An 85,851-nucleotide genomic window follows, 5' to 3' on the forward strand; every position below is an offset into this window, starting at 1 on the left:
ACAGCAGATAGGCCGCGCCGGCCCAGCGCAGCGCGTGATAGAGCGCCGGCAGGGTCAGGAACAGCGCCGACAGCCCGAGCGACGCGGCGACCGCGTGCACGAACATCGCGCAGGCGACCCCGACGGCCGCCGTCAGCCCGGTCAGGGGTCCGCCCCGGCCGCCCACCGCCACGATGAACATCATGTCGGGCCCCGGGGTCATGCAGAGTGCGAAGGCGGCGATCAGGAACGCCGCGTAGAGAGACGTGTCCACCATGCCCTCATGCTTGATGACCCCACGCGCGCGTGGGGCCGAATTCCAGGGTCCGAGACGCCGGTCGCCGACTCAGGGCCGCTCGTGCTCGTACATCACCACCAGCACGCCGTGCACCGGCTGGCCCGCGCCGTCCTCCTGCGTGCCGTCCACCAGCTCGGCCAGCGTGTCGCGCAGCTGTCGGGCCCGCTCGGGGGTCAGTCGCAGGTGACGCAGGCTCAGCAGGTGCTCCTCGGGGGAGCGGTCGACCTCCTGCGCCACGGCGTTCAGCAGGGCGGCGCGGTCGGCGGCGCGCGGCTCGGCGACCCGCAGGCGCCGCCCGGTCCGCCGGTAACGGTGCTCGGTGCCGCCCCGGACCGTGCGGGTCTCGGCGATGTGCACGAGCCCCGCCGTGTGCAGCGTCTTCAGGTGGTGCGCCACGCTTCCCTTGGCCACGCCGAGCCGCACCGCCAACTGGCTGATCGTGGCGGCCTCGTGGGTCAGCGTGAAGAGCAGCCGCTGTCGCAGGGGGTGGGCGAGCGCGGCGAACTGCTCGGGCGTGGAGATGTCCAGCACGCCGTCGTTCCGTACGTCGTCGTCCGGTGTGCTGTCGTTCACGCTCCGGTCCGGCGCGCCCTCGGCGCCCTGCCCGGTCGGCTCCGGTTCGGTCATGGCGTAAGCGTCTAATCTTCTTGACGCTTTCGCAAGTCCGGTGCTGTACTCCCTGTCATGACCACGCAGACGCCCTCGCCCGCCCTCGTCATCGACGTGCCGGCCGTCGTCGAGGAGACCGCGCAACTCCTCGTCGCCCACTACGTCTTCCCGGAGCCGGCGGACCGGCTCGCCGCCCTGCTGCGCCGCCGGCTGTCCGAGGGGGCGTACGACACCGCCGACCCGGCGGAACTCGGTGCCCGCGTCACCGCCGACCTCCAGTCGGAGAACGGGGATCCGCATCTGAGCCTGAAGTTCCACCCCGAGCGGCTGCGGCCGGACGCCGGCGAGGTGAATCCCGACGTGCTGCGCCAGCAGTTCACCGCGTCCCTGGGCGGCGTACCGCGCGTGCAGCTGCTGCCGGGCGGGGCCGTGCTGCTCGAACTCGCCCCGCTGCTCTACCGGCTCGACTGGTCGGCGGAGCCCCTGTCGGCCGCGCTCACGCTGGCCGCGCGCGCGGACACGCTGATCCTGGACCTGAGAGGTACGGTCGGCGGTTACCCGGACACCGTCGCGTTCGTGTGCAGTTACCTCCTGGACGAGCGGACCCACCTGAACACCCAGTACTGGCGCGAGGGGGAGCGGTACGAGCAGTACTGGACCCTGCCGCACGTCCCCGGCGCCCGTTTCGGCGGCACCAAACCGGTCTACGTCCTCACCAGCGGCCGTACCTTCTCCGGTGGTGAGGAACTCGCGTACAACCTCCAGCAGTTGGGGCGCGCGGTGATCGTGGGGGAGGTCACCCGGGGCGGCGCGCATCCGCGCGGGGGCTGGGCGGTGCACCCGCATCTGGAGGCCACGATCCCGGTCGGCCGCTCGATCAACCCGGTCTCCGGAACCAACTGGGAGGGCACGGGCGTACGTCCCGACGTCCCCTGCCCGGCGGACACGGCCCTGGACCGCGCCCTGCAACTCCTGCGGCCGGCCGCCCGCGCCTGACCGTCCCCGGCGGCCCCGGGCGGCGCACGACCGGAGATGATCACTCCGGAGCCGTCCTCCCGGTCCGTGGTCCCGCCGCCCACTACCGTGGTCCCGGCCCGTCGGCGCGTGGGCCCGCTCCCGAACGCTTATCCACAGGCTGTGGACGAAGCCCGGCCCGCTGTCGGTGGGGCATGGCACCATCGACGATGTGACCAGCACTGCCAGCACCGTCGAGCACGCCTTCCGGGCCGCGCTGTACGACGACACCGACACCGGCCTCGACACGGGTGCCTCCCTGCTCGCCGCCGACCCCGCCGCGGACGTCGAACTCACGCGGCGCGGCGAGGAGTTCGTCGCGGTGGCCTGGCAGCGCGGCTGGCAGCCCGCCGATGTCGTACGGCTGGTCCGGCGCGAGTCGGCGGACGCGCACGTACGCCTGGCCGCCGCGCTGATCCGGGCGCAGGCCGGGCGGGACCGTCCGCGCGGGCGCCGCTGGACCGCCCAGCTGGCGGAGCTGCCGGAGGGCCCCGCGCCCGAGGCCGACCGCTTCTCGCAGGCCACGACGGCGCTGGAGCTGTACCGACTGCTGCTGCGCCTGCCCGCCCTGGAGCCGCTGGAGGAGCCCCGTCGCACGGCCGGCCCGGCCGCCTCCCGCATGCTCGCCCGGATCCGCGCGCTACTCGCCAAGGCCGAGGCGACCGGGTACCCGGAGGAGGCGGAGGCGCTCAGTGCCAAGGCGCAGGAGCTGATGGCCCGGCACAGCGTCGACGAGGCGCTGCTCGCCGCCGAGGCGCCCGCCCCGGACGCGCCCGGAGCCTGCCGGATCGGGGTCGAGCCGCCGTACGAACAGGCCAAGGCCGTGCTGCTGGACGCGGTGGCGGGCGCGAACCACTGCCGCGCGGTGTGGAACGAACCGCTCGCCTTCTCCACGGTCGTCGGCTTCGAGGCGGACCTGGAAGCGGTCGAGCTGCTCTACACCTCGCTGCTGGTGCAGGCCACGCACGCGATGGCCAGGGCGGAGGCCGCGCAGAGAGCGGGCGGCCGTAAGCGGACCAAGACCTTCCGGCAGTCGTTCCTCGCGGCCTACGCCCACCGCGTGGGAGACCGGCTCGCGGCCGTCGCCGAGACCCAGGTCAGCCAGGATCTGCTGCCGGTCCTGGCCACCCGGGAGATAGCCGTCACCGACCGGCTGGAGCGGATGTTCCCCGAGACCACCACGACCCGGCTGCGCGGGGTGAGCGACGCGGCCGGGTGGACGGAGGGCGCGCGGGCGGCGGACCGGGCGCAGGTCAAGTCCCGCCCCCGGCTCGGCTGAACGTCAGTCGCCGGCCTGCTGGAAGGCGCTCACCGAGGCGTTCGGGCCGCTGCCCTGGCCGGCGACGGGGCCGTACGACCAGGGGAAGCTCCGGGAGGTGGCGGTGCCGGGCAGGGTGATCTTCACGGTCTTGGCGTCCAGGCTGGTCTTGTCGCCCGCCTTGCCGCGCACGTAGGAGATGGTGAAGGTCGCCGAGTCGCCCTTGGCGAGCCTCAGTTTCTGGGCCTTGGCGCCCTTGAGCACGGGCACCTTGGCCTCGGTGCCACCGGCGCCGAGCACCACGTTCGCGAAGTCGTCCAGGGTGCAGGGGGCGCTCTGGTTGGTCATGCTGACCGGGATCTCGCCCGTGTCCCCGGCGCCGGGGGCCACACTCGCCGAGCCGATCTGCAGGGAGACTCCGCCGATCTCGCAGGCCGAGCTGCTGCTGCCGCCGCCGCTCTTGCTCCCGCCGCCGTTGCAAGCGGTCAGCAGCAGGGCGGCGGCGAGGGCGGTGACGGTGAGCGGAATGGCGCGCATGAGCAGGTCCCATCGAGGTCGTGACGGTGCCCCTGCATCATGGCGCCTGTCCCGCGGCTCTGTTCGCCCACCCCTGCGGAATCACCGCTTCAGGTGGGTCCACCGCCCGAAGTCAACGCACCGGCTGACGCGGGAGTCAACACGCCGCCCGACGTACCGCCCGCTCCAGTCGGCGCGCCGCAGCGGCGGGTTCACCCCCGCGAAGTCACCGACGGGAACGGCGTCACTTCTTCAGGTGGCTGGGCGGCACCGCCGGCAGCTTGCCGCCCTCCGCCCTGGTGTACGTCTCCTGGCCCGTCCTGCCCGACCAGGTCACCTTCATGGACTTGGCGTCGACCGATTCGACCATGCCGGTCACGCGCTGCTTGTTGCCGTCGGCGCAGGCCAGATGGATCATCTGCATCCCCGCCTCCTTGCCCGCGGCGCCCTGGCACCAGTCCTTCTGGCCGGTCACGAAGAGCCCGGCCTTCTTCCCGCTGACCACCAGGGCCACGATCTTGCCGCCGCTCGTGGTGATCCAGCTGCCCTGGAGCTTGCCGGACGCGCTGGTGACGGCTCCGGAGCCCGAGGTCGAGACGGGGGTCGCGCTCGGCGTGGAGGAGGCGGTCTTGCCGCCGCCCCCACTGCACGCGGTCAGTGCGGCGAGCGCGCCCACCATCCCCGCGGCCACGGCGGCGGTCCGCACCCTTGCAGTCGCAGAAGTCACCGGAAAGCTCCCAAGCTGTAGCGTCCGGCCGCCCTCGGCCGGACGGCCCGCAGCAAGCTACCAGCAGTCACCAGGAGGACTTCCGGACGCCGGGCAGGAATCCGTTGTGAGCCTGCTCGCGCAGGTTTACCCGGGACAGCCCGAAGGTGCGCAGGTAGCCGCGCGGGCGGCCGTCCACCTGGTCGCGGTTGCGCACGCGCGTGGCACTCGCGTCGCGTGGCTGACGGCGCAACTCGCCCTGCGCGGCGCGCCGTTCGGCGTCCGTGGACGACGGCCGGCGGATGATCTCCTTCAGTTCGGCGCGCCGGGCGGCGTACCGGGCGACGGTCTCCCGGCGCCGCTCGTTCTTGGCGATCTTGCTCTTCTTCGCCATCAGACCCTTACCCCCCGGGCGCGGATCCGGGCCACGGCCGCCTCGACGCCGATCGCGTCCACGGTCTTCACGGCCCTGGCGCTCAGCCGCAGCCGGACGTACCGGCCTTCGCCGGGCAGCCAGTAGCGCTTGCTCTGAATGTTGGGGTCGAAGCGGCGCGAGGTGCGCCGGTGGGAGTGCGAGATGCGGTTGCCGAAGCCCGGCCGGGCCCCGGTCAGCATGCAGTGAGCGGACACGGTGACGTAGCTCTCCTCAGGCATTGCTGCTAATGGAATTCATTTTCAGTAAGATACCAGCATGGCACGCAACGAACTCCGCCCGGTCATCAGGCTCCGGTCCACCGCCGGGACCGGCTACACCTACGTGACCCGCAAGAACCGCCGCAACGACCCGGACCGTATGACGCTGCGCAAGTACGACCCGGTCGCCGGCCGGCACGCCGACTTCCGAGAGGAGCGCTGAGCCACCGCCATGCGCAAGGGAATCCACCCGGACTACGGGCCCGTCGTGTTCCGTGACCGTGCCGCCGGCCACGCCTTCCTCACGCGGTCGACCATGACGAGCGAGAAGACGGTCGAGTGGGAGGACGGCACCACCTGCCCGGTGGTCGACGTCGAGATCTCGAACGTCAGCCACCCCTTCTGCACCGGCACCGCGCGCGTGCTGGACACCGCCGGGCGCGTGGAGCGCTTCGAGCGCCGGTACGGGAAGCGGGGCGGCGCGTGAGCCTGGCGGTGGCCGTCGTCGGCGGGCTGCACACCGACGCACGCAAGGCGGCCGTCGAGCGGTTGCTCGCCGACGTGCCCGGCAGCGTCGTACTCCATCACGACCTGGCGACGGCCGTCGCCGGCACGGTCGTGCGCACGGTCCGCGACCGGGGCGGCGTCCTGTCCGCGGGCGAGGCGCCGCTGGTCAACGACTGCGCGTGCTGCGCGCTGCGCGAGGATCTGGTGCCGGAGCTGCGCCGGCTCGCCGACGAGGGCACGACCCGGCTCGCGGTCGTCGAGCTGTGGGACTCGGTCGAGCCCAAGGCGATGGCGGAGGTGGTCGCGTCCGGCGGGCTGACCGTCACGGCCGTGATCACCGCCGTGGACCCGGCGCTGGTGCTGCCGTACCTCGGCAACGGCGACGACCTCGCCGAGGCCGGTCTCGCCGCGGCGGCCACCGACCAGCGCACGATCGCCGACACCTTCGCCCGGCAGCTCGAGTACGCCCCCGTCCTCGCTGTCGCCGACTCCCCGGAGGCCGACGACGAGGACCGCGAGCTGCTCGCGCAGCTCCACCCGACGGCCCGCCAGGTCCCGATCGGTGCCGTGGCCGGCTCGGACGCGCCGGCGTCTGCCGCCTCCCCGCTGGCGCGGGCCGCCCTGGCCGGTTTCGACGTGGAGGCCGCGGCGGCCGCCCAGCATCCGGCCTGCGCCCTGCTGCCCGCCGAGGCCGACGAGCACGGTGTCTCGACCCTGGTCTGGCACCGCCGCCGGCCCTTCCATCCGGAGCGGCTGTACGCCGCGCTGGAGGATCTGACCTGCGCCGCGGCCCGCAGCCGGGGCAGGTTCTGGCTCGCCGACAAGCCCGACGTGCTGCTCCACTGGGACGCGGCCGGCGGCGCGCTGTGCGTGGAGAGCGCGGGGCCGTGGCTGGCGGGGCTGCCGGACGCCGCCTGGGAGCTGGTGCCGCCGGTGCGCCGGGCCGCCGCCGCGCTGGACTGGCATCCGGAGCACGGCGACTGCTGCAACCACCTGGTCTTCACCTCGCCCGGTCTCGACCGGGACGGACTCGCGCACCTGCTGGAGTCCTGCCTGCTCACCGATGCCGAGTACGCCGCCGGACGCGATGCCTGGAAGCGGCTCCCGCCCGCCTTCGACACCCTGCTGGAGATCTGATGCCCCGCACGCCCGACCGCAAGCCCGTTCGCAGCCGTCCGAACCCCCTGGACCAGGCCGGGGTCACGTACCTCGACTACAAGGACACCGACCTGCTCCGGAAGTTCGTCTCGGACCGCGGCAAGATCCGCAGCCGCCGTGTCACCCGGGTCACCGCGCAGCAGCAGCGGCTGCTCGCGCGGGCGATCAAGAACGCCCGGGAGATGGCGCTGCTGCCGTACTCCAGCAGGTGAACACGTATGGGTAGGCAATCTCCTACGGTTGACGCGTAGGGCATCGCCTACCTATTCTCCGGGCATGACCATCACGCACGCCTCATTCGTCACGCTTCCCGTCTCCGACCAGGACCGCGCGCTGCGCTTCTACCGGGACGTCCTGGGGCTGGAGGTCACCGCCGACCGGGACATGCCCCAGGGCCGCTGGCTCCAGGTGGCCCCCGCGGGCGCCCGGACCGTCTTCACGCTCGCCGGGCCGGGCATGGGCGGTTTCGAGCCCGGCTCCGCGCGGGGGATCATGTTGGTCACGACCGACGTCGACGCGGACTGTGCCCGGCTCGCCGAGGCCGGGATCGCCGTGCAGGGTCCGGACGAGCTCCCCTGGGGCCGCATGGCCTTGTTCACGGACCCCGACGGCAACGGTCTTGCGCTGCTGACGGAGAAGGAAGGCTTCTGACCGCTCGATGAACGGGACGGGTACCGCCGCCGAGGACCGGGTCTTCGCCGCGCTGGCCAACGCCACTCGCCGCGAGGTGCTGCGGCTGCTGCGCGAGCGCGGACCGCAGCCGGTCCAGGCGCTCGCCGACCACTTCGAGATGCGCCGCCCGAGCCTCTCGGAACACCTCAAGGTGCTCCGGGAGGCCGGCCTCGTCTCCGAGCAGCGCTCCGGGCGGCAGCGCATCTACCGCCTCGAGGCCGCCCCGCTCGCCGAGGTGCAGGACTGGCTCCATCCGTACGAGCGGTTCTGGCGCGACCGGCTGAGGGGCCTCGGCGATCTGCTCGACCGTATGCCCGACGATGACCGGTCATGAGCCGCGAACCCGATGACGACCTGACGACCATCCGCGTCGACCGGTTCTTCCCGCATCCGCCCGCCAAGGTCTGGCGCGCCCTGACCGACCCCGAGCTGCTCGCCCGCTGGCAGATGCCCGGGGCCGAGGGCTTCCGGCTGGAGGTCGGGCATCGGTACCGGATGACCTCCGTCCCGCGTCCCAACTCCCGCTTCTCCGGCGTCGTGGAGGTGCGGGTCCTCGCCTACGACGTCGAGCGGATGCTGTCCGTCCGCTGGGCGGACGCCGATCCGGCCAACCCCGCCGACTGGACGATCACGTGGACCCTGGAACAGGAAGGGCGCGGTACGCGTCTGTTCCTAGTGCACGAGGGATTCGATCCGGACGACCCGGCGCAGCTGATGGCACGGAACATCATGGACGGGGGTTGGCGGGGGCATGTCCTGCCTGCGCTGGGGCAGACGCTGGAACGACTTCGCTGATGCGGGCGTCTCCCCGACGGGTAAAGCGGACGTCAAACCTGTAACCGTGGGACCACCGCGCGTGCACGTGCATCTGCTCATGCATCCGCACGTGAACGGGGTTATGATCCGGGTCAGTTGACTACAGCATCTATGGCCACACCAGCCAGTGCACCACCGGGGAGCGACCTGTGGACCGCGACGTTGACGGCACGTACGGGGGGTACGACGTGTACAACGGCATGGCTGCCACGCAGCTGGACGGCGTGGCCTGGCAGAAGAGCAGGCACAGCAACTCGCAGGGATCCTGCGTGGAGTTCGCCCGGCTGCCGGGCGGCGAGGTCGCCGTACGCAACTCGCGCTTCCCGGACGGGCCCGCGCTCGTCTACACGCGCGCGGAGATCGAGGCCATGCTCCTCGGCATCAAGGACGGCGAGTTCGACCATCTGATCGCGAGCTGACGCGCCGATGCCGGCGGGCGGGGCGGCCGGCAACGATGTCGGGGTCAGGGCGTCGAGGTGAGGACCGGGGTGCTGCCGGGGCATGAGAAACCGTCGCGGCAGACGTGCGGATGACGGGTGACGCGCGTAGAAAACGTGCGTCCGTCGGTGCCGTTCCGTGTCAGCGGACCGGCCGGAGGCGGAACAGGGCCCAGACGACCTTGCCGTCGAGCGTGCCGGCGAGCGGGTGCCAGCCCCAGCTGTCGGCGAAGGAGTCGACCAGGAACAGCCCCCGCCCGGACTCGGCCGAGAAGTCGTCCGAGTCGCGCGGCACCGGCGTCTCGTGGCTCGGGTCGCGCACCGCGCACACCAGTCGCTCGGTCCAGCGCATCAGATGCAGCCGTACGGCCGGGGTGTGCGGCTCGCAGCCGTGCCCCTGCCCCTGGTCGGCCGGGACCGCGTGGCGCAGGGCGTTGGTGACGAGTTCGGAGACGACGAGGCATATGTCGTCGAAGCGGTCGCCCACGTCCCATTGGTCGAGGGTGGCGCGGGTGAAACGCCGGGCCTCGCGCACCGCTTCGTAGCGGGCGGGCAGGGCGCAGGAGGCGGCATCCGACACGGCCGCGGGATCCAGCGGCGGAAGGCCCTGCCGTAACGGCTTGAGCATGGTCGATCCATTCGTTCCCATGCGAGGCACTCCCGGGAATTCGCGGTCGTTGCGATGCAGCGGTGGCGCGGCACCATGGTTTCGGATGCGCAGAGCAGATGCAAGGGCAGATGCACGTGCACGCGACCGAAATGGCACTGCCCGTACCGCTTGTTGGCCATTTTTTCTGCCATCTTTACGACGCTTGTCGCCAGTGGTCCTGACCTCTTCCCGGCCAGGTGCAGGCAGAAACGGCTCAGCTCTTTCCGTTTCCGTAACCGGACGAGTACTGCTCGAAGTGTTTTAGTGGCAGACTGCGGGCCCTGAAGACGGTTGGGGAGGCTGGCGAACGTGAGCGCGGGAGAGCCTGGATCGGTGGTGCGGCGGATGCTGCTCGGCTCGCAACTCAGGCGGCTGCGTGAGGCGCGGGGTATCACGCGCGAGAAGGCGGGGTACTCGATCCGCGCCTCCGAGTCGAAGATCAGCCGTATGGAGCTGGGCCGGGTGAGCTTCAAGACCAGGGACGTGGAAGACCTGCTGACGCTGTACGGCATCACGGCCGAGGCGGAGCGCGAATCGCTGCTCTCCCTCGCGCGCGAGGCCAACGTGGCGGGCTGGTGGCACAGTTACACCGACGTCCTGCCCAGCTGGTTCCCCACCTACGTAGGCCTGGAGGGCGCCGCCTCCCTGATCCGCGCCTACGAGGTGCAGTTCGTCCACGGCCTCCTCCAGACCGAGGAGTACGCGCGCGCGGTGGTCCGGCGCGGGATGAAGGGCGCGGGCCCGGACGACGTCGAGCGCCGCGTGGCCCTGCGCCTGGAGCGGCAGCGGTATCTGCTCGCCGACCGCGCCGGCGAGGTCCCCGAGTTCCACATCGTGCTCGACGAGGCCGCCCTGCGCCGCCCGTACGGCGACCGCGCGGTGATGCGCGGCCAGCTCCAGCACCTCATCGACATCTCCGAGCGCCCCAACGTACGGCTCCAGGTCATGCCGTTCAGCTTCGGCGGGCACTCCGGCGAGAGCGGCGCCTTCACGATCCTGAGCTTCCCGGACGCCGACCTGTCCGACGTGGTCTACCTGGAACAGCTGACCAGCGCCCTCTATCTGGACAAGCGCGAGGACGTCGCCCAGTACGAGCAGGCGCTCAAGGAGCTCCAGCAGGACAGCCCGGGCACCGACGAGAGCCGGGACCTGCTGCGAGGACTCCTTCAACTCTCTTGAAACGCAAGTACGATGACGTGCGATCAGACCGTGACCGGGATCTGGCTCCGCTAGTGATTGAGGGATCACATGTCGTCCTACTTCAGCGACCTGGCCCAGCAGTACATCGACGGTGAATGGCGTCCGGGCACGGGCTCCTGGGACGTGATCGACTTCAACCCCTACGACGACGAGAAGCTCGCCTCGATCACGGTGGCCACGATCGACGAGGTGGACCAGGCCTACCGGGCCGCCGCCCGCGCCCAGAAGAAGTGGGCCGAGACCAACCCCTACACCCGGCGCGCGGTCTTCGAGCGGGCGCTTCGGCTGATAGAGGACCGTGAGCAGGAGATAGCCGACCTGATCGTCGCGGAACTGGGCGGCACGCGCGTGAAGGCCGGTTTCGAGCTGCACCTCGCCAAGGAGTTCCTGCGCGAGTCGGTCCACCTCGCGCTGCGCCCCGAGGGCAAGATCCTGCCCTCCCCTGTCGACGGCAAGGAGAACCGCGTCTACCGGGTGCCGGTGGGTGTCGTGGGTGTGATCAGCCCCTTCAACTTCCCGTTCCTCCTCTCGCTGAAGTCGGTCGCCCCGGCGCTCGCGCTCGGCAACGGCGTGGTCCTCAAGCCGCACCAGAACACCCCGATCGCCGGCGGCACCCTGATCGCGAAGATCTTCGAGGAGGCCGGGCTGCCCGGCGGCCTGTTCAACGTCGTCGTCACCGACATCGCCGAGATCGGCGACGCCTTCATCGAGCACCCCGTCCCGAAGGTCATCTCCTTCACCGGCTCCGACAAGGTCGGCCGGCACGTCGCCACCGTCTGCGCCAGGAACTTCAAGCGCTCGGTGCTCGAACTGGGCGGCAACAGCGCGCTGGTGGTCCTCGGCGACGCCGACATCGACTACGCGGTGGACGCGGCCGTCTTCAGCCGGTTCGTCCACCAGGGCCAGGTCTGCATGGCGGCCAACCGGGTCCTCGTGGACGCTTCCGTCGCCGACGAGTTCACCGAGAAGTTCGTCGCCAAGGTCCGCACCCTGAAGACCGGTGACCCGCGTGACCCGCAGACCGTCATCGGCCCCGTGATCAACTCCCAGCAGGCGAACGCCATTTCGGCCGCCGTCGAGCAGGCGCTCGCCGAGGGCGCCACGGCCCTGGTGCGGGGGGCCGCGGAGGGCAACCTGGTCGCGCCCAGCGTGCTCACCGACGTACCGGCCGCGTCCGCGCTGCTCCAGCAGGAGATCTTCGGCCCGGTCGTCTTCCTCATCCCGTTCGACGGCGAGGAGGAGGCGGTCCGCATCGTCAACGACACCCCGTACGGCCTGAGCGGCGCCGTCCACACGGGCGACATCGAGCGGGGCGTCGCCTTCGCCAAGCGGATCGACACCGGCATGTTCCACGTGAACGACGGCACGGTCCACGACGAGCCGCTCGTCCCGTTCGGCGGCGAGAAGCACTCGGGCCTCGGCCGCCTGAACGGCGAGACGACGCTGGAGGCCTTCACGACCATCAAGTGGATCTCGGTCCAGCACGGCCGCAGCGGCTTCCCGTTCTGACCCTCTCCCGGTCTTTCTCGCCCTTCTCCGCCAGCCGGGCCATTGAGGACAGGATCTGACCTCGATGGCCCGTAGCTTCGGTGATGTCAGGGGCGAATCGCTCCGGCGGCACCCAGGAAAGGCGGCCGGTCATGGTCACACACGTACCCGCAGAGGCACAGGGCGACGAGCGCGGCGCGCTGCTCGCGTTCATCGAGGAGCAGCGCGGCGGCATCCGCCGGGCGCTGCTCGGGCTGACGGAGGAGCAGGCCCGCACCCGCCCGAGCGCGAGCGAGCTGTCGCTCGGCGGGCTGCTCAAGCACGTCGCCGAGGTCGAGCAGGGCTGGATCGCGCGGGCGAAGCAGGAGCCGCCGGCGATCCGGCGCGACCAGTCGAACTGGCACGAGACGTTCCAGCTGGCCGATGACGAGACGGTGGCCTCGCAGCTGGCTTACTGGGAGCAGGTCGCCGCCGAGACGGAGAAGTTCATCCGCTCCGCGCCGAGCCTGGACGACACCTTCCCGCTGCCGCCCGACCCCTGGTTCCCGCCGGAGGGCCGGGTCTCGCTGCGCTGGCTGTGTCTGCACCTGATTCGCGAGACGGCCCGGCACGCCGGCCACGCCGACATCGTCCGGGAGTCGCTGGACGGGAAGACGGCGTTCGAGCTGGTGGCCCTGGAGCAAGCCGGATAGTCGTACGGCAATAACCTGGACCGCATGTCAGCGATCCGTCTTCTCGTGCTGGGCGCGGTCCGCCAGCACGGGCGGGCCCACGGCTATCAGGTACGGGGTGACCTGGAGTACTGGGGCGCGCACGAGTGGTCCAACGCCAAACCGGGCTCCATCTACCACGCCCTGAAGCAGATGGCCAAGCAAGGGCTGCTGCACGCGCACGAGATCGCGCCGTCCACGGTCGGCGGCCCGCCGCGCACCGAGTACGAGCTGACCGGGAAGGGCACCGAGGCGTACTTCGCCCTGCTGCGGGACGCGCTGGTCACCTACGACCAGCGCGGTGACATGAAGACGGCGGCCATCGGCTTCATGGTGGACCTGCCGCGGGCCGAGGCGGTGGCCCTGCTGAAGGAGCGCACACGCCGGATCGAGGCGTGGCGGACCTCGGTCACCGAGCACTACGTCCCCGAGGAAGGCCCCGCCCGGCTCGGTCACATCGGAGAGATCACGAACATGTGGGTCCACACGGCCGACTCCGAGGCCGCGTGGACCCACGGCCTCGTCGAGCGCCTTGAGAACGGCGCCTACACCTTCGCCGACGAGGGCGAACCGTTCGTCGGCGTCCTTGCCGAGGGGCAGGAGAACCCTTATGGGACGGGGGAGCGGCATCCGGGGGACGGTCGTTGAGCAAGTTTGCTCCACTGTCGGCGCCCGGCCCATGGCTTCATGCCTCCTGATGCCGCCATGCGTGAAGAGCCGGGCCCAGCATCCGGCCGTAGGTCAGCTCGGCAACGGCAGGTGTATGGGCTCGTCGGCACAGGGCACGCAGAACGTCGCCGAAAGGCTCCTCGCGCAGAGTCATGGCCGTCTCGCCGGCCCCCTCCAGGTCACCCAGGAGGACTTTGGCGTGCCAGACCGGCAGCAGATCCCGGCACAGCCGGTACATGCGGACCCGGCCGCGTCTGAGCACTTCGCGGTTGAGGTCGAAGACGACGATCGTTTTCCGGCCCTTCGCCGTGAGGCCTTCGTACGTCCCGGACGCAGGCAACAGTGCCAAGTGGCTGGCCGGATCGTCGGTGCTGGGATCCAGCAGCAGGCATTCCCCGGTCTCCTCGTCGCAGGGATACTCCTCACGCTTCACGTTGCTGTTGCAATACGAGCAGGCCAGCAAGTGGTTCAGCCAGTCGAACGTGCGCAGCGGGGCGAGTGCCTTGGGCTGGAAGTGATCGATGTCGGTGCCCTGGCTGTCGAGACAGTACATGCACCGCTGGATGGCGGGCGCCATACGGTGCAGCCGGGCACGAATCTCACGTTTGGCCGCGCGGCTGCTCCCCCATACGGATGTTGCCGCCGCGCTGTCGGCACCCTTTTTCACGACGCTTCCCGTGCAGCGGGCCAGCAGTTCACGTAACTCCGAGTCGGCGGGAGGCCGTTGGACCGGGATCACCGGCTTCCTCCGAGCCTCGCCGCCACCTCGTCGACCCGTGTGGACAGGGAACTGGTGAGCAGCTCGGTCAGTTCACGGTACTCGCGCAGCTCCGTATCGTCGGCCTCGTCACGGAAGACCTTTCGCTCAAGCTGTACGAGCCTGACACGCTGCCGCTCGGCCTCGTCGGAGTAGGGCGTCTCCAGACCGAACAACTCGGACAGCACCGCGTCGTCGCCGCTTCCGTACACCACGCGCCGGTGCAGCCCGTCGTCGACGACCTCGGGGCCGCGGTCCTCTTGCGGACCCGGCAGCCGGATCAGCCCGCCGGGATCGGCCGCCTGGCAGATGTACGGGCTGTGGCTGGTGACGATGAACTGGATGCGGGGGAAGTGGCTGCGCAGCCAGGTGCCTATCCGGCGCTGCCAGGTGACGTGGAGGTGGGCGTCCACCTCGTCGATGATCACGACACCCGGCATCCGGACCACCGGATGTCCGCCCTCGTCCGTGCCTGCGTCGAGGGCGCCGTACGAAGTCTGGAGCTGCCGCACGATGTCGAGGACCAGGGAGGCGACGGTGCGGAAGCCGTCGCTCATCTCGCGCAGGGGGTAGGCCCGGTCGGCGTTCCCTGCCGGGGCCACCCACAGTCCGTCCGCGCTGACCCGCAGGGCCCGGTAGCCGTCCGGCAGGAGTCCGTCGGAGAGCAGTTCCAGAACGGTCTCCAGTAGCTCCCGGGCGCCTTCCTGTTCCTCGAAGCTCCGCAGGTGCAGCTCCTTGAGCCAGCTCACGCCTTCGGCCAGTGACGCGTCCTCATGGAAAAGGGAAGCCATACGGCCCGCAGGTCCCGGCGCCAGCATCAGACGCTGAGCCTCGCCGCTGCCGCCCACCAGCCGGCGGAAGGGCCCGTAGGCGGCGCAGAACCAGCCCTGGGGGTTGTCGGCCCAGGGACCGCGCCCGGCGCCTTTCCAGCCGTATTCCTCGCCGTCGTACGGAGACAACCGGGGCTGTGACGGCGATGCCCCGTAGCGTGGCCCGCCCGCCTGCGCTTCGGGGACCGCCCAGTCGAGGCCGAGAACGATACGGTCGATGGGTGCTCCGCCCCGCCCAACGAGTCGGTCCACGCTGTAGTCGGGCCGGACATATACCTGCGTCCAGGCCGATTGCTCGCCGGTGGTGATCCAGCCACTGAAGTCCTGCACGAGGGTGCGGGCCACCTGGGGGCCTGCGACGGTGAGGGCGAGGGCCCGCAAGAAGGTGGACTTGCCCGAGCCGTTGCGTCCGGCGAGTACGGTCCAGCTGCCTCCGTCGCCGTCATGCGATGCGGACAGTGGGAGCTCGTCGACGGTCCGCGCTCCCGTGAAGCCTCTGACATTCGAGAAGCCGATTCCGGTTACGTACACCTGTCCCCCCTTCTGCCCGCGTCCTCGTTCACTGGGCGGGGTCAGCCTCTCATGGGGCGCTGACATGCGGCAGGCGCGGGCTCAGGCCCTCATGCCCACTCCTCCGCCATGACCTCGGTCTGCTTCAGCACCAGGTCGATCGCGTCCGGTGCCTTGTCGGGCGGGTAGCCGAAGAAGTCCAGCAGGAACTGGACCCTGGCCCGGATGCGGTCCCGGGCCTGACTCTTGACACGCCAGTCGACGGTGACGTCCTTGCGGACGAGTTCGCACAGTTTGCGGGCTATCTGACTGAGGACACCCTCTCCCATCTCCAATGCGGAGGGGTTGGCGGCGACGGCATCGTAGAAAGCCAGCTCGTCCTCACTGAGGTCGAGTTCTGCTGCGCGGGCACGATCGGCAGAGACCTCACGGGCGAACTCGACGAGAAGGTCCATCGTCTCGGCCGCGCTGACCAGCCCGTTGTGATAGCGGTTCATCGTTTCCTGCATCCGCTGGGTGAAGGCGCGCTGCCTGGTGATGTTGCCGGGGTGGGCGTCGCGGATCTCCTTCGTCAGCGAACGGCGCAGGGCTTCGAGCGCGAGGTTGGGGTGACGGCTCGCCTTGAGCGAGGCCACGAACTCCTCGCCCAGATGCGACAGATCGGGCATGGTCAGGCCGGCGGCGTCGTAGATGTCGACGACACCGTCCGCGACGACCGCCTCGGCGTTGAGCTGATCGATCAGGCGGCGCTGGTCGGCGGCGGTGGCCAGACCCTGCTCCTTGAGGCCGTCCACGTCGAGCTTCTCGCGCGAGGTGCGCACGGTGGTGAAGAACTGGATGTCCGGGAGTAGATCCTGAACGTCCTCATGGGCCGGGCACAGTGAGAACGCCTGCGACAGCAGCTTGCTGTAGTGCATGAAGAGGTGCCGGCGTGTGGGTTGGCCCGGCTGGAGACCGGGCTCGCCCTCCTTCAGGAACTCCAGGACGGTGTACAGGGCCTCCTGGTAGCCGTCGGCGTCGAGGGTCTCGCGCCACGGGCAGTCGTCGAGCACCTTGACGACCCGCCCGTGCATCTCCAGTACCGTCTTGACGGCCTCCGAAATGTTCGCGCCGATGGTGCCCTCGTCGCGGTCGTCGTTCGAGGTGTACTCGGCGACGGCGTCGGTGAGATGCTGGGTCACCCCCAGGAAGTCCACGACCAGTCCCGACGGCTTCTCGCCCCAGGTGCGGTTGACGCGGGCGATGGCCTGCATGAGGGCGGCCCCGCGCATCCGGCGGTCGAGGTAGAGGGTGTGCAGCGGGGGCGCGTCGAATCCGGTGAGCCACAGCGACTGGACGATGACGAGTTCGAGCTCGTCGTCAGGGTCCGTGACCCGCTTCTGGAGGGCCTTGATCTTCTCGGGGGTACGGACGTACGGCGAGACCTCGGCGTCGTCCTTTCCGGGGTTCCCGGTGAAGACCACCCGGATCCTGCCGGTGCCGTCCGGAAGGAGCCCGGTCTTCCTGTCGGGCTCACCGACCCACTCCGGCCGACGCGCGGCCAGCGCCCTGAACAGGCGGGCGGCGATGCGACGCGAGGAACAGACGATCATGCCTTTGCCGGCGCTGCCGGTCAGCTTGGTCATCTCCCGGCTGCGGTTGTCCCAGTGGGACAGAACGGTGCCGGCGAGTTCACCTATGCGCTCGTCCGCGCCGATCACACTCTCGAACGTGGCGAACCGGGCACGAGCACGGGCCTGCTCGGCCTCGCTCAGTCCCTCGACCAGTCCCTCGGCCTGGGCGTCCAGGTCGTCCAGGTCGGCATCCTCGGGCAGGGCGACCTTGTGGAGGATCGGCTCGTAGTACACGCGGACGGTGGCGCCGTCCTTGACGGCCAGGGTGTGGTCGTACGTGTGGATCGTCGGCCCGAAGACGGCGAGGGTGTTGCCGGTCCTGTTGTCGATCGGGGTGCCCGTGAAGGCGATGAACGTGGCGTTCGGCAGGGCGTCGCGCAGATGGCGGGCGAAGCCGTCCTCGAAGTCGTAGTGGCTGCGGTGGGCCTCGTCCACGACGACGATGATGTCCCGGCGGTCCGAGAGCAACGGATGCCTGGCCCCGGCCTCCTTCTCGGCCTTGCTGATACGGAACTTCTGGAGCGTCGTGAAGATGACACCACCGCCGCCCTCACGTCGGGTCAGCAGTTCCTTCAGCTTGGAGCCGGTGAAGGCCCGCTTGGGCTCTCCACCGATCACCCTGTGCAGGCTGTGGCTGGCGACGAAGGTGTTGAAGAGCTGGTCGTCGAGGTCGATGCGGTCGGTGATGAGGACGACCGTCGGGTTGGACAGCTCGGGGATGCGGGTCACCTTGCCGGTGTAGAAGAGCATCTCCTCGCTCTTGCCGGCGCCCTGCGTATGCCAGACGACGCCGGCCCTGCCGTCCGTGGCGACGGCGGACTCGGTGGCCGCGAGTGCCGTCTTCACGGCGAGGTACTGATGGGCCTTGGCGAGCTTCACCGTGTCCACGTTGCCGCCGGTGCCCTCGGCGGAGTAGGAGAGGAAGTTCCCGATGAGATCCAGGAAGTGATTTGGCTCCAGCGCTCCGGCGATCATCCGCTCCAGCGCGCGTCCGTCCTCCCGTTCCTCCTTCCGCTTCAGCAGCTCACCATCCTCGGCGTGCCAAGGGGCCATGTGTTCCCAGGGCGTGAAGGGTGTGCCGATATGGGCGGTCACCCCGGCGCTGGCGACTGCCACGAACAAGGTGCGGAAGGTGCCGTCGTTCTTCAGCTCGCGTCGGTAGTTCTGGATCTGCTCGTAGGCGGTGCGGGAGTCGTCCCGCCCGCTCGCCTTCTTCAACTCGACGACACCGAGCGGGATGCCGTTGACGTAGAGCACGATGTCGAAGATGAACGTCCGCTCGCTGGCCGCGCATATCCGAACCTGCGAGGCGGCCACGAGATCGTTTCCGTGCGGGTCGGTGAAGTCGATCGGGCGGACGGTGACGCTGTGCTTCTTTTCGGTGATCGGATCCGTGTACTCGACCTTCAGATCACCGGTGAGCTTCTTGTAGAACTGCCAGTTCCTGCGTACGTCGTTGCCGGGCGCTTGCCGCAGCAGTTCCTCGATCACCTCTTCCACGGCGTGGGCGGGGAGGTCGGGGTGGCGGGTGGCGATGGCTGTACGCAGGCGGGGATAGAGGACCAGGTCACCCCAGTCCTTCCGGTGGCCGCTGTTCGGGTTCAGGTCCTTTCCGGGAAAATGCTGCCATCCGAACTCGGCGAGGTGATCGAGGGCGAGCAACTCCCAGTCGTGCTCGGAGGAGCCACCGGCCGGTCGGCTGGCGGGGCTCCTGTCGGACTCCGGGGGAGTGACAGCACTTTCGTCGGTCATGACGTGGCATCCTCCACGACGCGCTCGGCGTCCTTGACGTGGATCTTTCCGGCGATGAGTCGGGGCAGCAGGGTGTCTCTGAGGGCGGCCAGGGTGCCGTTCTCCGTCCCGGCCTGTACGGCGACGTTCAGCAGGTCACGGGCCTGGTGGCAGAACCGCTGCATCGGTTGGGCGGAAGGAATGCGAATGCGGTGTCTGAGAGCCAGGTCTCGATTGATCCCGGGTACCGCCGAGTCGCCGAGCAGCGACTTGAGTCCTGCGGAATCGAGTACGAAGTACAGGGCCTCGATAGAGATTCCCGATGCCGTCGGTCGAGCATAGAAAGCCGTGTCGATGACCCAGCCAGGCCGTGACATCCAGGAGACGTGTCCGGCGTTCGCTCCCTTGCGGCCGACTACGGGGCCACATGATGAGGTAAGCGAAGTGTCATGCCAACCCACCTGGCCGGTGCAACCGAAGACAGGCGTGTCTCCGGAACGCCGCTTGGGCTCGGGCAGGGACTTCCCATAGACCAGTTCGGCGATATCGCCGACGACTGAATTCAGAGGATCTTGCCGGGTGGCCTCTTCCAGGAGGGCGCCTCCGAGCGCCAGGCTTGCAGAGGCGATCTGCTCGTTCACGGCGATCTTGTCGTCGAGGGAGCACAGGACCTCGGCGATGGCTTGCTGGACGTGCAGCGGATGATCCGGGATCGGCAAGTCGGAGAGAATTCCCAGGTTGATATGGGGGACTCCCGTGGTGATCGCGCGCGCATGAATTCTCGCCACCATGGCCGGATCGCGGAAGCAATAGTAAATATAACGTGCGTCGGCCTGGCTCTTGTCGACGCGCAGTCGCATCTGACTCTGTGAGATGACGTAACGTTCGTACGGCAGGGTGGGTACGATACCGACTTGCCCCAGGGTGCCTCGCTGCGTGAAGACCACGTCATTAGGCAGTGCCAGGTTTCGGGAAAGATCTTCGCTGGCCTTTTCTTCGGATACGTAGACGTAATCGCGATGAGAAAAGAATCCCCTGCCGGACAAGTTCTGCCCCCGAATCACGGGAACTCCGGTTTCTGTGTAATCAGCCTTTCCGAGGTTCGAGCCGAAAGGACCTCCGACGAGCCCCTTGGGGACGGAGAACTCTTTAAGGGGCCGTGTGACGACGTGCCGCATCAAATCCTCCTCAGCTGCTCGCTCACGATGGCCTCCAGTCGCCGCGCTTCCGCAAAGTGAGCGGACAGTTCCTTGGTCAGCCTCGCCACCTTCGCCTCCACCGGCTCCGTGTCATGCTCACCGACAGCCTCGGCAACCCCCACATACCGCCCCGGCGTCAACATGAAGTCGTTCTGCCGGACCTCCTCCAGCGAAGCGCTCCGGCAGAAACCCGGCACATCCTCGTACGCTTCCGCGCCCTCGACTCCCCGCCAGGCACGGAACGTCGATCCGATCCGCTCGATGTCCGCCACCGTCAGTTCCCGCAGCGTGCGCCCGACCATCTCACCGAGTCCGCTCGCGTCGATGAAGAGCACCTCGCCCTTCCGACCGCGCACCCACTCCGCGTGCTGCCGCCCCTTGCCCTCCGCTAGGAACCACAGACATGCCGGGATCTGCGTGGACCGGAACAGCTGGGCCGGCAATGCCACCATGCAGGCCACCAGATCGTCCTCGACCATCGCACGCCGGATGTCGCCCTCGCCGCCCGACTTGCTGCTCATCGAGCCGTTGGCCAGGACGATGCCCGCCCTGCCGCCCGGGCGGAGTTTGCTGACCATGAGCTGGATCCAGGCGAAGTTGGCGTTGCCGACCGGCGGTACGCCGTAGGCCCACCGGTTGTCGATGCCAAGTCGTTCGCCGCCCCAGTCGGAGATGTTGAATGGAGGGTTGGCGAGGACCACATGCGCTTTCAGCTCGGGGTGTTGATCCTCGTGAAAGGAGTCGGCCGGTTCTTCCCCGAGGTTGGCCTCGATGCCGTGGATGGCGAGGTTCATCTTCGCCAGCCGCCACGTCGTGAGATTGCGTTCTTGGCCGTAGACCGAGATGTTGAAGCGGTTGCCGCCGTGGGTGTCGATGAACTTCTCGGTCTGCACGAACATGCCGCCCGAGCCGCACGCCGGATCGAGGACCCGTTCCCCTTCCTGCGGCTCCAGCATCTCCACGAGCAGCCGCACGATGGATTCTGGGGTGAAGAACTCCCCACCCTTGCGCCCCTCGGCGATCGCGAACTGCGCGAGGAAGTACTCGTACACCTCGCCCATCAGGTCCCGAGCCCCCGTGCGCCTGCCGTTCTCGCCGATCTGGGACTGGAACTCCAGCCGGTCGAGAAGTTGCACCAGGCCGGCGAGGGTGGTCTCGTTGACACGCTGGCTGTTGTAGTTGTCGGGCAGGGTGTCCTTGAGGGACGGGTTGGCCTTCTCGATGGTGTCCATCGCGGAGTTGATGACCTCACCGAGCGAGGGTCCGTCCAGCGTTCCCTTGGCGCGTTCCATGACCACTTCCCAGCGGGCGGTCGGGGGAACGTAGAAGAGACCCGAGCCCGTGTACTGCCGGCGGTCCTCGACGGTCTTCAGGATCAGCTCGTCCGAAGCCTGACCTTCGAGGCCGAGGTCGGCCAGCATGCTGCCATCCCTCAGATCCGCCTCAAGCTGCGCCTGCTTCTCGGCCATGGCTACGGAGACGTACTTCAGAAAGACGAGGCCGAGGACGAAATGCTTGTACTCGGCGGCGTCCAGCGTCCCTCGCAGCTTGTCCGCCGACTTCCACAGGATCGCCTTCATGGGCTCGGGCTTGGCGTCCTTCTTCTTCCGTGGTGGCACGACGGTTCTCACTTCTTCCGGTCTCTGCGAATGTGAATCTGTACTGCTGGGGAAGTGTGCTGCGGGCGGTGCTCGTCACTTTGGCCGCAACGCCAGTGCTCCGTCCGCGACCCCTGCCGAAATCCGCTCGGCGAGGCCGTCCAGAGCCTCCAGCTGGCGGCGCACGTCGGCGCGTAGCCGCTCTGTCTCCGACAGGATCTTTTCCAGTTCACCGATCTCGGCCGGTGGCAACTGAGGCAGGTCCATGTCGCGCACGCTCACCCGCCGGACCAGTGCCCCGCTGCCGCGGTGCTGGTTTCGGGGTGATTGGAGCAGCTGGGCCAGGCAGTAGGGGCGGATCCACAAGGTATCGGGGCGGTCGGGTTCGCCGTCGGCCATGTTCTGGATGTGGTCCCGGTATGCCGTGATCCGGAGTCCCTGTATCGGGGAGAGCAGCACGCAGCCGCCCGCCATGTCGACCTGGCAGCGCACCCCGTGCTCGGCGAGCAGGAACACGTCGCCAGGCTCGGTGATCCTCGCCGACGAGTACTCCGAAAGATCCTTCAGGTCGATACGGCGTGCTCCGATGGGAAGTTGACCCAGCAGCTCGGCACGGCCGACGACGGGCAGGCCGGCTTCGCCGATGTGCTCGTCCTTGATGCGGTGTCCGTTGAGCAGCCTCAACTGCCCCGCCCGCAGGTGTTCGTCGAGTTTGCGATGCCGTATCGGCGTACGCCGCTTGGCGATGCCCAGTTCACCGAGCCAGTCGCGCAGGTGGGGCATGGCCACGGCGGCGGCCCGGCGTGCGGTGATCGTCTCCTCGAAGTGGTCGACGTCGACCTCGGGGGCCGCGAGGCGGTGAGCGGGCAGGACCGAGCGGTGGTCCAGTAGGTACTCGTGGCCGGGCTCCGACGTGTGAACGGGAACCAGCTTCGCGTCCTGTGGATCCGAAACGACTTCGGTCGGCCGGCCAGCTCCTGAGCACTCCGCACGACAACTCGCCTGTGACGACCCTACGATCCTGACGACCTGGTCGATCCACTCCCTCCCCTCGGTCCGCCGGGAGATTCGGTCCGCGTCGATGAGAAGCACCGACGGCGGCGGCCCGGACGGTGGACGAAGAACGAGCAACGCGTACTCGGCACCGGTCAGGAACGGATGGATACGACGGGGAAGCTGAACGATCGTCTCCACACAGCCGCGTTCCAGGAGTGCTTCGCGCGCGCCGATGGTTGCAGTCCGCACGGAGGCCGGACCTGTGCCGGGTGTACGGGCGAGGGTCCAGGCCGGGACGACGACGTACGCACGACCGCCGGGACGCAGCCGGCGGACTGCCTCCTCGGCCCACCACAGGGGGCCTTCGTCGTCCCGTTCCCGCTCCCCGGACACGTAGGGCGGATCGGCGAGCACGATCTCGGCGTTCGGGAAACCGTGCGGTCTCTCGTCCCGCGACTGATCCCATGTGCGGAGAGTGTCGAGTTCGGCGGGCGAGGCGTAGACATCGATGGCACCGGCCTCGTAGCTGAGCAGCCGATACCGGAGCAACTTCCGCAACAAGGGGTCGGATTCGACTGCCACCAGCTCGCCGTGACCCCTGAGATCCTCGTAGGGTCCCCCGCCCATGGCGAGCAGCAGTTCCCCGAGGCCTGCGCAGAGGCTGATCGTCGAGCGCTGATCCGGACCGCCCTTGTTGGGCCCGATCAGCGCGGCGATCAGAGCGACGACTTCGCGCGGGGTGACGTCCATGACGAGGTCGGACTCGATGCGCCGGGCAATATCCAGTCCCTCGTCATCCAAGCCGAGCAGCGCGTCAGCGGCCCGGCCGGGCGCGCCGATCTCTTCGATGAGCTCGTGTACGGCGCGGACGACCTCCGGGTCGGCAGCCTCGTACTCGGCGAGCAGTCCCTCGGGCAGGTGCTCCGGAATCCATTCCTTTCCTTCGCCGGACATGGCGATGACGGCAAGTCCCCGGGAGATGAGCGTCTCGGCCGAACCGAGACGGTGCCTGAGCGCGACCAGACCGCGCAGCCGCAGGGCACGGCGGAACCGGTCGCCGTAGGTGGGCAGCCTGCCGTCCGCGTCGGGCTCCGCGTCCGGAACGCTCCGCTGGTCGAGCCAGTCAGCGATCTCCGCAGCGTCGAAGAGGGGCTTGCTCTCGCTGCCCACGCCCGGGATCGGGTCGGGGAAGGGGCGGCGCGAGCCGTTGGCGTCACCCAGGACCTCTCGGGAGAAGCGTCGCCGCCAGTTGCTGACCGTGGGACGCCCGACTCTTGCGAGCTCCTTGATCTCACCGAGCGACACGGGAGCGTACGACGGGGTGGTAGGACGTGACATCACAGCCTCACAGACGCACCGGCTCGGCACCGGACAGCACCAGAGGCCTGCGGGCGAGGACGACGGGGATTTGGCTGAACTTCCGGTGCAGGGCTGCCTTTTCAGGCGCCACGTACTCCATGAGCCGAAGTAGCCTCTCGTAGTCCTCCTCCAGACGGAGGTGGAAGATGCGCTCGTGGTGGCCGACACGGTTGCGCAGGCGGCGTACGGCATCGAGCTCCAGCTGGAGCGCGCCGCGCTCGCCCAGGTAGCCGCGGAACGCGTGACGCAGAGCGGGGATCCAGAACTGCATCTCGTAGTTCTGGCCGCGCCCCGTCAGACCTACCCAGAAACCGAGGGTGAACCTGGCGACCATGTCGCCGGCGGTGAACCCCGGCCCGAACTCGGTCTCGAGGGACCGCTTGGCGCTGTTCACCTGGCGGATGCCCTTGCTGGTCAGCCGGACGCGAGGTGAGTCCCACCAGTCGGCCTGGCCGTAACGGCCGGCCAGCTTGGCGTGGAAGGAGTTGCGCATGGCGACCTCGAAGTCACGCAGCGCGCCGAGGAAGGCGCGCGAGGCCTCTCCGTCCCAGTAGTACAGCCTCAGTGCGACGACGAGGTCGTGGTCGCATGCGTCGAGAAAGGGCTGGAACCGCTCAGCCGAGATGGCGTCGATGATCCGTTTGGCCTCTTCCTCCGTCACCACTGCCGCCCCCCTGAATGAAAGATTCCGTGTTACCTTCGGGAGCGTGAGCCCCGGAGTCCTGTCACTGCTTTGCACACAGCCCGGGGCGTAGTCATGTCCGGGCCCGGAAGAGCGTCTGTGGGCATGCTGCAGACCGTCGCTGTGATGGCCTGACCGCGTCATCACTTTCAACGCGTGCAACACTACGACGTTCGTTAGTTGATGTCTAGTGATTGCTGAGAAGGGGGCTTCTCAGCAATCACGACAACCCTCCCGACGATGACTGACAGTGCGTTGTCTGTCTTTTAGTGATGGAACCCGGTGGCCGTCGTCCTGTCCCGGGTCAGCGGGCTCGGCTGGCGGCGCAGTTCCGGCAGCAGGCGGGTCAGGTCGGCCAGGAACAGGTCGGCCAGGTCGTGCGAGAAGCCGTTGCGGCACACGACCCGCAGGACGGACAGGTCCTCGCGGTTCGCCGGGAAGGTGTACGCGGGCACCAGCCAGCCGTTCTCGCGCAGCCGCCGGGACACGTCGAAGACGTCGTACGACGTGACGTCGTCGGCCGTGGTCAGCGCGAACACGGGCAGCTGGTCGCCGTGCGTGAGCAGCCGGAAGTCGCCCAGCTCGCCGATCCGTCCGGCCAGCGAGCCCGCCACGTCCCGGGTGCACTGCTGGACCGCCCGGTAGCCCTCGCGGCCGAGGCGCAGGAACGTGTAGTACTGCGCGACCACCTGCGCGCCGGGCCGCGAGAAGTTGAGCGCGAAGGTCGGCATCTCGCCGCCCAGGTAGTTGACCCGGAAGACCAGCTCCTCCGGCAGTGCCTCCGCGTCGCGCCACAGTGCCCAGCCGACGCCCGGGTACACCAGCCCGTACTTGTGCCCGGAGGTGTTGATCGAGGCCACGCGCGGCAGCCGGAAGTCCCACTCCAGGTCCGGGTCGAGGAACGGCGCCACCATCCCGCCGGACGCGCCGTCCACGTGCACCGGGATGTCGAGCCCCGTGCGCTCCTGGAGGGCGTCCAGGGCCGCGCACAGGTCGGCGATCGGCTCGTAGGAGCCGTCGAAGGTCGAGCCGAGGATGCCGACGACCCCGATGGTGTTCTCGTCGCACAGCTCCACGGCGGCCTCGGGGTCCAGGTGGAAGCGGTCGCCCTCCATCGGGACCTGACGGGCCTCCACCTCCCAGAAGTTGCAGAACTTGTCCCAGCACACCTGGACGTTGACGCCCATGACGAGGTTGGGCCGCGCGGAGCCCGGGTACCGGTCGGCGTTGCGCTTCGTCCAGCGGCGCTTCAGCGCCATCCCGGCGAGCATGCACGCCTCGCTCGACCCGGTCGTGGAACAGCCCACCGTCGCCGACGGGTCCGGCGCGTTCCACAGGTCGGCGAGCATCGCCACACAGCGCCGCTCCAGCTCGGCCGTGCGCGGGTACTCGTCCTTGTCGATCATGTTCTTGTCCCGGCACTCCGCCATCAGCACCCCGGCCTGCGGTTCCATCCAGGTGGTGACGAAAGTGGCCAGATTCAGCCGGGAGTTGCCGTCCAGCATCAGCTCGTCGTGCACCAGCTGGTACGCCGTGGACGGGGTCAGCGGGCCGTCCGGGAGCCGGTGCGTGGGCGGCGCCTCGATCATGTCGCCGACCGGACTGGCCTCACCGAAGAACGGGTTGACCGACATCACCCGCTCTTGATGCTGCCGGGGACCTTGGTGCAGAGCCATGAACGTGCCTCCAGGATAGGGAAGTTGTCAGCGGACCGGGGTGCCGTCCGGTCGCAGCTGCATCTGCGGGCGCCCCGTCACCAGCAGCCACGCCGGCAGCGAGGCGATGCACAGCAGGGTGAGGATGGCGGGCGAGGCCACCAGGACGGCGGCGGTGAACAGGCTCACCCAGCCCTGTCGCGTGATAGCCAGGAGCATGCCCAGGACGCCTGTCGCCACGCCCAGCGACGGATGCACGGCCGGAACGAGCGCATGGGCACACAGACCCAGTGACGTGCCGACGAAGACCGCGGGGAAGATGCGGCCGCCACGGAAGCCGCAGGACGCGGAGACCAGCAGCGCGGTCAGCTTCACCACGGTCATCACGGCGAACTGCCCCGCCGACCAGCCCTCCGGGGCGCGGGCCAGCTCGCCGACCTCCGACAGCCCCTTGAACAGCGTCAGATGGCCGCCGAGCGCCGCCAGCGCCCCCAGCACGACGCCACCGGCCGGCAGCATCAGCATCGGGTGCCGCAGCCGCCGGAAGCCCGCGTGGACGTACGGGAAGGCGTAGACGGCGCACATGCCGAGCAGCGCTGCCGCCGAGGCGATCACCAGGGCTGCCAGCAGGTCCTTCGCGTGCGGGCGGCCCATCGCCGGCAGCCCCAGGTCGAAGGTCGGGCGGGACACCAGGGCGGTTGTCATGGCCCCGCACGCGCCCGCGGTCAGCGGAGCGAACACGTTGTCCCACAGCCGCCCCCGCATCGGCCGGCCGGCCAGCGCCTCGGAGATCACCAGCGCCGCCGCCACCGGCGTGCCGAACAGTGCGCCGATCGTCGCCGCCTCGGCCAGCACCGGCCACAGCGCGCCCGGTGTCCGGGGCAGCAGGCGCGTGCCGAGCCAGACCGCGAGGCCCACGTTCGCGGCGATGATCGGGTTCTCCGGGCCGAGGCTCGGACCGCCGGCCAGCATGAGCGCGGTCACCACCAGCAGCCCCGGCAGCACCGCCGGCGCCATGACGGGGGCGTCCAGGCCGAGGGTGGCCGGGTCGGGTCCGGCGTGACCGGGCACCTTCCAGACCACCAGCCCGACGGTGATACCGGTCGCCACGAGCACGGCGAACATCCAGGGCACCGAGTAGCGGCCCACCCCGAGCGCGTCCGGCAGCGGCCCCCACAGCACGTGCTGGAGCTGTTCCGCCGCCGCGCTGACCCCGACGAAGACCAGGGCCGCGACCACGCCCACGACGACGGCGGGCAGGATGAACGGCAGCAGGGTCCGTGCCGGGGCCGTCGGAGCGGTCGGGGGCGGCTGCCGCGCGGTGTCCTGGGCCACCGGCTCACCATAAACGGAATAAACGCACATATTGCGCACAACATCCGAAACGCCCCGGAGGGGAAACCGGCTTGCACCTCACGTGGCGTGAGGCCTCAGCGTGGCGGGCGTACCGACGACAAGGAGCGGAAAAGTGAGCTACTCCGTGGGACAGGTCGCGGGGTTCGCCGGGGTCACGGTGCGCACCCTGCACCACTACGACGAGATCGGCCTGCTCGTGCCCGGCGAGCGCACGCACGCCGGCCACCGGCGCTACACCGACGCCGACCTAGACCGGCTCCAGCAGATCCTGTTCTACCGAGAGCTCGGCTTCCCGCTCGACGAGGTCGCGGCCCTGCTCGACGACCCGGCGGTGGACCCGCGCACACACCTGCGCCGCCAGCACGAACTGCTGACCGCCCGGATCGAGAAGCTGCAGAAGATGGCCGCGGCCGTGGAGCACGCCATGGAGGCACGCAAGATGGGCATCAACCTCACTCCCGAGGAGCGGTTCGAGGTCTTCGGGGACAAGGACCCCGAGCAGTACGCCGAGGAGGTCGAGCGGCGCTGGGGCGGCACGGAGGCGTACGCCGAGTCGCAGCGCCGCGCCGCCACCTACACCAAGGACGACTGGAAGCGGCTGCAGGCCGAAGCCGACGACTGGAGCGCGCGTTACGCCGCCCTGGTGGCCGCCGGCGACCCGCCGGCCGGCGAGGCGGCCATGGACCTGGCCGAGGAGCACCGGCAGCACATCGGCAGGTGGTTCTACGACTGCCCGTACGAGATGCACCAGTGCCTCGGCGGCATGTACGTCTCCGACGAGCGCTTCAAGGCGTTCTACGACGCCATGCACCCGGGTCTCGCCGAGCACCTCAAGGACGCGATCACCTCGAACGCCGCCCGGCACACGGCCTGACCTCCTGGCCCGGGAGCGCCGCTCCCGGGCCAGGAGCGGCGCTCACTCCCGGGCCAGGACCACGGCGGTGCCGTACGCGCACACCTCGGTGCCCACGTCCGCGGCCTCCGTCACGTCGAACCGGAACATCAGCACCGCGTTGGCACCACGCGCGCGTGCCTGCTCCACCAGCCGCTCCATGGCCTGGTTGCGGGTCTGCACGAGCGTCTTGGTGAGCCCCTTCAGCTCACCGCCGATCATCGACTTCAGCCCGGCGCCGATCTGACTGCCGATGTGCCGCGAGCGCACGGTGAGCCCGAAGACCTCGCCGATCACCTGCTCCACCCGGTATCCGGGCACGTCGTTCGTCGTCACGACCAGCACGTCCGGCTGGGGCCCCTGGCCGCCGCCGTAGTCATCGAGTCCCATGAGTCACAGCTTTCTCTCAGTCGTCCCACAGTGCATCCTGGAGGCACCGGTGGAACCTGGGGCGGTCACATCACGTTGATAGCTTTGGGCGGCACCACAGGGAAGTCTGCCGTCAGCCGCCGCAACCGCCCTCACCCCTTCAGGAGCCCGGACCCGTGATGACTCTCGCCCTCGGCCCGAGCTGGCTCGATCCCAACAACCTGCTCGACCATTTCGGCATCTGGGGCCTGCTGCTCGTCGTCTTCGCCGAGTCCGGTCTGCTCATCGGCTTCTTCCTGCCGGGTGACTCGCTGCTGTTCACGTGCGGCCTGCTGATCACGTCCCACCAGCTGGACTTCCCCCTGTGGGGCGCCATCGCCCTGATCTGCCTCGCCGCGATACTCGGCGACCAGGCGGGCTACATGTTCGGCAAGAAGGTCGGCCCCTCGCTCTTCAACCGCCCGGACTCCCGCCTGTTCAAGCAGGAGAACGTCACCAAGGCCCACGAGTTCTTCGAGAAGTACGGCCCGAAGTCCCTGGTCCTGGCCCGCTTCGTGCCCGTGGTGCGCACGTTCACGCCGATCGTCGCCGGCGTCAGCGGCATGAAGTACCGCTCGTTCCTGATCTTCAACGTCATCGGCGGCGTCCTGTGGGGCGCGGGCGTCACCCTGCTCGGCTCCTGGCTCGGCAACATCGCCTTCGTCAAGAACAACATCGAGGCGATCCTGATCCTGATCGTCCTGATCTCGGTGATCCCGATCGCGATCGAGTTCCTGCGGGCGCGGAGCAAGGCCAAGAAGACCCCGGCCGCCCAGCCCGAGCCGCGGCCCGTCCCCTCGCAGCAGCCGGTGTACCAGCACCAGCCGGTGATGGACGACGCGACGACCCAGCTCCGCCGCATCGAGCCGGAGCAGCCCTACGGCTACCAGCCCCAGGCCCAGCAGCAGTCGTACCAGCAGCAGGACTGGAACCAGCAGTACTACGACGAGCAGCAGCAGCATCCGCAGCAGCAGCATCCGCAGCAGCAGTACCCCCAGCAGCAGTACTCGCAGCAGCAGTACCCCCAGGAGCAGTACTCGCAGCAGCAGTACGAGCAGCAGCAGCACGAGCAGGGCCAGTACCCCTATGACCACCGCCGGTAGCAGCCACTCGCGTACGCACGGGGCGCCCCGCGTTCTCAGGCGCGCCTAAAAACCGCGAGTCCGCTTGGCGGCCCGGCGCTTCCCGGCGGAGCCGACCCGCAGGAACAGCCGCGAGATCTCCGATCCCAGATTGACCCCGATGGCGATGGCCATGGCCAGCGACGCGGCCTTGGCCAGGGACACCAGCCCCTTGTCCACCTCGTTCTGCGCTATCGACAGCAGCCCGAGGTACGTCGCCGAACCGGGCAGCAGCGGCCCGATCGCCGCCGTCGTGTACGGCAGCGCCGACGCGAACCGGTAGCGCGACAGCAGCTGCCCGAACAGACCCACCAGCCCCGCCGCCACGGCCGTGGACGCGACCGGCGAAATGCCCCCGACGTAGTGCATCGCGCCGTACACCGACCACGCGACGCCCCCGTTGAGGGTCACCCAGAGCACGGTCGAACGTTCCTGCTGGAGCAGTACGGCGAAGGTCAGGGACAGCACCATGGACGCGCCGATCTGGATCAGCGGCCGTTCGTTGATGACGAGCGCCACGTCCGGGTTCAGCTTGCCGCCGACCTTCACGCCGAAGTACAGGACGAGCAGCACGCCGGTGACGATGCCGACGAAGAAGTACATGACCTCCAGCAGGCGGGCCGAGGCGGTGATGTAGAAGCCCGTCAGGCCGTCCTGCACGCCCGCCACCAGCGCCCGCCCGGGCAGCAGCGCGAACAGCCCACCGGTGACCACGGCGGACGCCTTCACGTCGACGTGCGCCAGCGCGAACGCCACCCCGATCGCGGCGGGCGGCATCGCGGCGACCGTGAACTGGTAGAACTCCGGCAGCCCGCGGCCCGCGCACAGCCAGGCCAGCCGGTCGCCGAGCATCGCGCCGACGGCCGCCGCGAAGAACACGATCAGATCACCGCCGACCAGCACGGAGGCCGCACCCGCCAGCAGCCCGCCGGCCACGGTCAGCGCCCAGCCGGGGTAGGGGTGCCGGTTGCGGCGGATCTCCGCCAGCCGTCGGTAGGCCTCCTCCAGGGAGACGTGCGTCTCCGGGTCGGTCAGGTCGTCCACCAGCCGGAACACGGCCGCGAGCCGCGTGTAGTCGGTGCCCCGCCGTCGTACCGTCCGCGACGCCGTCACCGGGTCCTCCACGAGCGACGGCTGGTGGGAGATCGACAGCAGCGTGAAGGTGACGTTCGGCTCGCAGCGGTCCAGGCCGTAGGAGCGGCAGACCGCGAACATCGCGGCCTCCACGTCCTCCGCGCCCTCGCCGCCCGCCAGCAGCAGCTCCCCGATACGCAGGGTCAGGTCGAGCACGCGCGGCACCGCCGGGCCCTCTTCCTCGACCCGCTGCACGGGCTCCGGCGCCGGCCGCTCGGCCACCGGCATGCGCAGCATCGTGCGCATCCGGTCCTGCCACGGCGCGTCCTTGACGAGGCTGACCAGCGGCACCCCGGTGGCCGGCGTGAAGGCGGCCGGGGCGTTCTGCGCGCTGTAGGTGCGCGGGGTACTGAACGCCGACCCCTCCGGCTCGGCGCCCGGCGGCTGCAGCGTCTCCAGCCCCTTCGGCACCGAGAACTCGGAGGTCGTCTCCGGCTCACCGATGCTCTCGGGGACCTCGATGCCCGCGGGAACCGCGAACTCGGACGTGATCTCCGGGTCGTACCGCGCCTCGTCCGACCGGGGCTTGCGGTCCTCCGCCTCCGTCACCTCGCACCGCTCCCTGAACGACACCTTCCGTCAGCCTCAGTATGCGCATGACCACGCAGCGGACACACAAACGGGTCGCACGCGTGTGCGTGCGACCCGTTTCAGCGGGGCAGGGCTCAGTGGCCGCCCTGCTCCTCGAAGCGCTTGTACGACCGCTCGATCTCCGCCTCGGCGTCCGTGCGGCCGACCCAGTTGGCGCCCTCGACGGACTTGCCGGGCTCCAGGTCCTTGTACACCTCGAAGAAGTGCTGGATCTCCAGGCGGTCGAACTCCGACACGTGGTGGATGTCGCGCAGGTGCTCCACGCGCGGGTCCGTGGCCGGAACGCACAGCAGCTTGTCGTCGCCGCCCGCCTCGTCCGTCATGCGGAACATGCCGATCGCCCGGCACTTGATGAGGCAGCCCGGGAAGGTCGGCTCGTCCAGGATGACCAGCGCGTCCAGCGGGTCGCCGTCCTCGCCGAGGGTGTTCTCGACGAATCCGTAGTCGGTCGGGTAGGCGGTCGAGGTGAAGAGACGACGGTCCAGGCGGATCCGACCGGACTCGTGATCCACCTCGTACTTGTTGCGCGAACCCTTCGGGATCTCGATCGTGACGTCGAACTCCACCGGTGGCTCCTCCATGATCAGCACATAGTTCTGGTGGTTAAGTGTCCCTCACGCAGGTGTGTGATCGCGAAAGGGGCTGGTGGTCGTGCCAGAGCTGAGGCCTTGGCGGGCCGCGAGACCGCAGGTGGAGCGGATCGCGAGCGCCGTACGACCGCGTCTGGCGCGGGCCGCTACGGCCGTAAGACCGCGGGTCGCGCGGTTGACACGGGCCCTTGCGTCCCGGTCCCCGCACCTCCCCCGTCCGCGAGCCGTCGGGACCTGGCAGTACACCGCCGGCGCCGCCACCGCCGGCCTCGCGCTCGCCGTCGGCGTGGTGACCGTGGCCGGCCCCTGGGACGCCAACGGTCAGCGTACGGCCGAGCGGGACCGGGCGATCGCTCTGGAGCGGTCAGGTGGCGCAGATCACGGCCACTCCGGTACGGCGGCGGGCGCCCCGCACCCCGCGCCGAGCGCCGCGCCCGTCCTGACGGGTCTGGGCGGCACGTCGGGCGCCGTGGACACCAAGAAGGCCGCCCCGGGCGGAAAGCCGCTCTCGGACGTCCTGGGGCCTCTCCTGGACGTCCCCGCGCTCGGCGGCAGCCACGCCGCGGCCGTCGTCGACGTGACCACCGGCAAGCGGCTGTACGGCACGGACGACGGCAAGGCCCTCACCCCCGCCTCCACCACCAAGATCGCCACGGCGGTCGCCGCCCTGTCCGCCCTCGGCCCGGACCACCGCTTCACCACCCGCGCCGCCTTCGAACCCGACACCGGCGAACTCGTCCTCGTCGGCGGCGGCGACCCCACCCTCACCGCCCACAAGAACACCGACGGCTGGGCCGGCCTGCGCCGACTCGCGGCCGACGCCGCGCAGGCCCTGAAGAAACGCGGCGTCCGCAAGGTCACGCTCTCCTACGACACGACCCTCTTCGCCGGCCCCGCCCTGCACCCCATCGGCGTCAACGACAACCTCGCCCCGGTCACCGCCCTGGCCGTCGACGAGGGCCGCACCGACGACTCCACCAGCGGCCCGGCGCCCCGCGTGAGCGATCCGGCCCAGGACGCGGCGGCCAAGTTCGCGGGCTTCCTCGAGGACGCCGGCGTCACGACGACATCCCCCGGCCCCTCGAAGGCCTCCACGCGCGCGGAGACCCTCGCCTCGGTCTCCTCGCCGCCGCTGTCCGACGTGGTCGAGCGCATGCTGACCAACAGCGACAACGACATCGCCGAGGCCCTGGCCCGCCACACGGCGCTCACGAGCGGTCAGCCGGGCAGCTTCGCCGGCGGCGCCCAGGCGATCTCCGCGCGGCTGACCAAGCTGGGCCTGCCGATGGCCGGCACCTCCTTCCACGACGGCAGCGGCCTCGACCGCGACGACCGGCTGACGCCCGACCTGCTCACCGGACTCCTGGTCACGGCCGGCGACCCGGACCGCCCCGGTCTGCGCCCCGTCCTCACCGGCCTGCCCGTGGCCGGCTTCACCGGCACCCTTGCCGACCGCTACGCCGACGGCGCGGCCGGTGTCGTCCGCGCCAAGACAGGCACCCTGACCGGCGTCAACACCCTGGCCGGCACGGTCGTCGACACCGACGGGCACCTGCTGGCCTTCGCCTTCATGGCCTCCGGGACGACCAATCCGGAGGAGGCCCAGTCGGCCCTGGACAGGACGGCCACGGCGCTGGCGGGTTGCGGCTGCGGCTAGCGCCTGCCGCACCCGTCGCGGCCGGGCCGTCACACTCTGCCCCCAACCCGCACCGCTCACGTACGGTTGACGCATGACTGGCTTCGGTGGCACCACATCTCCCGGGATGGTCGACTGGAACCTCGCGGTGGCGACCGCGACACGGCTCGTGCGACCGGGCCCCGACGTCAGCCGCGACGAGGCGCGCGCCATCGTCGCGGAGCTGCGGCGGCACGCGAAAGCCTCGGAGGAACACGTCCGGGGCTTCACTCGTATGGCCACCGAGGAGAGCCACGACACGCCCGTCCTCGTCGTCGACCGCCCCGGCTGGGTGCGCGCCAACGTCGCCGGCTTCCGCGAGATCCTCAAACCGCTGCTGGAGAAGATGCAGGAACGGCGCGCGGGCAGCCCCGGCAGCGCCGTCCTCGGCGCCGTCGGCGGCAAGGTCACCGGCGTCGAACTCGGCATGCTGCTGTCGTTCCTGTCCTCCCGCGTCCTCGGCCAGTACGAGACCTTCGCCCCGGCCACCCGCGACCTCCCGGCCGGCGCCGACGGCGGCGGCCGGCTGCTCCTCGTCGCACCCAACATCGTCCACGTAGAGCGCGAACTCGACGTGGAGCCGCACGACTTCCGCCTGTGGGTGTGCCTGCACGAGGAGACCCACCGCACGCAGTTCACGGCCGTGCCGTGGCTGCGTGACCATCTGGAGGGCGAAATCCAGTCGTTCTTGGCGGAGACCGACGTCGACCCGATGACCTTCCTGGAGCGCATCCGGGAGGCCGCCCAGTCCCTCGCCGGGGGCCGCCCCGAGGGGGAGGAGGACGACGGCGGCCGCTCCTTCGTGGAGCTGGTGCAGACCCCCGCGCAGCGCGAGATCCTCGGCCGCCTCACGGCCGTGATGTCCCTGCTGGAGGGCCACGCCGACTACGTCATGGACGGTGTCGGACCCAGCGTCGTGCCCTCCGTCGCCGAGATCCGCGAGAAGTTCCAGCAGCGCCGCGCCAAGGGCGCCTCCCGGCTCGACATCGCCCTGCGCAAGCTGCTGGGTCTGGATGCCAAACTGAGGCAGTACCGGGACGGCGAGCGCTTCGTACGGGCCGTCGTCGGCGAGGTCGGCATCGACGGTTTCAACCGGGTGTGGACCTCGCCCAACACCCTTCCCACCAAGGCCGAGATCGCCAAACCGGCGGACTGGGTCGCACGGGTGCACCGCAGGACCGAGTCGTGAACGTCACGGACGCGTCGTGAAACGAATCCGGCCTACGGCAGTCGAACGCCCCTCCAATCACCCGTCCGAGGGACCGTGGGGCTTGCGTAGGCGTGCGATGCTCGGGGAACCTCCCGGTTCTGTCACCATCTACCCACTCTGAGTGACCGGTCTCGGGATCACCCCCCGACAACTTCATGAAGGGAACCGGACATGGGTCCCCATCCTGCGGTCGCGGCGATACGCCTGGCGGTCCGCCGCGTCCTTCACGACATCCTCAACGACCACACCTCGGGCAAGCCGGGCCGTCAGGCCACCGGCGAGCACCCGTACCGGACGGCCGAGCGGTCCCCCTCCCCGCTCGTCCTCGTCGCGTGCTCCGGCGGCGCCGACTCCATGGCCCTCGCCTCCGCCCTCGCCTTCGAAGCGCCCCGACTCGGCGTCCGCGCCGGAGGCGTCACCGTCGACCACGGCCTCCAGCCCGGCTCCGGCCTCCGCGCCGACGAAGTCGTCCTGCGCCTGCGCGGCCTCGGCCTCGACCCGGTCGAGTCGGTCGCCGTGACCGTCGGCCGCGACGGCGGACCGGAAGCCGCCGCCCGCGACGCCCGCTACGCCGCCCTGGACGCCGTGTCCGAACGCCACGGAGCCGCCGCCATCCTGCTCGGCCACACACGCGACGACCAGGCCGAGACGGTCCTGCTCGGCCTCGCCCGCGGCTCCGGCATCCGCTCCCTGTCCGGCATGGCCGCGGTCTCGGGGGCCGACGGCCGTTACCGGCGCCCCTTCCTGCAGCTCGACCGGCAGACGGCTCGCAAGGCATGCCTGGTCCAGTCCCTGCCCGTCTGGGACGACCCGCACAACGCCGACCCCGCCTACACCCGCTCCCGGCTGCGGCACGAGGGTCTGCCCGCCCTGGAGAAGGCCCTCGGCAAAGGCGTCGTGGAGGCGCTCGCCCGCACCGCCCAGCTCTCCCGCGACGACGCCGACGCCCTCGACACCTGGGCCCGCCAGGCCGAGACCGCCGTACGGGACGCGACCGGCCTGCTGGAGTGCGCCAAGCTGTACGCCCTCCCGCCGGCCGTCCGCCGCCGCATCCTGCGCCGTGCCGCCATCGAGGCCGGCGCTCCGGCCGGTGCGCTGTTCGCCCGCCACATCGAGGAAGTCGACCGCCTGATCACCGGCTGGCGCGGCCAGGGAGCCATCAATCTCCCGGGCAAAGTCGTCGCCCAGCGGCAGGGTGGCAGACTGGTGATTCGGCAAGGCTGAATCCCGACCTCTCCCGGAGCGACCCTCCGGCGGGCCGGGCGGCCGGAGGCCGTACATGCGGCCGTAAGTGCGGGACGACCGAAAGTGATGCGGGTGGACGCGAAAGACATGGGTGCCGACCTCCAGCGGGTGCTCATCACCAAGGAAGAGATCGACGCGAAGCTGGCCGAGCTGGCCGCGAAGATCGACGCGGAGTACGCGGGCAAGGACCTGCTCATCGTCGGCGTCCTCAAGGGCGCGGTGATGGTCATGGCGGACCTCGCGCGGGCGCTGTCCACCCCCGTCACCATGGACTGGATGGCCGTGTCCTCCTACGGCGCGGGCACCCAGTCCTCCGGTGTCGTGCGGATCCTCAAGGACCTCGACACCGACATCAAGGGCCGGCACGTCCTGATCGTCGAGGACATCATCGACTCGGGCCTGACCCTGTCGTGGCTGATCAACAACCTCGGCTCCCGTGAGCCCGCCTCGCTGAAGGTGTGCACGCTGCTGCGCAAGCCGGACGCCGCGAAGGTCGCGATCGACGTCGAGTGGATCGGCTTCGACATCCCGAACGAGTTCGTCGTCGGCTACGGCCTCGACTACGCCGAGAAGTACCGCAACCTGCCGTTCGTCGGTACGCTCGCGCCCCACGTCTACGGCGGCTGAGCCAACAGGGCGAGCCCTTGTAAGACGATCGGGAACCCCGGCGGGCTTCGCGCCGTTGGAGCAAGCAGAGACGGGATTGCCGGCCGTCGACGCCGCTCCGTGCGACTTCGGGCAACAATGCTGGGGTACCGTCAGAAGAACTGTCTTATCAAACTCACTATGGCAGGAGGGACGGGGCGACACCGCTCCGTATGGATGGACGTGAAGCGATACTTCCGTGGGCCGGTCATGTGGATCGTGCTGGCCGTCCTTGCCGTGGTCGTGTTGATGCAGGTCGTCGGCTCGTCCGGCGGCTACAAGACGGTGGACACCGGCCAGGTCGTCGCGGCGATCAATGACAACAAGGTCCAGTCGGCCAAACTGACCACAGGCGACGAGCAGACCATCAAGGTCACCCTCAAGGACGGCCAGAAGGTCGACGGCAGCTCGAAGATCCAGGCGAGCTACATCGGCGACCAGGGTTCTCAGCTCGCCGGCAACCTGCAGACCAAGTACCAGGACAAGCAGATCCCGGACGGCTACACGGTGTCGCCGTCCAAGCAGAACCCGTTCGTCGGCGTCCTGCTCTCGCTGCTGCCCTTCGTCCTGATCGTGGTCGTCTTCCTGTTCCTGATGAACCAGATGCAGGGCGGCGGCTCCCGAGTCATGAACTTCGGGAAGTCCAAGGCCAAGCTCATCACCAAGGACACCCCGAAGACGACGTTCTCGGACGTCGCGGGCTGCGACGAGGCCGTCGAGGAACTCCACGAGATCAAGGAGTTCCTGCAGGAGCCGGCCAAGTTCCAGGCCGTCGGCGCCAAGATCCCCAAGGGCGTGCTGCTCTACGGCCGCCCGGGTACGGGCAAGACGCTCCTCGCGCGCGCGGTCGCCGGTGAGGCGGGCGTGCCGTTCTACTCGATCTCCGGTTCCGACTTCGTCGAGATGTTCGTCGGTGTCGGTGCCTCCCGGGTCCGTGACCTGTTCGAGCAGGCCAAGGCGAACGCCCCGGCGATCGTCTTCGTCGACGAGATCGACGCGGTCGGCCGTCACCGCGGCGCCGGCCTCGGCGGTGGTCACGACGAGCGCGAGCAGACCCTGAACCAGCTGCTCGTCGAGATGGACGGCTTCGACGTGAAGGGCGGCGTCATCCTGATCGCCGCCACGAACCGGCCCGACATCCTCGACCCGGCGCTGCTGCGTCCGGGCCGCTTCGACCGCCAGATCGCGGTCGACCCGCCGGACCTGCAGGGTCGCCTGGAGATCCTCAAGGTCCACCAGAAGGGCAAGCCGGTCGCGCCCGACGTCGACCTGGCCGCCGTCGCCCGCCGCACCCCGGGCATGACCGGTGCCGACCTCGCGAACGTGCTGAACGAGGCCGCGCTGCTCACCGCCCGTGGCGACCAGAAGCTGGTCGACAACAAGGCGCTGGACGAGGCGATCGACCGCGTGGTCGCGGGCCCGCAGAAGCGGACCCGGATCATGTCGGACAAGGAGAAGAAGATCACCGCGTACCACGAGGGCGGTCACGCCCTGGTCGCGGCGGCCTCGCCGAACTCCGACCCGGTCCACAAGATCACGATCCTGTCCCGCGGCCGCGCCCTCGGCTACACGATGGTGCTTCCGGACGAGGACAAGTACTCGACCACGCGCAACGAGATGCTCGACCAGCTGGCCTACATGCTGGGCGGCCGCGCGGCCGAGGAACTGGTCTTCCACGACCCGACCACCGGCGCCGCGAACGACATCGAGAAGGCCACCAACCTGGCCCGCGCGATGGTCACGCAGTACGGCATGACCGAGCGGCTCGGCGCGATCAAGTTCGGCGGCGACAACAGCGAGCCGTTCCTCGGCCGTGAGATGGCTCACCAGCGCGACTACTCGGAAGAGGTCGCCGCGCTTGTGGACGAAGAGGTCAAGAAGCTCATCGAGACCGCGCACAACGAGGCCTGGGAGATCCTGGTCGAGAACCGCGACGTGCTCGACCAGCTCGTTCTCCACCTGCTGGAGAAGGAGACCCTGGGCAAGGAGGAGATCGCCGAGATCTTCGCCCCGATCCACAAGCGCCCGCCGCGGCCCGCGTGGACCGGCTCCTCCCGTCGTACGCCCTCCACCCGGCCGCCGGTGCTCTCCCCGAAGGAGCTGGCACTGACCAACGGTGCGAACGGCTCGACGGCCTCGATCAGCACGGTCAAGTCCACGGCGTCGGAGTCCGCCCCGGTGACGGAGCAGACCCCGGAGGACCGCCCCGAGAGCTGACCGCGTCCCGGCCGGCAAGACCGGAATGAACGCCGCGTCCGCCAGGTTTTAGCCTGGGGGGCGCGGCGTTCGTATGTCCGCAGGAACGCGTGTGGTCGTCGCCACGCGTATGGCACAGGAACGAGGAAACACATGACCGACCCCGTGACGCTGGACGGCGAGGGCTCCATCGGCGAGTTCGACGAGAAGCGCGCCGAGAACGCCGTACGGGAACTGCTGATCGCGGTCGGTGAGGACCCGGACCGCGAGGGCCTGCGCGAGACGCCGACACGGGTGGCGCGGGCGTACAAGGAGATCTTCGCGGGTCTGTGGCAGCAGCCGCAGGACGTCCTGACGACGACGTTCGACCTCGGGCACGACGAGATGGTGCTCGTGAAGGACATCGAGGTGTACAGCACCTGTGAGCACCATCTGGTGCCGTTCCGGGGCGTCGCCCATGTCGGCTACATCCCGGCCGTCACCGGCAAGATCACCGGCCTGTCCAAGCTGGCCCGCCTGGTGGACGTCTACGCCCGCCGGCCGCAGGTGCAGGAACGGCTCACCACGCAGATCGCGGACTCCCTGATGGAGATCCTGGAGCCGCGTGGCGTCATCGTGGTCGTCGAGTGCGAGCACATGTGCATGTCCATGCGGGGCATCCGCAAGCCGGGCGCGAAGACCATAACGTCCGCCGTGCGCGGTCAGCTGCGGGACGCGGCGACGCGCAACGAGGCCATGAGCCTGATCATGGCGCGCTGAGCCCGGCTCACCGGGGGTTTCGGGAGACCGGCGATCACGCCGCCGGTTCCGCCCCCGGGTGGTTCTGGTCGTCGTCCTCCGGGAGCTTGCACACGCGCTCCAGGAACAGGGCCGCCGCTATCACCGCGATGCCCGCGAGGACCGAGAAGCCGGCGTAGATGGCCTGGTCGCGGCGGGCGGGGATGTCCAGGATCTCCAGCAGGAAGACGCCCGTGCCGCCGTACATACCGGCGACGAGAGCGGCGACCAGGGCGCTGGCCTGGCCGAAGACGACCGCGCGGGCGGCCATCAGCGGGTCGACGCCCTTGGCTCCGGGGCGGCGCTCGCGCTGGGCCTTCAGCCGGGCGCGCAGCGAGAGCGCCGTCGAGAGCAGGACCACGGCGATCAGGGCGAGCACGATGGGTGCGGCCAGAGGGACGCTGGGCAGGGTCCCGATCGAGTTCCAGAGGCGGGCGCCCGCCCAGGACAGGACTCCGGCCACGACGAACACGCCGACCAGCAACCTGATGCGCAGCTCTCTCACGGTGCCCCTTCAGCTCCCCCGGACCGGTCCCGGACTGTGGTCGTCTTGACCTTAACGACTACTCGGGCAGTCGGAGTTCCAGGTCCACGCGGGGTGCCACGCCCTCACGGGTGATCTTCGACAGCAGCTCGGCCACCGTGCCGCGGCCGGGCAGCAGGGCTTCCGGGTCCACGTCGTACCAGGGCGCGAGCACGAAGGCGCGCTCGTGGGCGCGCGGGTGGGGCAGGGTGAGCCGCGGGTCGTCGGAGGTGACGTCGGCGTAGGCGACGATGTCGACGTCCAGCGTGCGCGGACCCCAGTGCTCGTCGCGGACCCGCTTGAAGGCCTCCTCGACGGCGTGCGCCCGCTCCAGCAGGGAGTCGGGGGGCAGGGTGGTCTTCAGGACCACGACCGCGTTGAAGTACGACGGCTGGCTGCCGGGCTCGACGCCCCACGGCTCGGTCTCGTACACCGGGGAGACCGCTTTGACGCGCACTCCCGGGGTGTCCTCCAGCGCGTCGACGGCGCCCTGGAGGGTCTCCAGGCGGTTGCCGAGATTGGCGCCGATGGAGATGACGGCCCATTTCGGGTTCTGCAGGGTCGTGTCGGCGGCGTCCACCTGCTCGACGACCGAGGCGGGCACCGGCTGGACGGTCGGGTCGCTGTGACCCTGAAGGAAAGGTCGGGTCATACTCGGCTCCGGGTGATGGTGACGGTCACGTCGTCGAAGGGAACGGTGATCGGCGCGTCCGGCTTGTGGACAAGGACCTCGACCTCCTGGACCCCTTCGTGCTTCAGGCAGGTCTGCGCGATCCGCTCGGCGAGCGTCTCGATGAGGTTCACCGGCTCGCCCTCGACCACGGCCACGACCTCCTCGGCGACGATGCCGTAGTGCACGGTCTTCGTCAGGTCGTCGTCCGCCGCGGCCGGCCGGGTGTCCAGCCCGAGGACGAGGTCGACGATGAAGGTCTGGCCTTCCTCGCGCTCCTTGGGGAACACACCGTGATGCCCGCGGGCCTTGAGGCCGCGCAGCGCGACACGATCCACGCGAATCACTCCTGCAATCGTCGGGAAGGACCGGTCCGTACCGCGTGCGGGCGGCACACCGGCCTCTGACGAATCTACCTGCGGGCACTGACACAACCGGGCTGCGGGGCCGCGGGGCCGCACAGGGACCACGAGGGTTCATCTCGCGTTTCCCCTGGGAAACCAGGCCGCGCCATGGGCTGGTAGCGGCTCATACCCGGGGGTAGGTGATTCCAACCACTTCTTCGTCCCTGGGGAACCGCCGTCCGCTCAGCCGAGGGGACCGTCGTCCGGATTGACGCCGTTTGTGCCGGGCTCCTCGTCCTCCTCGTCGTCGGTCTCCGCCATCACCGGGGAGGCGTGGTGCGACCACAGCTTCCAGCCGGAGGGCGTGCGCCGGAACACATTCGTGGCGACGACGAGCTGGCCGACCAGCGGTCCCAGCTCCGCGCCGTCCGCCGGGGCGGGGCCGCCGCTGAGAATGTTCTCGGTGCAGTTCACGAGCGCGGTGTCGCCGGTGACGGAGACGTGCACGTCGGTGAGGAAGAACTGGATGTAGTCGGTGTTGGCCATGATCAGGGCGTACGACCTGAGAACCTCGCCGCGGCCGGTCAGCACCGGCCAGCCGGGGTGCACACAGGAGATCACCCCGGAGTCCGCCGGATCGTGGTACTCCTCGTCCACGCCCAGGTCGGCGGGGGTGAGCCAGAGCAAGGACAGCTCCTCGAAGTCGCCGCGCTCCATGGCCTCGTAGAAGGCGGTGTTGGCGGCCTCCACGTGCTCGACGTCGGTGTGGGGGGCGCTCACCGGTCTCCTTCCGCCCCGTGCTCGCCGTCAGTGCCGAGCGCATGTCCGGTGCCAAGCGCCCCGCGCTCACCTTCGGCGCCGGGCGCGTATCCCGCGTCATGCGCCGCGCGCCCACACTCAGCGCCAGGCGTGTGCCCTGTCTCACGCGCCCGGCGCTCACCTTCCGCGCCCGGCGCCGACCCCGTCGTACGCGCCCCCTCCACAGCCCGTGCGACCCGTACCGCGTCCGCGGTGGCGCGTACCTCGTGTACGCGCACCGCCCATGCGCCGGAGTGCGCCGCGAGTGCGGAGACGGCGGCCGTGGCGGCGTCGCGCTCCCTGGCCGGCGGGGGCGCCCCCGCCGGACCGGCCAGCACCCGGCCGAGGAACCGCTTGCGAGAGGCGGCCACGAGCAGGGGGTGACCCAGGGCGCGCAGCCGGTCGAGGTGCGCGAGCAGGACGAGGTCGTGCTCGGCCTCCTTGGAGAAGCCGAGGCCGGGGTCGACGACGATGCGGTCGGGGGCGATGCCGCCCGCCAGAACGGCCTCCACGCGTGCGTGGAGTTCGTCCACGACTTCGGTGACGACGTCCTCGTAGACGCCCTTGACGTTGCTGCCATCGAGGAAGCCGCGCCAGTGCATCACGACGAACGGGGCGCCCGCGGCGGCGACCACCGGGATCATCGCGGGATCGGCGAGGCCGCCGCTGACGTCGTTGACCAGGGCGGCACCGGCCGCGAGGGACTGTTCGGCGACGGAGGCGCGCATGGTGTCGACGGAGACGACGACGCCTTCGGAGGCGAGGCCGCGGACGACCGGGATGACGCGCCGCAGTTCCTCGGCCTCGTCCACGCGCGTGGCGCCGGGGCGGGTGGACTCGCCGCCGACGTCGACCAGGTCCGCGCCTTCGGCGACGAGGGCGAGGCCGTGTTTGACGGCGACTGTCGTGTCGAACCAGCGGCCGCCGTCCGAGAAGGAGTCGGGGGTCACATTGACGACGCCCATGACCGCGCACCGGTCCCATGCCGGAAGGCCCGCCACCAGGCCGCGTCCGCTGAGGTTGTTCATACGTTCAGCGTAGGCCCAGGAGCAGGCCGTGAACGCGCGGTGGCCCGGGCAGAAGCACCCGTGGGGCTTCTGCCCGGGCCGGTCCTCGGTCACGCCGCTCGGTCCCGTGTCGATCAGGCCGCGCGGACGTCCCGCTCCACCCCGTGCGCGCAGGGGCGCTCGGCAGCGGCTTTGCGCCGGCGCAGGAAGCGCGGGAGCGGCAGGGCGAGGTTGACGAAGCCCTCCGCCTGCATGGCCGCGAAGCCGATGCGGGGCAGGTCGGCGGAGTTCCGGTAGACCACGAAGCGGGGCTCCCAGCGCGGCTGGAACTTGGCGTTGAACTTGTACAGCGACTCGATCTGGAACCAGCGCGAGAGGAACACGAGCAGCCCGCGCCAGGCGCGCAGCACCGGACCGGCGCCGATCTTCTCCCCGCGCGCGAGGGCGGAGCGGAACATCGCGAAGTTCAGCGAGACCCGGGTGATACCGAGCTTCGGAGCGGCCTGGAGGGCGGCGACGATCAGCAGCTCGTTCATGCCAGGGTCCGCGCTGCGGTCACGCCGCATCAGGTCCAGCGAGACGCCGTCCTCGCCCCAGGGCACGAAGTGCAGGACCGCCTTCAGGTCGCCGTACTCGCCGGACACGTCGTCCGCCTTGTGGGCGGTGGCGATCAGGCAGTCGCCGTCGGCCGGGTCGCCGACACGGCCGAGCGCCATGGAGAAGCCGCGCTCGGTGTCCGTGCCGCGCCAGTCGTCGGCGGCCAGCCGGATGCGTTCCAGTTCGCCGTCGCTGAGGTCACGGATGCGCCGTACCCGCGTTTCGTAGCCGGCTCGCTCGATGCGCTTGACCATTTGTCGCACGTTGCGCATCGCGCGTCCGGCGAGCGAGAAATCCGCGACGTCCACCACCGCCTCGTCACCCAGCTCCAGGGCGTCCAGGCCGGTCTCGCGGGTCCACACCTCGCCGCCCGTCTCCGAGCAGCCCATGACGGCCGGGGTCCACGAGTGGGCCTTCGCCTCGTCCATGAAGCGCTCGATCGCGCCGGGCCAGGCCTCGACGTCGCCGATGGGATCGCCACTGGCGAGCATCACACCGGAGACGACGCGGTAGGTGACCGCCGCCTTGCCACTGGGGGAGAAGACGACCGCCTTGTCCCGGCGCAGCGCGAAGTGGCCGAGCGAGTCACGGCGTCCGTGCTTCACCAGCAGGGCGCGCAGCTGGGCCTCGTCCTCCTCGGTGAGGCGCGCGGCCGGGTGTTCGGGACGGAAGGCCAGGTAGGCCGTGGTGGCCGCGGTGATCCAGCCGAGCGCGCCGAGGGAGAAGGCGACGGTCCAGGAGGTGTTGCCCTGGTAGTCGACCGGGCCCTCGAAGCCGAACAGGCCGTAGACGACGTGCGTCAGCCGGTCGGCCAGGCTCGGGTCGCCGATCGTCCGGTGCGGGTGAACGCTGACGATGACGAGACCGAGAATGAGGGAACCCGCGCTCATGAGCACGAAGTTGGCGAGCGCGCGCCACCTGCTGCGTGGGTCCGGCAGCGCCGCGAACTCGTTCCTGTGTCGCAGCAGCGGTACGAGCAGCGCGAGTACGATCAGCACGCCGACGATCGAGTGACGGTACGCGAACTGCGCCACGGCACCCGCCGGCAGCAGCGCGACCGCCGCCCGCCACGCCCGGCGCTTGCGCCGTTTGAGCCCGTGCGCGAGCAGCAGCAGGAGCACACCGGCGCTCAGCGACAGCGCCGCGGCGAAGGGCCCGAACGAGCCCGGCAGCACCTCGGCGATCGCGTGCATACGGCTGTGGCGGAAGCGCGGGAACACACCCGCGGCAATGTCCAGGACGCCCACGAGCGCGGCCGCCCTGCTGACCAGGGTGGGAACGGCCTCGGGACGCGGGCCGCGCAGTATGCGCCGCGCCCGGCCGGATCGGCTCGGAACCTCGCCCGACATTTCCCCATCTATCCTGACAGACATCGCATCCCGTAGTTCTGCGAGAGACCTTGAACCCGGGCCCGATCGGGCATCCGGCGACATTGCGCCCTCTAGGACGGTGTCTGGGGGAGAGAGGTTCACTCCTCACCGGAAAGTCGGGTCAAAGGGCAAGGAAAGCCCCGGGCAAGCCTTCGCAATGAGGCGTGGCAAGTGCCGGGCGGAAAGTGCAGGCAGGAAGCAGCCCATGGGTCTCACGAGCAACAAAGTGCTGATGCTGGCGATCGTGTTCGCCATCGTGCTGTTCATCGGTACGGTGTGGCTGTGGCCGCGCCTGGCACGGCAGAGCTGGCGGTCCGTCAGCGGACGGATCGGTCTTCTGCTGGCCACCCAGCTGGCGATCTTCGCCTCGGTGGGTCTCGCCGCCAACCAGGCCTTCGGGTTCTACGCCAGCTGGGCCGACCTGTTCGGCAGGGAGACCGGCCAGGGTCTGGTCGTCGACCACATAGCGGGCGGCGGTAACAGTCCGATCCAGGTGGTCTCCACATCCCGGGTCGTCGGTGTGAGCAGCGGGCTGCCGCAGGTGGCCGGGCAGGTCCAGAAGGTCGACATCATCGGCCGTACGACGCACCTCGCCACTCCGGCGTTCGTGTACCTGCCGCCCGAGTACTTCCAGCCGCAGAATCGTGCCCGCAAGTTCCCGGTGTCCGTGGTCCTCACGGGCTACCCCGGCACGGCACAGGCGCTGGTGGACAAGCTGAACTACCCGAGTACGGCGCAGCGGCTGGCCAAGAGCGGCAAGATGCAGCCGATGATCCTGGTGATGCTGCGGCCGACCGTGGCGCCGCCGCGGGACACCGAATGCGTGGACGTTCCCGGCGGTCCGCAGGCCGAGACCTTCTTCGCCAAGGATCTGCGCAACGCGGTGATGGCTCACTACCGGGTGGACAAGACGCCCGCCAGCTGGGGCATCGCCGGCGACTCGACCGGCGGCTACTGCGCGCTGAAGATCGCCATGCACCACCCCGGGTCGTACGCGGCCGCCGCAGGCCTGTCGCCGTACTACAAGGCGCCGATCGACCCCACCACCGGGGATCTCTTCCACGGCAACAAGAACCTGCAGAATCGCGCCGACCTGTTCTGGTCGCTCAAGAACCTGCCCGCGCCCGAGACGTCGCTGCTCGTCACCAGCAGCAAGGTCGGCGAGCACAACTACAAGGACACGCTCAAGTTCATCAAGAGCGTGCAGGACACGAACGTGACCAGGGTTTCGTCGATCATCCTTCCGAGCGGCGGGCACAACTTCAACACCTGGAAGCGGGAGATCCCGGGGATGCTCCAGTGGCTCAGCGCACGGCTGGTCGCGCACTGAACCCTGTGCCCTGACGCCTTGTGAAGCCCATCGTGTGGCCGTGTTTTTACGGGGCGGGGGTCCGCGATTCGCCTACGCGCGGTAAGTTTCTGGCCATGCCACGTGGACGCCACCGCCATTCCCCGCCTCTGCACCGGCTGTTGCCTCCGTCTGCGATCGCCGGCGTGTCCGTCGTCTGCGCGCTGGGTCCCTGGATGTTCTCCGAGGCCACGGTGTTGCGCGCGCTGGCCGCGGCCGCCGCGGCGACGGCTGTCGCCGGCGCGGTCGTGATGCGCCGCTGGGACGCGCAGGCGGGCAAGCAGGTCGCCGAGCTCACACGCGCGCGTGTGAGCGACGAATGGCGCAACGAGGAACGGGTCGCCGAACTGGAGACCGATCTCGAGGAATCCCGCGAGCTGCGCGCGAAGCTGGAGCAGCGGCTGCGAGCCAAGCGCGCCGAGCTGGCCGGCCTGCGCAACGAGCACGCGTCCCTGCTGCGCCGGTACGCCACGGCGGAGACCGAGCGCGCGAGCGCCCTGGAGGGCCGCCGGCTGCTGGAGATCGAGGCGGCCGTGCCCTCGTCCGCACCCGCGCTGCCGCCCGCGCGCAGCGCCGAGCCGGAGCCGGCAGCGGTCGAGGCGAGGGAAGCGGACGCGGCCGACGCAGCGGCGCCTGCGGCCACGGAAGCGGACGCCGGAGACGAGTCGCAGAGGCACGCGGTGTTCTCGCCCGAGGGAGCCCGGCTGTACCTGCGCGCCCTGACGGCCCTCGCCCGGTTCGAGGGGAAGGCTCCGGAAGCGGAAGCTCCGGTCGAGCCTGAATCCGAGCCCGAGCCCGAGCCCGAATCCGAGCGCGAGTCTCCGTCCGGGCTCGGGTCCGAGCCCACGACTGTGGCGCCCGGCGTCGAGGTGGCCCCTGAGGTTCCGGTCTTGGAGGGCGAGGCCGGCGCGGACGACTCCGATGCGGATGCCGTCGTCGCGTACGAGGCCGATGCTGCTCCTGCGGCCGTCGCGGACGAGGTCGATTCCGTCGCCAAAGGAGAATCCGCCGGAGAAGACGCCGGAGACGGGGCCGTGGAGGCCGCCGCGGAAGGCGTGACGGACGGCGCTGGTGCCGCTCCGAGCGAGACCGACGTGCCGGCCGCACCGGAGGACGAGGCGCGGGGGCGGACCGCGGTGGCCGACGGACACGCGCGTGTGGCCGCCTCCCCGGCCGCACCGGCGGAGCCCGCCAAGCCGGTCGGGCAGCCTCCCGCCGGGCACTTCACGGTGCCGACGGCGGTGGCCGTCGTACCCGCCGCCCCCGCGCGGCGCCCGATGGTCCAGGGCGGTTTCGACTTCTTCGGTACCCAGAAGCCCGCGCCCGAGGCCGCGCTGGACTCCGTGCAGAACGAGGATCTCGCCGACGTCGTCGGCCAGGAGGCCCTCGCCGTGCACAAGGCCGAGGCGGAGGCCGATTTCAAGCCCGCCGACGCGCAGTCGCACGGCGTCGGCCAGATCATCGACCTGACCGCGCACGACGAGACCGAGCAGATCGACATCCAGGGGCTGCGCAGCGCGGCTTCCTGAGACCGCGCGTACGTACGCGGCGCCGGGCCCGGCTTCCCCGAGGGGAGCCGGGCCTCACGTCATCCAGCGGTCCGGGCGGGCGTCCCGGCGTCCGGTACGGGACCTCTCAGCCTGGTCGTACAGGAGCCGCACGGCCTCCCGGGCGTCCCGCTGCCGGGCCGTCACGGTCTTTCCGGCCCCGGTGTCCACATGCACGTCGGCGAGCCGCCAGAGACGCTGCCAGGGCCCCTGGCTCAGCCGTACGCTCTGCACCTTGGCGTGCGGGACCAGTGAGAGCCTGCGGCGCAGCAGACCGTGCCGGGTGGCGAACACCGTGTCCGTGACCGCCAGACGGTGGCCGCGCCACCACACCGGCACGCACCACCGGGCCCGCCCCGGCGGCCGCGACAGCGCCTGAGGCACCGTCACACCCGGCAGTACGCGCGCGATGACCGACTCGGCTACCGCGCGTGGCGCGACCGGTATCAGTACGGAGTTGGCGGACCCGGCCACGTCCAGTTCCACCCGCACCCAGCCGAGCCGCCGCCACAGCAGCGGTTCCACGATCCGCACGGTCTGCACCCGGCCGGGCGGCACCGTCTCGTGCGTACGGTCGAGCAGCCCGTGGTCGATGCGCAGCCCGTCCGGGGACTCGCCCACCTTCCAGTCGAACTCGGCGACGAACCGTCCCGCGCTCCTCGCGCCGGCCGCGCCGAACAGGGGCAGGGCGGTCGCCAGGACCGTCCACACGTTGTGGGTGGTGAGCCACAGCACGGTCGGCACGACGAGCGCGGCGCACAGCGAGCCCCAGGTGGCGCCCGTCAGCACCAGGGAGAGCATAAGCGCGCGCGGGGGCACGCGAAGCAGCTCGTGCGCCGGTGCTTCGCCGACTTCACGCGCTGTCTCGGGTGCGAAACCCGCCGCGCGCGCGAGCAGCTCCGCGCGCAGAGCACGCGCCTCCTGCTCACCCAGGAAGGCCAGTTCGTCCTTTTTGTCGGCTCCGACGACGTCGATGCGCAGCTTGGCGACGCCCGCCACGCGCGCGAGGAGCGGACGGGAGACGTCGACGGCCTGGACGCGCTCCAGCCGGATGTGCGCGGTGCGCCGGAACAACAGGCCAGTCCGGATGCGCAGTTCGGACTCGGTGACCGCGAAGTGCGTGAACCACCAGGACAGAAAGCCGTACAGGCCGGCTACGGGCACCAGGACCGCGAGCCCCAACAGGAGCATGGTGTCGGTGAGCTTCGTCAGCTGCTCCTGCGCCCCGTTCGGGTCGTGCGCGGCCCAGCCGACGAGTACGGCGACCGGCGCCCACGCCCGCCGGAAGGGCGTGACCGGGTGCAGCCGGCGCTCGACCACGGCCGCGCGCCCCTCGGCACCTTGCCCGCCGTCCAGGACGGCATCGACGGCATCGGCGTGAGCGGCGTCCTTGGCGTCCGTGCCGTCGCCGTGGCCCGGGGCCGTCACAGCCCCGCCGATCGAGCCTCGCCCAGCTCGGTGAGCCGGTCCCGCAGCCGTTCCGCCTCGGCCGGGTCCAGACCGGGGATGGTCGCGTCGGTCGCGGCGGCCGCCGTGTGCAGCTGCACGGTGGCCAGCCCGAAGCGCCGCTCCACCGGACCGGAGGTGACCTCCACCAGCTGCATCCGCCCGTACGGCACCACCGTCTCCTCGCGCCACAGGACGCCACGGCTGATCAGCAGGTCGTCGGCGCGCTCGGCGTACCGCCACGAGCGCCAGTTGCGCCCCAGCAGCCGCCAGCACCACGCGGCGCACGCCACGGGCAGCAGCGCGAAGGCGCCCCACGCCGGCCCCGCGAGCAGGCCCGGCAGCAGGCCGGCGGCCAGCGCGAGCACCGCCGTCCACACCACGAGCAGCAGTCGGCGCATCCGCAGCAGCCCCGGCGGCAACGCCCGCCACATCGGCTCGTCCCCCGGTATCCCCGCCTCGAGCGGGCTCCCCGTTTCCATGGGGCCAGCGTACGTAGGGGAAACTGGGGCCATGACTCCTACGACGGAGACCACGGTCGGGATCGGCGGCGCCGCGGAGAGCACCGACATGGTGCTCAACATCGGACCCCAGCACCCGTCCACGCACGGCGTCCTGCGGCTCAGGCTCGTGCTGGACGGGGAGCGGATCGTGCGCGCGGAGCCGGTGATCGGCTACATGCACCGCGGCGCCGAGAAGCTCTTCGAGGCGCGCGACTACCGGCAGATCATCGTGCTCGCCAATCGCCACGACTGGCTGTCGGCGTTCTCGAACGAGCTGGGTGTGGTCCTCGCGGTGGAGCGGATGCTCGGCATGGAGGTGCCCGTGCGGGCGGTGTGGACGCGCACGCTGCTCGCCGAGCTGAACCGGGTGCTGAACCACCTGATGTTCCTCGGCTCCTACCCGCTGGAGCTGGGTGGCATCACCCCGGTGTTCTACGCGTTCCGTGAGCGCGAGGTGCTCCAGAACGTGATGGAGGAGGTCTCCGGCGGGCGCATGCACTACATGTTCAACCGCGTCGGCGGCCTCAAGGAGGACCTGCCGGCCGGCTGGACCGCACGCGCGCGTGCCGCCGTCGCCGCCGTGCGCTCCCGCATGGACGTCTTCGACGACCTGGTGCTCGGCAACGAGATCTTCCGGGGGCGCACGCGCCGTGTGGGCGCGCTGGCGCCGGAGGCCGTGCACGCCTACGGCGTGAGCGGGCCCATCGCGCGCGCTTCGGGGGTCGACTTCGACCTGCGCCGCGACGAGCCGTACCTGGCCTACGGGGACCTCCAGGACACCCTGAAGGTCGCCACCCGGAGCGAGGGCGACTGCCTCGCCCGTTTCGAGGTGCTCCTGGAGCAGACCCACAACGCGCTCGACCTCGCCGACGCCTGTCTGGACCGGCTCGTCGAGCTGCCGCCGGGACCGATCAACCAGCGGCTGCCGAAGGTCCTGAAGGCGCCCGAGGGGCACACGTACGCGTGGACCGAGAACCCGCTCGGCATCAACGGCTACTACCTGGTCAGCAAGGGCGAGAAGACGCCGTACCGGCTGAAGCTGCGCTCGGCGTCGTACAACAACATCCAGGCGCTGACCGAGCTGCTGCCGGGGACGCTGGTGGCGGACATGGTGGCGATCCTCGGGTCGCTGTTCTTCGTGGTCGGCGACATCGACAAGTAGCCCGCTGCGACCAGCGGCTAGGGGCCGGGTGCCAGCGGGTTCGGGATGCAGACCGACTGGACCAGCCAGCCGAAGTCGCCGAGGCCGCCGGGCGCGGTGAGTTCACCGGCCTCTCCGGCGCTCGCGAGGGCACGGACGTAGGCGGAGGGGTCGGTGGAGGCCAGTGCGAGCGGGGGGCGTGCGCCGGTGATGTCCAGGGCGTGGAGGGCAGCGCGTTGTGTGAGCAGGCGCGCTGGAGACAGCGAGCGCGCCGTGTGGTGGGGCGCGTGCGCTGTGTTCGGGGGCGTGCGGAGAGCGGACGGCGCCTCGAAAGATGCGCGCGTGGTGTTCTGGGACGTATACGCCCCCGCGGGGAGCGTGTGCGCCGTGTCGGGAGGCGTGCACGGCGCGCCGTGCCGGGCGTACAGCCTGGGTGCCGCCGCGCACGCGTCCAGCGCGACGTGCGCCGTGATGTCGCACGACCCGTCCGGCACAGGCGCCGTCTCGCGCCCCTCCCGGAAGCCGGTGAGCGTACCGAACGGGGGGCGCGTGTCGATGGTGTGCGCGTAGTCCACGGCCACCGCGAGCCCGCGCACCACCCGGTCCACCACCGACGCCCAGGCCAGGTCCCGGGGCAGCCCGATCTCCGCGCGCAGCCCCTCCTCGGCGGGCAGTGGCCACCACTGGGCGAGCCAGTCCGCCTCGGCGCCCGTCACGGGCTCCCCGAGCCGTTCGGTGCCGTCCTCCGCGACGAGGACCAGCCGGGGCACGCCGGAGGAATCGACCTCGGCGACGTCCACGGGCACGTTGTCCAGCCACTCGTTGGCGAAGAGCAGCCCGGTGACGGCGGCCGGGGGTGCGGCGAGCCAGGTGATGCGGGCGTCCAGGCCGGGCGGACGGGCGGCCAGTTCGACGGCGTACCCGCGCGCGCGTGCGGCCGTCTCGGCCGGCAGGGCGGCGAGCACCCCCGTGACCAGTTCGCCCCGCCCCGCGCCCATGTCGACGAAGTCCAGCACCGCGGGCCGCCCCAGGGCCTCGTCCACCCGGCACAGCAGCCCCGCCACGGCCCGTGCGAACAGCGGGGAGGCGTGCACGGACGTACGGAAGTGACCGGCCGGGCCTTCCGGACGCCGGTAGAAGCCGCCGGGCCCGTACAGCGCGGCCTCGGCCGCCGCGCGCCAGCCGTGCTCGCCGCCGTTCCCGTCGCCGGGGGCAGGTTCCGCTTCCCGCGCCGTTCCATCCGTCACCGGAACAGACTAGGCGCACAGATGATCACTTCCTCCACCTTGCGGAGTACGCGCACCGCGTGTGGATCGGTCCTCCGGTTGACCCCTGCACGCATCTCGTTTCCCTACTCTGGGTTACGTGCAGCGCCTCTACGACTTCCTCCGCCGCCACCCGACCTGGGTCGACACCTTCTGGGCCGTCGTCCTGCTCGGGCTGTCCGGCGTGAGCGTGGTCAGTCTGCACGGGGTGCCAGGGCACCACGGGACGATCGCCACAGCGGCGATCGTGTCCGTCGTCCTGTGCGTCGTCGTCGCGCTGCGCCGCCGTTACCCGGAGCCGATGCTGCTCGTCGCGTGCGCGACCGGACTGGCCCAGCTCGTCCTGGACGTCGAGACGACGGTCGCCGACTTCGCGATGCTGGTGATCACGTACACGGTCGCGGCGATCGGCGCCCGCTGGGCCTCACGGCTCGCGCTCTCCGTCAGCCTCGTCGCGGCGGCCCTCGCGCAGCTCCGCTGGCCGGCCGAGCACTCCGGGTTCGTCGGACAGGTCGCCATCGCGGTCTTCCAGACGGTGCCCTTCGCACTCGCCTGGGTGCTCGGTGACTCCATGCGGACCCGGCGCGCCTACTTCGCCCAGCTGGAAGAGCGCGCGGCACGTCTGGAGAAGGAGCGCGAGGCGCAGGCGAAGGTCGCGGTCGCGGCCGAGCGCGCCCGTATCGCGCGCGAGCTGCACGATGTCGTCGCGCACAACGTGTCGGTGATGGTGGTGCAGGCCGATGGTGCCGCCTACGTCCTCGACGCCGCTCCCGACCAGGCCAAGAAGGCCCTGGAGACGATCTCCTCCACCGGCCGGCAGGCCCTCGCCGAGATGCGCCGCCTGCTGGGCGTACTGCGCACCGGGGAGCACCAGGAGGGCGGGGAGTACGTTCCGCAGCCCGATGTCGAGCAGATCGACGACCTCATCGAGCAGTGCCGCACTTCCGGGCTGCCGGTCGACTTCAAGGTCGAGGGCACCCCGCGACCGCTGCCCAGCGGCGTGGAGCTGACCGCGTACCGCATCGTGCAGGAGGCGCTCACCAACACGCGCAAGCACGGCGGCCCCAACGCGGGCGCGAGCGTGCGGCTGGTCTACTTCGACGACGGGCTCGGCCTGCTGGTCGAGGACGACGGCAAGGGAGCCCCGCACGAGCTGTACGAGGAGGGCGGCGCCGACGGCCAGGGGCACGGTCTGATCGGCATGCGCGAGCGGGTCGGCATGGTCGGCGGCACGCTGGACGCGGGCCCGCGCCCGGGCGGAGGATTCCGCATCAGCGTCCTGCTCCCGCTCAAACCGGCGCACTGACACGCGCACGCGCCCCGATTGACACCTGTAAGCCGTAGCCGGCAGGTGAGCCGCAGACCGGCGAGCCGATACTCGTAAGCCCCGTCCCGCCCGCCCCGAAGGAAAGAGGCCCGATGACGATCCGCGTGATGCTCGTCGACGACCAGGTGCTGCTGCGCACCGGGTTCCGGATGGTGCTGGCCGCCCAGCCGGACATGGAGGTCGTCGCGGAGGCGGGCGACGGTGTCGAGGCCCTGCAGGTGCTGCGCACGACCTCGGTCGACGTCGTCCTGATGGATGTCCGCATGCCGAAGCTGGACGGGGTGGAGACCACTCGGCGGATCTGTGCGGAGCCGGGCGCGCCGAAGGTACTGATCCTGACCACGTTCGACCTGGACGAGTACGCCTTCTCCGGGCTGAAGGCGGGCGCCTCCGGGTTCATGCTCAAGGACGTGCCGCCCGGTGAGCTGCTGACCGCCATCCGTTCCGTGCACAGCGGTGACGCCGTCGTGGCGCCCTCCACCACCCGGCGGCTGCTGGACCGCTTCGCGCCGATGCTGCCCTCCAGCGGCAAGGAGCCGCAGCACAAGGAGCTGGAGCGGCTCACCGACCGGGAGCGGGAGGTGATGGTGCTGGTCGCGCAGGGCCTGTCGAACGGGGAGATCGCGGCCCGGCTGGTGCTGAGCGAGGCGACGGTGAAGACCCATGTGGGCCGGATCCTGACCAAGCTCGGTCTGCGCGACCGGGTGCAGGTGGTGGTGCTGGCGTACGAGACCGGCCTGGTGCGCGCGGGCGGGCACGGCTGAGATCGCCCGGGGAGGCGGGAATCAGCGCAGGACGCCCTCGATGAAGTCGCTGCCCAGCCGGGCCACCGCGGACAGGTTCAGCTGGTGCTGGACGTACCGCCCGCGGCGGCAGTCGGTGATCAGGCCCGCCTTCTTCAGCACCGCGAGGTGCCGGGATATCTCGGGGGCCGACATGCCGTGCGCGTCGGCCAGCTCGCCCGTGGTGTGCGGGGCCCGCGCGAGATGCCGGCACAGCCGCATCCGCACCGGGTGGGCCAGTGCCTCCAGGCGGCGCGTGAGCTGTTCGACGGACGGGGCCTGCGGGCGGGAGCCGCTCGCCGGGTAGGTGATCGAGGGCTGCCAGCCGAACCGGTGCAGCACCAGGACGTGCGGCCAGCCGAGGCTGGTCGGCACCAGGACCAGGCTGCCGTCGCCCGTGGCGGTGCGGCCCACCGAGAGCTTGTCGACCGTGATGAGTGCGGCCTCCTCGTCCAGCGAGATGGCCTCGGACAGGGACGCGAGGGCTTCGCCGAGGCCCTTGCGGCGCAACAGCTCGGTCTTGTGCCGGGCGTCGGCGGCGAGCTGGGGCTGGATACGGGCCCAGGTGTCGGCGAAGAAGGCCTCGTCGCAGTCGAGCATCAGCTGCCGGAACCACGCGCGGACGACCGGCGGGTCTTCCAGCAGCCGGCGCGCGAACTGCTCCTGTACGGCCCCGCGCGCGGCGGCCAGCTCCAGGGAGCGGCGGCGCAGCTCCGGGTCGTCCAGCAGTGAGGGTTCCTGGAGGTCGTAGCGCAGTTGGCAGGTGAACTCCAGTGCGGCGTTGACGAACTGTTCGTCCGTCAGCTTGTCCAGCAGGTCCAGCTCCTCGGCGAGGGTGGCGCCGGGCGGCGTGCGCCGGCCGGGGATGCCGGCGAACGGGGCGAAGACGTCCGAGAACGTCGTACGCCACAGGAAGTCGGCCTCGCACAGCCGGTCGGCCAGCCGGGGGTCCAGCCGGGACGAGACGGCGGTCGCCCAGCCCTGCAGGTCGGGGTGGTGGCCGGGTTCGCTGAGCGCGTGCAGAGCCATCCCCAGCTCCGCCAGCGGGGAGGGCACGACCGAGATCCGCTCGGGCGGCAGTCCGGTGATGTCGATGGTCACGCTCATGCGTCCATCCTGCCCCGGCCCACTGACAGCGGCGCCGTGGATTGACGGCAGCTGTCAATCCACGGGACATCGGCACCCGGCTCGACCAGGCTGAATGCACCGGGGCAGCCGCGGAGCCCGATCAGCCACAGATCAGCCACGTCCCGAGAAGGCGAACCGCCATGAGCATCACCCAGCAGTACCTCCTCGACAGTTACCGTGCGCGCGTGCTCGGCGAACCCGAGCCGCCCGCGCCCGGCCGGCACGACGCCGACCTGGTGCGCGAAGTGCGCGACCACCGGCGTTTCAACGCCGTCATCGCCGAACGACCGGCGCGCGGGCGCGTGCGCTACGTCCTGCGCCGGTGGTTGCGCCCGCGCGCGCTGTGATCACAGGCCCCTGTTGCTTTGCGATCACAGGCCCCCGTGCTCTGTGATGACGGGCCCCGTGCGCTGTGATCACAGCGGGGGCAGGTGGGTCACGAAGTCGGCGACGGCCGCCCGTACGTCGTCCGCCGTCCACTCCAGGCCCTCCGCGCCGACCGTGACCTCCGTGTACGCCAGGTCCGGTCCGCCGTGGTCCCAGCCCCGCGCGAACAGCAGGACCGAGGTCTCCTCCGCCTGCCGCACGGCCGCCTCGGCCACCACGCCCGGGTCGTACGGCAGCCAGACCCGGAACTCGTGGGTGTGCGGCACCCCGGGGTGCACGCGGGCCCACGGGACGCCCGCCTCGGCGAACCCCTCGCGCAGCGCGGCGGCCACCACGCGCGCGTGCCGCACGTAGTCGGGCAGCCGGGGCAGCTCCGTCTCGAGTCCGGCGAGCGCGGACAGCACGGTCGGGAACTGCTGGAAGACCATCCCGCCGTACCGGTGCCGCCAGGCCCGCGCGTCCTCGATCAGCGTCTTCGGGCCGGCCAGCGCGGCACCGCCGAAGCCGCCGAGGGACTTGTAGAACGACACGTAGACGGTGTCGGCGAGGCCGGCGATCTCCTCCAGGGGGCGGCCGAGGTGCTCCGTGCACTCCCACAGGCGCGCGCCGTCGAAGTGCACCACCGCGTCGCGCTCCCGCGCGGCCTCGACGACCTCGGTCAGCTCCTCCCAGGTGGGCAGGACGTAGCCGGCGTCCCTGAGGGGCAGTTCCAGCATCAGCGTGCCGAAGGGCTCTTCCAAGGTGCGTATCTCGGCGGCCGTGGGCAGCCGGGGTTCGCTGGTCACCTGTACCGGGCGCAATCCGCTGACCTGGCTGAACGCGTTCCGTTCATGCACTTCGGGGTGGGCGAGGCCGTGCAGGGCGACCGTGGGGTCGCCGGTGCGGGCGGCCCAGCAGCGCAGGGCCACCTGCTGGGCCATCGTGCCGGTCGGGAAGAACGCGGCGGCCTCCGTGCCGAGCAGCGCGGCGACCCGCCCCTCCAGGGCGCCCACGATCCGGTCCCCGTAGATGTCGGCCCGCTCGTCGAGGTCGTAGACCTCGGGTGCCGTCCGCGTCAGCCAGTCCAGGCGTTCGCGGATCGTGCCCTCGAAAGGGGCGCGCCGCAGCACGCGCCGCGCCTGTTTGCAGGCGGCCACCCGGCGCTCGTACCGCGCCCGCCGCTGGTCCTGCTCAGCCGTATCGCTCATGGCGGCGATCATCCCGCGCCCCGGCCACGCCCGACACCGGGTTTTCCGCGTCGCTAGGCCGCCCTGGCGGGGTGGCGAAACCCACAGCCTGTGGACAACCGGCCGCCCCCGCACTCGATAGCGTTAACATGACGAGAAATCGTCCGGTACATCGTCCGGTACCCAGAGCGGACTGGAACGGGAAGGCCGCCGTCGCGTGAGTACAGTCCACCAGCCAGACCTCAAGGACCGCCCCGCGCGGCTCACCGTCGGCGTCGTCGGCGCCGGCCGCGTGGGCCCCGCCCTGGCCGCGTCCCTCCAGCTCGCCGGGCACCGCCCGGTGGCCGTCTCCGGTGTCTCCGACGCCTCCCGCAGGCGCGCCGAGACCATGCTCCCGGACGTGCCGCTGGTGCCGCCCGCCGAGGTCCTGAACCGCGCCGACCTGGTGCTGCTCACCGTCCCCGACGACGTCCTGCCCGGCCTGGTCACCGGCCTCGCCGAGACCGGCGCCGTACGGCCCGGACAGCTGCTCGTGCACACCTCCGGCCGGTACGGCGCCAAGGTCCTCGACCCCGCCCTGCGCGCCGGCGCGCTGCCGCTGGCCCTGCACCCGGCGATGACGTTCACCGGTACGCCGGTGGACGTCCAGCGCTTGGCCGGCTGCTCCTTCGGCGTCACCGCGCCCGAGGAGCTGCGGCTGGCCGCCGAGGCCCTCGTCATCGAGATGGGCGGCGAGCCCGAGTGGATCAGCGAGGAGGACCGCCCGCTCTACCACGCGGCCCTCGCGCTCGGCGCCAACCACCTGGTGACCCTGGTCGCCCAGTCGATGGAGCTGCTGCGCACGGCCGGTGTGTCGGCGCCCGACCGGATGCTCGGCCCGCTGCTCGGCGCCGCCTTGGACAACGCCCTGCGCTCCGGCGACGCGGCGCTCACCGGTCCCGTCGCGCGCGGGGACGCCGGCACGGTCGCCGCGCACGTCACCGAGCTGCGCAAGCACGCCCCGCAGACCGTCGCGGGCTATCTCGCGATGGCCCGCGCCACCGCCGACCGGGCCCTCGCGCACGGCCTGCTGAAGCCGGAACTCGCCGAGGACCTGCTGGGCGTGCTGGCCGAGGGATCCAACGGCACGAACGGCACCAATGGCACCAAGGGGAACGCCTGATGACCACCACCCTGCTGAGTACCGCCGAAGAGCTGCACGCGCGCGTGCGCCACGGCCGCCGAGCCGTCGTGATGACCATGGGCGCCCTGCACGAGGGCCACGCCACCCTGATCCGCGCCGCGCGGGAGCTGGCCGGCCCGGACGGCGAGGTCGTCGTGACCGTCTTCGTCAACCCGCTGCAGTTCGGCGCGGGCGAGGATCTCGACCGGTATCCGCGCACGCTGGAGGCCGATCTGAAGCTCGCCGAGCAGGCCGGCGCGGACGCCGTGTTCGCGCCGTCCGCGGACGGGGTCTACCCGGGCGGCGAACCCCAGGTGCGCATCACCGCCGGTCCCATGGGCGAACGCCTGGAGGGCGCCTCGCGGCCCGGCCACTTCGACGGCATGCTCACCGTCGTCGCCAAGCTGCTGCACCTGACCCGCCCCGACGCGGCCCTGTTCGGGCAGAAGGACGCCCAGCAGCTGGCCCTGATCCGGCGCATGGTGCGGGACCTGAACTTCGGTGTCGAGATCGTCGGCGTACCGACCGTGCGCGAGGCGGACGGGCTCGCCCTGTCCAGCCGCAACCGCTACCTGGCGCCGCAGGAGCGCGGTACGGCGCTCGCGCTGTCCCGGGCGCTGTTCGCCGGCCGTGACCGGCACGCCGCCCAGGAGGCACTGCGCGCGCGTGCCCGCGAAGTGCCCTCCACGCACGCGCGTGCCGAGGCGCTCAGCGCCATAGGGGAGTCCCGCGCGGCGGCCGACGCGCACGCCGTCGCCACCGCCGCGCCCGGCGGCCCGGCCGCGGTCCGCGCGGCGGCCCGCCAGATCCTGGACGAGGCCGCCCGCTTCGTGCCGCCGCTCCGGCTGGACTACCTCGCCCTGGTCGACCCCGCGGACTTCACCGAGATCGGCGACGACTTCACCGGCGAGGCCGTCCTCGCCGTCGCCGCGCGGGTCGGCACCACCCGGCTGATCGACAACCTCCCCCTCTCCTTCGGAGCCGCCTCGTGACCAGCACCGGCACCAACACAGGCATACGACTGCACGCGCCCGCCCCCGGCTGGGCCATCGACGCGGACGTGGTCGTCGTCGGCTCCGGAGTGGCCGGCCTGACCGCGGCCCTGCGCTGCGAGGCCGCCGGGCTCACGACGGTCGTCGTCACCAAGGCCCGCCTGGACGACGGTTCCACGCGCTGGGCGCAGGGCGGCATCGCCGCCGCCCTCGGCGAGGGCGACACCCCCGAGCAGCACCTCGGGGACACCCTGGTGGCCGGGGCGGGCCTGTGCGACGAGGAGGCCGTACGGATCCTCGTCACCGAAGGCCCCGACGCCGTACGGCGGCTCATCGACACCGGCGCCCACTTCGACGAGTCCTCCGAGGGCGAGCTGGACCTCACCCGCGAGGGCGGCCACCACCGGCGCCGCATCGCGCACGCGGGCGGCGACGCGACCGGCGCCGAGGTCTCCCGGGCCCTCGTGGAGGCCGTACGCGCGCGTGGGCTGCGCACCATCGAGAACGCGCTCGTGCTGGACCTGCTGACCGACGCCGACGGCCGTACGGCCGGTGTCACCCTGCACGTGATGGGCGAGGGCCAGCACGACGGCGTGGGCGCCGTGCACGCCCCCGCCGTGGTCCTCGCGACCGGCGGCATGGGCCAGGTCTTCTCCGCGACCACCAACCCGTCGGTGTCCACCGGCGACGGCGTGGCGCTGGCGCTGCGTGCGGGCGCCGAGATCTCCGACCTGGAGTTCGTGCAGTTCCACCCGACCGTGCTGTTCATCGGCGCGGACGCCGAAGGACAGCACCCGCTGGTCTCGGAGGCGGTGCGCGGCGAGGGCGCCCACCTGGTCGACGGCGACGGCGTGCGCTTCATGCTGGGCCAGCACGAACTGGCCGAGCTGGCGCCCCGGGACATCGTCGCCAAGGGCATCATGCGGCGCATGCGGGAGCAGGACGCCGAGCACATGTACCTCGACGCCCGGCACTTCGGGGCCGCCATGTGGGAGCACCGCTTCCCGACCATCCTGGCCGCCTGCAGGGCCAACGGCATCGACCCCGTCACCGAGCCCATCCCGATCGCCCCGGCCGCCCACTACGCCTCCGGAGGCGTGCGCACCGACGCCCGGGGCCGCACGACCGTGCCCGGCCTGTACGCGTGCGGCGAGGTCGCGTGCACCGGCGTGCACGGCGCGAACCGGCTCGCCTCCAACTCCCTGCTCGAAGGCCTCGTCTACGCCGAACGGATCGCGGCCGACATCGCCGCGGCCCACGCGGAAAACGGCCTCCACGCGCGTGTGCCCGCGCCGGTCCCGCACCCCGACCGCCCCGCGCACCCGCTGCTCACCCCCGAGACCCGCTTCGCCATCCAGCGCGTCATGTCCATGGGCGCCGGTGTGCTGCGCTCGGAGGAGTCCCTCGCCCGGGCCGCCGAACAGCTCCAGCGGCTGCACACGGAGGCCCGCGACGCGCTCGAGGAGCACGGCAAGACCGCCGAGCCCGGCGTCGACACCTGGGAGGCCACCAACCTCCTGTGCGTCGCCCGCGTCCTGGTCGCGGCCGCCCGGCTGCGCGAGGAGACCCGCGGCTGCCACTGGCGCGAGGACCGTGCCGAGCGCGACGACACCCACTGGCGGCGCCACATCGTCGTACGGCTCAACCCGGACCGGTCCCTGGCCGTACGCACCACGGACACCGCAGACTTCCCCCCGACCCGGCACAACCAGCGCCCTCAGGAGCAGTGACAGACGTGAGCACCGACGACCTTCCCCTCGCCTCCGCCGGCGGCTGTGGCGACGACTGCGCCTGCGGCGCCGAGGGCGATCAGGAATACCTGGAGTGCGGGCTCGACCCCGCGCTCGCCGAGCTGCTGGCCGCCGCCGGGCTCGACCCGATCGAGGTCGAGGACGTCGCCAACGTCGCCATCCAGGAGGACCTGGACGGCGGCGTGGACGTGACGACCGTCGCGACCATCCCCGAGGAGGCGGTGGCCACCGGCGACTTCACCGCGCGCGAGGCGGGCGTCGTGGCGGGCCTGCGGGTCGCCGAGGCCGTTCTCTCGGTGGTCTGCACGGACGAGTTCGAGGTCGAGCGGCACGTCGAGGACGGCGACCGGATCGAGGCCGGGCAGAAGCTGCTGTCCGTCACCACGCGCACGCGCGACCTGCTCACCGCCGAGCGCAGCGCGCTGAACATCCTGTGCCGCCTGTCCGGCATCGCGACGGCCACGCGTGCGTGGGCGGACGCCTTGGAGGGCACGAAGACCAAGGTCCGTGACACCCGCAAGACGACCCCCGGCCTGCGCTCGCTGGAGAAGTTCGGCGTCCGCTGCGGCGGGGGCGTCAACCACCGCATGTCGCTGTCCGACGCGGCCCTGGTGAAGGACAACCACGTGGTCGCCGCCGGTGGCGTCGCGCAGGCCTTCAAGGCCGTACGGGAGACCTTCCCGGACGTGCCGATCGAGGTCGAGGTCGACACGCTGCACCAGCTGCGCGAGGTGGTCGAAGCCGGCGCCGACCTGATCCTGCTGGACAACTTCACGCCCGGCGAGTGCGCGGAGGCCGTCGGCATCGTCGGCGGCCGGGCCCTGCTGGAGGCCTCCGGCCGGCTGACGCTCGGCAACGCGCGCGCGTACGCCGACACCGGCGTGGACTTCCTGGCGGTCGGCGCCCTCACCCACTCCTCGCCGATCCTGGACATCGGCCTGGACCTGCGCGAGGCGGAGTAACGGCCATGCTGCTCACGATCGACGTCGGCAACACCCACACCGTCCTCGGCCTGTTCGACGGCGAGGACATCGTCGAGCACTGGCGCATCTCCACGGACGCGCGCCGCACGGCGGACGAGCTGGCGGTGCTGCTCCAGGGCCTGATGGGCATGCACCCGCTGCTCGGCGACGAGCTGGGCGACGGCATCGACGGCATCGCGATCTGCGCCACCGTCCCGTCGGTGCTGCACGAACTGCGCGAGGTCACCCGCAGGTACTACGGCGACGTACCCGCGGTGCTGGTCGAGCCGGGCGTGAAGACCGGCGTGCCGATCCTCACCGACAACCCCAAGGAGGTCGGCGCCGACCGGATCATCAACGCGGTCGCGGCCGTCGAGCTGTACGGCGGCCCGGCGATCGTCGTCGACTTCGGTACGGCGACCACGTTCGACGCGGTCTCCGCGCGCGGGGAGTACGTCGGCGGGGTCATCGCGCCCGGCATCGAGATCTCCGTGGAGGCGCTCGGCGTCAAGGGCGCGCAGCTGCGGAAGATCGAGGTGGCCCGGCCGCGCAGCGTGATCGGCAAGAACACGGTGGAGGCGATGCAGGCCGGCATCGTCTACGGCTTCGCCGGGCAGGTCGACGGGGTGGTGAGCCGGATGGCCCGGGAGCTGGCCGACGACCCCGACGACGTCACGGTGATCGCCACGGGCGGGCTCGCGCCGATGGTGCTGGGGGAGTCCTCGGTGATCGACGAGCACCAGCCGTGGCTGACGCTGATAGGGCTGCGCCTGGTCTACGAGCGGAACGTGTCCCGGCTGTGAGCGGACCGGCGCCCTCTTCGGGGGCGCCGGTTTTCTGTTCCCGGGCTGCAGACAGCCGCAGGTGACACCGGTCGAGGGAAACCGGGAGCGACACGCGGCGACACAGCATTCCGGTCCATCACTTTTGTCCGATTAGCGGTAGCGTCGCCGCATGCCCACGCCATACGGATCCCGCGGCGGCATGGCGTTCGGCGTGGAGGAGCTCCGTGTGCTCCGCCGCGCCCTCGCCCTCGCCCTTCACCCCGGTCCCGCCTCTGCCGGGGACGTCCAGGACTGTTTCCGGCTCGCCGAGTCGCTCGACGAGGCGATGTGCGAGGGGGCCAGACTGCGCGCGTTCCTGGTGGCCGACCTCGGCCGGTACCGGGCGGCGCTGCCGGGCACGGCCGCCGGGTACCTCACCATCCTGGAGGAGGCGCTGGGCGCCGGGCACCGGCCGACCGCGGATGATCTCGCCGCGCTGCGGGCGCTGCGCGGCAATCCCGTGGCGGCCGCGCTGCTGGACCGCTGCCAGGCGCTGGCCGAGCAGGACGTACGGGCCCGGTTCGCACAGGGCGCCCGGACCGTGCCCGCTCCCGCCGTACCGCCCGCACGGACCCGCCTGCTGGCCCTTCCCGGCGGTGCGGGCGAGCCCGTGGTCCAGGAGGCCGAGGAGCCCGCGAAACCGGCGGAGAAGCCCGCACAGAAGCCCGGGCCGACCCCTGCGGAGCGACCCGCACCCGAGCCGACGGCACCGAAGCGGCCCATCCCGACGCCGGGGGAGGTCTTCCCGCGCCGCAAACCGGCCCCGCCGACGGAGGCCGCCGAGCCCCGCCAACTGGCCGCCGGCTGATCCCGCATCTTTCGCCGGACCGCCCGTGCGGACTTCGCCGGACCGCCCGTGCGGACTTCGCCGCCGGGTGGTGCGGCCGTCATCCCCTCCGGCGTGCCCTCCCCGGCGGCTGCTTGCGGAGGTGTCGGCGCAGGTCGGGCCACCGGCCGGGGGCTTCGTGCACCCCGCCCCTTTCGCCCGTTCCCGCGTGGCTACTCTGGAGGCATGGACTACGTCTCCGCGCTCGTGCCTCCGGTCGTGATGGCCGTGTTCTTCGTCGGTCTGGTCAGGGTGATCGTGAAGACCCAGGGCGGGGCCGCCAAGGCCAAGGAGGACGCGGCCGTCGACGCCGCCCTCGCGCGCGCGGAGGGTGCGCGGCAGGCCTCGGTCGGCAGCGACGCCTGAGCCGCCCGAGTCCTTCACCCGCCCATGCCGCGCCCGTCCTCACGGCCGACGGCGCGCCCGGGCGCGGCATCGCCTTTCCCTCGGCGTACGACTCCCGCATCGCGGTGCGGCTTCGAGTCGTACGCCCTTTTTGTTCGCATTCGCAGTCTTAGTGCACGTCCGGCACGTCATTGTCCGGATCTCCCACTATTGTTCTGAGCTGTGCCTCGCCCATTGGGAGAACTCGAAGACGCGGTCATGACGCGGGTGTGGAAGTGGAACCGCCCGGTGACCGTTCGAGAAGTCCTGGAAGACCTCCAGCAGGAACGCTCGATCGCGTACACCACCGTGATGACCGTTTTGGACAATCTCCATCAGAAGGGCTGGGTGCGCCGGGAGGCGGAAGGGCGGGCCTATCGATATGAGGCCGTCTCGACGCGAGCCGCGTACGCCGCCGCCTTGATGAACGATGCGTGGTCGCAGAGTGACAACCCGGCCGCCGCTCTCGTCGCCTTCTTCGGGATGATGAGCGACGAACAGCGCCAGGCCCTCCGTGACGCCGTACGCATCGTCCAGGGGCCGGAAACCCAGGAAGCTCCCGAAGCCGCCGAACCGCGCCAAGAGGAGAACCCCGGCTCGGCACAGGACGCGGCCGGGCGATAGCGTCCGCTCATGTCAGCAGAGCACCCCGAAGTCTCCGCAAAAGCCATCACCGTCCGGCGGGCGCGGACCAGCGATGTCCCGGCCGTACGTCACCTCCTCGACGCCTACGTGCGCGACCGGATCCTGCTCGACAAAGCCACGGTCACGCTTTACGAGGACATCCAGGAGTTCTGGGTCGCGGAACGCGACGACAACGCCGAGGTGGTCGGCTGCGGTGCGCTGCACGTCATGTGGGAGGACCTCGCGGAAGTCCGCACTCTCGGGGTGAAGCCCGGCCTCAAGGGCGCCGGCGTCGGTCATCAGTTGCTGGAGAAGTTGCTGGAGACCGCACGCTGGCTCGGCGTTCGCCGCGTTTTCTGCCTGACCTTCGAAGTCGACTTCTTCGGGAAGCACGGCTTCGTGGAGATCGGGGAGACGCCCGTCGACACCGATGTCTACGCGGAGCTGTTGCGTTCCTATGACGAGGGCGTCGCGGAGTTCCTCGGTCTCGAACGAGTGAAACCGAACACCTTGGGCAACAGTCGGATGCTTCTGCATCTGTGATCGTCATTGCCCAGGTGGCTATGTCCGAAACGCGCATGTTTCCGGGCGGAGGTGGTCCACCGGCCCTCTCCCAGGGGTTTGTGTTTTTCCGGCAAAAGCGGTTTGCTTTCCGACGTACTGCAGTACTGCATATAACAGGGGCGGCGAAACGGCGGACGCCGCACACCCCTGGTCCTCAACGTTATCGATGAAAGGAAATCCGGTGGCACAGAAGGTTCAGGTCCTTCTTGTCGACGACCTCGACGGCGGCGAGGCGGACGAGACCGTGACGTTCGCGCTGGACGGCAAGACGTACGAGATCGATCTCACGACCATCAATGCGGACAAGCTGCGTGGTCTTCTCGAGCCCTATGTGAAGGGCGGGCGTCGTACCGGAGGCCGTGCCTCTGGTGGACGTGGAAAGGCGCGTGCCGCTTCCGGTGGCAACCAGGACACCGCGGCGATCCGCGCCTGGGCCAAGGAGAGCGGTTACGAGGTCAACGACCGCGGTCGTGTTCCCGCGTCCATTCGCGAGGCTTACGAGAAGGCCAACGGCTGATCCCGCCAAAAGGCGGGCGACGGCCCGGCGCACGCGCGCCGCAGCCGGATCCGGTGACACCACGCTGCCACCGTGTCCACCAGTCGCACGAGATCGGGGGCGCTCCCCTCGCGCCCCACGGCCGACAGTGCCGGCAGCGAGGCCTCGACCTCGCATCCCGGCCTGGGGGGCCGCAGCCATACGGCGGCCCCCCGTACGGAAACAGAACCGGAACCAGTCTCCGGCGGAGATTCCGGCCCGGATTCCGGCGGAGCCAGTAGAGATTCCGGCGCAGATACGGCCCCCTGTTCCGGCGGCGCCGGTGCCTCCAGCACATCGCCCGCGCCCAGGGCCCGCAGGTCGAGCGTGACGGCGCTCCACTCCAGCCAGTCCAGCAGCCCGGGCAGCTCCTCCGCGCTGCCCGCGGCCATCAGCAGTTCCATCCGGTCGCCCCGCAGGGCCACCGGAGAGCCCGGCGCGAGATGCCGGAGCGCCCCCGCGCCCGCCTCGGCCGGCACGTCCAGGACGTCGAAGCGCACTCCGGCCAGCAGCCGCAGCGGCCGTCCGGGCACTGTCGTCCACCCCAGATCGTTCTCGTACCAGTGGCGGGCCCGCGCATCCGGGCCGGCCGCAGGAGCGCAGGGCTCCGGTTCCGGATCGAGAGGCCGACGGGGAAAGGGGACCGTATGGACGGCAAGAGCATGTGCCGTAATGCCAGGGAGCCCCGTGGGCTCCGTGGGTTCCGTGGGCGTCGTGCGTTTCATGGGCTTCGTGGGAGTCGTGCGGTTCGCGTGAGCAACCGCTCGGTTCTCGGGGGCCGGGCCAGCCATGCCAACTGCAACCGGCAAAACATCTCCAGAGTTACGCTGAGTGCCCTCCCGATTGCGCGCAGTACCGGAAAAGGGGGCGCGTGGGGGTCCGGGGAGGCGCGAGGTTGTTCGCCCATAGCGGAGGGAACGGGCGCGCGCGGCATGGAGTGTCCGTGCCCGCGGGTAAGACATGCCTAGTGGGAGGGGGCGACACGCAGGACGGGCCGTCTCACGTTCGCCATCGGCGTACTGGCGAGTGGGGTAACTGCCTGGCCTGCGGGAACATCGTCTCGCACCATCAGGTTGGAGCAGATGTCGGCGTTCGGGGTCAGGAGGCCAAGGACGGTGTCGGCAGTTGGAATGAGCGGTCCCCGCTTGCGGGACTAAGCTGCGGAAGGACAGGGAGGGGAAGTTCCCCCCACTGCCTGACCGCTCTGAGGAGCGATTAACGATGTTCGAGAGGTTCACCGACCGCGCGCGGCGGGTTGTCGTCCTGGCTCAGGAAGAAGCCCGGATGCTCAACCACAACTACATCGGCACCGAGCACATCCTCCTGGGTCTCATCCACGAGGGCGAAGGTGTCGCCGCTAAGGCCCTGGAGAGCCTCGGCATTTCGCTTGAGGCGGTCCGCCAGCAGGTGGAGGAGATCATCGGCCAGGGCCAGCAGGCCCCGTCCGGGCACATCCCCTTCACCCCCCGTGCCAAGAAGGTCCTGGAGCTGTCGCTCCGCGAGGCTCTTCAGCTGGGCCACAACTACATCGGCACGGAGCACATCCTGCTCGGCCTGATCCGTGAGGGCGAGGGCGTCGCCGCCCAGGTCCTGGTCAAGCTGGGCGCAGACCTCAACCGGGTGCGGCAGCAGGTCATCCAGCTGCTCTCCGGTTACCAGGGCAAGGAGACCGCCACCGCCGGCGGCCCGGCCGAGGGTACCCCCTCGACCTCCCTCGTCCTCGACCAGTTCGGCCGGAACCTCACCCAGGCCGCTCGTGAGTCCAAGCTCGACCCGGTCATCGGGCGCGAGAAGGAGATCGAGCGGGTCATGCAGGTGCTGTCCCGCCGTACCAAGAACAACCCGGTGCTGATCGGTGAGCCCGGCGTCGGCAAGACCGCCGTCGTCGAAGGCCTCGCCCAGGCCATCGTCAAGGGCGAGGTGCCCGAGACGCTCAAGGACAAGCACCTCTACACGCTGGACCTCGGTGCCCTGGTCGCCGGCTCCCGCTACCGCGGTGACTTCGAGGAGCGCCTGAAGAAGGTGCTCAAGGAGATCCGCACCCGCGGCGACATCATCCTGTTCATCGACGAGCTGCACACGCTGGTCGGTGCGGGTGCCGCCGAGGGGGCCATCGACGCCGCCTCGATCCTGAAGCCGATGCTGGCCCGCGGTGAGCTGCAGACCATCGGTGCGACCACGCTGGACGAGTACCGCAAGCACCTGGAGAAGGACGCGGCCCTGGAGCGCCGTTTCCAGCCCATCCAGGTCGCCGAGCCGTCCCTGCCGCACACGATCGAGATCCTCAAGGGTCTGCGCGACCGCTACGAGGCCCACCACCGCGTCTCCATCACGGACGAGGCCCTGGTCCAGGCGGCCACCCTGGCCGACCGGTACATCTCGGACCGCTTCCTGCCGGACAAGGCGATCGACCTGATCGACGAGGCCGGCTCCCGGATGCGCATCCGCCGGATGACCGCTCCGCCGGACCTGCGGGAGTTCGACGAGAAGATCGCCGCCGTCCGCCGGGACAAGGAGTCCGCGATCGACTCGCAGGACTTCGAGAAGGCCGCCTCTCTCCGTGACAAGGAGAAGCAGTTGCTGGCCGGCAAGGCCAAGCGCGAGAAGGAGTGGAAGGCCGGCGACATGGACGTCGTCGCCGAGGTCGACGGCGAGCTGATCGCCGAGGTCCTCGCCACGGCCACCGGCATCCCGGTCTTCAAGCTGACCGAGGAGGAGTCCAGCCGCCTGCTGCGCATGGAGGACGAGCTCCACAAGCGGGTCATCGGCCAGGTCGACGCCGTCAAGGCGCTGTCGAAGGCGATCCGTCGTACGCGCGCGGGCCTGAAGGACCCGAAGCGTCCGGGTGGTTCGTTCATCTTCGCCGGCCCGTCCGGTGTCGGTAAGACCGAGCTGTCCAAGGCGCTCGCCGAGTTCCTCTTCGGTGACGAGGACGCGCTGATCTCCCTCGACATGTCGGAGTTCAGCGAGAAGCACACGGTCTCGCGTCTGTTCGGTTCGCCCCCCGGCTACGTGGGCTACGAAGAGGGCGGCCAGCTCACCGAGAAGGTGCGCCGCAAGCCGTTCTCCGTGGTCCTCTTCGACGAGGTCGAGAAGGCCCACCCGGACATCTTCAACTCGCTGTTGCAGATCCTGGAGGACGGTCGTCTGACCGACTCCCAGGGCCGGGTCGTGGACTTCAAGAACACGGTCATCATCATGACGACCAACCTCGGCACGCGGGACATCTCGAAGGGCTTCAACCTGGGCTTCGCGGCCTCGGGTGACACGAAGACCAACTACGAGCGCATGAAGAACAAGGTGTCGGACGAGCTGAAGCAGCACTTCCGCCCCGAGTTCCTCAACCGCGTCGACGACGTGGTCGTCTTCCCGCAGCTGACGCAGGAGGACATCCTGCGGATCGTCGACCTGATGATCGGCAAGGTCGACGAGCGCCTGAAGGACCGGGACATGGGCATCGAGCTGTCCCAGTCCGCCAAGGAGCTGCTGTCCAAGAAGGGTTACGACCCCGTGCTGGGCGCCCGGCCGCTGCGCCGCACGATCCAGCGCGAGATCGAGGACTCGCTCTCGGAGAAGATCCTCTTCGGCGAGCTGCGCCCCGGTCACATCGTGGTCGTGGACACCGAGGGCGAGGGTGAGACCAAGACCTTCACCTTCCGCGGTGAGGAGAAGTCGGCGCTGCCCGACGTCCCGCCGATCGAGCAGGCGGCCGGCGGTGCCGGGCCGAACCTGAGCAAGGACGCGTAAGCCTCCGGCGAACGGGCCGACTTGAAAGGGGCCGGTGCTCTCGGGCACCGGCCCCTTTCGGCATCCGGCGGGCCTCTTCAGAAGAAGTCGGGCCTTTTCAGAAGAAATACGGATGATTCGGCGGCACCATCACGTCGGCGGCCGCGAACTGGGCCGCGTACACGGCTGCGTCCAGGGACTCGGCCTGCTTCGCGTACAGCCCGGAGGCCAGCACCCGGTGCTCCCAGCCGCTCGGCTGCGACCCGGCGAGCGGGCGGCCGACGGCGCCGGGGAACCTCGCCGGGTCGGGGAGTCGTTCGCCGTGCCGGGTGAGGGTGCGCAGCGGAAGGACGATCGGGATGCGACCGGCGAGACGGGCCGTCCGGCCGCTCGGCCCGGCCGCGGCCGACGCGGCGAGCCACTGGATCAGCGTGGTGTTCCCCGAGCCCGCGACGCCCCGCAGCAGCACCCGGTCATGGCCGGCCAGCGCCTCGTCGGCGGGCGCGGTGACCGGGACGGCGGGTGCCGTCCCGGACGCGGGCCCGGGCGGCCCGTCGCCGCGGGTCCGCGTCGACGTCAGCTCAACTGGCCGTTGTAGTCCGGCAGTTTGAAGGTCTTCTCGGCGTGGCCGCCGGACAGGTCGGTGGCGTTGTTGCCGATGTTCGCGATGATCGTGTAGCCCTTGTGCTCGATGTCGACGCGCTGGGCCGTCTTGTAGGCGGAGACGTCCTTGAAGAGGTCGAACAGGCCGCGGACGTAGAGGCCGGAGACGTCGTAGCCGTCATGCTCCAGGTTGTACTCGGTCGGCAGGTAGATGATGCCGGGGCGGGCCGTGACGAAGAAGAGGGAGACGCCGTGCTCCTGGGCGTACTTCGCGACGTTCAGGACGGGCTTGTTGGCCGGCTGGGGGTAGCTGAAGCCGAAGTCGGTCTCCAGCGTGGTGTTGTCGATGTCGAAGACGATCGCCTGCTTCTCGCCCGGCTCGGCGGTGGCGATGCGCTGCTTCAGGTACGGCAGGGCCTGGTCCATCACCGTCTGGCAGTCCTTCTGCCAGGTCGCGTAGTCCACCTTGGCGGCGGAGGCGGAGGCGGAGGTGGAGGCAGTGGCGCTGCTCGTGGTCGCGGCCTGGGCCGGGGCGGCCAGCGCGGCCAGCGCGGCCACGGAGACGGCGGTGGCGGAGATACGGCGAGCCCAGGGGCCTCTGGTCATCGGTGGGGGTCCTCTCACACGAAACGGCCTGAATGTCAGGGGCATGATCTGAGGTGAGGGTGGCGTGAGGGGAACCGTAGGGTTACTGGACGGTAGGTGCCTAGAGGTGTGCGTCACATTCCCGTGATCGCCGGCCGGGGTTCCGGTGATAAGCCGCACAAGGGTTATGTGCCCTACTAGCGTCGATAGTGGGATGCATCGGGCGAGTAAAGGGCGCGCAAAGAGATCCTTTACCTTGGAGCCCCCCGCGGAAGAACGGCGTCGTCAGGGGTCGTGCCCGGCGAGCCAGGGCAATGTCAAGAAGTCGATGGTTTCGCGGTCATCTACTACCGGACGCCGTAGAGGGTGTGTTTTGGGGCGGATGGGGTGCTGGGCTACCAAGGAACGGCCGCACGGCGGAACGCCAGTTCGCCGGGTGGCGGTTCTGTCCCCGAGTCCATGAGGTTTCGATGTTCCAGTGCGCCACGTCCCGTTCTTCCCGTACGTCCCCGCTCCGCACCCGTGTGGCCGTCCTGGCTGCCGGAATCGGCGCCACGGCCGTCGTGGGGACCGGGGTCGCGAGCGCCGCGCCGTCCGCCGTTTCCTGGGTCGACCCGGTGAAGAAGTACACGCGCTCGGCCGGCTTCATGCAGTCCGGCGCCATGTGGCAGGCCAAGCACAGCGGCCAGGACTACGCCGTGCCGACCGGCACCGAGGTCGTCGCCGTGCACGGTGGCGCCGTCGTCAAGGCCGGTGCGAACGGCGCCGGTGACGGCCCCGCGTACGGCAACGCCGTCGTGATCAAGCATGGCGGCGGCCAGTACTCGCAGTACGCGCACCTGTCCCGGATCGACGTCAAGGCCGGCCAGGTCGTCAAGACCGGACAGCGCATCGCCCTGTCCGGCTCCACCGGCAACTCCACCGGCCCGCACCTGCACTTCGAGATCCGTACGACCCCGAACTACGGCTCCGCCGTCGACCCGGCCGCCTTCCTGCGTGCCAGGGGCGTCACCATCTGATCCGGCCCCTGGTGGTCGGCCAAGGACCGGGCGCGGCGACGGAGGACGCGGGGTCCCCCAGTCCTCGCCGGACGGTCTAGTCCTTGCCGCGGGCGTGCTCGTGTGCCTGCCGGACCAGGTCCAGGGCGACCTCGAGAACGGCCTCGCGCTTCTTCTCGGGGTCGCCTTCCAGGTCCTGCATCACGAACATCCCCGCGTGCATCGTGAACATCGCGCTGACCGAGCGGGCCTGGTCGACCAGGTCGGCGTCCGGGTCGATGAGGATGTCCCGCAGGCCGCGCATCCGGTCCTTGAAGGTCTCGCCGATGCGCAGTTCCCGTACCGTCGCCTGGTTCTCCTGCATGAAGCGGAACAGCGGCTCCGCGCCGGCGAGGGCCGTGCTGTAGCGCCGGATGATCTCCTGCTTCGTCTCCAGGGTGTTCGGCTGCTGCCGACCCCACTCGATCAGGTCCTCCATCGGCTTCGTCAAGCCGTCGAAGAGGCTGACGGTGATCTCTTCCTTCGTCTTGAAGTGGTAGTACAGGGCTGCCTTCGTGACGTCGAGACGCTCGGCGATCTCGCGCAGTGAGGTCTTCTCGTAGCCCTGCTCCGCGAAGAGTTCGAGCGCCACGTCCTGGATGCGCTGGCGGGTGTTGCCGCGGCGCTGCTGCTTGGTGCCGTCCATGGTGACGCCCATCCTCGTACTCCTCGCACTCCCGTGGAAACTTACTTGACGCCCGGCTAGTTGCAGGTCTACCTTCCCCAGTGTAGTCAACTAGCCGGGCGGCAAGTAAGCAGAAGCCGCAGGGGGAATGGAAAGAAAGATGGCGGACACAGTAGAGCGCGCCAGGGCGGGCATACCGTCCGAGACGGTGAAAGAGCCCAAGAGCGTACGGGTCGTGCTGCTCGCGCTGATGATCGCGATGATGCTCGCGATGCTCGACAACATGATCGTGGGTACGGCGATGCCGACGATCGTGGGCGAGCTGGGCGGCCTGGAGCACCTGTCCTGGGTGGTCACCGGTTACACCCTGGCCACCGCGGCCTCGACCCCCGTGTGGGGCAAGCTCGGCGACATGTACGGCCGCAAGGGCGCCTTCCTCAGCTCTATCGTGATCTTCCTGGTCGGCTCCGCGCTGAGCGGCATGGCCCAGAACATGGGCCAGCTGATCGGCTTCCGGGCCGTGCAGGGTCTCGGCGCCGGCGGTCTGATGGTCGGCGTCATGGCGATCATCGGCGACCTCGTGCCGCCGCGGGAGCGGGGCAAGTACCAGGGCATGATGGCCGGCGTGATGGCGCTGGCGATGATCGGCGGCCCGCTGGTCGGCGGCACCATCACCGACAACTGGGGCTGGCGCTGGGCCTTCTACATCAACCTGCCGCTGGGTGCCGTCGCCCTCGCGCTGGTCAGTGCCGTGCTGCACCTGCCGAAGAAGCGGTCCAAGGCGGGCATCGACTACCTCGGTGTCGTCCTGCTGACCGTCGGCATCACCTCCATCGTGCTGGTCACCACCTGGGGCGGCAGCGAGTACGCCTGGACCTCCGCGCGGATCATGGAGCTGATCGGCATCGGCGTGGCCGCGCTGGTCGGATTCGTGTTCTGGCAGACCCGGGCGTCCGAGCCGGTGCTGCCGCTGCACATCTTCCAGAGCCGCAACTTCACGCTGATGTCCTTCATCGGCTTCATCACCGGCTTCGTGATGTTCGGCGCGACGCTCTACCTGCCGCTGTACCAGCAGTCGGTGCAGGGCGCGTCCGCGACCAACTCCGGTCTGCTGCTCCTGCCGATGCTCGGTGCGATGCTGGTGACCTCGATGGTCGCGGGCCGGGTCACCACCAACAGCGGCCGCTACAAGGTCTTCCCGATCGTCGGCGGTGTGCTGATGACCACGGGCCTGTACCTGCTGTCGACCATGGACACCGGTACGACCCGGCTGACCTCCGGCATCTACATGGCCGTCCTCGGCCTGGGCATGGGCTGCCTGATGCAGATCACCATGCTGGTCGCGCAGAACAGCGTGGAGATGAAGGACATAGGCGTCGCGTCCTCGTCCGCCACCCTGTTCCGTACGCTCGGTTCGTCCTTCGGCGTCGCCATCATGGGCGCGCTGTTCAACGACCGGGTCAAGCACGTCATGGCCGAGCGGGCCGGTGCGGCCGGCAAGCACATGACCGAGAAGAGCGCGGCGCTGGACGCGAAGAGCCTGAACAAGCTGCCGCCGATGATCCGGGAGGCCTACCAGCACGCGGTGTCCTCCGGTACGCACTCGGCGTTCCTGCTGGGCGCGGTCATCGCGGTGTTCGTGCTGGCCGCGGCGGTGTTCGTGAAGGAGGTCCCGCTGCGGGGCGCCGTCGCGAAGCCTTCGGCGGAGGGCGAGGACGTCGCTCCGATGCCGATGGTCGAGGCTGTCTGAGCCTCACCTGAACGGAAGACCCCGGTCGGTGTCCGCCCCGGGGTCTTCCTCTTTTTTTCTCCCCCCGGCCGCCAGGGGGGGTGGAGTTCCTCCGGGAACCCCGGGAGCGCCCCTACGGCACCGGACTTGTCACCGCCCCGTGGCCAGCGTCGCGCCGCCCGTCGCCTCCAGGACCACGCCGGTCACGAAGCCGTTGGTGGCGAGCAGGTGGATGCTGCGGGCGATGTCCTCGGGGCGGCCGACGCGGCCCACAGGGGTGGTCGCGGCGAGGCCGTCGAAGAGGGAGCGGCGCTGCTCGGCGGGTACGGCGTCCCACCAAGGGGTGTCGATGACGCCCGGTGAGACCGCGTTGATCCGCAGCGGTGCCAGTTCCACCGCGAGCGGCGGGACGAGGGACTCCAGGGCGCCGTTGACCGCGGCGAGGCCCGCGGTGCCGGGCAGGGCGGCACGGGCGGAGGCCGCCGTCACCAGGGTCACCGAGCCTTCGTGGTTCAGGGCGGGCAGGGCGGCCTGCAGTGCCTGGACGTGCGGCCAGAACTTGCCGTCGAAGCCGGCCGCCAGCTCGGCCAGGTCCAGCTCGGCGAAGGGGCCGCCGCCCTTGCCGCCGCTGAGCGCGAGGACCAGATGATCGACAGGTCCACAGGTGGCGAAGAAGGCGTCCAGCGCGCTGCGGTCCGCCGCGTCCAGGCGGTACGTCGAGACCTTGCCGCCGATCCGGTCCGCCGCGGCGTCGAGGCGGTCCTGGCCGCGGCCGGTGATGACCACCTCCGCGCCGTCCGCCGCGAAGGCCGCGGCCGTCGCCTCCCCGATGCCGGAGCTGCCGCCCATGACGACGACGCGCTGTCCGGTGAGCGGGTGTACAGGGCTGTTCGGAGTGCTCATGACTGGCTCTCTCCTGAGAATCGCCGGGTTCCGGCCCTTTGCCGAGAACGTCGGTCTCGTTAAAGTGTTACCGAGACCGGTAGTCTCGTCAAGCGTCTTCGGAGAGCAGGCCCCGGACGCGCAGTGCCGGAGAGGATGAGCACGTGCACGACAGCCATGGCAGCAACGAACCCCGCCCGCACACCGGACGGCGCCGTAACGAGGCCGCGCGGCGGGCGATCCTCGACGCCTCGCTGGAGCTGCTCGCCGACGCCGACGGCGCCCCGGTGAGCGTGGAGACCATCGCGCGCGCGGCCGGGGTCGGAAAGCAGACCCTCTACCGCTGGTGGCCATCGAAGGGCGCTGTCCTGCTGGACGCGCTCAGCGACCGCGCCGCCCAGGACGTGCCCACGCCGGACACCGGATCCCTGCGCGAGGATCTGTGCGCGCTGGCCGTGGACACCTTCGAGGCCTCCCAGCGCCGGCCGACCGGCCCGGCCCTGCGCACCCTCGTCCGGGAGGCGGCCCGCGACGCGCATCTGGCCGAGCTGATGCGGACGTTCACGCAGGCCCGCCGGGACGTCGTACGCGCGATTCTCGAACGGGGGCGAGAGCGCGGCGAACTGCCCGCCGACCGGGACGTCGATCTGCTGGTCGACCAGTTCTACGGCCTCTTCTGGTACCGCTTCCTGCTCGGACACGCGCCGCTGGACGAGGCCACCGCGGTCCGGTTCGCTGACTCCCTGCTCCGCTGACGGATCAGGCGGTGCCGCCCGAGACCGGCAGCATCGGATAGCTGCCGGTGGCGGTCGGGGCGTGTTCCGGCAGCCACAGCACGGCCACCGCGCCCTCCGCGGGGATGTGGGCGGGGGCCCCGGCGGGCCGTACGTTGCGGAACGTCAGCCGGGCGCCGAGGACGCGGGCCTGGCCGGCCGCGATGGTCAGGCCCAGGCCGTGGCCCTGCCCGGAGCGGTCCTTGCTGCCCGTGCGGAAGCGGCTCGGGCCCTCCGCGAGGAGTTCCTCGGGGAAGCCGGGGCCGTGATCCCGTATCCGGATGACCCGGCCCTCGACGGTCACCTCGACCGGCGGCCGGCCGTGCCGGGCGGCGTTCGCCAGCAGGTTGAACAGCACCCGCTCCAGCCGGCGCGGGTCGGTGGTGACCTCCGACTCGTGCACCACCCGTACGAGGATGTCCGGGTCCTTGACCGCCACGCGCCGGGCGACGAACTCGCCGAGCATGATGTCCTGCAGCTCGGCCCGCTCCGAGGCACCGTCCAGCCGGGCCACCTCCAGGACGTCCTCGACCAGCGTGCGCATCGCCTTGGCCCGGTCCAGGACCAGTTCCGTGGGACGGCCGGGGGGCAGGAGTTCGGCCGCCGTGAGCAGGCCCGTCACGGGGGTGCGCAGTTCGTGCGCGATGTCGGCGGTGACCCGCCGCTCGGCCTCCAGACGCTGCCGCAGCGCGTCCGCCATGGCGTCGACCGCGCGTGCGAGATCGTCGGTCTCGTCCCGTACGACCCCGCCGATGGCCTCCCGCACCCGGACGTCCGTCTCGCCGTTGGCGACCTGGTTCGCGGCGGCCGCGGCCTTGCGCAGCCGCCGGGACAGCTGCCCGCCGATGAGCACGCCGAGCGCGCTGCCGCCCAGCACGACCGCGACCGAGCCGATGACCAGCGCCTGGTCCAGATCCCTCATCATGTCGGTCGAACGGTCCGGCAGATGGCTGTGGTACGACAGCACGTGCCCGTCCTTGACCGGCACGGCCGCCCAGATGTCCGGCACCCCGGCGTGCTCGGAGACGTCGCTGGCCATGCGGCCCTCTTCGACCTTCTCGCGCAGCGCGTCCGGCAGGTCGGGGTCGTCGACCTTGACGTTGGGGAAGTTCGGCCGCCGGTTCAGCTCGTAGTTGCGCTGGGCGATCAGGACCCGGTCGTTGGCCAGTTCGCGCGCGTTGTCCAGCATCGAGACCTGGGCCGCGTTGTGCACGACCAGGCTCAGCACGATCGCCACCAGCCCGGCCACCAGCGCGATCGCCGCGCTGAGCTTCCATCTGAGCCCGGTGCGCAGGCCGGCGCGCTCCATGCGCAGCATCGGCCGTCGAAGGAACCCCCACATGTGCGCCCCGCTCAGGCCTTCAGCTTGTAGCCGAAGCCGCGGACCGTCTCGATCCGGTCCTGGCCGATCTTCTGGCGCAGCCTCTGCACATGCACGTCGACGACCCGGGTGTCCCCGCCCCAGCCGTAGTCCCACACACGCTCCAGCAGCTTGTCGCGCGAGAGCACGGTGCCCGGCGCGGAGGAGAACTCGAGGAGCAGCCGCATCTCGGTGGGCGTCAGCCCCACCGTCTGTCCGGCCCGGCGCACCTCCATGCCCTCGGTGTCGACCTCCAGGTCCCCGAAGCTGAGGACCCCGCCGGTCACCTCGTCCGTGGTGTGCTCGGTCTGCGCGCTGCCGCCGGCGTGCCCGAAGCGGCGCAGTACCGCCCGGATCCGGGCGACCAGCACGGCGCCGTCGAACGGCTTGGTCACGTAGTCGTCGGCGCCCGCCTCCAGGCCGAGGACGACGTCGATGGAGTCGGCGCGCGCCGACAGCATGATCACCGGCACGGTCGACTCGTCGCGGATGCGCCGGCACAGACTGACGCCGTCCAGGCCCGGGACCATGACGTCCAGCAGTGCGATGTCGGGGCGGTTCGCCCGGAACGCCTCCAGGCCCGACAGCCCGTCGGGCATGGCGGTGACCGCGAAGCCGTCCCGCTCCAGCGCGAGCTGGGTGGCCTCGCGGATGACGTCGTCGTCCTCGACGAACAGGACGTGGGTCTGGTCTGCCATCCCGGTGCTCTCAGTCCTCGTGGTGGGGGTCAGTTGTCGGGCGCGACCGTCGTGTCGCCGCCTGCCTTGCTGTAGTCGGTCTCGTGCCTGCTCTTCTCGGCGAACCGGCCCGCCTTCCAGCTGTACGTGATCACGGTCTCCCTGGACGGGTTCGAGACCGCGTCGTCCGTGTCGTACACCTGCTTGGTCACGGTCAGATCGGAACCGTCGATCTCCGCGTAGACCGGCGACTCCTCCGCCTTGAACACATTCTCGTACGTGCCCCCGATGTCCCGGTACACGAACGAGCCGATACCCACCCAATCGCCGCAGGTCAGCACATTGACCACGACGTCGTTGACGGATCCGCCGGTCAGATCGCCGTAGGAGACGTCGACCGGGTAGTCGTCGCCGCTGCACGGCTTCAGCTCCCGCTTCACCGTCGCGGACACCTTCGGGTCCTGCTTGATCAGCGAGACCGCGTCCACCCGTCGGTAGCCGCCGTGCGGGGTCGGTGAGGGGGAGGCGACGGCTCCCGCCACCGCCGAGGCGTGCGCCGGGCCCTCGTCCCGGGCGCCCGTGCCCCCCGTGCCGCACGCGGCGACGAAAAGGAGGACGGCGGCGAGCACGGCCCCCACCGTGATCACCGCCTGTGTGCCGCCTCGGGCCCGGTCGGGCCCGGCCTCTGTCAGGCCGCGCAACGCTCCCGCTCCTCACGCTCCAGCGCGCGTGCGTCCAGGTCGCGGGCCTCCAGCTCCTCGCGGAGCCGGGCGAGCGCCCGGTGCAGCGTGCTCTTGACCGTACCGGCCGACATGCCGAGGGCGGCGGCCGTCTCCTCCGTGGACATCTGCTCCCAGTGTCGCAGTACTACAACACTGCGCTGCTTCGGCGCGAGCACCTTCATGACGTCCATCAGGAGGGCCCGGTCGGCGTGCTGCTCGGTGGAGTCGTCCACGGACGCGTCCGGCAGCTGCTCGGTCGGGACCTCTTCCAGCTTGCGTGCCCGCCACCACTCGGTCCGGGTGTTGATCATGACTCGGCGCAGATAGGCGTCGGCGAGCCGCTTGTCGGCGATGCCCTCCCAGCGGCCGTACGTGCGCACCAGCGCGGTCTGCAGCAGATCCTGGGCGTCGACCGGGTCCGGGACCAGCCGGCGGGCGCTGCGCAGCAGCGCGTCCTGCCGGGTGCGGACGTACTCCTCGAATTCGAGCACCTCGCCCTGCGCCATGATCAACCGCCTCCGTTCCCCGTTCACTCCGGCCCCGTGCCTGAAGTCCTTGCGTCCCCGTGCCCGGTGGTCTGCCGGGCACGAACAAGAAGTTACGGAGTGGTTGTCACGGCGCTGTGCGAGCCAGCCTTCGGCTAGCAATCGGCTATCCGTCGGTTGTGTAACGGCCGTACGCGCGGGGTAAGAGAGGCGGCTAATATGTCCGCTTATGCAGTACTTTGCCGGGTTGGAGGGCTGTAACGGAGGCCCCAGAGCTGTGACTTGGCTGTCCGTCAACTCAACGGCAGCCGGTACAGGCCACCCGTCAGCGGCTCCACCAGACCGTCCGTGACGAGCCCGTCGAGCGCGCGGGCACGCTGCACCGGCTCGTGCCACACCCGGTCCAGCACCGCCTGTGCCACCGGCTCGTGCGCCTCCCGCAGCACGGCCAGCAGCTTGCCGCGAACCTGCCGGTCCGTACCGGCGTACGTCTGCCCGCGCCGCGGCGGCCCCACGTGCTCCGGCTTGCCGGCCAGCCGCCAGGCGCACTGCGCGGCGATCGGACACCGCCCGCACCCCTCGTTCTTCGCCGTGCACACCAGCGCGCCCAGCTCCATGGAGGCGGCCGCCCAGCGCGCGGCGGTCCTCTCGTCCCCGGGCAGCAGCTCACGGGCGAGCCTGCGCTCGGCGGCCGTCGTCGCGTTCGGCGGGTACTGCACCCCCGTCACCGCCCGCGCGAAGACCCGGCGCACATTCGTGTCCAGCACCGCGTGCCGCTGCCCGTACGCGAACGACGCCACCGCGGCGGCCGTGTACTCGCCGATCCCGGGCAGCGCCAGCAACTGCGCGTGGTCCGTCGGTACGTCCCCGCCGTGCCGCTCCGTTATGGCTACGGCGGCTCCGTGCAGCCGCAGCGCCCGCCGCGGGTAGCCGAGCCGGCCCCAGGCGCGCACCGCCTCGCCCGGAGCCTCCTTCGCGAGGTCGGCCGGGCGCGGCCAGCGGGCCAGCCACTCCTCGTAGACGGGCAGCACGCGGTTGACCGGGGTCTGCTGGAGCATGAACTCGCTGACCATCACACCCCACGGGCCCGCCTCCGGGCGGCGCCAGGGGAGGTCGCGGGCATGGGCGTCGAACCAGGCGATCACGGGGGTGTGCAGCTTCTCAGTCATGGCCTTCCGATCCTGCCACGGCTCGGCACCCAGGGTGCGTGACCGCGCGCTCACCGGGCGTCGCGGCGCGTGAAGAGGCCTGCCGCCGACGGAAGTTGCCGGAATGATGATCCGGAAAAGTTGGTGCGCGAGCGGCGGGTGGGGCAAGCAAGCGCGCCGATCTCTCGTACAGTTTGGGCCGTGGGATCTCTGCGCAATCCGGTCGGGCCGCTTCCCTCCTCCATCTACTGGCGAAGGAGGGCCGTCATGCTGTCCGTGGTCGCCGTGCTGGCGCTGCTGATCACCTGGATCGTCACGGCCGGCGGCGGGGGCGGCAAGAAGAACACCGACGCGTCCAACGGCAAGAATCCCGCGCACACGATCACACCCGGGCCGTCCTCGTCCGGACCCGCGATCAGCCAACACCCGGGCGGGCGCGACGACTCGGGCGGCGGGGACGGCGGCGGAGGTTCCGGCGACGGCTCCTCCGGCTCCGCCGGTTCTTCGGGCTCCTCTGGGTCCGGCGGCTCGTCCTCGGGCGCGGCGGGCGGCGGCGTCGCCGCGGGCGACGCGCTCCCGGCGTCCTCCCCGCTGCCCGACTGCACGTCCTCCGCGGTGGCGCTGAGCCTGAAGAGCCTGCACAACTCCTACTCGCCGGACCAGACGCCGGCTTTCGAACTCACCGCGAAGAACAGCTCCTCGGCCGACTGCAAGATCGATCTCGGCCCGAAGAACGCGGTGTTGACCATCACGTCGTCGGCCGCCAGCACCGCCTACTGGTCCTCGGCGGACTGCCCCAAGGGTGCTGCCGCCCTGGAGTTCCGCGTGCCGGCGGGCCAGAGCATCACGTACACGGTGAAGTGGGACCGCAAGCCCAGCGCCCCTCAGTGCGCGACACCCACGGCGGGCTCGGCGAAGCCGGACACCTACTTGCTGGAAGCGAAGACGCCGGGCTTCGGGACGGTGCAGACATCGTTCGTGCTGTCGGCGGACTAGAGCGCCTGGAGCGCCCCCGGAACGGCAGATCACCGCGAGCCGTGGGGCGCCCGGCCCGGACTCAGACGTACCGCTCCAGGATGGAAGACTCCGCCAGCCGCGACAGCCCCTCCCGTACGCTCCGCGCCCGCGCCTCGCCCACACCGTCCACGGTCTGCAGGTCGTCCACGCTGGCGGCGAGCAGCTTCTGCAAGCCGCCGAAGTGCTCCACCAGCCGGTCGATGATCGCGCCCGGAAGCCGCGGAACCTTCGCCAGCAGCCGGAAGCCGCGCGGGGACACCGCGGAGTCCAGCGTCTCGGGAGACCCGGTGTAGCCCAGCGCCCGCGCCACCGTGCCGAGTTCGAGCAGCTCCGCGTGGGTCAGCGCGTCCAGCTCGGACAGCGCCTCCTCGACCGTACGGGAGCGCTTCGCCGTCGGCTCGGGGACGTAGTCCCGCACGACCAGCTCACGGTCGGGCTCGACCCCGGCGATCAACTCCTCCAGCTGAAGCGCGAGAAGACGCCCGTCCGTGCCCAGTTCGACCACATATTCAGCGATTTCGGTGGCGATGCGCCGGACCATCTCCAGCCGCTGGGCGACCGCGGACACGTCCCGGACCGTCACCAGGTCCTCGATCTCCAGCGCCGACAGCGTGCCCGCCACCTCGTCGAGGCGGAGCTTGTACCGCTCCAGCGTGGCCAGCGCCTGGTTCGCGCGGGACAGGATCGCGGCCGAGTCCTCCAGGACGCGCCGCTGACCGTCGACGTACAGCGCGATCAGCCGCATCGACTGCGAGACGGAGACCACCGGGAAGCCGACCTGCTTGCTCACCCGGTCCGCCGTACGGTGCCGCGTGCCCGTCTCCTCCGTCGGGATCGTCGGGTCCGGCACCAGCTGCACCCCGGCCCGCAGGATCTTCGACAGGTCCGACGACAGCACGATGCCGCCGTCCAGCTTGCACAGCTCCCGCAGCCGGGTCGCGGTGAACTCCACGTCCAGCACGAATCCGCCCGTGCACATCGCCTCGACCGTCTTGTCCGAGCCGAGGACGATCAGCCCGCCGGTGTTGCCGCGCAGTACGCGCTCGAGGCCGTCGCGCAGGGCCGTACCGGGAGCCACGGCGCTCAGCGAGGCGCGCATCAGGCGATCGGAACCGGCACTCCCACCGGACTTTCCGGGAGCTGCTGCCCGGTCGTTGGCTGCCACTGCACTCCTCCGGTCGCAGGTTCTGACGCGCCCCCGCACCCGCACGGGGTTCGTACGGACGGGCGAGACCTGGGCAAAGTCTACCGGCGCTCCTCCGCCTCCCGTGGGGCCTCCCGGCGACGGGAGCGCGGCAGGACCCGCAGCGCGTCCCCCATGTCCGCGACTTCCAGGACCTTCATACCGGCCGGCACCTTGCCCGGATCGGTCGGCACGAGCGCGTGCGTGAAGCCCAGCCGGTGCGCCTCGGCGAGCCGGCGCTGCACGCCCGTCACCCGTCTGACCTCGCCCGCCAGCCCCACCTCGCCGATGGCCACCAGATTCTTCGGCAGCGGGGTGTCGCTGGCGGCGGAGGCGAGCGCCAGCGCGATGGCGAGGTCGGCGGCCGGCTCGGACAGCTTCACGCCGCCCACCGTCGCCGAGTAGATGTCCCGCTTGCCGAGCGCGCTGATCCGCCCGCGCTGCTCCAGCACCGCCAGCATCATCGACACCCGGGACGTCTCCAGACCCGAGGTCGTCCGGCGCGGGGAGGGGATCTGGGAGTCCACGGTCAGCGCCTGCACCTCGGCCACCAGCGGGCGGCGGCCCTCCAGGGTGACGGTCAGGCAGGTGCCCGGCACCGGCTCGGCACGCCGGGTCAGGAACAGGCCGCTGGGGTCGGCGAGGCCCGTGATGCCCTCGTCGTGCAGCTCGAAGCAGCCGACCTCGTCCGTGGCGCCGTAGCGGTTCTTCACGCCGCGCACCAGGCGCAGGCGCGCGTGCCGGTCGCCCTCGAAGTGCAGGACGACGTCCACGAGGTGTTCGAGGAGGCGGGGGCCGGCGATCGCGCCGTCCTTGGTCACGTGGCCGACCAGCAGTGTGGACATGCCCCGGTCCTTGGACGCCCGGATCAGGGCCCCGGCGACCTCCCGCACCTGGGCCATGCCGCCGGGTGCGCCCTCGATCTCGGGAGAGGCGACCGTCTGCACCGAGTCCAGGACCAGCAGCGACGGCTTGACCTCGTCCAAGTGGCCGAGGACGGCGGACAGGTCGGTCTCGGCGGCCAGATACAGCTCGTCGTGGAGGGCGCCGATGCGGTCCGCGCGCAGCCGCACCTGGCTCGCCGACTCCTCGCCGGTGACATAGAGGGTGCGGTGCTCGGCGCTCGCGGACTTGGCGGCCACGTCGAGAAGGAGGGTGGACTTGCCGACGCCCGGCTCGCCCGCCAGCAGGACCACCGCGCCGGGCACCAGGCCGCCGCCGAGCACCCGGTCCAGCTCGGGCACGCCGGTCGTACGGGCGGTGGCCTGCCTGCCGTCGACCTGGCCGATGGGCAGCGCGGAGGTGGTGACTCGGCCCGGCGCGGTCGTACGCACCGCGGGCGTGCCGTACTCCTCGACCGTGCCCCACGCCTGGCATTCGGGGCAGCGGCCGAGCCACTTGGCCGTCTGCCAGCCGCACTCGGTGCAGCGGTAGGACGGGCGGTCCTTGGTGGTCTTCGTGCGGGCAGCCATGCGGAAACCGTAGCCCGCGGCACTGACAACCCGACCCGGGGCCGCGTATGAGTGAGCCGGTACCGGCCGCCTCCCGTCGGCTTCGAGCCCCGGGGAAAGGGACTCCTGTCCCCTTATGAGGGATCGTTTCACCCGTATGGATTAAAAGTGCTCAAGGTTCGAGAAGGGGCGCTCCGCCGCCGCCTACGGTCGCACGGGTGATGAGCAGCAGTCCGGAGACCACGACCCGCACCACCGGCGAGCACCGGGTGCATCGCGCGGCGCGCGAAGCACGGGAGGCGCGGGAGGGGCGCGAGGCACGGGAGGGGCGCGACCGCGCCGCCGCACGCACCCTGGCCCACCGGTTGCCGGCGCGCTACGAGCCGTATCTGGACGGACTGTTCACCTACTGCCTGTCGGTGCTGTGCGACCACGACGCGGCCACCACCGCCCTCGGCGACGTCCTCGCCCTGGCCGAACGGCGCGCGCACCGCATCCCGGAGCCCGCCGCCGACCGCAGGGCCTGGCTGTACGCACTGGCCCGCTGGGCGTGCCTGCGCGGGCTCGCCGAGGCCAAGCAGAAACGTCAGGCCACCCACGCGGCGGGCCGTTCCACCCCGGGAAAAGCGGCCGGCGACCAGGTCCCCGATCCGCTCCTCGCGCCGGAGATCCAGGAGCAGCGGCGCCGCGAACTCGCCCTGCTGGCCTGGCCGGAGGCGGCCGGCACCACCCCGGAGCAGCGCGAGGCCCTGGAACTCGCCGTCCGCCACCACCTCGCCGCCCACGAGGTCGCCGCCGTCCTCGGCATGGAGCCGGCCGCCGCGCGCGACCTGCTCGCCTCCGCCGCATGCGAGGTCGAGCGCACCCGTGCCGCGCTCGCCGTGGTCGAGACCGGAGGCTGCCCGAGCGTGGCCCACCTCACGGGCGACAGCCGGCTGGTCCTGAGCACCGCGCTGCGCCGCGAACTGGTCCGGCACGTCGACGACTGCCCGCGCTGCCGCCGCACCGCCGAGCGCGCCGTGTCCGGCCGCTGGCCCGGCGCGACGGTCACCCCTGCCGAGCTGCCCGTCCTCGAAGCGCCCCGCGCGGCCCTGCACCTGGCCCTCGCCCACCACCCACGCGCGCGGGGCGCCGCGGTACCCCGGTTCGACCGGCGCGGCTTCCCGATGGACCCCAAGGACCGCGCGGCCCGTCGCGACCGACTACGCGCGCGTGCCGTCACGACGACCGTCGTCGCCACCGTCGTCGCCGCCCCCGTCCTGGCCCTGTGGGCCGCCTACCGGGGCGCCCCCACGGCGGACGGTGACGGCCGCTCGCCCACCGCGAGCGAGGGGCAGGGCCCCGACGCCCTCGGCAGCGATCCGGGCGGCGGCTACGAGAACGCGGGGAACGCCAGCGTGAAGCCCGGCGCGCGGGCCGGCGGGCACGGCAAGGCGGACGTCTCCGTGGAGGTCGTCAGCGTCGCCGGAGCGGGGAGGAAGGGCGCTGGGCAGCTGGACGTCAGTGCCGCCAACGACGGCGACACCACGCTGATCACCCTGTCCGCCTCGGGCTCCGCACCGGTGCGCTGGTCCGCGTCCATGCCGGCGGGCTGGCTCTACCTCAGCCAGTCGGCGGGAACCCTGAACCCCGGCGAGACGTTGACGATCAAGGTGTACGTCGACCATCTGCGCGAGCCCTCCGGCCACTGGCGCGCACAGGTGGCGATCTCCCCGGCGGGCACGGTGGTCACGATCGACGGCTACGGCACGGCCCCGACCCGCCCGACCCCGCCACCGTCATCGGC

86 protein-coding genes (1 of these 86 cut by a window edge) are annotated in these 85,851 nt (G+C 70.6%); 44 read left to right on the top strand and 42 right to left on the bottom strand.

What is annotated here, in order from left to right; genetic code table 11:
* Both ADK64_RS07550 and ADK64_RS07555 read right to left on the bottom strand, forming a co-directional pair.
* A protein-coding gene (locus tag ADK64_RS07550; protein WP_053656350.1) for a LysE family translocator crosses the window boundary here: on the bottom strand, positions 1-256 show its start. The gene continues 374 nt to the left of window position 1, outside the view; only the first 256 of its 630 coding nucleotides appear in the window; it begins with the start codon at positions 254-256; its stop codon lies off the left edge, out of view.
* Positions 257-325: 69 nt separating this feature from the next.
* The gene (locus ADK64_RS07555) at positions 326-904 is read right to left on the bottom strand and encodes an ArsR family transcriptional regulator (protein ID WP_078992538.1); all 579 of its coding nucleotides are present in this window, start codon (positions 902-904) and stop codon (positions 326-328) included.
* 57 nt (positions 905-961) lie between these two features.
* On the opposite strand from ADK64_RS07555, the gene ADK64_RS07560 reads away from it, so the two are divergent.
* Positions 962-1,882, top strand: a complete 921-nt coding sequence (locus ADK64_RS07560; RefSeq protein WP_053656352.1) for a S41 family peptidase — start codon at positions 962-964, stop codon at positions 1,880-1,882.
* A 190-nt stretch (positions 1,883-2,072) separates the two neighbouring features.
* A complete protein-coding gene (locus tag ADK64_RS07565) occupies positions 2,073-3,179 on the top strand; it encodes a DUF2786 domain-containing protein (protein WP_199829519.1) in 1,107 nt (368 codons plus the stop codon).
* 3 nt (positions 3,180-3,182) lie between these two features.
* Here ADK64_RS07565 and ADK64_RS07570 read toward each other — a convergent pair whose 3' ends face one another.
* The 4 genes from ADK64_RS07570 to rpmB form a co-directional block, all read right to left on the bottom strand.
* A complete protein-coding gene (locus ADK64_RS07570; protein ID WP_053656356.1) occupies positions 3,183-3,695 on the bottom strand; it encodes a DUF4232 domain-containing protein in 513 nt (170 codons plus the stop codon).
* Positions 3,696-3,918: 223 nt separating this feature from the next.
* Complete coding sequence (locus ADK64_RS07575) at positions 3,919-4,401, bottom strand: hypothetical protein (RefSeq protein WP_234384492.1); 483 nt, start codon at positions 4,399-4,401, stop codon at positions 3,919-3,921.
* Between the two features lie 67 nt (positions 4,402-4,468).
* Entirely contained in the window at positions 4,469-4,774 is a 306-nt protein-coding gene (gene rpsN / locus ADK64_RS07580) for a 30S ribosomal protein S14 (RefSeq protein WP_053656358.1), read from the bottom strand.
* Positions 4,774-5,010, bottom strand: a complete 237-nt coding sequence (gene rpmB / locus ADK64_RS07585) for a 50S ribosomal protein L28 (RefSeq protein WP_053656491.1) — start codon at positions 5,008-5,010, stop codon at positions 4,774-4,776. The genes rpsN and rpmB overlap by 1 nt, the downstream gene beginning before the upstream one ends.
* Before the next feature lie 61 nt (positions 5,011-5,071).
* Between rpmB and rpmG the strand changes: the two genes are divergently transcribed.
* The 8 genes from rpmG (at position 5,072) to ADK64_RS07625 (ending at position 8,585) form a co-directional block, all read left to right on the top strand.
* Positions 5,072-5,236 (top strand): 50S ribosomal protein L33, encoded by a 165-nt coding sequence (gene rpmG, locus ADK64_RS07590; RefSeq protein ID WP_053656360.1) that lies wholly within the window; start codon positions 5,072-5,074, stop codon positions 5,234-5,236.
* Between the two features lie 9 nt (positions 5,237-5,245).
* Entirely contained in the window at positions 5,246-5,500 is a 255-nt protein-coding gene (locus ADK64_RS07595; protein ID WP_053656362.1) for a type B 50S ribosomal protein L31, read from the top strand.
* Positions 5,497-6,657, top strand: coding sequence for a CobW family GTP-binding protein (locus ADK64_RS07600; RefSeq protein WP_053656364.1), 1,161 nt, complete (start codon positions 5,497-5,499; stop codon positions 6,655-6,657). Before ADK64_RS07595 ends, ADK64_RS07600 begins: the two co-directional genes overlap by 4 nt.
* Positions 6,657-6,890, top strand: a complete 234-nt coding sequence (gene rpsR, locus ADK64_RS07605) for a 30S ribosomal protein S18 (RefSeq protein WP_053656366.1) — start codon at positions 6,657-6,659, stop codon at positions 6,888-6,890. Before ADK64_RS07600 ends, rpsR begins: the two co-directional genes overlap by 1 nt.
* 64 nt (positions 6,891-6,954) lie before the next feature.
* Positions 6,955-7,329 (top strand): VOC family protein, encoded by a 375-nt coding sequence (locus ADK64_RS07610; RefSeq protein WP_053656368.1) that lies wholly within the window; start codon positions 6,955-6,957, stop codon positions 7,327-7,329.
* Between the two features lie 7 nt (positions 7,330-7,336).
* Positions 7,337-7,684, top strand: coding sequence for an ArsR/SmtB family transcription factor (locus ADK64_RS07615; protein WP_053656371.1), 348 nt, complete (start codon positions 7,337-7,339; stop codon positions 7,682-7,684).
* Positions 7,681-8,145, top strand: a complete 465-nt coding sequence (locus tag ADK64_RS07620) for an SRPBCC family protein (RefSeq protein ID WP_053656373.1) — start codon at positions 7,681-7,683, stop codon at positions 8,143-8,145. The genes ADK64_RS07615 and ADK64_RS07620 overlap by 4 nt, the downstream gene beginning before the upstream one ends.
* Before the next feature lie 221 nt (positions 8,146-8,366).
* Positions 8,367-8,585: a DUF397 domain-containing protein gene (locus tag ADK64_RS07625; RefSeq protein ID WP_221509208.1), complete on the top strand. Its 219-nt coding sequence runs from the start codon at positions 8,367-8,369 to the stop codon at positions 8,583-8,585.
* 160 nt (positions 8,586-8,745) lie between these two features.
* On the opposite strand, the gene ADK64_RS07630 is transcribed toward ADK64_RS07625, so the two are convergent.
* On the bottom strand, positions 8,746-9,252 hold the full coding sequence (locus tag ADK64_RS07630; RefSeq protein ID WP_234384493.1) for an ATP-binding protein: 507 nt from the start codon (positions 9,250-9,252) through the stop codon (positions 8,746-8,748).
* Between the two features lie 345 nt (positions 9,253-9,597).
* On the opposite strand from ADK64_RS07630, the gene ADK64_RS07635 reads away from it, so the two are divergent.
* The 4 genes from ADK64_RS07635 to ADK64_RS07650 all read left to right on the top strand — a co-directional run bounded on the left by ADK64_RS07635 (position 9,598) and on the right by ADK64_RS07650 (position 13,298).
* Complete coding sequence (locus tag ADK64_RS07635) at positions 9,598-10,431, top strand: helix-turn-helix domain-containing protein (protein WP_053656378.1); 834 nt, start codon at positions 9,598-9,600, stop codon at positions 10,429-10,431.
* A gap of 69 nt (positions 10,432-10,500) precedes the next feature.
* The gene (locus tag ADK64_RS07640) at positions 10,501-11,961 is read left to right on the top strand and encodes an aldehyde dehydrogenase family protein (protein ID WP_053656381.1); all 1,461 of its coding nucleotides are present in this window, start codon (positions 10,501-10,503) and stop codon (positions 11,959-11,961) included.
* Between the two features lie 131 nt (positions 11,962-12,092).
* The gene (locus ADK64_RS07645) at positions 12,093-12,632 is read left to right on the top strand and encodes a DinB family protein (protein WP_053656383.1); all 540 of its coding nucleotides are present in this window, start codon (positions 12,093-12,095) and stop codon (positions 12,630-12,632) included.
* Between the two features lie 24 nt (positions 12,633-12,656).
* A complete protein-coding gene (locus ADK64_RS07650) occupies positions 12,657-13,298 on the top strand; it encodes a PadR family transcriptional regulator (protein ID WP_053656385.1) in 642 nt (213 codons plus the stop codon).
* Positions 13,299-13,335: 37 nt separating this feature from the next.
* Here ADK64_RS07650 and ADK64_RS07655 read toward each other — a convergent pair whose 3' ends face one another.
* The 9 genes from ADK64_RS07655 to ADK64_RS07695 all read right to left on the bottom strand — a co-directional run bounded on the left by ADK64_RS07655 (position 13,336) and on the right by ADK64_RS07695 (position 27,584).
* The gene (locus ADK64_RS07655) at positions 13,336-14,058 is read right to left on the bottom strand and encodes an HNH endonuclease (protein WP_159046189.1); all 723 of its coding nucleotides are present in this window, start codon (positions 14,056-14,058) and stop codon (positions 13,336-13,338) included.
* Positions 14,055-15,437 carry an AAA family ATPase gene (locus ADK64_RS47030; protein WP_053656389.1) on the bottom strand — a complete coding sequence of 461 codons (1,383 nt, stop codon included), beginning with the start codon at positions 15,435-15,437 and terminating at the stop codon, positions 14,055-14,057. Before ADK64_RS47030 ends, ADK64_RS07655 begins: the two co-directional genes overlap by 4 nt.
* 89 nt (positions 15,438-15,526) lie before the next feature.
* The gene (locus ADK64_RS07665; protein WP_078992540.1) at positions 15,527-18,781 is read right to left on the bottom strand and encodes a type I restriction endonuclease subunit R; all 3,255 of its coding nucleotides are present in this window, start codon (positions 18,779-18,781) and stop codon (positions 15,527-15,529) included.
* On the bottom strand, positions 18,778-19,938 hold the full coding sequence (locus ADK64_RS07670) for a restriction endonuclease subunit S (protein WP_078992541.1): 1,161 nt from the start codon (positions 19,936-19,938) through the stop codon (positions 18,778-18,780). The genes ADK64_RS07665 and ADK64_RS07670 overlap by 4 nt, the downstream gene beginning before the upstream one ends.
* Positions 19,938-21,578, bottom strand: coding sequence for a type I restriction-modification system subunit M (locus ADK64_RS07675; protein WP_053656392.1), 1,641 nt, complete (start codon positions 21,576-21,578; stop codon positions 19,938-19,940). Before ADK64_RS07675 ends, ADK64_RS07670 begins: the two co-directional genes overlap by 1 nt.
* A gap of 75 nt (positions 21,579-21,653) precedes the next feature.
* Positions 21,654-23,891, bottom strand: a complete 2,238-nt coding sequence (locus tag ADK64_RS07680) for a hypothetical protein (protein ID WP_159046190.1) — start codon at positions 23,889-23,891, stop codon at positions 21,654-21,656.
* 7 nt (positions 23,892-23,898) lie between these two features.
* Positions 23,899-24,573, bottom strand: a complete 675-nt coding sequence (locus ADK64_RS07685) for a hypothetical protein (protein WP_063789871.1) — start codon at positions 24,571-24,573, stop codon at positions 23,899-23,901.
* Positions 24,574-24,860: 287 nt separating this feature from the next.
* Positions 24,861-26,270 (bottom strand): glutamate decarboxylase, encoded by a 1,410-nt coding sequence (locus ADK64_RS07690; protein ID WP_053656398.1) that lies wholly within the window; start codon positions 26,268-26,270, stop codon positions 24,861-24,863.
* 27 nt (positions 26,271-26,297) lie between these two features.
* Positions 26,298-27,584: an ion channel protein gene (locus ADK64_RS07695; protein ID WP_053656400.1), complete on the bottom strand. Its 1,287-nt coding sequence runs from the start codon at positions 27,582-27,584 to the stop codon at positions 26,298-26,300.
* Between the two features lie 133 nt (positions 27,585-27,717).
* Between ADK64_RS07695 and ADK64_RS07700 the strand changes: the two genes are divergently transcribed.
* Positions 27,718-28,479, top strand: coding sequence for a MerR family transcriptional regulator (locus ADK64_RS07700; RefSeq protein WP_053656402.1), 762 nt, complete (start codon positions 27,718-27,720; stop codon positions 28,477-28,479).
* 42 nt (positions 28,480-28,521) lie between these two features.
* Here the strand turns inward: ADK64_RS07700 and ADK64_RS07705 are convergent, their stop codons facing one another.
* The gene (locus ADK64_RS07705) at positions 28,522-28,887 is read right to left on the bottom strand and encodes a YbjQ family protein (protein ID WP_053656404.1); all 366 of its coding nucleotides are present in this window, start codon (positions 28,885-28,887) and stop codon (positions 28,522-28,524) included.
* A gap of 155 nt (positions 28,888-29,042) precedes the next feature.
* Here ADK64_RS07705 and ADK64_RS07710 point away from each other — a divergent pair, with 155 nt between their 5' ends.
* Positions 29,043-30,008 carry a DedA family protein gene (locus ADK64_RS07710; protein ID WP_053656406.1) on the top strand — a complete coding sequence of 322 codons (966 nt, stop codon included), beginning with the start codon at positions 29,043-29,045 and terminating at the stop codon, positions 30,006-30,008.
* 45 nt (positions 30,009-30,053) lie between these two features.
* On the opposite strand, the gene ADK64_RS07715 is transcribed toward ADK64_RS07710, so the two are convergent.
* Positions 30,054-31,709, bottom strand: a complete 1,656-nt coding sequence (locus ADK64_RS07715) for a threonine/serine ThrE exporter family protein (RefSeq protein ID WP_053656408.1) — start codon at positions 31,707-31,709, stop codon at positions 30,054-30,056.
* A 116-nt stretch (positions 31,710-31,825) separates the two neighbouring features.
* Positions 31,826-32,317 (bottom strand): inorganic diphosphatase, encoded by a 492-nt coding sequence (locus tag ADK64_RS07720; RefSeq protein ID WP_053656495.1) that lies wholly within the window; start codon positions 32,315-32,317, stop codon positions 31,826-31,828.
* A 79-nt stretch (positions 32,318-32,396) separates the two neighbouring features.
* On the opposite strand from ADK64_RS07720, the gene dacB reads away from it, so the two are divergent.
* From dacB to folE, 6 genes are all read left to right on the top strand, one after another.
* On the top strand, positions 32,397-33,998 hold the full coding sequence (gene dacB, locus ADK64_RS07725) for a D-alanyl-D-alanine carboxypeptidase/D-alanyl-D-alanine endopeptidase (protein ID WP_420712941.1): 1,602 nt from the start codon (positions 32,397-32,399) through the stop codon (positions 33,996-33,998).
* A 73-nt stretch (positions 33,999-34,071) separates the two neighbouring features.
* The gene (locus ADK64_RS07730) at positions 34,072-35,205 is read left to right on the top strand and encodes a zinc-dependent metalloprotease (RefSeq protein ID WP_078992542.1); all 1,134 of its coding nucleotides are present in this window, start codon (positions 34,072-34,074) and stop codon (positions 35,203-35,205) included.
* Between the two features lie 192 nt (positions 35,206-35,397).
* Positions 35,398-36,450: a tRNA lysidine(34) synthetase TilS gene (tilS, locus tag ADK64_RS07735; RefSeq protein WP_053656413.1), complete on the top strand. Its 1,053-nt coding sequence runs from the start codon at positions 35,398-35,400 to the stop codon at positions 36,448-36,450.
* Between the two features lie 87 nt (positions 36,451-36,537).
* The gene (hpt, locus tag ADK64_RS07740) at positions 36,538-37,098 is read left to right on the top strand and encodes a hypoxanthine phosphoribosyltransferase (protein ID WP_053656415.1); all 561 of its coding nucleotides are present in this window, start codon (positions 36,538-36,540) and stop codon (positions 37,096-37,098) included.
* Positions 37,099-37,293: 195 nt separating this feature from the next.
* Entirely contained in the window at positions 37,294-39,333 is a 2,040-nt protein-coding gene (gene ftsH / locus ADK64_RS07745; RefSeq protein ID WP_053656417.1) for an ATP-dependent zinc metalloprotease FtsH, read from the top strand.
* 132 nt (positions 39,334-39,465) lie between these two features.
* Positions 39,466-40,071 carry a GTP cyclohydrolase I FolE gene (folE, locus tag ADK64_RS07750; RefSeq protein ID WP_053656419.1) on the top strand — a complete coding sequence of 202 codons (606 nt, stop codon included), beginning with the start codon at positions 39,466-39,468 and terminating at the stop codon, positions 40,069-40,071.
* 34 nt (positions 40,072-40,105) lie between these two features.
* Here folE and ADK64_RS07755 read toward each other — a convergent pair whose 3' ends face one another.
* From ADK64_RS07755 to ADK64_RS07780, 6 genes are all read right to left on the bottom strand, one after another.
* On the bottom strand, positions 40,106-40,594 hold the full coding sequence (locus tag ADK64_RS07755) for a DUF3180 domain-containing protein (protein WP_053656421.1): 489 nt from the start codon (positions 40,592-40,594) through the stop codon (positions 40,106-40,108).
* Between the two features lie 58 nt (positions 40,595-40,652).
* Positions 40,653-41,264 (bottom strand): 2-amino-4-hydroxy-6-hydroxymethyldihydropteridine diphosphokinase, encoded by a 612-nt coding sequence (gene folK, locus ADK64_RS07760; protein ID WP_053656422.1) that lies wholly within the window; start codon positions 41,262-41,264, stop codon positions 40,653-40,655.
* Positions 41,261-41,620, bottom strand: a complete 360-nt coding sequence (gene folB, locus ADK64_RS07765) for a dihydroneopterin aldolase (RefSeq protein ID WP_053656424.1) — start codon at positions 41,618-41,620, stop codon at positions 41,261-41,263. Before folB ends, folK begins: the two co-directional genes overlap by 4 nt.
* Before the next feature lie 249 nt (positions 41,621-41,869).
* Positions 41,870-42,406 carry a nuclear transport factor 2 family protein gene (locus ADK64_RS07770; protein ID WP_053656426.1) on the bottom strand — a complete coding sequence of 179 codons (537 nt, stop codon included), beginning with the start codon at positions 42,404-42,406 and terminating at the stop codon, positions 41,870-41,872.
* On the bottom strand, positions 42,403-43,452 hold the full coding sequence (gene folP / locus ADK64_RS07775; RefSeq protein ID WP_234384494.1) for a dihydropteroate synthase: 1,050 nt from the start codon (positions 43,450-43,452) through the stop codon (positions 42,403-42,405). The genes ADK64_RS07770 and folP overlap by 4 nt, the downstream gene beginning before the upstream one ends.
* Before the next feature lie 113 nt (positions 43,453-43,565).
* Positions 43,566-45,377: a phosphatidylglycerol lysyltransferase domain-containing protein gene (locus ADK64_RS07780; protein ID WP_053656428.1), complete on the bottom strand. Its 1,812-nt coding sequence runs from the start codon at positions 45,375-45,377 to the stop codon at positions 43,566-43,568.
* A gap of 226 nt (positions 45,378-45,603) precedes the next feature.
* Here ADK64_RS07780 and ADK64_RS07785 point away from each other — a divergent pair, with 226 nt between their 5' ends.
* Together ADK64_RS07785 and ADK64_RS07790 are read left to right on the top strand one after the other, a co-directional pair.
* On the top strand, positions 45,604-46,728 hold the full coding sequence (locus ADK64_RS07785) for an alpha/beta hydrolase (protein ID WP_053656430.1): 1,125 nt from the start codon (positions 45,604-45,606) through the stop codon (positions 46,726-46,728).
* Positions 46,729-46,823: 95 nt separating this feature from the next.
* Positions 46,824-48,275: a hypothetical protein gene (locus ADK64_RS07790; RefSeq protein WP_199829520.1), complete on the top strand. Its 1,452-nt coding sequence runs from the start codon at positions 46,824-46,826 to the stop codon at positions 48,273-48,275.
* Positions 48,276-48,329: 54 nt separating this feature from the next.
* On the opposite strand, the gene ADK64_RS07795 is transcribed toward ADK64_RS07790, so the two are convergent.
* The gene (locus tag ADK64_RS07795; RefSeq protein ID WP_053656499.1) at positions 48,330-49,649 is read right to left on the bottom strand and encodes a PH domain-containing protein; all 1,320 of its coding nucleotides are present in this window, start codon (positions 49,647-49,649) and stop codon (positions 48,330-48,332) included.
* A gap of 68 nt (positions 49,650-49,717) precedes the next feature.
* The gene (locus tag ADK64_RS07800; RefSeq protein ID WP_053656432.1) at positions 49,718-50,221 is read right to left on the bottom strand and encodes a PH domain-containing protein; all 504 of its coding nucleotides are present in this window, start codon (positions 50,219-50,221) and stop codon (positions 49,718-49,720) included.
* Between the two features lie 31 nt (positions 50,222-50,252).
* On the opposite strand from ADK64_RS07800, the gene ADK64_RS07805 reads away from it, so the two are divergent.
* Positions 50,253-51,404 carry an NADH-quinone oxidoreductase subunit D gene (locus tag ADK64_RS07805; RefSeq protein ID WP_053656434.1) on the top strand — a complete coding sequence of 384 codons (1,152 nt, stop codon included), beginning with the start codon at positions 50,253-50,255 and terminating at the stop codon, positions 51,402-51,404.
* Between the two features lie 17 nt (positions 51,405-51,421).
* Here ADK64_RS07805 and ADK64_RS07810 read toward each other — a convergent pair whose 3' ends face one another.
* Positions 51,422-52,630 carry an SAM-dependent methyltransferase gene (locus tag ADK64_RS07810; RefSeq protein WP_078992543.1) on the bottom strand — a complete coding sequence of 403 codons (1,209 nt, stop codon included), beginning with the start codon at positions 52,628-52,630 and terminating at the stop codon, positions 51,422-51,424.
* Positions 52,631-52,748: 118 nt separating this feature from the next.
* On the opposite strand from ADK64_RS07810, the gene ADK64_RS07815 reads away from it, so the two are divergent.
* The gene (locus ADK64_RS07815) at positions 52,749-53,954 is read left to right on the top strand and encodes a sensor histidine kinase (RefSeq protein WP_053656436.1); all 1,206 of its coding nucleotides are present in this window, start codon (positions 52,749-52,751) and stop codon (positions 53,952-53,954) included.
* A gap of 113 nt (positions 53,955-54,067) precedes the next feature.
* The gene (locus ADK64_RS07820; protein WP_053656437.1) at positions 54,068-54,739 is read left to right on the top strand and encodes a response regulator transcription factor; all 672 of its coding nucleotides are present in this window, start codon (positions 54,068-54,070) and stop codon (positions 54,737-54,739) included.
* A gap of 21 nt (positions 54,740-54,760) precedes the next feature.
* On the opposite strand, the gene ADK64_RS07825 is transcribed toward ADK64_RS07820, so the two are convergent.
* Positions 54,761-55,864: a DUF5937 family protein gene (locus tag ADK64_RS07825; RefSeq protein ID WP_053656439.1), complete on the bottom strand. Its 1,104-nt coding sequence runs from the start codon at positions 55,862-55,864 to the stop codon at positions 54,761-54,763.
* A 161-nt stretch (positions 55,865-56,025) separates the two neighbouring features.
* Between ADK64_RS07825 and ADK64_RS07830 the strand changes: the two genes are divergently transcribed.
* Positions 56,026-56,232 (top strand): hypothetical protein, encoded by a 207-nt coding sequence (locus ADK64_RS07830; RefSeq protein ID WP_053656441.1) that lies wholly within the window; start codon positions 56,026-56,028, stop codon positions 56,230-56,232.
* Positions 56,233-56,301: 69 nt separating this feature from the next.
* On the opposite strand, the gene ADK64_RS07835 is transcribed toward ADK64_RS07830, so the two are convergent.
* The gene (locus ADK64_RS07835; RefSeq protein ID WP_078992549.1) at positions 56,302-57,459 is read right to left on the bottom strand and encodes a threonine aldolase family protein; all 1,158 of its coding nucleotides are present in this window, start codon (positions 57,457-57,459) and stop codon (positions 56,302-56,304) included.
* A 196-nt stretch (positions 57,460-57,655) separates the two neighbouring features.
* Between ADK64_RS07835 and ADK64_RS07840 the strand changes: the two genes are divergently transcribed.
* The 10 genes from ADK64_RS07840 to ADK64_RS07885 all read left to right on the top strand — a co-directional run bounded on the left by ADK64_RS07840 (position 57,656) and on the right by ADK64_RS07885 (position 66,044).
* Positions 57,656-58,600 (top strand): Rossmann-like and DUF2520 domain-containing protein, encoded by a 945-nt coding sequence (locus tag ADK64_RS07840; protein WP_053656445.1) that lies wholly within the window; start codon positions 57,656-57,658, stop codon positions 58,598-58,600.
* Entirely contained in the window at positions 58,600-59,592 is a 993-nt protein-coding gene (gene panC / locus ADK64_RS07845; RefSeq protein ID WP_053656447.1) for a pantoate--beta-alanine ligase, read from the top strand. The genes ADK64_RS07840 and panC overlap by 1 nt, the downstream gene beginning before the upstream one ends.
* Complete coding sequence (locus ADK64_RS07850) at positions 59,589-61,322, top strand: L-aspartate oxidase (RefSeq protein ID WP_053656449.1); 1,734 nt, start codon at positions 59,589-59,591, stop codon at positions 61,320-61,322. The genes panC and ADK64_RS07850 overlap by 4 nt, the downstream gene beginning before the upstream one ends.
* 5 nt (positions 61,323-61,327) lie before the next feature.
* Entirely contained in the window at positions 61,328-62,305 is a 978-nt protein-coding gene (gene nadC / locus ADK64_RS07855; protein WP_053656450.1) for a carboxylating nicotinate-nucleotide diphosphorylase, read from the top strand.
* Positions 62,306-62,310: 5 nt separating this feature from the next.
* Positions 62,311-63,108: a type III pantothenate kinase gene (locus tag ADK64_RS07860; protein WP_053656451.1), complete on the top strand. Its 798-nt coding sequence runs from the start codon at positions 62,311-62,313 to the stop codon at positions 63,106-63,108.
* A 181-nt stretch (positions 63,109-63,289) separates the two neighbouring features.
* On the top strand, positions 63,290-63,937 hold the full coding sequence (locus tag ADK64_RS07865) for a hypothetical protein (protein WP_053656452.1): 648 nt from the start codon (positions 63,290-63,292) through the stop codon (positions 63,935-63,937).
* A 204-nt stretch (positions 63,938-64,141) separates the two neighbouring features.
* Positions 64,142-64,321 carry a hypothetical protein gene (locus ADK64_RS07870; protein WP_053656454.1) on the top strand — a complete coding sequence of 60 codons (180 nt, stop codon included), beginning with the start codon at positions 64,142-64,144 and terminating at the stop codon, positions 64,319-64,321.
* 237 nt (positions 64,322-64,558) lie between these two features.
* A complete protein-coding gene (locus ADK64_RS07875) occupies positions 64,559-64,963 on the top strand; it encodes a BlaI/MecI/CopY family transcriptional regulator (RefSeq protein ID WP_053656456.1) in 405 nt (134 codons plus the stop codon).
* Positions 64,964-64,972: 9 nt separating this feature from the next.
* On the top strand, positions 64,973-65,506 hold the full coding sequence (locus tag ADK64_RS07880; protein ID WP_053656458.1) for an amino-acid N-acetyltransferase: 534 nt from the start codon (positions 64,973-64,975) through the stop codon (positions 65,504-65,506).
* Positions 65,507-65,708: 202 nt separating this feature from the next.
* On the top strand, positions 65,709-66,044 hold the full coding sequence (locus tag ADK64_RS07885; RefSeq protein ID WP_053656460.1) for a histone-like nucleoid-structuring protein Lsr2: 336 nt from the start codon (positions 65,709-65,711) through the stop codon (positions 66,042-66,044).
* Here ADK64_RS07885 and ADK64_RS07890 read toward each other — a convergent pair.
* On the bottom strand, positions 66,023-66,787 hold the full coding sequence (locus tag ADK64_RS07890) for an SCO3374 family protein (RefSeq protein WP_199829521.1): 765 nt from the start codon (positions 66,785-66,787) through the stop codon (positions 66,023-66,025). The two genes, ADK64_RS07885 and ADK64_RS07890, sit on opposite strands and share 22 nt — an antisense overlap.
* A gap of 496 nt (positions 66,788-67,283) precedes the next feature.
* On the opposite strand from ADK64_RS07890, the gene ADK64_RS07895 reads away from it, so the two are divergent.
* Positions 67,284-69,809, top strand: a complete 2,526-nt coding sequence (locus ADK64_RS07895; protein ID WP_053656462.1) for an ATP-dependent Clp protease ATP-binding subunit — start codon at positions 67,284-67,286, stop codon at positions 69,807-69,809.
* 97 nt (positions 69,810-69,906) lie between these two features.
* Here ADK64_RS07895 and ADK64_RS07900 read toward each other — a convergent pair whose 3' ends face one another.
* Together ADK64_RS07900 and ADK64_RS07905 are read right to left on the bottom strand one after the other, a co-directional pair.
* The gene (locus ADK64_RS07900; protein WP_053656463.1) at positions 69,907-70,257 is read right to left on the bottom strand and encodes an NACHT domain-containing protein; all 351 of its coding nucleotides are present in this window, start codon (positions 70,255-70,257) and stop codon (positions 69,907-69,909) included.
* A 107-nt stretch (positions 70,258-70,364) separates the two neighbouring features.
* Entirely contained in the window at positions 70,365-70,997 is a 633-nt protein-coding gene (locus ADK64_RS07905) for an HAD family acid phosphatase (protein ID WP_053656464.1), read from the bottom strand.
* A 449-nt stretch (positions 70,998-71,446) separates the two neighbouring features.
* Between ADK64_RS07905 and ADK64_RS07910 the strand changes: the two genes are divergently transcribed.
* The gene (locus ADK64_RS07910) at positions 71,447-71,995 is read left to right on the top strand and encodes a M23 family metallopeptidase (protein WP_053656465.1); all 549 of its coding nucleotides are present in this window, start codon (positions 71,447-71,449) and stop codon (positions 71,993-71,995) included.
* Positions 71,996-72,071: 76 nt separating this feature from the next.
* Here the strand turns inward: ADK64_RS07910 and ADK64_RS07915 are convergent, their stop codons facing one another.
* Positions 72,072-72,671 carry a TetR/AcrR family transcriptional regulator gene (locus tag ADK64_RS07915; RefSeq protein WP_053656466.1) on the bottom strand — a complete coding sequence of 200 codons (600 nt, stop codon included), beginning with the start codon at positions 72,669-72,671 and terminating at the stop codon, positions 72,072-72,074.
* 127 nt (positions 72,672-72,798) lie between these two features.
* Here ADK64_RS07915 and ADK64_RS07920 point away from each other — a divergent pair, with 127 nt between their 5' ends.
* Positions 72,799-74,388, top strand: a complete 1,590-nt coding sequence (locus tag ADK64_RS07920; protein WP_078992546.1) for an MDR family MFS transporter — start codon at positions 72,799-72,801, stop codon at positions 74,386-74,388.
* 129 nt (positions 74,389-74,517) lie between these two features.
* Here the strand turns inward: ADK64_RS07920 and ADK64_RS07925 are convergent, their stop codons facing one another.
* Complete coding sequence (locus tag ADK64_RS07925; protein ID WP_053656468.1) at positions 74,518-75,270, bottom strand: SDR family oxidoreductase; 753 nt, start codon at positions 75,268-75,270, stop codon at positions 74,518-74,520.
* Between the two features lie 143 nt (positions 75,271-75,413).
* On the opposite strand from ADK64_RS07925, the gene ADK64_RS07930 reads away from it, so the two are divergent.
* A complete protein-coding gene (locus tag ADK64_RS07930) occupies positions 75,414-76,004 on the top strand; it encodes a TetR/AcrR family transcriptional regulator (protein WP_053656470.1) in 591 nt (196 codons plus the stop codon).
* A gap of 4 nt (positions 76,005-76,008) precedes the next feature.
* Here ADK64_RS07930 and cseC read toward each other — a convergent pair whose 3' ends face one another.
* The 5 genes from cseC to ADK64_RS07955 all read right to left on the bottom strand — a co-directional run bounded on the left by cseC (position 76,009) and on the right by ADK64_RS07955 (position 80,435).
* A complete protein-coding gene (gene cseC, locus ADK64_RS07935) occupies positions 76,009-77,364 on the bottom strand; it encodes a two-component system sensor histidine kinase CseC (protein WP_053656472.1) in 1,356 nt (451 codons plus the stop codon).
* An 11-nt stretch (positions 77,365-77,375) separates the two neighbouring features.
* Entirely contained in the window at positions 77,376-78,080 is a 705-nt protein-coding gene (cseB, locus tag ADK64_RS07940; protein ID WP_053656474.1) for a two-component system response regulator CseB, read from the bottom strand.
* 29 nt (positions 78,081-78,109) lie between these two features.
* Positions 78,110-78,760, bottom strand: coding sequence for a hypothetical protein (locus tag ADK64_RS07945; RefSeq protein WP_199829522.1), 651 nt, complete (start codon positions 78,758-78,760; stop codon positions 78,110-78,112).
* Positions 78,748-79,287, bottom strand: coding sequence for a SigE family RNA polymerase sigma factor (locus tag ADK64_RS07950; RefSeq protein WP_030751823.1), 540 nt, complete (start codon positions 79,285-79,287; stop codon positions 78,748-78,750). Before ADK64_RS07950 ends, ADK64_RS07945 begins: the two co-directional genes overlap by 13 nt.
* A 272-nt stretch (positions 79,288-79,559) precedes the next feature.
* Positions 79,560-80,435 carry an A/G-specific adenine glycosylase gene (locus ADK64_RS07955; protein WP_053656477.1) on the bottom strand — a complete coding sequence of 292 codons (876 nt, stop codon included), beginning with the start codon at positions 80,433-80,435 and terminating at the stop codon, positions 79,560-79,562.
* 180 nt (positions 80,436-80,615) lie between these two features.
* Between ADK64_RS07955 and ADK64_RS07960 the strand changes: the two genes are divergently transcribed.
* Positions 80,616-81,410: a hypothetical protein gene (locus ADK64_RS07960; protein ID WP_199829523.1), complete on the top strand. Its 795-nt coding sequence runs from the start codon at positions 80,616-80,618 to the stop codon at positions 81,408-81,410.
* A 61-nt stretch (positions 81,411-81,471) separates the two neighbouring features.
* Here the strand turns inward: ADK64_RS07960 and disA are convergent, their stop codons facing one another.
* Positions 81,472-82,596, bottom strand: a complete 1,125-nt coding sequence (disA, locus tag ADK64_RS07965; RefSeq protein WP_053656479.1) for a DNA integrity scanning diadenylate cyclase DisA — start codon at positions 82,594-82,596, stop codon at positions 81,472-81,474.
* Positions 82,597-82,676: 80 nt separating this feature from the next.
* Positions 82,677-84,086, bottom strand: coding sequence for a DNA repair protein RadA (gene radA / locus ADK64_RS07970; protein WP_053656481.1), 1,410 nt, complete (start codon positions 84,084-84,086; stop codon positions 82,677-82,679).
* Positions 84,087-84,283: 197 nt separating this feature from the next.
* Between radA and ADK64_RS07975 the strand changes: the two genes are divergently transcribed.
* Positions 84,284-85,851: BACON domain-containing protein (locus ADK64_RS07975; RefSeq protein ID WP_053656508.1), on the top strand; the 1,568-nt coding region annotated here is incomplete at its 3' end.

It is taken from the genome of Streptomyces sp. MMG1121, from assembly GCF_001280015.1.
GTDB lineage: Bacteria > Actinomycetota > Actinomycetes > Streptomycetales > Streptomycetaceae > Streptomyces.

Excerpts from the sequence above, each read along its gene's own strand:
- ADK64_RS07555 (WP_078992538.1), bottom strand. The coding sequence starts at position 904 with ATGACCGAACCGGAGCCGACCGGGCAGGGCGCCGAGGGCGCGCCGGAC.
- ADK64_RS07560 (WP_053656352.1), top strand. The coding sequence starts at position 962 with ATGACCACGCAGACGCCCTCGCCCGCCCTCGTCATCGACGTGCCGGCC.
- ADK64_RS07570 (WP_053656356.1), bottom strand. The coding sequence starts at position 3,695 with ATGCGCGCCATTCCGCTCACCGTCACCGCCCTCGCCGCCGCCCTGCTG.
- rpsN (WP_053656358.1), bottom strand. The coding sequence starts at position 4,774 with ATGGCGAAGAAGAGCAAGATCGCCAAGAACGAGCGGCGCCGGGAGACC.
- rpmG (WP_053656360.1), top strand. The coding sequence starts at position 5,072 with ATGGCACGCAACGAACTCCGCCCGGTCATCAGGCTCCGGTCCACCGCC.
- ADK64_RS07595 (WP_053656362.1), top strand. The coding sequence starts at position 5,246 with ATGCGCAAGGGAATCCACCCGGACTACGGGCCCGTCGTGTTCCGTGAC.
- rpsR (WP_053656366.1), top strand. The coding sequence starts at position 6,657 with ATGCCCCGCACGCCCGACCGCAAGCCCGTTCGCAGCCGTCCGAACCCC.
- ADK64_RS07610 (WP_053656368.1), top strand. The coding sequence starts at position 6,955 with ATGACCATCACGCACGCCTCATTCGTCACGCTTCCCGTCTCCGACCAG.
- ADK64_RS07615 (WP_053656371.1), top strand. The coding sequence starts at position 7,337 with ATGAACGGGACGGGTACCGCCGCCGAGGACCGGGTCTTCGCCGCGCTG.
- ADK64_RS07620 (WP_053656373.1), top strand. The coding sequence starts at position 7,681 with ATGAGCCGCGAACCCGATGACGACCTGACGACCATCCGCGTCGACCGG.
- ADK64_RS07625 (WP_221509208.1), top strand. The coding sequence starts at position 8,367 with ATGGCTGCCACGCAGCTGGACGGCGTGGCCTGGCAGAAGAGCAGGCAC.
- ADK64_RS07630 (WP_234384493.1), bottom strand. The coding sequence starts at position 9,252 with ATGGGAACGAATGGATCGACCATGCTCAAGCCGTTACGGCAGGGCCTT.
- ADK64_RS07635 (WP_053656378.1), top strand. The coding sequence starts at position 9,598 with ATGCTGCTCGGCTCGCAACTCAGGCGGCTGCGTGAGGCGCGGGGTATC.
- ADK64_RS07640 (WP_053656381.1), top strand. The coding sequence starts at position 10,501 with ATGTCGTCCTACTTCAGCGACCTGGCCCAGCAGTACATCGACGGTGAA.
- ADK64_RS07645 (WP_053656383.1), top strand. The coding sequence starts at position 12,093 with ATGGTCACACACGTACCCGCAGAGGCACAGGGCGACGAGCGCGGCGCG.
- ADK64_RS07650 (WP_053656385.1), top strand. The coding sequence starts at position 12,657 with ATGTCAGCGATCCGTCTTCTCGTGCTGGGCGCGGTCCGCCAGCACGGG.
- ADK64_RS07665 (WP_078992540.1), bottom strand. The coding sequence starts at position 18,781 with ATGACCGACGAAAGTGCTGTCACTCCCCCGGAGTCCGACAGGAGCCCC.
- ADK64_RS07670 (WP_078992541.1), bottom strand. The coding sequence starts at position 19,938 with ATGCGGCACGTCGTCACACGGCCCCTTAAAGAGTTCTCCGTCCCCAAG.
- ADK64_RS07680 (WP_159046190.1), bottom strand. The coding sequence starts at position 23,891 with ATGTCACGTCCTACCACCCCGTCGTACGCTCCCGTGTCGCTCGGTGAG.
- ADK64_RS07690 (WP_053656398.1), bottom strand. The coding sequence starts at position 26,270 with ATGGCTCTGCACCAAGGTCCCCGGCAGCATCAAGAGCGGGTGATGTCG.
- ADK64_RS07705 (WP_053656404.1), bottom strand. The coding sequence starts at position 28,887 with ATGGGACTCGATGACTACGGCGGCGGCCAGGGGCCCCAGCCGGACGTG.
- ADK64_RS07730 (WP_078992542.1), top strand. The coding sequence starts at position 34,072 with ATGACTGGCTTCGGTGGCACCACATCTCCCGGGATGGTCGACTGGAAC.
- tilS (WP_053656413.1), top strand. The coding sequence starts at position 35,398 with ATGGGTCCCCATCCTGCGGTCGCGGCGATACGCCTGGCGGTCCGCCGC.
- hpt (WP_053656415.1), top strand. The coding sequence starts at position 36,538 with ATGCGGGTGGACGCGAAAGACATGGGTGCCGACCTCCAGCGGGTGCTC.
- ftsH (WP_053656417.1), top strand. The coding sequence starts at position 37,294 with ATGGACGTGAAGCGATACTTCCGTGGGCCGGTCATGTGGATCGTGCTG.
- folE (WP_053656419.1), top strand. The coding sequence starts at position 39,466 with ATGACCGACCCCGTGACGCTGGACGGCGAGGGCTCCATCGGCGAGTTC.
- folK (WP_053656422.1), bottom strand. The coding sequence starts at position 41,264 with ATGACCCGACCTTTCCTTCAGGGTCACAGCGACCCGACCGTCCAGCCG.
- folP (WP_234384494.1), bottom strand. The coding sequence starts at position 43,452 with ATGAACAACCTCAGCGGACGCGGCCTGGTGGCGGGCCTTCCGGCATGG.
- ADK64_RS07780 (WP_053656428.1), bottom strand. The coding sequence starts at position 45,377 with ATGTCGGGCGAGGTTCCGAGCCGATCCGGCCGGGCGCGGCGCATACTG.
- ADK64_RS07785 (WP_053656430.1), top strand. The coding sequence starts at position 45,604 with ATGGGTCTCACGAGCAACAAAGTGCTGATGCTGGCGATCGTGTTCGCC.
- ADK64_RS07790 (WP_199829520.1), top strand. The coding sequence starts at position 46,824 with ATGCCACGTGGACGCCACCGCCATTCCCCGCCTCTGCACCGGCTGTTG.
- ADK64_RS07800 (WP_053656432.1), bottom strand. The coding sequence starts at position 50,221 with ATGGAAACGGGGAGCCCGCTCGAGGCGGGGATACCGGGGGACGAGCCG.
- ADK64_RS07805 (WP_053656434.1), top strand. The coding sequence starts at position 50,253 with ATGACTCCTACGACGGAGACCACGGTCGGGATCGGCGGCGCCGCGGAG.
- ADK64_RS07820 (WP_053656437.1), top strand. The coding sequence starts at position 54,068 with ATGACGATCCGCGTGATGCTCGTCGACGACCAGGTGCTGCTGCGCACC.
- ADK64_RS07825 (WP_053656439.1), bottom strand. The coding sequence starts at position 55,864 with ATGAGCGTGACCATCGACATCACCGGACTGCCGCCCGAGCGGATCTCG.
- ADK64_RS07830 (WP_053656441.1), top strand. The coding sequence starts at position 56,026 with ATGAGCATCACCCAGCAGTACCTCCTCGACAGTTACCGTGCGCGCGTG.
- ADK64_RS07835 (WP_078992549.1), bottom strand. The coding sequence starts at position 57,459 with ATGAGCGATACGGCTGAGCAGGACCAGCGGCGGGCGCGGTACGAGCGC.
- panC (WP_053656447.1), top strand. The coding sequence starts at position 58,600 with ATGACCACCACCCTGCTGAGTACCGCCGAAGAGCTGCACGCGCGCGTG.
- ADK64_RS07860 (WP_053656451.1), top strand. The coding sequence starts at position 62,311 with ATGCTGCTCACGATCGACGTCGGCAACACCCACACCGTCCTCGGCCTG.
- ADK64_RS07865 (WP_053656452.1), top strand. The coding sequence starts at position 63,290 with ATGGCGTTCGGCGTGGAGGAGCTCCGTGTGCTCCGCCGCGCCCTCGCC.
- ADK64_RS07870 (WP_053656454.1), top strand. The coding sequence starts at position 64,142 with ATGGACTACGTCTCCGCGCTCGTGCCTCCGGTCGTGATGGCCGTGTTC.
- ADK64_RS07875 (WP_053656456.1), top strand. The coding sequence starts at position 64,559 with ATGACGCGGGTGTGGAAGTGGAACCGCCCGGTGACCGTTCGAGAAGTC.
- ADK64_RS07880 (WP_053656458.1), top strand. The coding sequence starts at position 64,973 with ATGTCAGCAGAGCACCCCGAAGTCTCCGCAAAAGCCATCACCGTCCGG.
- ADK64_RS07890 (WP_199829521.1), bottom strand. The coding sequence starts at position 66,787 with ATGAAACGCACGACGCCCACGGAACCCACGGAGCCCACGGGGCTCCCT.
- ADK64_RS07895 (WP_053656462.1), top strand. The coding sequence starts at position 67,284 with ATGTTCGAGAGGTTCACCGACCGCGCGCGGCGGGTTGTCGTCCTGGCT.
- ADK64_RS07905 (WP_053656464.1), bottom strand. The coding sequence starts at position 70,997 with ATGACCAGAGGCCCCTGGGCTCGCCGTATCTCCGCCACCGCCGTCTCC.
- ADK64_RS07910 (WP_053656465.1), top strand. The coding sequence starts at position 71,447 with ATGTTCCAGTGCGCCACGTCCCGTTCTTCCCGTACGTCCCCGCTCCGC.
- ADK64_RS07915 (WP_053656466.1), bottom strand. The coding sequence starts at position 72,671 with ATGGGCGTCACCATGGACGGCACCAAGCAGCAGCGCCGCGGCAACACC.
- ADK64_RS07920 (WP_078992546.1), top strand. The coding sequence starts at position 72,799 with ATGGCGGACACAGTAGAGCGCGCCAGGGCGGGCATACCGTCCGAGACG.
- ADK64_RS07925 (WP_053656468.1), bottom strand. The coding sequence starts at position 75,270 with ATGAGCACTCCGAACAGCCCTGTACACCCGCTCACCGGACAGCGCGTC.
- cseC (WP_053656472.1), bottom strand. The coding sequence starts at position 77,364 with ATGTGGGGGTTCCTTCGACGGCCGATGCTGCGCATGGAGCGCGCCGGC.
- cseB (WP_053656474.1), bottom strand. The coding sequence starts at position 78,080 with ATGGCAGACCAGACCCACGTCCTGTTCGTCGAGGACGACGACGTCATC.
- ADK64_RS07950 (WP_030751823.1), bottom strand. The coding sequence starts at position 79,287 with ATGGCGCAGGGCGAGGTGCTCGAATTCGAGGAGTACGTCCGCACCCGG.
- ADK64_RS07955 (WP_053656477.1), bottom strand. The coding sequence starts at position 80,435 with ATGACTGAGAAGCTGCACACCCCCGTGATCGCCTGGTTCGACGCCCAT.
- radA (WP_053656481.1), bottom strand. The coding sequence starts at position 84,086 with ATGGCTGCCCGCACGAAGACCACCAAGGACCGCCCGTCCTACCGCTGC.